Source organism: Siccirubricoccus sp. G192 (genome assembly GCF_019084075.1).
Classification (GTDB): Bacteria; Pseudomonadota; Alphaproteobacteria; order Acetobacterales; family Acetobacteraceae; genus G192.
This window is the reverse complement of record NZ_JAHREN010000001.1, coordinates 677582-788229: the sequence shown is the minus strand read 5'-3', so window position 1 is coordinate 788229 and position 110648 is coordinate 677582. Positions and strand designations below refer to the sequence as shown.

107 protein-coding genes, 1 tRNA gene and 7 pseudogenes (2 of these 115 running past the window's edge) are annotated in these 110648 nt (G+C 72.4%); 52 read left to right on the top strand and 63 right to left on the bottom strand.

Features of this window, described 5'->3' with window-relative positions:
* From ileS to KSF81_RS03665, 7 genes are all read left to right on the top strand, one after another.
* On the top strand, window positions 1-118 hold the final stretch of the coding sequence (gene ileS, locus KSF81_RS03695) for an isoleucine--tRNA ligase (protein ID WP_217377817.1). It extends 2705 nt beyond the left edge of the window; the window shows 118 of its 2823 coding nt (coding positions 2706-2823); the start codon falls outside the window, past its left edge; it ends in the stop codon at window positions 116-118.
* Window positions 115-654, top strand: a complete 540-nt coding sequence (lspA, locus tag KSF81_RS03690; RefSeq protein ID WP_217377815.1) for a signal peptidase II — start codon at window positions 115-117, stop codon at window positions 652-654. The genes ileS and lspA overlap by 4 nt, the downstream gene beginning before the upstream one ends.
* A 2-nt stretch (window positions 655-656) precedes the next feature.
* Window positions 657-1577 carry a DUF3035 domain-containing protein gene (locus KSF81_RS29005; protein WP_254453347.1) on the top strand — a complete coding sequence of 307 codons (921 nt, stop codon included), beginning with the start codon at window positions 657-659 and terminating at the stop codon, window positions 1575-1577.
* Entirely contained in the window at window positions 1565-3025 is a 1461-nt protein-coding gene (locus tag KSF81_RS03680) for a pitrilysin family protein (RefSeq protein ID WP_217377813.1), read from the top strand. The genes KSF81_RS29005 and KSF81_RS03680 overlap by 13 nt, the downstream gene beginning before the upstream one ends.
* A complete protein-coding gene (locus tag KSF81_RS03675; protein ID WP_217377811.1) occupies window positions 3022-4317 on the top strand; it encodes a pitrilysin family protein in 1296 nt (431 codons plus the stop codon). The genes KSF81_RS03680 and KSF81_RS03675 overlap by 4 nt, the downstream gene beginning before the upstream one ends.
* A 79-nt stretch (window positions 4318-4396) precedes the next feature.
* Window positions 4397-6067, top strand: coding sequence for a glucose-6-phosphate isomerase (gene pgi / locus KSF81_RS03670; protein ID WP_217377809.1), 1671 nt, complete (start codon window positions 4397-4399; stop codon window positions 6065-6067).
* 85 nt (window positions 6068-6152) lie between these two features.
* On the top strand, window positions 6153-6794 hold the full coding sequence (locus tag KSF81_RS03665; protein ID WP_217377808.1) for a glutathione S-transferase family protein: 642 nt from the start codon (window positions 6153-6155) through the stop codon (window positions 6792-6794).
* A gap of 44 nt (window positions 6795-6838) precedes the next feature.
* Here the strand turns inward: KSF81_RS03665 and KSF81_RS03660 are convergent, their stop codons facing one another.
* The gene (locus tag KSF81_RS03660; protein WP_217377807.1) at window positions 6839-7471 is read right to left on the bottom strand and encodes a flavin reductase family protein; all 633 of its coding nucleotides are present in this window, start codon (window positions 7469-7471) and stop codon (window positions 6839-6841) included.
* A gap of 108 nt (window positions 7472-7579) precedes the next feature.
* Between KSF81_RS03660 and mutL the strand changes: the two genes are divergently transcribed.
* Complete coding sequence (mutL, locus tag KSF81_RS03655; RefSeq protein ID WP_217377806.1) at window positions 7580-9370, top strand: DNA mismatch repair endonuclease MutL; 1791 nt, start codon at window positions 7580-7582, stop codon at window positions 9368-9370.
* Window positions 9371-9560: 190 nt separating this feature from the next.
* Here mutL and KSF81_RS03650 read toward each other — a convergent pair whose 3' ends face one another.
* From KSF81_RS03650 to KSF81_RS03615, 9 genes are all read right to left on the bottom strand, one after another.
* Window positions 9561-9902: a hypothetical protein gene (locus tag KSF81_RS03650; protein WP_217377804.1), complete on the bottom strand. Its 342-nt coding sequence runs from the start codon at window positions 9900-9902 to the stop codon at window positions 9561-9563.
* Between the two features lie 270 nt (window positions 9903-10172).
* Window positions 10173-12638, bottom strand: a complete 2466-nt coding sequence (locus KSF81_RS29000) for a DUF6212 domain-containing protein (protein ID WP_309139695.1) — start codon at window positions 12636-12638, stop codon at window positions 10173-10175.
* Between the two features lie 13 nt (window positions 12639-12651).
* Window positions 12652-15042: a glycosyltransferase family A protein gene (locus tag KSF81_RS31260; RefSeq protein ID WP_217377803.1), complete on the bottom strand. Its 2391-nt coding sequence runs from the start codon at window positions 15040-15042 to the stop codon at window positions 12652-12654.
* Complete coding sequence (locus tag KSF81_RS03640) at window positions 15026-15190, bottom strand: hypothetical protein (protein ID WP_217377801.1); 165 nt, start codon at window positions 15188-15190, stop codon at window positions 15026-15028. Before KSF81_RS03640 ends, KSF81_RS31260 begins: the two co-directional genes overlap by 17 nt.
* Window positions 15187-16335 carry a glycosyltransferase family 4 protein gene (locus tag KSF81_RS03635; protein ID WP_217377800.1) on the bottom strand — a complete coding sequence of 383 codons (1149 nt, stop codon included), beginning with the start codon at window positions 16333-16335 and terminating at the stop codon, window positions 15187-15189. Before KSF81_RS03635 ends, KSF81_RS03640 begins: the two co-directional genes overlap by 4 nt.
* 11 nt (window positions 16336-16346) lie before the next feature.
* Window positions 16347-16904, bottom strand: coding sequence for a 16S rRNA (guanine(966)-N(2))-methyltransferase RsmD (gene rsmD, locus KSF81_RS03630; protein ID WP_217377799.1), 558 nt, complete (start codon window positions 16902-16904; stop codon window positions 16347-16349).
* Complete coding sequence (locus KSF81_RS03625) at window positions 16901-17704, bottom strand: pseudouridine synthase (RefSeq protein ID WP_217377797.1); 804 nt, start codon at window positions 17702-17704, stop codon at window positions 16901-16903. The genes rsmD and KSF81_RS03625 overlap by 4 nt, the downstream gene beginning before the upstream one ends.
* The gene (locus KSF81_RS03620) at window positions 17701-18420 is read right to left on the bottom strand and encodes a gamma-glutamyl-gamma-aminobutyrate hydrolase family protein (protein ID WP_217377795.1); all 720 of its coding nucleotides are present in this window, start codon (window positions 18418-18420) and stop codon (window positions 17701-17703) included. Before KSF81_RS03620 ends, KSF81_RS03625 begins: the two co-directional genes overlap by 4 nt.
* A 58-nt stretch (window positions 18421-18478) precedes the next feature.
* On the bottom strand, window positions 18479-19570 hold the full coding sequence (locus KSF81_RS03615; protein WP_217377794.1) for an endonuclease/exonuclease/phosphatase family protein: 1092 nt from the start codon (window positions 19568-19570) through the stop codon (window positions 18479-18481).
* Between the two features lie 200 nt (window positions 19571-19770).
* Here KSF81_RS03615 and KSF81_RS03610 point away from each other — a divergent pair, with 200 nt between their 5' ends.
* From KSF81_RS03610 to KSF81_RS03600, 3 genes are all read left to right on the top strand, one after another.
* Window positions 19771-20235, top strand: a complete 465-nt coding sequence (locus KSF81_RS03610; RefSeq protein ID WP_217377792.1) for a nucleoside deaminase — start codon at window positions 19771-19773, stop codon at window positions 20233-20235.
* A gap of 532 nt (window positions 20236-20767) precedes the next feature.
* The gene (locus tag KSF81_RS03605) at window positions 20768-21754 is read left to right on the top strand and encodes a tripartite tricarboxylate transporter substrate binding protein (protein ID WP_217377791.1); all 987 of its coding nucleotides are present in this window, start codon (window positions 20768-20770) and stop codon (window positions 21752-21754) included.
* Between the two features lie 349 nt (window positions 21755-22103).
* Complete coding sequence (locus KSF81_RS03600; RefSeq protein ID WP_217377789.1) at window positions 22104-24230, top strand: sensor histidine kinase; 2127 nt, start codon at window positions 22104-22106, stop codon at window positions 24228-24230.
* Here the strand turns inward: KSF81_RS03600 and KSF81_RS03595 are convergent.
* Window positions 24184-24642, bottom strand: a complete 459-nt coding sequence (locus KSF81_RS03595; RefSeq protein WP_217377787.1) for a DNA polymerase III subunit chi — start codon at window positions 24640-24642, stop codon at window positions 24184-24186. The genes KSF81_RS03600 and KSF81_RS03595 overlap by 47 nt on opposite strands.
* A gap of 14 nt (window positions 24643-24656) precedes the next feature.
* A pseudogene (locus KSF81_RS03590) lies at window positions 24657-26175 on the bottom strand (leucyl aminopeptidase).
* Window positions 26176-26295: 120 nt separating this feature from the next.
* On the opposite strand from KSF81_RS03590, the pseudogene cysQ reads away from it, so the two are divergent.
* Window positions 26296-27059 (top strand): annotated as a pseudogene (gene cysQ, locus KSF81_RS03585) (3'(2'),5'-bisphosphate nucleotidase CysQ).
* Window positions 27056-28018, top strand: a complete 963-nt coding sequence (locus KSF81_RS03580; protein WP_217377785.1) for an L-threonylcarbamoyladenylate synthase — start codon at window positions 27056-27058, stop codon at window positions 28016-28018. Before cysQ ends, KSF81_RS03580 begins: the two are co-directional and overlap by 4 nt.
* Window positions 28019-28219: 201 nt before the next feature.
* Here the strand turns inward: KSF81_RS03580 and KSF81_RS03575 are convergent, their stop codons facing one another.
* Window positions 28220-28474: a tautomerase family protein gene (locus KSF81_RS03575; protein ID WP_217377784.1), complete on the bottom strand. Its 255-nt coding sequence runs from the start codon at window positions 28472-28474 to the stop codon at window positions 28220-28222.
* 170 nt (window positions 28475-28644) lie between these two features.
* Window positions 28645-30612: a winged helix-turn-helix domain-containing protein gene (locus KSF81_RS03570; protein WP_217377783.1), complete on the bottom strand. Its 1968-nt coding sequence runs from the start codon at window positions 30610-30612 to the stop codon at window positions 28645-28647.
* A gap of 371 nt (window positions 30613-30983) precedes the next feature.
* Between KSF81_RS03570 and KSF81_RS03565 the strand changes: the two genes are divergently transcribed.
* Window positions 30984-32207 carry an ABC transporter substrate-binding protein gene (locus KSF81_RS03565; RefSeq protein WP_217377781.1) on the top strand — a complete coding sequence of 408 codons (1224 nt, stop codon included), beginning with the start codon at window positions 30984-30986 and terminating at the stop codon, window positions 32205-32207.
* Window positions 32204-33115, top strand: a complete 912-nt coding sequence (locus KSF81_RS03560) for an NAD(P)-dependent oxidoreductase (RefSeq protein ID WP_217377780.1) — start codon at window positions 32204-32206, stop codon at window positions 33113-33115. The genes KSF81_RS03565 and KSF81_RS03560 overlap by 4 nt, the downstream gene beginning before the upstream one ends.
* Window positions 33116-33151: 36 nt before the next feature.
* Here KSF81_RS03560 and KSF81_RS03555 read toward each other — a convergent pair whose 3' ends face one another.
* From KSF81_RS03555 to KSF81_RS03540, 4 genes are all read right to left on the bottom strand, one after another.
* Window positions 33152-34093, bottom strand: coding sequence for a branched-chain amino acid transaminase (locus KSF81_RS03555; protein ID WP_217377779.1), 942 nt, complete (start codon window positions 34091-34093; stop codon window positions 33152-33154).
* A 79-nt stretch (window positions 34094-34172) separates the two neighbouring features.
* On the bottom strand, window positions 34173-34556 hold the full coding sequence (locus KSF81_RS03550) for a VOC family protein (RefSeq protein WP_217377777.1): 384 nt from the start codon (window positions 34554-34556) through the stop codon (window positions 34173-34175).
* Between the two features lie 146 nt (window positions 34557-34702).
* Window positions 34703-35221, bottom strand: coding sequence for a hypothetical protein (locus tag KSF81_RS03545; protein WP_217377775.1), 519 nt, complete (start codon window positions 35219-35221; stop codon window positions 34703-34705).
* A 76-nt stretch (window positions 35222-35297) separates the two neighbouring features.
* On the bottom strand, window positions 35298-35717 hold the full coding sequence (locus KSF81_RS03540; RefSeq protein WP_217377774.1) for a hypothetical protein: 420 nt from the start codon (window positions 35715-35717) through the stop codon (window positions 35298-35300).
* 361 nt (window positions 35718-36078) lie between these two features.
* On the opposite strand from KSF81_RS03540, the gene KSF81_RS03535 reads away from it, so the two are divergent.
* From KSF81_RS03535 to KSF81_RS03495, 9 genes are all read left to right on the top strand, one after another.
* Complete coding sequence (locus KSF81_RS03535; protein ID WP_217377772.1) at window positions 36079-36522, top strand: Rrf2 family transcriptional regulator; 444 nt, start codon at window positions 36079-36081, stop codon at window positions 36520-36522.
* Window positions 36523-37068: 546 nt separating this feature from the next.
* Window positions 37069-37275 (top strand): dodecin family protein, encoded by a 207-nt coding sequence (locus KSF81_RS03530; protein WP_217377771.1) that lies wholly within the window; start codon window positions 37069-37071, stop codon window positions 37273-37275.
* A 62-nt stretch (window positions 37276-37337) separates the two neighbouring features.
* Window positions 37338-37544 carry a hypothetical protein gene (locus KSF81_RS03525; protein ID WP_217377770.1) on the top strand — a complete coding sequence of 69 codons (207 nt, stop codon included), beginning with the start codon at window positions 37338-37340 and terminating at the stop codon, window positions 37542-37544.
* 492 nt (window positions 37545-38036) lie between these two features.
* A complete protein-coding gene (locus tag KSF81_RS03520) occupies window positions 38037-38777 on the top strand; it encodes a DUF2786 domain-containing protein (RefSeq protein ID WP_217377768.1) in 741 nt (246 codons plus the stop codon).
* The gene (locus KSF81_RS03515; protein WP_217377767.1) at window positions 38774-39211 is read left to right on the top strand and encodes a hypothetical protein; all 438 of its coding nucleotides are present in this window, start codon (window positions 38774-38776) and stop codon (window positions 39209-39211) included. Before KSF81_RS03520 ends, KSF81_RS03515 begins: the two co-directional genes overlap by 4 nt.
* 130 nt (window positions 39212-39341) lie before the next feature.
* On the top strand, window positions 39342-39788 hold the full coding sequence (locus KSF81_RS03510) for a lytic transglycosylase domain-containing protein (RefSeq protein ID WP_309139464.1): 447 nt from the start codon (window positions 39342-39344) through the stop codon (window positions 39786-39788).
* A 146-nt stretch (window positions 39789-39934) separates the two neighbouring features.
* Window positions 39935-40507, top strand: a complete 573-nt coding sequence (locus tag KSF81_RS03505; protein ID WP_217377765.1) for a hypothetical protein — start codon at window positions 39935-39937, stop codon at window positions 40505-40507.
* Window positions 40508-40674: 167 nt separating this feature from the next.
* Window positions 40675-41394 carry a DUF2161 family putative PD-(D/E)XK-type phosphodiesterase gene (locus tag KSF81_RS03500; RefSeq protein WP_217377764.1) on the top strand — a complete coding sequence of 240 codons (720 nt, stop codon included), beginning with the start codon at window positions 40675-40677 and terminating at the stop codon, window positions 41392-41394.
* Window positions 41395-41626: 232 nt separating this feature from the next.
* Entirely contained in the window at window positions 41627-42052 is a 426-nt protein-coding gene (locus KSF81_RS03495; RefSeq protein WP_217377762.1) for a hypothetical protein, read from the top strand.
* A 54-nt stretch (window positions 42053-42106) separates the two neighbouring features.
* On the opposite strand, the gene KSF81_RS03490 is transcribed toward KSF81_RS03495, so the two are convergent.
* From KSF81_RS03490 to mgtE, 3 genes are all read right to left on the bottom strand, one after another.
* Window positions 42107-43120: a mechanosensitive ion channel family protein gene (locus KSF81_RS03490; RefSeq protein WP_217377760.1), complete on the bottom strand. Its 1014-nt coding sequence runs from the start codon at window positions 43118-43120 to the stop codon at window positions 42107-42109.
* Between the two features lie 514 nt (window positions 43121-43634).
* Entirely contained in the window at window positions 43635-44243 is a 609-nt protein-coding gene (locus tag KSF81_RS03485) for a hypothetical protein (protein ID WP_217377759.1), read from the bottom strand.
* A 351-nt stretch (window positions 44244-44594) separates the two neighbouring features.
* On the bottom strand, window positions 44595-45947 hold the full coding sequence (gene mgtE / locus KSF81_RS03480) for a magnesium transporter (RefSeq protein WP_217377757.1): 1353 nt from the start codon (window positions 45945-45947) through the stop codon (window positions 44595-44597).
* Window positions 45948-46251: 304 nt separating this feature from the next.
* Between mgtE and KSF81_RS03475 the strand changes: the two genes are divergently transcribed.
* The 4 genes from KSF81_RS03475 (at window position 46252) to KSF81_RS03460 (ending at window position 49892) form a co-directional block, all read left to right on the top strand.
* On the top strand, window positions 46252-46728 hold the full coding sequence (locus tag KSF81_RS03475) for a GreA/GreB family elongation factor (RefSeq protein ID WP_217377755.1): 477 nt from the start codon (window positions 46252-46254) through the stop codon (window positions 46726-46728).
* A gap of 362 nt (window positions 46729-47090) precedes the next feature.
* The gene (locus KSF81_RS03470; protein ID WP_217377753.1) at window positions 47091-47720 is read left to right on the top strand and encodes a hypothetical protein; all 630 of its coding nucleotides are present in this window, start codon (window positions 47091-47093) and stop codon (window positions 47718-47720) included.
* 178 nt (window positions 47721-47898) lie between these two features.
* Window positions 47899-49293 carry a M17 family metallopeptidase gene (locus KSF81_RS03465; RefSeq protein ID WP_217377752.1) on the top strand — a complete coding sequence of 465 codons (1395 nt, stop codon included), beginning with the start codon at window positions 47899-47901 and terminating at the stop codon, window positions 49291-49293.
* Between the two features lie 188 nt (window positions 49294-49481).
* A complete protein-coding gene (locus KSF81_RS03460; protein WP_217377750.1) occupies window positions 49482-49892 on the top strand; it encodes a MarR family transcriptional regulator in 411 nt (136 codons plus the stop codon).
* A gap of 79 nt (window positions 49893-49971) precedes the next feature.
* On the opposite strand, the gene KSF81_RS03455 is transcribed toward KSF81_RS03460, so the two are convergent.
* The 7 genes from KSF81_RS03455 to KSF81_RS03425 form a co-directional block, all read right to left on the bottom strand.
* Window positions 49972-50904 carry a glyoxylate/hydroxypyruvate reductase A gene (locus KSF81_RS03455; protein ID WP_217377748.1) on the bottom strand — a complete coding sequence of 311 codons (933 nt, stop codon included), beginning with the start codon at window positions 50902-50904 and terminating at the stop codon, window positions 49972-49974.
* A gap of 90 nt (window positions 50905-50994) precedes the next feature.
* Complete coding sequence (locus KSF81_RS03450) at window positions 50995-51444, bottom strand: hypothetical protein (RefSeq protein WP_217377746.1); 450 nt, start codon at window positions 51442-51444, stop codon at window positions 50995-50997.
* Window positions 51441-53060, bottom strand: coding sequence for an ABC transporter ATP-binding protein (locus KSF81_RS03445; protein ID WP_217377744.1), 1620 nt, complete (start codon window positions 53058-53060; stop codon window positions 51441-51443). The genes KSF81_RS03450 and KSF81_RS03445 overlap by 4 nt, the downstream gene beginning before the upstream one ends.
* Window positions 53057-54091: an ABC transporter permease gene (locus KSF81_RS03440; protein WP_217377743.1), complete on the bottom strand. Its 1035-nt coding sequence runs from the start codon at window positions 54089-54091 to the stop codon at window positions 53057-53059. Before KSF81_RS03440 ends, KSF81_RS03445 begins: the two co-directional genes overlap by 4 nt.
* A gap of 6 nt (window positions 54092-54097) precedes the next feature.
* The gene (locus tag KSF81_RS03435) at window positions 54098-54541 is read right to left on the bottom strand and encodes a hypothetical protein (protein WP_217377742.1); all 444 of its coding nucleotides are present in this window, start codon (window positions 54539-54541) and stop codon (window positions 54098-54100) included.
* Window positions 54542-54640: 99 nt separating this feature from the next.
* The gene (locus KSF81_RS03430) at window positions 54641-55756 is read right to left on the bottom strand and encodes a microcin C ABC transporter permease YejB (protein ID WP_217377741.1); all 1116 of its coding nucleotides are present in this window, start codon (window positions 55754-55756) and stop codon (window positions 54641-54643) included.
* 9 nt (window positions 55757-55765) lie between these two features.
* Entirely contained in the window at window positions 55766-57616 is a 1851-nt protein-coding gene (locus tag KSF81_RS03425; protein ID WP_217377740.1) for an extracellular solute-binding protein, read from the bottom strand.
* Between the two features lie 279 nt (window positions 57617-57895).
* On the opposite strand from KSF81_RS03425, the gene KSF81_RS03420 reads away from it, so the two are divergent.
* Entirely contained in the window at window positions 57896-58393 is a 498-nt protein-coding gene (locus KSF81_RS03420; protein WP_217377739.1) for a phosphoribosylanthranilate isomerase, read from the top strand.
* Here KSF81_RS03420 and hisN read toward each other — a convergent pair.
* Together hisN and KSF81_RS28990 are read right to left on the bottom strand one after the other, a co-directional pair.
* A complete protein-coding gene (hisN, locus tag KSF81_RS03415) occupies window positions 58383-59168 on the bottom strand; it encodes a histidinol-phosphatase (RefSeq protein ID WP_217377738.1) in 786 nt (261 codons plus the stop codon). The genes KSF81_RS03420 and hisN overlap by 11 nt on opposite strands.
* Before the next feature lie 5 nt (window positions 59169-59173).
* Window positions 59174-59494 carry a cytochrome c family protein gene (locus KSF81_RS28990; RefSeq protein ID WP_309139463.1) on the bottom strand — a complete coding sequence of 107 codons (321 nt, stop codon included), beginning with the start codon at window positions 59492-59494 and terminating at the stop codon, window positions 59174-59176.
* 377 nt (window positions 59495-59871) lie between these two features.
* Here KSF81_RS28990 and KSF81_RS03405 point away from each other — a divergent pair, with 377 nt between their 5' ends.
* Together KSF81_RS03405 and KSF81_RS03400 are read left to right on the top strand one after the other, a co-directional pair.
* A complete protein-coding gene (locus tag KSF81_RS03405; protein ID WP_309139462.1) occupies window positions 59872-60615 on the top strand; it encodes a 3-deoxy-manno-octulosonate cytidylyltransferase in 744 nt (247 codons plus the stop codon).
* Window positions 60612-61463, top strand: coding sequence for a prephenate dehydratase (locus KSF81_RS03400; RefSeq protein WP_217377736.1), 852 nt, complete (start codon window positions 60612-60614; stop codon window positions 61461-61463). The genes KSF81_RS03405 and KSF81_RS03400 overlap by 4 nt, the downstream gene beginning before the upstream one ends.
* Before the next feature lie 353 nt (window positions 61464-61816).
* Here KSF81_RS03400 and KSF81_RS03395 read toward each other — a convergent pair whose 3' ends face one another.
* From KSF81_RS03395 to KSF81_RS03385, 3 genes and pseudogenes are all read right to left on the bottom strand, one after another.
* On the bottom strand, window positions 61817-62209 hold the full coding sequence (locus KSF81_RS03395; RefSeq protein ID WP_254453345.1) for a DUF2237 family protein: 393 nt from the start codon (window positions 62207-62209) through the stop codon (window positions 61817-61819).
* Window positions 62206-63802: pseudogene (locus KSF81_RS03390) on the bottom strand (phosphoenolpyruvate carboxykinase). Before KSF81_RS03390 ends, KSF81_RS03395 begins: the two are co-directional and overlap by 4 nt.
* A 97-nt stretch (window positions 63803-63899) precedes the next feature.
* Window positions 63900-64736 carry a pyridoxamine 5'-phosphate oxidase family protein gene (locus tag KSF81_RS03385; protein ID WP_254453344.1) on the bottom strand — a complete coding sequence of 279 codons (837 nt, stop codon included), beginning with the start codon at window positions 64734-64736 and terminating at the stop codon, window positions 63900-63902.
* A gap of 120 nt (window positions 64737-64856) precedes the next feature.
* Here KSF81_RS03385 and KSF81_RS03380 point away from each other — a divergent pair, with 120 nt between their 5' ends.
* From KSF81_RS03380 to KSF81_RS03335, 10 genes and pseudogenes are all read left to right on the top strand, one after another.
* A complete protein-coding gene (locus KSF81_RS03380; protein WP_217377735.1) occupies window positions 64857-65558 on the top strand; it encodes a response regulator transcription factor in 702 nt (233 codons plus the stop codon).
* A 10-nt stretch (window positions 65559-65568) separates the two neighbouring features.
* Window positions 65569-65880, top strand: coding sequence for a hypothetical protein (locus KSF81_RS03375; RefSeq protein ID WP_217381866.1), 312 nt, complete (start codon window positions 65569-65571; stop codon window positions 65878-65880).
* A gap of 196 nt (window positions 65881-66076) precedes the next feature.
* Complete coding sequence (locus KSF81_RS03370; RefSeq protein WP_217381540.1) at window positions 66077-67684, top strand: stimulus-sensing domain-containing protein; 1608 nt, start codon at window positions 66077-66079, stop codon at window positions 67682-67684.
* A 151-nt stretch (window positions 67685-67835) separates the two neighbouring features.
* Window positions 67836-68828 carry a tripartite tricarboxylate transporter substrate binding protein gene (locus KSF81_RS03365; RefSeq protein ID WP_217377734.1) on the top strand — a complete coding sequence of 331 codons (993 nt, stop codon included), beginning with the start codon at window positions 67836-67838 and terminating at the stop codon, window positions 68826-68828.
* A 29-nt stretch (window positions 68829-68857) separates the two neighbouring features.
* Window positions 68858-69789: pseudogene (locus KSF81_RS31835) on the top strand (NAD(P)-dependent oxidoreductase).
* 34 nt (window positions 69790-69823) lie between these two features.
* Window positions 69824-70828, top strand: coding sequence for an Ldh family oxidoreductase (locus KSF81_RS03355; RefSeq protein WP_217377733.1), 1005 nt, complete (start codon window positions 69824-69826; stop codon window positions 70826-70828).
* Window positions 70821-71654: an RNA methyltransferase gene (locus KSF81_RS03350; protein ID WP_309139694.1), complete on the top strand. Its 834-nt coding sequence runs from the start codon at window positions 70821-70823 to the stop codon at window positions 71652-71654. Before KSF81_RS03355 ends, KSF81_RS03350 begins: the two co-directional genes overlap by 8 nt.
* Before the next feature lie 13 nt (window positions 71655-71667).
* Complete coding sequence (locus KSF81_RS03345; protein WP_217377732.1) at window positions 71668-72783, top strand: ABC transporter permease; 1116 nt, start codon at window positions 71668-71670, stop codon at window positions 72781-72783.
* Window positions 72783-73532, top strand: coding sequence for an ABC transporter ATP-binding protein (locus KSF81_RS03340; protein WP_217377731.1), 750 nt, complete (start codon window positions 72783-72785; stop codon window positions 73530-73532). The genes KSF81_RS03345 and KSF81_RS03340 overlap by 1 nt, the downstream gene beginning before the upstream one ends.
* A 40-nt stretch (window positions 73533-73572) precedes the next feature.
* Complete coding sequence (locus KSF81_RS03335) at window positions 73573-74592, top strand: MlaD family protein (protein WP_217377730.1); 1020 nt, start codon at window positions 73573-73575, stop codon at window positions 74590-74592.
* 119 nt (window positions 74593-74711) lie between these two features.
* Here the strand turns inward: KSF81_RS03335 and KSF81_RS30850 are convergent, their stop codons facing one another.
* The gene (locus KSF81_RS30850) at window positions 74712-74840 is read right to left on the bottom strand and encodes a hypothetical protein (protein ID WP_256444237.1); all 129 of its coding nucleotides are present in this window, start codon (window positions 74838-74840) and stop codon (window positions 74712-74714) included.
* A gap of 42 nt (window positions 74841-74882) precedes the next feature.
* Here KSF81_RS30850 and KSF81_RS03330 point away from each other — a divergent pair, with 42 nt between their 5' ends.
* Entirely contained in the window at window positions 74883-75275 is a 393-nt protein-coding gene (locus KSF81_RS03330) for a hypothetical protein (protein ID WP_217377729.1), read from the top strand.
* A gap of 24 nt (window positions 75276-75299) precedes the next feature.
* Here the strand turns inward: KSF81_RS03330 and KSF81_RS03325 are convergent, their stop codons facing one another.
* The 6 genes and pseudogenes from KSF81_RS03325 to KSF81_RS03305 all read right to left on the bottom strand — a co-directional run bounded on the left by KSF81_RS03325 (window position 75300) and on the right by KSF81_RS03305 (window position 81377).
* On the bottom strand, window positions 75300-75995 hold the full coding sequence (locus KSF81_RS03325) for a hypothetical protein (protein WP_217377728.1): 696 nt from the start codon (window positions 75993-75995) through the stop codon (window positions 75300-75302).
* A gap of 547 nt (window positions 75996-76542) precedes the next feature.
* Window positions 76543-76851: a DUF3459 domain-containing protein gene (locus tag KSF81_RS28975; RefSeq protein WP_254453838.1), complete on the bottom strand. Its 309-nt coding sequence runs from the start codon at window positions 76849-76851 to the stop codon at window positions 76543-76545.
* Window positions 76852-77143: 292 nt separating this feature from the next.
* Window positions 77144-78196 (bottom strand): annotated as a pseudogene (locus KSF81_RS28970) (alpha-amylase family glycosyl hydrolase); the annotation flags it as partial.
* Between the two features lie 135 nt (window positions 78197-78331).
* Complete coding sequence (locus KSF81_RS03315) at window positions 78332-78526, bottom strand: heavy-metal-associated domain-containing protein (RefSeq protein WP_217377727.1); 195 nt, start codon at window positions 78524-78526, stop codon at window positions 78332-78334.
* Window positions 78523-78930: a Cu(I)-responsive transcriptional regulator gene (gene cueR / locus KSF81_RS03310; RefSeq protein WP_217377726.1), complete on the bottom strand. Its 408-nt coding sequence runs from the start codon at window positions 78928-78930 to the stop codon at window positions 78523-78525. Before cueR ends, KSF81_RS03315 begins: the two co-directional genes overlap by 4 nt.
* Window positions 78927-81377: a heavy metal translocating P-type ATPase gene (locus KSF81_RS03305; RefSeq protein WP_217377725.1), complete on the bottom strand. Its 2451-nt coding sequence runs from the start codon at window positions 81375-81377 to the stop codon at window positions 78927-78929. The genes cueR and KSF81_RS03305 overlap by 4 nt, the downstream gene beginning before the upstream one ends.
* A 626-nt stretch (window positions 81378-82003) precedes the next feature.
* Between KSF81_RS03305 and KSF81_RS28965 the strand changes: the two genes are divergently transcribed.
* Window positions 82004-82609 carry a serine protease gene (locus KSF81_RS28965; RefSeq protein ID WP_309139461.1) on the top strand — a complete coding sequence of 202 codons (606 nt, stop codon included), beginning with the start codon at window positions 82004-82006 and terminating at the stop codon, window positions 82607-82609.
* Between the two features lie 72 nt (window positions 82610-82681).
* Here the strand turns inward: KSF81_RS28965 and KSF81_RS03295 are convergent, their stop codons facing one another.
* On the bottom strand, window positions 82682-83911 hold the full coding sequence (locus KSF81_RS03295) for an MFS transporter (RefSeq protein ID WP_217377724.1): 1230 nt from the start codon (window positions 83909-83911) through the stop codon (window positions 82682-82684).
* 131 nt (window positions 83912-84042) lie between these two features.
* Between KSF81_RS03295 and KSF81_RS03290 the strand changes: the two genes are divergently transcribed.
* Both KSF81_RS03290 and KSF81_RS31830 read left to right on the top strand, forming a co-directional pair.
* Window positions 84043-84435: a GNAT family N-acetyltransferase gene (locus tag KSF81_RS03290; RefSeq protein WP_375293298.1), complete on the top strand. Its 393-nt coding sequence runs from the start codon at window positions 84043-84045 to the stop codon at window positions 84433-84435.
* Window positions 84326-84610, top strand: coding sequence for a GNAT family N-acetyltransferase (locus tag KSF81_RS31830; protein WP_375293297.1), 285 nt, complete (start codon window positions 84326-84328; stop codon window positions 84608-84610). Before KSF81_RS03290 ends, KSF81_RS31830 begins: the two co-directional genes overlap by 110 nt.
* A gap of 45 nt (window positions 84611-84655) precedes the next feature.
* Here KSF81_RS31830 and KSF81_RS03285 read toward each other — a convergent pair whose 3' ends face one another.
* Window positions 84656-85087: a DoxX family protein gene (locus KSF81_RS03285; RefSeq protein WP_217377723.1), complete on the bottom strand. Its 432-nt coding sequence runs from the start codon at window positions 85085-85087 to the stop codon at window positions 84656-84658.
* Between the two features lie 127 nt (window positions 85088-85214).
* Between KSF81_RS03285 and KSF81_RS03280 the strand changes: the two genes are divergently transcribed.
* Window positions 85215-86135, top strand: a complete 921-nt coding sequence (locus tag KSF81_RS03280) for a LysR family transcriptional regulator (RefSeq protein ID WP_217377722.1) — start codon at window positions 85215-85217, stop codon at window positions 86133-86135.
* A 3-nt stretch (window positions 86136-86138) separates the two neighbouring features.
* On the opposite strand, the gene KSF81_RS03275 is transcribed toward KSF81_RS03280, so the two are convergent.
* Window positions 86139-86801, bottom strand: a complete 663-nt coding sequence (locus KSF81_RS03275; RefSeq protein WP_217377721.1) for a hypothetical protein — start codon at window positions 86799-86801, stop codon at window positions 86139-86141.
* Window positions 86789-87112: an NIPSNAP family protein gene (locus KSF81_RS03270; protein ID WP_217377720.1), complete on the bottom strand. Its 324-nt coding sequence runs from the start codon at window positions 87110-87112 to the stop codon at window positions 86789-86791. Before KSF81_RS03270 ends, KSF81_RS03275 begins: the two co-directional genes overlap by 13 nt.
* Before the next feature lie 122 nt (window positions 87113-87234).
* On the opposite strand from KSF81_RS03270, the gene KSF81_RS03265 reads away from it, so the two are divergent.
* Window positions 87235-87750, top strand: coding sequence for a pyridoxamine 5'-phosphate oxidase family protein (locus KSF81_RS03265; RefSeq protein ID WP_217377719.1), 516 nt, complete (start codon window positions 87235-87237; stop codon window positions 87748-87750).
* Window positions 87751-87913: 163 nt separating this feature from the next.
* Here KSF81_RS03265 and mnhG read toward each other — a convergent pair whose 3' ends face one another.
* The 13 genes and pseudogenes from mnhG to hemC all read right to left on the bottom strand — a co-directional run bounded on the left by mnhG (window position 87914) and on the right by hemC (window position 99561).
* Complete coding sequence (mnhG, locus tag KSF81_RS03260; RefSeq protein WP_217377718.1) at window positions 87914-88291, bottom strand: monovalent cation/H(+) antiporter subunit G; 378 nt, start codon at window positions 88289-88291, stop codon at window positions 87914-87916.
* Window positions 88288-88509, bottom strand: a complete 222-nt coding sequence (locus KSF81_RS03255) for a K+/H+ antiporter subunit F (RefSeq protein ID WP_254453836.1) — start codon at window positions 88507-88509, stop codon at window positions 88288-88290. Before KSF81_RS03255 ends, mnhG begins: the two co-directional genes overlap by 4 nt.
* A gap of 56 nt (window positions 88510-88565) precedes the next feature.
* Entirely contained in the window at window positions 88566-88958 is a 393-nt protein-coding gene (locus KSF81_RS03250; protein ID WP_309139693.1) for a Na+/H+ antiporter subunit E, read from the bottom strand.
* A gap of 622 nt (window positions 88959-89580) precedes the next feature.
* Window positions 89581-90597, bottom strand: a pseudogene (locus KSF81_RS28960) (monovalent cation/H+ antiporter subunit D); the annotation flags it as partial.
* 62 nt (window positions 90598-90659) lie between these two features.
* Window positions 90660-91004 carry a Na+/H+ antiporter subunit C gene (locus KSF81_RS03240; protein WP_217377716.1) on the bottom strand — a complete coding sequence of 115 codons (345 nt, stop codon included), beginning with the start codon at window positions 91002-91004 and terminating at the stop codon, window positions 90660-90662.
* Window positions 91004-92929, bottom strand: a complete 1926-nt coding sequence (mbhE, locus tag KSF81_RS03235) for a hydrogen gas-evolving membrane-bound hydrogenase subunit E (protein WP_254453340.1) — start codon at window positions 92927-92929, stop codon at window positions 91004-91006. Before mbhE ends, KSF81_RS03240 begins: the two co-directional genes overlap by 1 nt.
* 67 nt (window positions 92930-92996) lie before the next feature.
* A pseudogene (locus KSF81_RS28955) lies at window positions 92997-93731 on the bottom strand (proton-conducting transporter membrane subunit); the annotation flags it as partial.
* A 240-nt stretch (window positions 93732-93971) separates the two neighbouring features.
* Window positions 93972-94451, bottom strand: coding sequence for a PTS sugar transporter subunit IIA (locus KSF81_RS03230; RefSeq protein WP_217377715.1), 480 nt, complete (start codon window positions 94449-94451; stop codon window positions 93972-93974).
* 464 nt (window positions 94452-94915) lie between these two features.
* Window positions 94916-94990: transfer RNA gene (locus tag KSF81_RS03225), tRNA-Thr, on the bottom strand.
* 67 nt (window positions 94991-95057) lie between these two features.
* Entirely contained in the window at window positions 95058-96341 is a 1284-nt protein-coding gene (locus KSF81_RS03220) for a heme biosynthesis HemY N-terminal domain-containing protein (protein ID WP_217377714.1), read from the bottom strand.
* Between the two features lie 4 nt (window positions 96342-96345).
* Entirely contained in the window at window positions 96346-97773 is a 1428-nt protein-coding gene (locus tag KSF81_RS03215) for a hypothetical protein (RefSeq protein WP_217377713.1), read from the bottom strand.
* Between the two features lie 8 nt (window positions 97774-97781).
* A complete protein-coding gene (locus KSF81_RS03210; RefSeq protein ID WP_217377712.1) occupies window positions 97782-98501 on the bottom strand; it encodes a uroporphyrinogen-III synthase in 720 nt (239 codons plus the stop codon).
* Between the two features lie 4 nt (window positions 98502-98505).
* The gene (gene hemC, locus KSF81_RS03205) at window positions 98506-99561 is read right to left on the bottom strand and encodes a hydroxymethylbilane synthase (RefSeq protein ID WP_217377711.1); all 1056 of its coding nucleotides are present in this window, start codon (window positions 99559-99561) and stop codon (window positions 98506-98508) included.
* A gap of 42 nt (window positions 99562-99603) precedes the next feature.
* Here hemC and tsaD point away from each other — a divergent pair, with 42 nt between their 5' ends.
* Window positions 99604-100647 (top strand): tRNA (adenosine(37)-N6)-threonylcarbamoyltransferase complex transferase subunit TsaD, encoded by a 1044-nt coding sequence (tsaD, locus tag KSF81_RS03200; protein ID WP_217377710.1) that lies wholly within the window; start codon window positions 99604-99606, stop codon window positions 100645-100647.
* A gap of 24 nt (window positions 100648-100671) precedes the next feature.
* Here tsaD and KSF81_RS03195 read toward each other — a convergent pair whose 3' ends face one another.
* From KSF81_RS03195 to KSF81_RS03180, 4 genes are all read right to left on the bottom strand, one after another.
* The gene (locus KSF81_RS03195) at window positions 100672-103263 is read right to left on the bottom strand and encodes a PAS domain-containing protein (RefSeq protein WP_217377709.1); all 2592 of its coding nucleotides are present in this window, start codon (window positions 103261-103263) and stop codon (window positions 100672-100674) included.
* A 225-nt stretch (window positions 103264-103488) separates the two neighbouring features.
* Window positions 103489-103863: a hypothetical protein gene (locus KSF81_RS03190; protein ID WP_217377708.1), complete on the bottom strand. Its 375-nt coding sequence runs from the start codon at window positions 103861-103863 to the stop codon at window positions 103489-103491.
* A gap of 54 nt (window positions 103864-103917) precedes the next feature.
* The gene (locus KSF81_RS03185; RefSeq protein WP_217377707.1) at window positions 103918-104766 is read right to left on the bottom strand and encodes an SDR family oxidoreductase; all 849 of its coding nucleotides are present in this window, start codon (window positions 104764-104766) and stop codon (window positions 103918-103920) included.
* 3 nt (window positions 104767-104769) lie between these two features.
* The gene (locus KSF81_RS03180) at window positions 104770-105840 is read right to left on the bottom strand and encodes an alpha/beta fold hydrolase (protein WP_217377706.1); all 1071 of its coding nucleotides are present in this window, start codon (window positions 105838-105840) and stop codon (window positions 104770-104772) included.
* A 127-nt stretch (window positions 105841-105967) separates the two neighbouring features.
* Here KSF81_RS03180 and KSF81_RS03175 point away from each other — a divergent pair, with 127 nt between their 5' ends.
* Entirely contained in the window at window positions 105968-107110 is a 1143-nt protein-coding gene (locus tag KSF81_RS03175; RefSeq protein ID WP_217377705.1) for a CaiB/BaiF CoA-transferase family protein, read from the top strand.
* Between the two features lie 76 nt (window positions 107111-107186).
* Here KSF81_RS03175 and KSF81_RS03170 read toward each other — a convergent pair whose 3' ends face one another.
* Complete coding sequence (locus KSF81_RS03170; protein WP_217377704.1) at window positions 107187-108146, bottom strand: tripartite tricarboxylate transporter substrate binding protein; 960 nt, start codon at window positions 108144-108146, stop codon at window positions 107187-107189.
* Between the two features lie 6 nt (window positions 108147-108152).
* Window positions 108153-108284: a hypothetical protein gene (locus KSF81_RS30845; protein WP_256444236.1), complete on the bottom strand. Its 132-nt coding sequence runs from the start codon at window positions 108282-108284 to the stop codon at window positions 108153-108155.
* A 115-nt stretch (window positions 108285-108399) separates the two neighbouring features.
* Here KSF81_RS30845 and KSF81_RS03165 point away from each other — a divergent pair, with 115 nt between their 5' ends.
* The 3 genes in view from KSF81_RS03165 to KSF81_RS03155 are tightly spaced (at most 22 nt apart) and all read left to right on the top strand, a layout consistent with a single transcriptional unit that may run on beyond the window.
* Window positions 108400-109182, top strand: a complete 783-nt coding sequence (locus tag KSF81_RS03165; RefSeq protein ID WP_217377703.1) for a class II aldolase/adducin family protein — start codon at window positions 108400-108402, stop codon at window positions 109180-109182.
* 7 nt (window positions 109183-109189) lie between these two features.
* Window positions 109190-110155, top strand: a complete 966-nt coding sequence (locus tag KSF81_RS03160; protein WP_217377702.1) for a tripartite tricarboxylate transporter substrate binding protein — start codon at window positions 109190-109192, stop codon at window positions 110153-110155.
* A gap of 22 nt (window positions 110156-110177) precedes the next feature.
* Window positions 110178-110648, top strand: the beginning of a protein-coding gene (locus KSF81_RS03155; RefSeq protein ID WP_217377701.1) for a thiamine pyrophosphate-dependent enzyme. 1209 nt of this gene lie beyond the right edge of the window; only the first 471 of its 1680 coding nucleotides appear in the window; its start codon is at window positions 110178-110180; its stop codon lies beyond the right edge, outside the window.

The following is a 110648-nucleotide window of genomic DNA, read 5'->3' as shown; positions in this document are numbered from 1 at the left end:
GGCCCCCGGCCAGAAATGCGACCGCTGCTGGCGCGTCCTGCCCGAGGTCGGCGCCAGCTCCGCCCACCCCACCCTCTGCCGCCGCTGCGAAGCCGTGGTCGAGGGCGCCGCGCCATGAGCCAGGCGGCGGCGGATGCGACGGCGCCGGCGCAGCACGGGCGGCTCCGCCTCGGCCTGCCGGCCGCGGCGCTGCTGCTGGCCGCCGACCAGGCCAGCAAGTGGTGGGTGCTGGAGGGGCTGCGGCTGCCGGAACTGCGGCAGGTGCCCTTGCTCGCCGCCGGACCCTTCGGGCTCGACCTCACCATGGTCTGGAACCGTGGCGTGACCTTCGGCCTGTTCTCGGGCGACGGGCCGCTCAACCACCTGGTCCTGGCGCTGCTGGCCGCCGCCATCGCGCTGTTCCTGCTGCGCTGGATGGCACGGGCGGAGACCCGGCTGGTGGCGGTGGCGCTCGGTGCCGTGGTGGGGGGCGCGGTCGGCAATGTCATCGACCGGCTTCGTTTCGGCGCGGTGGTGGATTTCGTCGATGCCCATGCCTGGGGCTGGCACTGGTATGTGTTCAATGTGGCGGATGCGGGGATCGTCTGCGGCGTCGGGGTCCTGCTCGCGGATGCCTTGTTCCGGCGGCCCCCGGCGGGTAAGGAGGCAGCATGAGGATGCGCCGTTCCCACCTGGCCGGGCCCGCCCTGGCCGCCAGCTTCCTGCTCGCCGGCTGCGGGGCCGATACCGCCCGCAATTTCGGCTTCACCCGCGACGCCCCGGACGAGTTCCAGGTCACGACCCGGGCGCCGCTCTCCATGCCGCCCGCGCTCGGCGAATTGCCGGTGCCGCGCCCCGGCGCCACCCGGCCCCAGGAAATGACCGTCCGGCAGCAGGCCGAGGCCACGCTGGTGCCCGGCGCGATGCTCGGCCCGGCCCCCAGCACGCCGCAGACTGCGTCGGAGAGCGCCCTCCTGTCCCAGGCCGGCCGGCCGGTCGGCGACGATATCCGCCGCCGGGTGGACCAGGAAAGCCTTCGCCTGGACCAGGCGGACCGGGACCTGACGGACCGGCTGATCTTCTGGCGCGAGCCGGAACAGCCCGGCACCCCGCTCGACGCGCGCCGGGAAAGCCAGCGGCTGCGGGAGAACTCCGCGCTCGGCCGCGACCCCACCGAGGGCGAGACCCCCCGTCATCCAGCGCAGCCGCAGCGGCAATCCCCTGACCCGCATCCTGGAAAGCATCTTCTGATCGTGCCCCCGCCCGATGACCGGAGGGCCGCAAAGCCCGAAGGTCTGAATCGGGCGGGCAATACGCATCCCGATGACCAGAGGGCCGCAGGGCCCGAAGGTCTGAATCGGGCGGGCAATACGCGCTCCGATGATCGGAGGGCCGCAGGGCCCGAAGGTCTGAATCGGGCGGGCAATACGCGCTCCGATGATCGGAGGGCCGCGGGGCCCGAAGGTCCGGATCGGGCGGGCGGCATGCATCCCGATGACCGGAGGGGCGAAGGCCGGCGGGATTCGGCGCGGGCGGGCGAGGGACCGGGTTTGCGGCCGGGCGGCGTCGCCCCACATGCTGGACCATGCCCCTCGTGACCCGCCGCACCGCCCTCTGCTCCGCCGCCGCCCTGCCGGTGGCGCTGGCCACCCCGGCCGCCACCCCCTTGGCCGCCCCCGCGGTGCAGCCCGCGCCCGAGGTGCCGGTGCTGCCGCCGGACCGGCCGCTGTTCGGCGCCGTCACCTGGACCCTGCCGAACGGGCTGCGGGTGGTGCTGGCGGAAAGCCGCCGGGTGCCGGTGGTGGCGCATTACCTCTTCTATGCCGCCGGCGGCGGCGAGGACCCCGCCGGCCGTTCCGGCACCGCGCATTTCCTTGAGCACATGATGTTCAAGGGCAGCCGCAACGTCGCCCCCGGCGCCTTCTCCCTGGCCGTGGCGCGGGAGGGCGGGCAGGACAATGCCTTCACCTCCCGCGATGTCACCGCCTATCACCAGACCGTCGAGGCCAGCCGCTTGCCGCTGGTGATGCGCCTGGAATCCGACCGTTTCGCCGCCCCCCTGCTGCCCGCCGAGACGGTGGAGCCGGAACGCGCCGTGATCCTGGAGGAACGCCGGCTGCGCACCGACAGCAACCCGCGCGGCCGCTTCTGGGAAGGTTTCGAGGCGGCGCTCTGGGGCCGGCAGCACTGGCACGGCCGGCCGATCATCGGCTGGGAGGACGAGATCCGCGCCATCACCCGCGACGACATGCTTGGGTTCTACGCGCACCGCTACGCGCCCGCGAATGCCGTGCTGGTGGTGGCTGGCGATGTCCGGGAGGCCGAGTGCCGCCGCCTGGTCGAGCAATTCTACGCCCCCGTCCCCGCCCGCCCGGCCACGCTGCGCGACCGCGCCCCGCCGCCCGCCGGCGCCGCCATGCCGCGCCTGGTGCAGCATGACCCGGCGGTGCGCGAGGCGGTGTTCATGCGCTCCGTCATCGCCCCGAGCCTCACCTGGCCCTCCCCTCCCGGCACCGGCCCGGCCCAGGCCTGGGCGCTGGAGGTGCTGGCGCATCTGCTCGGCAGCGGCCCCGGCAGCCGGCTGCACCGGTCGCTGGTGGAGACCGGCCTCGCCACCACTGCCGGCGCCTCCTATGACGGCGAGGCGGCGGGGGCGGCCAGCCTGACCCTTTCCGCCACGCTCCGCCCCGGCATCACGCCCGAGCGGCTGGAGGCGGCGGTGGATGCCACTGTCGCGGCGCTGCTGCAGGACGGCCCGACCGAGGCCGAGCGTGCCCGCTCCGTCCGCCAGATCGCCACCGGGGCGGTGCTGGCGCTGGACGGGATCGGCGCCGCGCCGCGCATGCTGGGCGGCGCGCTGGCCATCGGCCTGCCGCTCGACCTCGTGGAATTCTGGCCGCGGCATCTGCGCGAAGTGACCCTGGCGCAGGTGACGGAGGCGGCCCGCGCCGTGCTCGGCGGCGCCCCCAGCGCCACCGGCTGGCTGCTGCCCGGCCCCGCGGATAGGCCCGCCTCAGCCACGCCGGGCCGGGAGCCGCCGGCGTGACCCCCCTTGATCGCCCCGCGCAAGGGGAGGCGGGCCAGACCGCCCCCGGCTTCTCCCTGCCGATCCAGATCGTCGAGGCCGGCGGCGTCACCGCCTGGCTGGTCGAGGACCATGCGGTGCCGGTGGTGTCGCTGGCCTGGTCCTGGCGCGGCGGCGCAGCGCTCGACCCGGCGGGGCAGGAGGGGGCAGCCGCCATGGCCGCCGCCCTGCTCACCGAGGGCGCCGGGCCGCTGCCCGCCACCGAATTCGCCGATGCGCTGCGGAACGAGGCCATCAGCCTCGCCTTCTCCGCCGACCGCGACGGCTTCGACGGCGGTTTCCGGGCGCTGACCGGGGCGCTGCCGGAAGCGGTGCGCCTGGGCGGCCTCGCCATGACGGCACCGCGCCTGGATGCCGAGGCGGTGGAGCGGGTGCGCGCCCGCGCCATCGCCGCCGCCCGCCGCGTGCTGGAGACGCCCCGTGGCCAGGCCGGCCGCGCCTTCTGGGCCGCCGCCTACCCGACCCATCCGGCCGGACGGCCGAGCGGCGGCACCGCCGAAAGCCTGGCTGCGCTGCCGCCGGAGGCGATCCGCGAGGCTCTGGCGCGGCAGCTCCGGGCCGAAGGGCTGCTGGTGGCCGCGGCCGGCGCCATCACGCCGGAGGGGCTGCGCGATCTGCTGCCGCGGCTGCTGGAAGGGCTGCCGGCGGGCGCCCCGCCGCCAACGCCGCCGCTGCCGCATTTCCGCCAATTCGGCCAGCAGGTGCTGCCGGTGGCGGCGCCGCAATCCGCCGTGGTCTTCGGCCAGGAGGGCCTTGCCGCCGCCGACCCGGACTGGGAGGCGGCGCAGGTCATGCTGCGCATCCTGGCCGGCGGCGGCTTCGCCTCGCGGCTGATGCAGGCGGTGCGGGAGCGGCGGGGCCTGGCCTATGGCATCGGCGCCGGGCTGGACCTGATGTTCCGCCGGGGCGTCATCGTCGGCTCCGTTGCCACCGAGAATGCGCGGGTGGCGGAGACCCTGGCGGTGACGCGGGAGGAATGGGCACGCATGGCCGAATCCGGCCCGACCGAGACGGAACTGGCCGATGCGGTGGCCTTCCTCACCGGCTCCCTGCCGCTCGCCTTCACCGATAGCCGCCGGGTCGCCAATGCGCTGCTGACCCTCAGGCAGAACGACCGCCCGGCGGATTGGCTGGCCGGGCGCCCGGCGCGGCTGGCGGCGCTCACCCAGGCCAGGATCGCGGCGGTGGCGGCGAGGCTGCTGGCGCCGGCCGACCTCTCGGTGATGGTCGCCGGGCAGCCGGTGGGGCTGTAGCGGCGGCCGGCCCTGCCTTGATCGGCCAGGGGCGGAGGGCTTGAATCGATCCTTGGCCGGCAGCACGGGAGCGCAAGGCATGGCGGATGGTCTGGCGGCGGCGCTTACGGCGGCCTGGGCGAGGATTGCCGAATTGGCGGGGCGGCCGCGCACGGATGGCGGCGCGCCCGGCGCCATCCGGCCGCTCTTCGCCGCCGATCCCGGCCGCTTCGGCCGCTTCTCCTGCGCCGCCGAGGGGCTGCTGCTCGACCTCTCCAAGACCTCGCTGACGGAGGAGGTGCTGGCGGCGCTGCTGGACCTGGCAGGGGCCGCCGGGCTGGAGGCGCAGCGTGCCGCCATGGCCGCCGGCACGCCGGTCAACGCCACCGAACGCCGCGCCGTGCTGCACATGGCGCTGCGCGCCGGCCGCGACGCCGGCTTCCGCACGGCCGGCGAGGACGCTTCCGCCGAGGTGCAGGCGATGCTCGGCCGCATGCGCGAATTCTGCGCCGCGGTGCATCAGGGGCGGCTGTGCGGGGCAACGGGGGAAGCTTTCACCGATGTGCTGAATATCGGCATCGGCGGTTCCGATCTCGGCCCCGCCATGGCGGCGCGGGCGCTCTGGACGCCAGGGGCGCCGATGCGGGCGCATTACCTGGCGAATGTCGATGCGCATGCCTGGGAGGCGCTGCGGCCCGGCCTCGACCCGCGCCGCACCCTGGTGCTGATCGCCTCCAAGACCTTCACCACCCAGGAGACCATGACCAATGCCGCGCTGGTGCGCGGCTGGCTGGAAGCCTCGGTGGGGGAGGCGGGGGTGGCGGCGCATTTCGCCGCGCTCTCCACCAACCTGGCCGCCACCGCCGCTTTCGGCATCCCGGCCGAGCGGGTCTTTCCCTTCCGCGACTGGGTGGGCGGGCGCTTCTCCCTATGGTCGGCGATCGGCCTGTCCCTGGCGCTGGCGCTGGGCTGGGAGGCTTTCGACCGGCTGCTGGCGGGGGCGCGGGCGATGGACGCGCATTTCCTGGCGGCGCCGCTGCCACGGAACCTGCCGGTGCTGCTGGCGCTGGCCGAGATCTGGCATGTGAACGGCCTCGGCCTGCCGGCCCGCGCCGTGCTGCCCTATGACGAGCGACTCGCCCGCTTCCCCGCGCATCTCCAGCAATTGGAGATGGAGAGCCTCGGCAAGCGCGTGACCCTGGCGGGCGCCCCGGTCGGCCGCGCCACCGGCCCGGTGGTCTTCGGCGAGCCGGGGACCAATGCGCAGCACAGTTTCATGCAGTTGCTGCACCAGGGCAGCACGCCGGTCCCCGCCGATATCATCCTGATCGCCCGGCCCGACCATCCCCATGCCGATAGCCACCGCAAGCTGCTGGCCAATGGCCTTGCCCAGGCCGAGGCGCTGATGCGCGGCAAGGACGCGGCGGAGGTGCGGGCGGAGATGCAGGCCGCCGGCACCGACCCCGCCGAGATCAGCCGGCTGCTGCCGCACCGCCTCTTTCCCGGCGACCGGCCCACCGCCACCCTGCTGCTGCCGCATCTCGACGCCTTCACCCTGGGGCAGCTCGTGGCGCTCTATGAGCACAAGGTCTTCTGCCTCGGCGCGCTCTGGGGGGTGAATGCCTTCGACCAGTGGGGGGTGGAACTCGGCAAGCAATTGGCCGGCGCCATCCTGCCGGAGCTGGAGGCCGGCGTGCCGCGGCCGGGCGCGCATGACGGCTCGACCGAGGGGTTGATGCGGGAGATCGCGCGGTTGCAGGGCGGCGGGTAGCGCCCGGGCCGCCAGTCACCGCCTTGTGTGCCCCGCCCGGGGCGGCCGGGCTGGCATCCTGCGCCCAAAGCAGGAGGAAACCGCCATGCCCGTCGTGCTCCACGGCCCGGCCTACAGCACCTATGCCCGCAGCGCCCGCCTCGCGCTGGAGGAGAAGGGCGTGCCCTATGAGCTGCGCGAGGTGGATATCCTGAAGGGCGCCGGCCAGTCGCCCGAGCATCGCGCGCGGCAGCCCTGGGGCAAGGTGCCGGCCTTCGAGCATGACGGCTTCAACCTGTTCGAGACTTTCGCCATCACCCGCTACATCGACGAGGCTTTCCCCGGCCCCCGGCTGCAACCCGAGGATGCCCGGCGGCGCGCCCGCATGACGCAGATCTGCGGCGTCATCGACAGCTATGCCTATCCCAGCATGATCGGGAAGGTCTTCTGGCAGGCCGCCATCGTGCCCATGCAGGGCGGCACGCCCGACCAGGCCGTGCTGGCGGAGGGCCTGCCCCAGGCGGAACAGGCGCTGACCGTGGTGGAGGGGCTGATGGCCGAGGGCGATGCGGCGCTCTGCGGCGGGGCAGTGAGCCTGGCCGACCTGCATCTCGCGCCGGTGCTCGACTATTTCGTCATGACCGAGCCGGGCCGCGCCGCGCTGGCCCGCCGCCCGCGCCTCAGCGCCTGGTGGGGCCGGATGGGGCAGCGCCCGAGCATGGTGAAGACCCGCCCGGCGCTGGGCTGAACGGCCCGGTCAGCGGAGGGCCGCAGGATACAGGCAGCCCGGCTTCAGCCCTTCCCGCCCTCGGGCGGGAAGGCGCCGCGGTCGGTCGGCCGCAGCGCCTCGAACATCGTCGCCACCTCCGTGTAGTCGCGGTAGCCGCAGCGGGCGATGGTTCGCGCCGCCACCGTGTCGAAGCGCCCCTCGCGCAGGAAGCGCGCGTCGATATGCACGCCGACCACCTGGCCGATCACCAGGAAGCCGTCGGAGGGGCGGCCCTCGGTGTCCAGCAATTCCATCGCCTGCACCACGCGGCATTCCAGCGCCGCCGGGCTCGCCGCGACGCGCGGCGGCCGCACCAGGCGGCAGGGCGCGGCAGCCAAGCCGGCGGCCGCGAACTCGTCCACCCCCTCGGGCAGGCTGTCGGAGGTGGCGTTCATCGCCTCGAAGAGCGGCCGGGTCGCCAGGTTGAAGACGAATTCCCCCGTGGCCCGCGCATTGGCGGCGCTGTGCTTCAGCCCCTCGCTGCCGAAAGCCATCATCGGCGGGCGGTTATGGACCATGTTGAAGTAGCTGTAGGGCGCCAGGTTGGGCCGCCCCGCGGCATCGAGCGTCGAGATCCAGCCGATCGGCCGCGGCGCCACGATGGCCTTGATGGGGTCGTGCGGCAGGCCGTGGCCATGCTTGGGTTCGTAGAACATGCGGCGGAATTAGCCCGGGGCCGCGCGCCCTGGAACCCCATCGGCATCCGGCCCTTGTGGAGCAGGGGCCGCCGGCCGCATGGTCCCCCGCCGAGGCCCCCAGCAAGCATGCCGATTCGCATCCTCCCCGAGACCACCGCCAACCGCATCGCCGCCGGCGAGGTGGTGGAGCGCCCGGCCGCCGTAGTGAAGGAGCTGGTGGAGAATGCGCTGGATGCCGGCGCCACCCGCATCGCCGTGACGCTGGAGGAAGGCGGCATCGGCCGGGTGGTGGTGGAGGACAACGGCGCCGGCATGGCGCCCGACGAGTTGGAACTGGCGGTCGAACGCCACGCCACCTCCAAATTGCCGGAGGAGGCGCTGCTCTTCCGCATCGCCACGCTGGGCTTCCGCGGCGAGGCGCTGCCCTCCATCGGCGCCGTCTCCCGCCTGACCCTGACCTCGCGCCCGCCCGATGGCGATGCCCATGCCCTAAGCGTGGAGGGTGGCCGCAAGGGCGCCGTCATGCCCGCGGCCGGCGCCCCCGGCACGCGGGTGGAGATGCGGGATCTTTTCTACGCCGTCCCCGCCCGCCGCAAATTCCTCCGCTCGCCACGCGCCGAGGCCGAGCAGGCGGTCGAGGCGGTGCGCCGCCTGGCCCTGGCTTGGCCCGAGGCCGGATTCCGCGTGACCAATGACGGGCGGGAGGTGCTCTCTCTCGCCCCCGCCAGCCGCGAGACCCGCATCCACGACCTGCTCGGCCCCGATTTCGCCGCCGCCGCCCTGCCCGTCGCGGCCGAGACCGGCGACCTGGCGCTGGCCGGCCTCGCCGCCCAGCCGGCGCATACACGGGCCACCGGCACCGAGCAGCATCTGGTGGTGAACCGCCGCCCGGTGCGGGACAAGCTGCTGCGCACCGCGCTGCATGTCGCCTATCGCGACCTGATCGCCGCCGGCCGGCATCCGGTGGCGGCGCTCTTCCTGGAATTGCCGCCCGAGGCGGTGGATGTGAATGTCCACCCGATGAAGACCGAGCTGCGCTTCCGCGAGGAAGCCGCGGTGCGCGGGCTGCTGATCGCGGCGCTGCGGCGGGCGCTTTCCGCCGGGGCGGGGGTGGCGGCGCCGGCGCTCACTGCCTATGCGCCGCGCCCCGGCTGGTCCGCCTGGCGGCGCCCGGCCCCGGCGCCGCTGCCGCCCGCTTCCGCCGCCGCCGGCCTGGCCGAGATGCAGCTTGCCCTGGCGCCGCAACCCGCGCCGCCGCCTGCCGCCGCCCTGCCGCTCGGCTTCGCCCCGCCGCGTCCCGCTGCCCCGCCGGAAGCGGCGCCGGCGCCGGCCGACCATCCGCTCGGCCGCGCCCTGGCGCAATTGCTCGATACCTACATCCTGGCCGAGGCGCCGGATGGCGCGCTGGTGCTGGTGGACCAGCACGCCGCGCATGAGCGGCTGACGCATGAGGCGCTCAGGGTGCAGCTCATCGAGGGCGGCGTGCGCGCCCAGCCGCTGCTGCTGCCCGCCGTGGTGGACCTGCCGCCCGCCGATTGCGCCCGGCTGCTCGGCTTCGCCGTGGAGCTCGCCCGGCTCGGGCTGGAGATCGAGGGGTTCGGCCCCGGCGCGGTGCTGGTGCGCGCCCTGCCGGCGCTGCTCGGCGCCGCCGATCCGGCGCCGCTGCTGCGCGACCTGGCCGCGGAACTCGCCGCTTTCGATGAGGCCATGGCGCTGGAGCGGCGCCTGGATGCGGCGGTGGCGCGGCTGGCCTGCCACGGCTCGGTCCGCGCCGGGCGCCGCCTGACGCCGCCCGAGATGGACGCGCTGCTGCGCCAGATGGAGGCAACGCCGCGCGCCGCCACCTGCTCGCATGGCCGCCCCACCTTCCTCCGCCTCGGCGCCGCCGAGCTGGAGCGGATGTTCGGGCGGCGGTGAAACCCGCTAGACTTTATCTTCGCGGATAATACACTTGTCCCAATACGCCTTCATAAGAGGAAACCTGTCACTACAGAAAAATCTCCTGAAATTATCGACCCCAGCGTTGCCCGCTTCCCGCTGTAAGCTGCTAGGGCGATAAATAATTCGTGGTCGCAGATTTCCACCAATTCGGAATACTAGATACCCGTCATCGTCTATCTTCCAAGAATCGAAATGTGCAGAATTTTTCTTCATCTCGGTCTATAATGGCTGCGTGCTTCCGAACTCTGTCCACCAAAGAACAGAATTCTTTAAATCTTTTTGCATTCCAAAATAGGCTTGTCCGTTCGTTAATTGCACAATTATAATCTTCCCCGACTTGGGGGGTTATTGGATATCTTGCGCCTTCCATGATGATTTTTTTAAGAGTGTTGAAGTTTTCCTCGTCATTTGATAGGAATGAAAAGTCAATCGATTTTGCAATAGCTGCCAAGTTGTGGCCGAATTTTTTTGGCGTCATATTGAAACATTGTCTCACGGCATCCGACATACGCTTTTGCCAATCCTGCCTTGAGAAACATTTCTGAAGAGTATCCCAGCAACAACATGGAGGCTCTCGGTAACCCTAGAATCTCATGCCATTGCCGGGGCGTAGGAGTGTATTCAGCATTTGACTTTGATAAGCGTCGTTGCTTTCGTATCCAGAGGGCTCTGTTGAGTCGAGCAGATGCAAAGAGCCCTTCGCCCTCACTTATCCATTCGCTGGCGTTGAAAATGCCTTTGCTCTGGTAGGTGATTTTAGGCTCATGAGGCATAGGGTTTACCCTTCCTCCTGCGGCAGCGCGGCATGCAGGCGCCGCGCCAAGTCGAGCCAGGATTCGTAGTCCTCCGGCTCGCTGATCGCCTCTCGCGCCGCGGTGGCGACCGCGGTCGGCAGCAGCCGCAGCAGGGCGAAGACCATCCAGCGGTCGCGCTCGCTCCGCAGCCGCGCCGCGAAGCCGCCCTCCAGGTCGCGGGCGGCGAGCAGAAGATAGGGGCCGTATTCATCGGCTGCGCGGCCGGGCCAGGATTCGAACATGGCCGGCCAGTCCGGCCGGGCGCGGAATTCCAGCACCGGCTCCTCGCCATGCAGCGCCAGCTTGAAGCGCAGCCGCGGCCAGGCGAATTCGCCGGCCCGCAAGCCCTCCACCCCGATATCGAGGTGCCGGTAGCCGCGATCCGGCGTCTCGTAATGCTCCTGCAGCCGCACCGCGCCGACCTGCGGCGCCTGGCCGCGCGGCAGGCGTGGCATGGCGCGGGTGGGCTGCCGGGTGCGGACCGCCACCGGCGCCCCGGCCGGGATCGGCGCCGCCAGCCGCAGGCCGGAGAGATCGGCCCATTCCACCCGCAGCAGCTCCTCCGGCGCCGTGCCGCAATCCCGCAGCACCAGCACCACCGCAACGCTATCCGGCACCTCCGGCGGTAGCGCCAGGGGCAGGCGGAGCCCGCCCTCCGCCGGCCCGGCCCGGCGCCAGCCGGACCAGCGTGAACCCGGGGCCAGCAGGGAGAGGTCTGCCTCCGCCGCCACCGCCGCGCCGGCCGGCTGCAACCAGAGCGCCGCCTCCAGCAGGGCGGCATCGCCGAGCCGCACCGCCAGTTCCGCCTGCAACAGGTCGAGCCCCCGCACCGGCACCGCCGGCAGCAGCACCAGGCAGCGCTCGCCGCCGGAAAGCGAGGCCAGCAGCCGCGGCGCCTCCGCCCCCAGCGCCACCCGCTCGACCCGGCCGGAGGGCAGGACCGCGCTGTCCCAGAGCTGCGCCGGCAGATGCACGGGCACGCCCTCCGGCGCCAATGGCAGGTCCAGGTCTTCCCAGTTCCAATGTGCCGGCAGCAGGAAGCGGCGGCCGAAGGGCACCGTCCAGAGCCGCAGCGCCAGCGCCCGCGCACCCTCCGCCACGCCCTGCCCCGGCGGCGCCTCCGCCTCCTCCAGCGAAAGGGAAAGCCGGTCCCCCTCCGCCAATTCGGCCTGGAGGTCGAGGCAGGCCGTCTCCCGCACCGGCCCGATCGGGCGTGGCAGGTCGAAGCCGATCCAGCCCGGGGACAGGGCTTCCGCCGGCAGGGTCCAGGAGCCGAAGATGCGGCGGCTCTCCCCGGCATAGAGCCGCAGCCGCAGCCGCGCCGCGGGCGAGACGCTGGCCGCCCGCAGATGCAGGGCGAGCGAGGCCAGCCCCTCCAGCGCCACCGGCAGCACCTGGCCGAGGATCAGCCGCCCACCCTCGGCCGCGGCCGCATGCCCGGCGGAGGAGGGCTCGGTCGCCAGCGCCAGGCTGGGCGGCGGTGGCGGCAGGGCCTGGTTGGCGGACTGCGTCAGGGCGAGCATGGCGATCCGTGCCTCCTCCCCCTCCTGCCGGGCCAGGACCAGGGCCTGCTGCACCTCGCCGGCCTGGGCCTGGGCGCGGGCCAGCCCCGCCACCGCCAACCGCGCCAGCTCCGGCAGTGCGGCGGCGGCACTGGCGGCCTCGATCAGCGGCGGCGCTTCCGGCGCGATGGCGGCCCAGGCATGCAGCAGCGGCGCGGCGGCCTCGCGGCTCGGCGCCACCAGGGCCAGCACCCCGGCCGGCGGCGCCGGCAGCGGCAGCACCGCGAGCACCGGGTCGGTGCCGGGGCGATGCAGGCGCAGCCCCGCAGCATCCTCGCGCAGCAGCCAGAGCGAGAGGCCGGGCAGCGCCAGCGCCTCGGCCTCCGCCACCCTCTCCAGCGCCAGCAGCAAGGGCTGGCCGGAATGCAGATGCCGCAGCGCCGCAGGGTCGATCAGCAGGGTCATCGGGGGGGACTCGGAACAGGGTTCCAGGGGCAGCAGGCGGTCCAGATGGTCGAGGAATTCCCGCATGGTCGCGTCCCAGCCCGCCTGCCGCAGCCGGGCGGCGGCGCGGGCGCCGATCGCGGCCAATTCCTCGGGCCGGGCGGCGAGCCGCGCCAGGATCGCCACCATGGCGGCGATGATCGCGCTCTCCGGCTGGTCGTGCCGCACCAGGAAGCCGTCCACCCCGTCCTCCAGGATCTCCGCCACCGCGCCGACATCGGTGGCGATGACGGCGCAGCCCATGCGCTGCGCCTCCAGCACGGTGAGCGGCACGCCCTCGAAGCGGGAGGGCAGCAGCACGGCATCCGCCCAGGCATAGAGCGCGTCCAGCGCCGCCGGCGCCAGGGCCGGCGGCTCGATCGCCACGCCGAGATCGGGCGGTGGCGCATCCAGCACCGGGCGGCCGACCACCCGCCATTCCACCAGGCCGCGCGTGCCGGCGATGACGGCGGCCAGCCTATCCAGCCCCTTCTGCGCATCCAGCCGGCCGAGGAACAGCGCCCGCAGCGGCCCCCCCCGCGCGCGCCTGCCGCGCCGCGCCGGCGGCGGCGATGCGCCCGGGTTCGGCGGGATAGGCCGGGGCATTCCGTAACAAGTGCAGCTTGGCCGCCGGCACCCCCTGCGCGATGCACCAATGCCGCAACTGGTCGGAGATCACGGTGAAGCCGTCATAGGCATGTTCATAGGCGAGCGCACTGTGCGGCGTGCCGAGCGGATCGCCCCAGGCCCCGCGCTCCACCAGATGCAGCCCGCAGAAGGTTTGGATGCCGAGGCTGCGCAGCCGCGCCATCAGCGCATGCCCGCCCAGGCTATGGGTATTCAGCACCGCATCCATGCCGGCCAGCAGGCCGAGCGCATCGGTGGCGCCGGGCCGGCTGCCGAAGGCGGCGATCTCGGCGCCGAAATAGGGGTTGCGCCACTCGGCCTCGTTCGCCTCCAGGGCGGGCAGCAGGTTGATGCTCTCGAAAGCGGCCGGCATCCCCTCCGGCCAGGCGATGCGGCTGGCGCCGAGCACGAACAGGTGCGTCCGCCAGCCGCGCGCGCGCAGCACCAGGGCCTGGTTCAGCACCACCCGCTCCACCCCACCCAGCGCAAAGAGCGGCAGCACGAAGCCGAAGCTGCGCCGCCCCGGCTGCGGCGGGCAGGGCAGCAGGGTGCCGAGGCCGGCGAGCGCCCCGACCCGCGCCGCGGCGGTGTCGCGCCGGCCGCGGAAATCCTGGCGCCAGCCGGACGGTAGCAGCGAGCGGCGGCGGCGCGCCCGGTCCAGGCTGGCCGCCTCCAGCAGCAGGAAGCGGAGCAGCAGGCTTTCCCGGGGCGGGCCGGGTTGCGGCGCCTCGGCGGCGAGGTCTTCCGGCGCCCGGTCCCGCGGAGGCTCCAGCGGGGCGGCCTGCATCGCGCCGTCCGGCAGCGCCGGCTCCTGCCTTGCCGGATCGGGCAGCGGCAGGCCCGGCGTGCCGGGCGGCAGCGGCAGGCCGACCCGGATGCGCCGGAGACGGGGCTTCGGCCGCGGCCCGGCCAGGCTCGCCAGCCAGTCCAGCCGCCTCTCCCAGGGGCTGGCGCCGAAGAGGGCCTCCTCCTCCGCCTCCGCCTCCTCGGCATCGAGGCTCCGGGCCGCGGCATCCTCGGCCCAGCCGTCATCGGGCCAAGCCTCGCCGGGGCGTGCCCGGCCGGAGAGGGCGCTGCCGGGCCGCACCTTGCCGGCATGCAGGCTGCGGGACCGGCGCCGATCGGGCCGGGCCTTTCCGGACCGCCCCTCCTCCCGTCGCCCGTCCTCGGGCCGGTCATCCGCGGGCCGGTCATCCTCGGCCGGATCGCGCCGCGTCTCCTCGGCGGGGCCGGTCAGGCTGCCGGCCCTGGCGAAGATCGCCGCGACGCCGCCGAGCCCGCCGGCCCCGGGGCGCCCCTCCACCACCACTTCCCCGGCCTCGCACGCGACGATCTCCACCGCCACCAGGTCGCGGCCGCGCAGGGCAGTCTCCGCCAGCCAGAACAGGTTGCGGATCAGGCCATGGTCGCGGAGCAGCGCCAGCGCCTCCTCCGTGGCGAAGACCAGGATGGCGGGCCAGGCCCGCGCCGCCGGGGCGGCCTCGGCCGCCAGCAGGCGCTGCCGCGCAAGGGCGGCGGGCACTACCTCCAGCGGCGGCCCCGCCGGGTCGAGCAGCAGCCGCACCTCCGCCCGGTCCGGCGTGTGCAGCGCGAAGCGCGGCGCCTCCGCCGCCTCCAGCGCCAGCAGGCGGCCCGGCCGGAGCAGCGCCGCGTGCTTGCGGTGGAGCGCGGCCAGCAGCGCCGGGCGCTGCCGTTCCGAGGCCGCCAGCATGCTTTCCGGACGGCGGCGATAGAGGAAGCCGGAGTGCGGCAGATGCTGCCCGGCGAAGCCGGCGGCGGCGGCCTGCAACCAGAAATCCCAGTCCTCGAAGCCGCCGCGCATGGTCTCGTCGAAGCGCGGCCCAGCCTCGAAGACCTCGCGCCGGACCAGGCTGCCCGCCTCGCAGTAATTCTGCGCCAGGAGTTGCAGCAGCGACCAGTCGCCCGCCGCCGACCAGTTCCTTGTGCCGCCGAACTCGTCGAAATCCGGGTAGAGCCAGCCGATCCCGGGCGGCGCCGCCTGCATGGCCGCCCAGGCGCGTGCCAGGAAGGGCGGCAGCAGCCGGTTGTCGGCATCCAGGAAGAACAGCGCGCGGCATGAGGGGAAGGCGGCGAGGGCGAATTCCACCCCGGTATTGCGCGCCGCCGAAAGCCCGCCATTCCGCCGCCTGAGCAGGAAGACCTGGCCGGGATGCAGGGCGGCGAAGCCCTGCGCGGTTTCGGCGGTCTCCGGGAAGGGGCAGCCATCATCCACCACCACCACGGCGGTGGGCGGCGCCCCCCTGCTGGCCGAGCGCGGAGGCGATAGCCTCGGCCAGCAAGCCGGGCTGGCGCCAGGCGGGGATGATGACGGCAAGGGTGATCTCGCCCGGCCCGGCCTGGGGCGCCGGCGGCATGGGTCCGTCATTCATTCCAGGCTGGCATCCCCGGCGCGCGGCCCGGCCAGGGCGCGCAGCAGCCCGGCATAGTGCCGGAACATCGCGGCTTCGTCATGCGCGACCGCATGCTGCCAGGCCGCCGCCACCTTGCGCCAGCGCCGCGCCGGCTCGGCCAGGCTGGCCGCCACCCGCCCGGCCAGGCTGCCGGCGGTGGCCTCGCCCGCCACGGCGGCGAGGTCGAAGGCGGCATCGCCGAAGGCTTCCAGCGCCGCCTCGGTCGCCACCACCGGACAGCGCCGCGCCGCCGCTTCCAGGAAGACCAGCGGGCAGCCCTCCAGCCGCGAGGGCAGCAGCAGCGCATCGGCGGCCAGCAGCCATTCCGCCACATCCCCCATTTGGCCGAGCAGCCGGAGCGGGCCGGGCCGGGCCGCACCACCGGCCGCGGGATGCGCCGCCAGCACCGGCGCGAGCGGCCCCTCGCCGAGCGCCGCCAGCACCATGCCCGGCGGCAGCCGCTGGGCGATGCCGGGCAGCAGGTCGGCACCCTTGTTCGGCTCCAGCCGTCCGGCGAAGACCAGCAGCGGCGCCGTCCCCGGCAGGCCGAGCAGCCGCCGCTTCGCCGCCCGCGCCGCCTCGCGCTGCCCCGGCCGCTCCCGCGGGAGGGGAACGCCGTTCGTCACGGTGGTGACGGCCCCCGGTGGCAGGCCGAAACAGGTGGCGAGCCGCGCCGCCACCGGGTCCGAGACCGCCACCCAGCGAGTCGGGCCGGGCCGCAACGCCTGCGCCGCCGCAATGGTGGGCGGGTCCAGCTCGCGCGGTGCCAGATGCGCCACCGCCAGCACCGGAACCCCGGCCTCTGCCAGCGCCTGCTGGATGCCAAGCCCATGGGTCGGCCAGGGCAGCGGCAGGATGGCGGCATCCGGCCGCGCCGCCAGGATCGCCGCCATGGCCGCCGCCGCCTGGCGACGGATATTCGCCTCCGCCGCCACTTCCGGGTACCAGCCGATCGCGAGCCCCTCCAGCCCCGGCGCCAGATCGGGGCCGAGCAGGGCGGCGAAGCGTGGCCGCAGCGCCGGCTCGATCGCCAGCCGCAACGTGAGGCCGGATCGCGCCAGGGCGCGGGCGAGGGCGACACTATGCACCTCCACCCCGCCGATGCCGCCGGAGGGCAGCAGCATCAGGACCCGCCTCACGCCGCTGCGGGCCGCAGCACCAGCAGATGCGCGGCGCCATGCGCGCGTTCGGCCAGCAGGGCGAAGCCGGGCGGCGGCGTGGCACTGGTGCCGTATTCGGCGCAGATCAGGGCCCCGGGCGCGATCCAGCCGGATTTGCCGAGGGCGGCCAGCGCCGTCTCCACCAGCGCCTCGCCATAGGGCGGGTCGAGGAAGATCAGATCGCAGGGTGCCGTGGCACGTGGCGGCTGGGTGGCATCGGCGGCGAGCACGGTGGCACGCGCCTCCTCCCGGCATGAGGCGATATTGGCGCGCAGCGCGGCCAGGGCGGCACGATCGTTCTCCAGGAAGACCGCCTCCGCCGCGCCGCGCGAGAGCGCCTCCAGCCCCAGCGCGCCGGTGCCGGCGAAACCGTCCAGCACGCGGGCGCCCTCCACGCATTCGCGGCCGGCCCAGGGGGCGTGCCAGAGCATGTCGAACAGGGCCTGACGCACCCGCTCGGCGGTGGGGCGGGTGGCCTGGCCGGGCGGCGCGACCAGCCGGCGCCCGCGATGGCGGCCGGCGATGATCCTCACCCTTCGCCCTTGGGCTCGTCCGGGGGCGGCGCGCCCGCGGCCTTCCGCCCCGGCCGGGGCGGCGTGGCGAGGCCGAGCTGCTCGCGCAGCACCTTCGGGTTCACCTCCTCCACCGCGCCGCGCGGCAGGGCGCCGAGCTGGAAGGGGCCATAGGCGGTGCGGATCAGCCGGGTCACGCCGAGGCCGAGATAGTCCATCACCCGGCGGACCTCGCGGTTCTTGCCCTCATGCAACGACACGGTGAGCCAGGCATTGGCGCCCTTGCGGGAATCAAGCCCCGCCTCGATCGGCGCATAGCGCAGGCCCTCCACCGTCACGCCGCGCGCCAGCGCCTCCAGCGCCCGCTCATCCACCATGCCATGCACGCGCACCCGGTAGCGCCTGAGCCAGCCATTGGCGGGGAGTTCCAGCCGGCGGGCCAGCGCGCCGTCATTGGTCAGCAGCAGCAGCCCCTCGGAAGTGAGGTCGAGCCGGCCGATGGAGACCACGCGCGGCAGGCCGGGCGGCAGGGTCTCGAAGACCGTCGGGCGGCCCTTCTCGTCGCGATGGGTGGTCACGAGGCCGGCCGGCTTGTGGTAGCGGAACAGCCGGGTGCGCTGCGGCTCCGCGACCGGCTTGCCGCCCACCGTCACCAGGTCGCCGGGCTTGATGAAGGTGGCCGGGTTGTCCACGACCCGGTTCTCCAGCCGCACCCTGCCCTCGGCGATCAGCTTCTCCGCATCCCGCCGGCTGGCCACCCCGGCGCGGGCGAGCCATTTGGCGATCCTCTCTCCGCGTTCCGGTGCGTCCTCCGTGGTCACCGCCGGCAGGCCTGCACGAAAGCCTCGAAGATCAGCGGATCGGCCGGGTCCACCGCGTATTCCGGGTGCCACTGCACGCCGAGCGCGAAGCGGTAGCCGGGATGCTCGACCCCCTCCACCACCCCGTCCGGCGCCGTGGCATTCACCACCGCGCCCGCGCCCGGCGAGGCCACCGCCTGGTGATGCGCGCTGTTCACCGCCATGCGCTCGCGGCCGGTGATGCGCGCCAGCAGCGTGTCGGGGGCGATGGCGATGGGATGGCCGGGCTGGTCGCGCGGATTGGGCTGCTCATGCTCCAGCGCGGCCTCGATGCTGTCCGGGATGTGCTGGATCAGCGTGCCGCCCAGCGCCACGGCCAGAAGCTGCTGGCCGCCGCAGATGCCGAGCACCGGGATGTCGCGCGCCAGCGCGCCCCGTGTAACGGCCAATTCGAAATCGGTCCGCCCCTCCTTCAGGGTCACGGTCGGATGCGCCGGGCCGCCGCCATAGAGCGCGGGATCGACATCGAAGGCGCCGCCGGTCACCACCAGCCCGTCGATCTCGGCCAGATAGGCTTCCGCCAGCTCCGCCTGGTGCGGCAGCGCCACCGGCAGCCCGCCGGCCTCGGCAATGGCGGCGAAGTAGTTCTTGCGGAGCGCATACCAGGGCAGCTTGGAGTAGCCGCCCGGCTCCTCCGCATCCAGGGTGACGCCGATGACGGGGCGGGATCTGCTCATGCGCCGTTGCTAGCGCTCCATGCCATGCCGGGGCAAGCGGCGGGATGGGCCATCCTGCCTAATCCGGCGGCTTGGCTTCGCCGGTATCCTCGCGCCCGTCCAGGATCGCCTCCTGGGCGCGGCGGAAATCCGCCTCCCCTGCCTGGGGCACCCGCTCGCGCGCCGCGGCGACGGCCTCGGGCCGGTGGCACAGCCGTGCCAGCAGCGGCAGGTGGTCGGAGCCGATATCGGGCAGCCGCTCCACCGCGAGCAGCCGGAATTCCGGGGTGAAGAAGACATGGTCGATCGGGAAGCGCAGCGGCCCCGGCAGCCAGGTGGGAAAGGTGGCGAAGACGCCGCGGCCGACCCTGGGGTCCAGCATGCCGCCGACGCGCTGCAACAGCCGCGTCACCGGCGACCAGGCCACGGCGTTCAGGTCTCCGCCGATCAGGGCCGCGCCGCCGCCGCGCACCTCCTCCGCCGCCAGAAGCAGTTCCGCATCCCGCTGGCCGGTGCCCTCGCTGGGCAGGGGCGGCTTCGGGTGCAGGCCGTGGAAGGTCACCACCGCGCCGGAGCGCAGGCGGAGGCCGGTGCGGAGCGAGGGCACATAGCCGCTGACCAGATGGCGGACCTCCGGCTGCACCGTATCGAGCCGCGTATAGAGCGCGAAGCCCCAGAAATCCGCCCGCGGATGCAGGACGTGATGCGGATAGGCCGCTTCCAGCGGTTGCAGGGCGTGGACCCAGCCCGGGTCCACCTCCACGGCGAAGACCGCATCGGGGTCGGCGCGGCGCACCGCGTCGAGGAAGGGCCCGGCGCCCTGGTTGCTGACCCGCAGATTGGCGACCACCACCGAGAGGCGGTCCTCGGGCGCGCAGTCCCCGGCCGGCAGGGCCTGCACGGGATGCAGGGGGGTATAGGGCCAGAGCCAGCGGAGCTGCAGCCCGAGCGCCGCCACCAGGCCGGCGAGCAGCGCCCAGCTCGCCGCCCGCCGGTCGAGCAGGGGCCAGGCGGCCATCGCCAATACCAGCAGCAGGGCAAGGAGCGGCCGCGGGAAGTCGAGCGCGCGCACCCACCAGTCATCGGTCGGCACCAGCGGCGCCAGGGTGGCGCCGACCAGGGTGAGGCCGGCTGCCCAGACGGCGATGCGAATGCCGTCGCGCCTGGTCATGCCGCGCCATCCCGCCGCGCCTCGGGAGGGGATCGAAGGGGGGGCCGGTTCCATCATGCGCTCCGCTCCTCCTCCCCGCCGTGCCGGCCCGCTGCTTCAAGCGCCAGGGAGGCCGAAGGTTCGGAGACCGTTTCCCGCCCCGCTTCCCGGCTGTCGCAACCGGCCGGTCTCTGGTCTGATCGCAGGGCACCGCAGGGGCGATGCGGCCGGGCAAAGGAGGCAGGGTGACGCCGATCGAGATCGCGCTGGCCGAGGCCCGCGCCGCCGCCGCGCGGGGCGAGGTGCCGGTCGGCGCCGTGGTGAGCGATGCCACGGGCCGGATCCTGGCCCGCGCCGGCAACCAAGTGGAGGCGCTGCACGACCCCTCCGCCCATGCCGAGATGCTGGCGCTGCGTGCCGCCGCGGCGGCGCGGGGCGGCAAGTGGCTGGCCGATTGCACCCTCACCGTGACCCTGGAGCCCTGCCCGATGTGCGCTCAGGCCGCCGCCTTCTTCCGGGTGGGGCGGGTGGTCTTCGGTGCCTATGACCCGAAGGGCGGCGGGGTGGAGCATGGCGCCCGCATCTTCGCCGCCGCCTCCTGCCACCATCGGCCGGAGGTGGTGGGCGGCCTGCGGGAGGGTGAATGCGCGTCTCTGCTGCGGGAATTCTTCGCGGCGCGGCGATAGGACCGGCCTCGCGCCGGATAGGGCCGCCACCGGCACGCGGCCGGCGATCCCGGCGGCGGGTCAGCCCTGCGGCGAGACGGGCCGTGGTGGCAGTTCGGCAGGCGGCTCGGGCTCCGCCACTTCCTGTTGCGGGCCGGTGCTACCGGCGGTCGGCGGCAGGCCGGCCACCCCGGCGAGACTCGCCGAGAGCAGGATGCGCCGCAGGAAATCCCCCCCAGGGGTCCACGCGCTTCATCCCTGCCGGTCCCCGGGCCGGGGTGATCCGCCGCGCCGCGTCGCAAGCCTGATCTGCATCTGCCGCGTCCCATCCATCGGCGGCAGCATGGCGGGCGCATGTGGCGCGAAGACGGCGGCCATGCAACCGAATGTTTCCGAAGAGCCCATCAATGCGCGCCTTTGGATCACGACTCTGTGATGGCGCCACGCCGGCGATACGGCGGCGGAAGGACCGCCGGGCGCGGATGGGCCGGTTGACGGGGTTCGGGCCGAAGGCTTGAACCCCGGGCGGGGGCCACGAGGGAAGGGACGTCCCATGCCGACACGCCGCAAGCTGCTCGCCACGCCACTGCTCGCCACGCCGCTGCTGCTGCCCGGCGCGGCGCGTGCCCAGGAAGCACCCTGGCCGTCCCGCCCGGTGCGGATCGTCATCCCCTATCCGCCGGGCGGCAGCACGGATGTGCTCGGCCGCGCCCTGGCGGAGCGGTTGCAGGCGGCGATCCCGGGCTCGACCTTCGTGGTGGAGAACCGGCCGGGCGGCGCCGCCGTGGTCGGCACCCAGGCGGTCGCGGCGGCGGCGGCGGATGGCTATACCCTGGCGCTCGGCAACAACCAGACCCATGCGGCCAATGCCGCCATGGTGCGGGACCTGCCCTATCGCCCGATCGAGGATTTCGCCCCGATCGGCCGCTTGGCCGAAGTGCACCACGCGCTGGTGGTGCCGGCCTCCTCCCCGGCCCGCAGCCTGGCGGTACTGGCGGCGCGGGGGCGCGAGGGCGGCCGGCTCACCTATGCCTCCTCCGGCGTCGGCTCGGCCAGCCATGTCATTGCGGAGAGCTTCGTCCGGCGGGAGCGGCTGGAGGCGACGCATGTGCCCTATCGCGGCGGCGCCCAGGCCACCACCGATACCGTCGGCGGCGTGGTGGATTTCTTCGTCTCCACCTGGCCGCAGGTGGTGGCGCTGGTGAAGGACGGGCGGCTGCGCTGCCTCGGCATCGGCGCGCCCGCCCGGCTGCCGGAGCTGCCCGAGGTGCCGACCTTCGCCGAGGCCGGCGCGCCCTACATGGCGGTGGATGCCTGGTTCGGCCTGTTTGCCCCCGCCCGCACCCCCGCCCCGGTGATCGGGCGGCTTTCAGAGGCGCTGCCACGGCTGCTGGCGGAGCCGGAACTGGCGGCGCGGCTGACCGGCCTCGGCTTCCAGGCGGCACCCCTGCCGGCCGCCGCCTTCGCCGCCTTCCAGCGCAGCGAGGTGGAGCGCTGGCGCGACCTGGTGGAACTGACCGGCATCCGGCTGGAAGGCTAGAGCAAACTCCGTCCGGGTGGAATCACCCGAGCGGAGTATTTGCTCGATGAAACAAAAGGCTGGAGTGGATTCCGTGAGCCCATGCGAACGGAAGAAACTCTAGGCCGGAGCGCGGGCCGGCCTGGAGGCGCGGGTGGCCCGCCTGGCTTGGCCACCCAGGCAGAAGCTGGCCATGGCCTGGAGCGAAAGCGCCGGCCGGCGCCGCCATGCGGTTCCGTCGCTTGGTCCGGCAGTGTCACGTTCCTGCGAGATTGATATTGGATCGTTACGTGTTTCTTAATTCGCCCTAGAGTTGCGCCCTACGAGACGGGACCACTTGTTCCGCAGGGTGCAAAAAAGGCGAAACTCATTGCGCGGTGGGACCAGGACCGGCAGCATCGCTTCCCTTGGGCTGCGCAGCGGACCCTCGCTACGCGGCAGGCTTTTCGCGCTTGCCGGGCTGCTGGCCCTGGCGATGGCCGGGCTGGCCGGGATCGCGGTGCTGGAAGCCCGGGGCGCGGCGCGCGACCGCGCGGCCGGCCAGCTTCTCGGCACGACCCGCATCCTGGCCCGTGTGGTGGACCACGAATTCGGGGAGGTCGAGGCGTTGCTGCTCGGCCTCGGCACCTCGCCGGCACTCGATCCGCTGCAGCCGGCGGTCTTCCTGGCACAGGCGGAGCAGGTGCTGGACCGGCTCGGCGGCGGGCCGATCCTGCTGCTCGGCGCCGATGGACGGCTGCTGTGGAGCACGGCGGTCCCGCCGGCAGTGCCAACCGCCGGGCCACCGGGGCTGCTGGCGGCCCTCGGCACCGGCCGCTTGGCCATCAGCGATCTCCTCGCCGGCCCCGCCCCGCGGGCCGTTTCCATCGCACTTGGCGTCCCGTTGCGGCGCCCCGCCGGCGACGCGGCGGCTGGGGCGATGCCCGCGGTGCTCGGCGCCTATCTGCCGCCCACCCTGCTGGCCGAGGCGCTGGCCGGGCAGTGGTTGCCGCAGGATTGGGTGGCGGCGGTGCTGGACCGCCGGTCCGGCATCGTGGCTCGGACGATGCAAGGGGCGGAGATTCTCAGTGGCCCCGCCATGGAAGAGGTCCGGGCGGGGCTCGCCGGGGCGGCCGAGGGCATCCTTCCGCGGCTGCGGACGCAGGACGGCACCCGGCATGTGGTGGCCTTCGCCCGCGCCCCGCGCAGCGGCTACGCCGTGCTGGTGCAGGTGCCGGAGGCCGGATTCGGCGGCGCATGGCAGGCGGCGCTGCTGCGGGCCGGGATGCTGGGCCTGGTTCTGGCTCTTGCGGGATTCGCCTTGGCGGGACTGCTGGCGCAGCGCATCGCCCAGGGCTTGCGCGCGCTGGGCGAAAGGATGCCGGCGCCGCCCGGGTTTCGGGAACTGGATGAGCTGGCGGGTAGGCTGGCCGCCTCCGCGCAGCAGCGCGACGCGGCCGCGGCGGCGCTGCATGACCGCAACGAATGGCTGGAGGCGAGCCAGCGCGCAGCCCAGGTCGGCACCTGGGACTGGGATCTCGGCACCGGTGTCCAGCGCTGGTCCGACCAGCAATTCCGGCTGCATGGGCTGGAGCCGGCGGCGCCGGGCGAGGTGGGGCCGGAAACCTGGCATGCCTGCATCCACCCGGAGGATCTCGCCCAGGTGATAGTGGCGGGGCAGGAGGCGCTGCGCACCGGCAGCCTCGATACCGAGTTCCGGGTGCGGCACCCGGACGGCAGCATCCGCTGGCTGGCCAGCCGCGCCGTGCTGGAGCGCGATGCCGAGGCCAGGCCGCGCCGGCTGCTCGGCCTGGACATCGATATCACCGACTACCGCGTCCTGCAGGCCGAGCGCGAGAAGCTGCTGCGGATGAAGGACCTGGTGGTGCTGGAGATGCACCACAGGGTCAAGAACAGCCTGCAATTGCTGCATGGCATGCTGCTGATGCAGGCGCGCAGCGTGCCGCCGGACGCCGCCGCCCGGCTGCGCGAGGGCGCGGCGCGGGTGCTGATCGTGGCCGCGCTGCACCGCCGCCTCTACGAGGAAGAGGCGGAGCAGGGCACCGACCTCGCCACCTATCTCACCGGGCTGATGCAGGACCTGCGCGGCTCGCTGCTCGGCGCCACGCCGGGGCGGAGCATCGAATTGCGCATCGAGCCCGGCTTCCGCCTCGCGGTCAGCCAGCTCGCCCCCTTCGGCCTGGTGGTGGCGGAGCTGGTGACCAATGCGCTGAAATACGGCGCCGGCCCGGTGGTGGTGATCTGCCGGCATGGGCCAGAGGGCATGGAACTGGCCGTGCAGGATGACGGGCCGGGCTTCCCGGCGGAATTCGATCCGGGCCGCGCGCGCGGCCTCGGCATGCGGCTCTCGCTCGCGCTGGTGCGGCACCACCATGGGCGGCTGGAGATCGACCGGGCGGCGCCTGGCGGGCGGGTGGTGCTGACCCTGCCGGAGGCGCCGGGCAGCGGCCTCAGCTACGCCGCTCCCAGCCCCGCGGTCCCTGCTGCCAGTAGCTGAGCGTGTGGCCGGCGGCTTTGGCGGTCCTCCAGCGGGCGCGGGCGGCGGTGACGGCGGCCTCGTCATTGCCGTCAAACAGGTCCAGCACGCGGTCGAACAGGGGAAGCCGGGCGGACTCCACGCCGTCCAGCAGGAACAGGAAGCGGGCGCCATTGGGGGCGCCCGCCTCCGGCGCATCCTCGGCGGTGAGCCAGATCGGCTGGTCCGCGGCCTGGCCGGTGGCAGGGCTGCCATGCGGCAGCCAGTCCGGCTCGGCGGAGAGCCAGAGCGCCGCGTCCAGCGCCGCCACCCGCTCGGCGCTGCCGGCCAGCACCATGGCGCGGCCGCCGCCTTCCAGCACGCGGCCGAGCAGGCGCGGCAGCACCTGCTCCAGCGGGCTGCGGGTGAGGTGGTAGAAGCCGATCTCCGCCATCGCGCGGGCCGCGCTCAGCCCTCGTAATGCTCCGCCACCAACCGGTCCAGCAGCCGTACGCCGAAGCCGGTGGCGCCCTTCGGCACCGTCGGCTGGTCCTTGGTGGCCCAGGCGGTGCCGGCGATGTCGAGATGCGCCCAGGGCATCGGGCCGGACTTGGTGCTGACGAAACGCTGGATGAACTGCGCCGCGGTGACGGAGCCGCCCGGCCGGCCGCCGACATTCTTCATGTCGGCGATGTCGGACTTGATCTGCTTGTCATAGGCCTCGCCGAGCGGCATCCGCCAGCAGGGCTCGGCCACGGCCTTGCCGGCGGCCAGGATGCGCCCGGCCAGCTCGTCGTCATTGCTGAAGAGCCCGGCATGTTCATGGCCAAGGGCGATGATGATGGCGCCGGTGAGCGTCGCTAGGTCCACCATGAAGCGCGGCTCGAACCGCTCCTGGCAATAGGCGATGACATCGGCCAGCACGAGGCGGCCTTCGGCATCGGTATTGATCACCTCCACCGTCTGGCCGGAATAGGTCTTCACCACATCGCCCGGCCGCTGCGCCGTACCGGAGGGCATGTTCTCGACCAGCCCCACCAGCCCCACCGCATCCACCTTGGCGCGCCGCCCGGCGAGCGCGGCCATCAGCCCGACCACGGCGGCGCTGCCGGCCATGTCGAATTTCATGTCCTCCATGCCGGCGGCCGGCCTGATAGAGATGCCGCCGGTATCGAAGGTGACGCCCTTGCCGATGAAGGCCACCGGGTTCTGCGCCGCGCGGCCCTTGCCGTTCTTGCCGCCGGAAGCGCCGAGCCACTGCATCACCACCACCCGCGGCTCGCAGGCCGAGCCCTGTGCCACGCCGAGGAGCGCGCCGAAGCCGAGCTTCTTCATCTCCTTCGGCCCCAGGATCTCGACCTGCACGCCGAGCTTCTCCAGGCCCTGGCAGCGATCCGCCATCTCCTCCGGGTTCAGGATATTGGGCGGCTCGGAGACCAGGTCGCGGGCCAGGAAGACGCCATCCGCCGCGGCGCGGAGCGGGGACCAGGCGGTCTTGGCCTCGGCGGTGGCATCGGTGGCCACCGTCACGCGCTCCAGCTTCGGCTTCTCCTCCTCCTTCTCGGTGGTGCGGTAGCGGCTGAAGCGGTAGCTCCGCAGCAGGAGCCCCATGGCCAGGGCGGCGGCCAGCGGCGCCGGCAGCGCCTCGGCCGCGATCACCGCCTCGCGCTCGGCGGTGATGAGGGGGGAGGATGGCGCCGCCCGCGGCCTCCGCCGCCTCCGGCGTGAGCTCGGCCGATTTGCCGAGGCCGATCGCCACGATGCGGGAGGGGCCCTGGGTGCCGTTGTCGAGCGCCGGCGCCCAGATGGTGCAGCTCTGCCCCTTGCGGCCCTTGAAGCTGGCGGCGGCGAGCGCGCGTTCCACCGCGCCGCCGCTCGCGGCATCCAGCACCTGGCGCAGCCCGGCTGCGATGCTGTCTTCCGCCACCGGCAGCACCAGCGCGCCATGGCGGGGCAGGGCGGGCTTCACGAAGGCGATGTCGAGCATTCTTCCGGGACCCCAGCGCAGTGATTGGACCCGGAGGATAGCACCGCCCCGCCCGGCTGCCGCAATCGGGCCAGGCGGTGCTGCTTTGCAGGGGGGCGCAGCGCGGCTAAACCCCCGCGCATGAATGATCCGGGATTGCTGGAATTGGCCGCCGGCCTGGCCCGCCGCGCCGCGCATGCGATCCAGGCGGTGCGCCGCGCCGGCTTCGTCGTGGACCGCAAATCCGACGAGAGCCCCGTCACCGAGGCCGACCGCATCGCCGAGGCGCTGATCGTCGAGGGGCTGCGCCAGGCCGCGCCGGGCATCCCCGTGGTGGCGGAGGAGGAGGTGGAGGCCGGCATCGTCACCGCCCCCGCCGCGCGCTTCTGGCTGGTCGATCCGCTGGACGGCACCCGCGATTCGCCAGGGGCGGCGATGAATACGCGGTCTGCATCGGCCTGGTGCGGGACGGGCGGGCACATCTCGGCGCCCTCGCTTTGCCGGCGACGGGGGAGGTGTTTGCCGGCCTGGCCGGCGCCGGCGCCTGGAAGCAGCAGGAGGAGGGGCCGCGCCAGGAGATCCGGGTGCGGCCGGTGCCGGCGGCGGGGCTGACCGTGCTGGCCAGCCGGCAATATGCCGATGACCCGCGGCTTGGCCCCTATCTGGCGGGGCGGCCGGTGGCGGAGCGGCGGGGCCTGGCCTCGGCGCTGAAATTCTGCCGGGTGGCGGAGGGGGCGGCCGATCTCTACCCCCGCTTCGGCCCCACCATGGAATGGGACACCGCCGCCGGCCAGGCGCTGGTGGAGGCGGCCGGCGGCAGCGTGACCGAGGTGGAGGGCGCGCCGCTCCGCTACGGCAAGCCGGGCTGGCGCAACCCCTCCTTCGTCTGCCACGGGCGCGGATGACGGCGCTGCTGCCACCGGCCGAACTCGCCCGCGCCGCCGCCCTGCTGCGCGCCGGCGAACTCGTCGCCTTCCCGACCGAGACGGTCTATGGGCTCGGCGGCGATGCCGGGAATGGGCGGGCGGTGGCGGGGATTTTCGCCGCCAAGGGAAGGCCGCATTTCAACCCGCTGATCTGCCACTACCCGGATGCGACGGCGGCCTTCGCCGATGTGGTCGCGGATGCGCGCGCCCGGGCGCTGGCCGCCCGCTTCTGGCCGGGGCCGCTCACCCTGGTGCTGCCGCGCCGCCCGGATTGCCGGGTGGACCTGCTGACGGGGGCGGGGCTGGAGACGCTGGCGGTGCGGGTGCCGGACCATCCGCTGGCGCTGGCACTGCTGCGGCAGGCGGGCGTGCCGGTGGCGGCACCTTCCGCCAACCGCTCCGGCGGGGTGAGCCCGACCACGGCGGCGCATGTGCTGGAGGGGCTTTCCGGCCGCATCGCCGCGGTGCTGGACGGTGGCCCCTGCGGGGTCGGCGTGGAGAGCACGGTGCTGGACCTCAGCGGCGCGGCGCCGCTGCTGCTGCGGCCGGGCGGCGTGACGCTGGAGGCGATCGAGGCGGTGCTCGGACCGGTGGCGCGGGTGCTGCCGACGGCGGGCGCCACGCCCCGCTCCCCGGGGCAGTTGCTCTCGCATTACGCGCCTGCCCTGCCGGTGCGGCGGCATGCCACGGCCATGGCAGCGGATGAGGCGCTGCTGGCCTTCGGCCCGCCCTTGCCCGGCGCCGCCATCACCTGGAACCTCTCCGAGACGGGCGACCTGGCCGAGGCCGCAGCCCGCCTCTTTGCCGGGCTGCGCTGGCTGGATGCGGAGGGTGCGCGGCGAGGCTGCCGTGGCATCGCCGCCATGCCGGTGCCGGAGACGGGGCTCGGCTTGGCCATCAACGACCGGCTGGCCCGCGCGGCGGCACCGCGGCGGTAATGCCAGCGGCCCGGCTCGCTGGGCGCACCACCGCATTCTGGCGCGAGTGAGGCCCGTCAGGCGGCCTTGAAGGGGGTTTCGGACCGTCTGAACGAGACGGTCGAGATAGACGGGTCCCGGCGTGACAGAGCGGCCGGGCGAGCGCGACAGGGCGAAGCGCGAGAGCCCCGCCCCATCGGGCCATGCCCGCCGGCCCCGGCCTTAGGCGGCCGCCTTGCCGGCCGCGAGCGCCTTCACATCGGCCGTGGTCAGTGGCTGGCCGCCGATCCCCCACTCGCCGCTGCGGACCTCCTGGATCGTCACCCAGGTGACGCCACGCATCGCCTCGCCCTCGACCTCGACCATGGCGTCCGTCAGCTTCTTGATGATCTGGCGCTTCTGCTCGGGGGTGAAGACTTCCTCAATCAGGTTCACCTGGATCAGCGGCATGGTTTCCTCCTCTCGACTCTCGGTCATCGCCGGTTTCTGCCCGGGACACCCGGATGCTAGGTCCGGCCACACCCGCCTGCATGATCCCAACATGAGAAATGCATGAGAATGGCGGGAGGCCGGGACCGGCCGGCGCGGCGCAAGCGGAGACCTGTTGGCAACCCTGCCGGAGCGCGTGGCGGCATGATGCGGGTGGTTCAGGCCTCGGCGCCCGGGCGCCCATCCGCCCCTGCACGGTAGACATAGCCAAATCCGCGCACCGTCTCGATCGCGCCGGCGCGGCTGCCGAGCTTGCGCCGCAGCGAGGCCACGACGGCATCCACCACATTGCTGCCGGCATCGAAACGCAGCCCCCAGACATCATGGATCAGGCCATCGCGCGGGACCGCCTCGCCCTGGCGCCCCACCAGATAGGCCATGACGTCGAACTCGCGCCGTGTCAGCGGCACGATCTGGCCATCCACGCGCAGCGCGCGCTTTGCCCGGTCCAGGAGGTCATCCTGCATCGCGATGCCGAGTTCCCTCGCCGCCAGCCGGAACAGCCAGCCATCGACCGAGCCCGGCCCCATGTCGAGCATCGCGGCCTGCATCCGATGGTTGCCGATCGCCACCGGGTCGGGCAGGGGGACGATACCGAGCGTGCTGGCGGCCGCGGCATAGGGCCCGAGATCGGCGAGCGCCATGTAGACGCGCCGCAGTTGTGGCCGCCGTTCCATGTAATGGCGCTTGATATCGAGCCAGCACGCGGCCTGCACCGCGGAGCGGCCTTCGCCCTCCGCCCGGCCCATCCAGCGGCGGAGCAGCAGGGCGGTCTGATTGCCATCGAGCGGGCGCTCGGAGATGTCGCGCAGGAAGCGTGCCGTCACCGGGTCCGCGCGCAGCGTGCCCGCGGCGGCCTCCGCGGCATCGAGTAGGCAATAGAAGCCCTCGACCGCGCGGTCCGGCCCGCGTGCGACGAAGAAGGCATGCGGCGCGGCATCCAGCCAGGTGCCCATCAGCGCGGCGCCGGCCGTGCCATCATGCTGGCTGGCCATGGCGAGGATCGCCGGCCCGTCGCCGGGCCGCGCCGGCTCCACCGCGAAATGCGTGGCGCCCTGCGGGAAGAAGGCCTCCCGGACCACCGGGTTGCGCATCAGGTGGATCAGGTCCGCGGTGCAGCGCCAGAGCTCGGCGGCGGGCGCGGTCTGCGCCTCCCGGCTCAATTGGCGCCAGGCTTCCTGCCGGTAGCGGCGGTGCAATTCGGGATCGGCGGCATGCAACTCGGCCGCCAGCGCCTCACGCACCGCTTCGTGCATCGCGAGCCCGTCGCGCATGGCCGTGACGAAGGGCAGCGCCGCGAGACGGTCGTATAGCGCACCGGGGTCGGATTGCGGCCGCAGCGCACGCAGCAGGCCGATGCTGACGCGGCGTGCGATGGAGGCAGCCCGCAGCCCCTCGCGCGTTTCCGCATCGGTGACATCGCCGAGATAGCGTCGGGCGAGTTGGGGAATCACCACCTCCAGCGGCTGCGCGCCATCCGATGACAGGGACTGCGCCGCCCGGGCCGCGAGGGCGAGGGCGAGCGGGTGCCCCGCGGCAAAGCCGATGATTCGTGGCGCCGCGTCCTGCGGCACCTCGAGCCGCTCCAGGAGCGCGGTCGCTTCGGCGACGGAGAGCATGCCGAGGGGCATTGCGCGGAACAGGCCCTGCCACTCCGGCGCCTCCGTCCAGGCGGCGGTGGGCGGCAGGCGGCTGGCCAGCAGGACCAGCGTGCGCTCGGGCAGGGCGGGCACCAGGCGCTGGCGCACCCAGGCGTCGAGCAGGCCGAAATGCTCATAGGCATCGAAGGCCAGCAGGAGGGGGGTGGGGCCGGCCGCAAGGGCCGCCGCGACGGTATCGAGCCGCGGCGCGCAGCCCAGGGACTGGCCCAGCTCCTTCAGCACGCCGCGCTCCGTCGGTTCGATGCTGCCGCACTCCACCGCAAGCACGGCCGCACCGGCGCCGCGCGCCTCCTCTGCGAAGGCTGTCAGGACGGCCGACTTGCCGACGCCGGACAGTCCATGCAGGTGGATGACGGCAGGTGCCCCCTCCGCCAGCGCCCGCCGCAATTGACTGAGTTCCGCCTGACGCCCGACCAGGCGCTCCCTTGCATTGCGCGACAGGCGATCGCGGATTGTCGGACACATCGCCGGGATCCTCCGATCCGAGCAGAACCCAAGTGGCGCCTGATCCGTGGACACGAACACGTCATTTGCGGGGCGGCGCCCAGGCTTACGGAACGGTTCGGAGAATTGGGCAGCCGCCTGTGCCAACTCACCCGACAAGCGGCAGGCTGACGCTCCCCGGCGAAGCCGGCGGCATAAGGGCGCTGTGCCCCGCCGCGGGAGCAAGGGCGTGGTACCGCGAAGGCAGCAGCGCGGCCTGCGTGCGGGTTTGCCGGGCAGGCCGGACGCTGGACCAGGCAGGAAATACGGGGCGTTTCCAGCCGGCACGGCCTTGGACTAGGCTCCCCGCAAGGTCGGCCGCCAGGGCGGGCCAGGAACCAGGTGGGGGAAACATGCAGGCCATCCGAGGCGGGGCGCTCGCGCTCGCGCTGTTCTTCGCGGCGCCCTTGCTCACGCCGTCCGCGGCGCGGGCGCAACTCTCCGACGACGTGGTGCGCGTCGGCGTGCTCACCGACCTCAGCGGCCCCTATGCCGATTTCGCCGGCCCCGGCTCGATCGTCGCCGCGCGGCTGGCGGCGGAGGACCATGGGCCAGTGCGCGGCCGCGCGGTCGAGGTGGTGGGCGGCGACCACCAGAACAAGCCGGATGTCGGCGGCGCCCTCGCTCGCCGCTGGATCGACATCGACCGCATGGACATGATCATCGACATGCCCAATTCCGCCGTGGCGCTGGCGGTGCAGCAGATCGGGCGGGAACGCAACCGCATCATCATCAACACCTCCGCCGCCTCCACCGAGCTCACGGGGCGGCAATGCTCGCCGGTGGGCTTCCACTGGGTCTCGGACAGCTACGCGCTCTCGCATGGCACCACGCGGGCGGTGATGCAGCAGGGTGGCACGAGCTGGTACTACCTCACCGTGGACTATGAGGGCGGCTATGCGCTGGAGCGTGCCTCGGAAGCCGTGGTGAACGCGCAGGGCGGCCGCGTGCTGGGCCGCGCCCGGCACCCGCTGAACACGCCGGACTTCTCCTCCTTCCTGTTGCAGGCGCAGGCCTCGCGCGCGCAGGTGGTGGCCCTGGCCAATGCCGGGACGGATACGGTCAATGCCATCAAGCAGGCCGGCGAGTTCGGGCTGACGCGCCAGGGCCAGCGGCTGGTCGGCATGTTCGTCAACATCACCGATGTGAAGGCGCTGGGCCTGGCCGCCGCGCAGGGGGTGGTGACGACCGAGGCCTGGTACTGGGACCGCGACGACGCAAGCCGCGCCTTCGCCCGCCGCTTCGCCGAACGCCATCGCGGCGCCATGCCGACGCAATACCAGGCCGGCGTCTATTCCGCCGTGCGCCATTACCTCAAGGCCATCGAGGCCGCCGGCACGGATGAGGCCATGGCGGTGGCGGCAAAGATGCGCGAGCTGCCGGTCGAGGACATGTTCGCGCATGGTGGCCGGGTGCGGCAGGACGGGCGGCATGTGCACGACCTCTACCTCGTCGAGGTCAAGAAGCCGGAGGATTCGCACGGCCCCTGGGACCTCTACCGCATCCTCTCCACCATCCCGGCGGACCAGGGCTTCCGCCCGCTGGCCGAGGGCGGCTGCCCGCTGGTGCAGCCATGAGCGAGACACTTGGCTTCATCGGCCTCGGCGCCATGGGCGCGCCGATGGTCCGCCGCCTGCTGGAAGCCGGCCATCGGGTGCTGGCGCATGACCTGAACGCGGTGGCACTCGCCGCCGCCGTGTCGCGTGGCGCCGAGGCGCGCGGCGGCACCGCGGCGGTGGCGGCGGAGGCGGAAACCGTGCTGGTCAGCCTGCCGACGCCGGATGCGGTGCGGCAGGTGGCGCTCGGCCCCGGCGGGCTGGCGGAGGGCGGCGCGCTGCGGCTCTACGTGGACCTCTCCACCACCGGCGCGCGGGTGGCGCAGGCGGTGGCGGCGGGCCTGGCGCCGCGCGGCGTGGTGGCGCTGGATGCGCCGGTGAGCGGCGGCGTGGCGGGGGCGGAGGCCGGCACGCTCTCGGTCATGGCGGCCGGCGACCGCGCCGCCTTCGACCGCATCCGGCCGGTGCTGGAGGTGATCGGCGCCAATACGGTCTTCGTCGGCGACAAGGTGGGGCAGGGCCAGACGCTGAAGCTGGTGAACAACCTGCTCGCCGCCACAAGCTGGGCCGCCGCCTGCGAGGTGCTGGCGATGGGCGCCAAGGCCGGGCTCGACCCGGAACTGATGGTCGGCGTCATCAACAAATCCTCCGGCCGCAGCTTCGCTACCGAGCGGTTCGCCGCCGGCCCGGTGCTGAGCCGCCGCTTCGATTTCGGCTTCCGCATGGAGCTTATGGCCAAGGACATGCGCCTGGCGCTGGAGGAGGCCGAGGCGCTGGGCCTGGTGATGCCCACCTGCAGCGCGGCCAAGCTGCTCTACGGGCTGGCGATGGCGCAGGGCGCGCCGGGCGCCGACGTGACCGAGTTGATGCGGGTGACGGAGGGCTGGGCCGGGACGGAACTGGCCGCGGCGCGGCGGAACGAGGCTTGAAGCGGGTGCCGGGCCGGTCTCGGCCCGGCGCCCCTTTCAGGTATTGCCGCGATAGACCGGCGTCAGCCAGTGCCGGTATTTCTCGACGCGCCCCTCCGCCACGTCGAAATAGAGCCGCTGGATGCGCTTCGTCAGCGCGCCCACTTTGCCGTCGCCAAGGTCATAGCGGTCGAGCGAGACCATCGGCGTGACCTCCGCGCCGGAGCCGCAGAAGAAGGCTTCCTCGGCCATATAGACCTCGGTGCGGTCGATCTCGCGCTCCTGCACCTCGAGGCCGAGTTCGTCGCGGATGAGTTCGATCAGCGTCTCCCGCGTGATGCTCTCCAGGATATCGGCGGTGACGGGGGGCGTGATGACGCGGCCCTGGCGCACCATCATGAAGCAGGCGGCGGGGCCCTCGGCCACCTTGCCGGCGGCATTCAGCATCAGCGCCGCGCCATAGCCGTTGCGCCGCGCCTCGACATGCGCGAGCCGGCTGTTGTGGTAGTTGCCGGCGGCCTTGATGCGGGATGGCATGGCGATGTCGCTGTTGCGCCGCCAGGTGCTGGTGCCCGCGGCCACGCCCTCGGTCAGCGCCTTGCCGCCGGGGCGCTTCACCGCGATGACGAACATGCCGGTGCGGATCTCGTCCGGCAGGTAGGAGGCGCCGCTGTCGCCCTCGCCGAAATAGACGGTGGGGCGGAAATGCACGTCGTTTCTGAAGCCGTTGCGGCGCAGCAGCTCACGGAAGGCGGCGGTGAGGTCCTCGTCGCTATAGGGGATCTGCATGTGCAGCATCCGCGCCGACTGCCGCAGCCGGCGCAGGTGGTCGGCATTGCGGAAGATGTAGAGCTCGTCATGCTCGGCATTGCCGTAGCCGCGCACACCCTCGAAGACCGAGGCGGCGCGGATCACCGCCTCGCTCGCCACATGGATGGTGGCCTCGGCCCAGGGGACGATGCGCCCGTCGAGCCATATGAATTCCGCCTTGCCGGCCATGCGATGCATCCCTCCGCTCTGGCCGGCAGAGTTCCGGGCCGGGGCGCCGGCGTCAAGCCGCGCCCCGCCATGGGCCGGTTCAGGCCGCCGTGCGCTCCAGCAGCTCGATCGAGACGTTCTGCGGGCCGCGGATGAAGGCGATGCGCACGCCGGGCCGCGCCTGCTTCGGCTCCATGGTGAATTGCACGCCACGCGCCTTCAGCTCCGCCGCGGCGGCGTCGATCCCCTGCACGATCAGCCCGAAATGGTCGAGCCCCTGATAGGGCAGATTGGGCGGCGCGGCGACATTCGCATCCGACTGCGCGATGAAGATGCTCTGGCCGCCGAGCTTCAGGTCGATGCGCGGCTTGCCGTCCTGCGTCGTGCGCAGCACCTCCGCGCCCAGCATCTCCTCATACCAGCGGGCGGTGGCCTCGGGATCGGGGCTGCGGAGATGGATGTGGTCGAAGCCGAATTTGGGCATGGGTTCCTCCCTCTGCGTGTCGCCGGATGGGATACTGGTGGTCCGATCCTGACGCTTGGTCCCCAAGCGTCAGGATCGGACCACCAAATCAAGACTAGTGGTGCAAATCCAACGGTCCTTTCCGTTGGATTTGCACCACTAGCATGTCAGGCGTCGCGCCGGGCCTGGGCGTTGCGGACGGACTGGGATACCTGCCCGATCTCGCGCGGGTCCACCCGCACCACATCCGTGATGTTCTCCCTGGGCCGCATTCCCTCCCCTGCCGTCTGGCCGGGATCGGGGTGATGCACGGGGGCGTTCCGCCTGCGGTCCAGGACCTCGCGCAGCCGGGCGGCATTCCGGGCGCGTGCGGCCTCGGTGCGCAGCCGCTCGATCCGATTGTTCACACGCCCCAGTGCCCGTGCGAAGACCTGCTTCTTGGCCGACAGGCCCCGCTCACTGGGCGTCTCCGGCGTCGCGCCGCGCGGCTCGGCCTTGCCCCGGCGGATGCGGCGGCGCTCCCGCACGATGTCGCGCGCCCTGGCGCGCTGCGAACGCAGCCAGCCTGCGAGTTCGACCAGTTCCTCGCGCGCAAGGCCACGAAGCGCGGGATAATGGCTGTTCGCCACGGGAGCATACTCGTTCTCGGCCAGCAGGCGGCGTTCGGCCGCAATCGTGTCGCCCATTCTGCTCTCCTCTGTCCTGGGGTGGGAGGCTGATGCTAATCTGCGGCCGGAGGCATTCCCATCGGGAAGGGCCACTTCAGTCCTGCGCTTCCGGCCTGCCTGCAACCTGGCTGGCCCTGCCGTGCCGGCACAGGATCTCGGCAATGCGATCCACATCAGCCGCCGGTGCCGCGACCTCCAGGATGGCGGTGCCGTTCCTGCCGCTCCGTATCGCTGCACGGCGGCGGTCGAGCGGAACCTTTCGCACCAGGTGCTCGATCGCGAGCTTGGCGGCAGTCTGGTCGCGCAGCCGGGCAAGCACCATGGCCCCGTCATGGATTTCGGTCTGCGGTTTCATCAGGCTGGCCGGGTCCACCGCCCGGGAGCCCACCGCAGCGGTGGTCGCCACCGGATCACTGGCCGGGAAGCTGTCATGCAGAGCGGTCTTGGCGCTGCGGTCCGGCGCCGCACCCGGCGTGGCATCGTGATGTGGATATGGGTAACGGGGATTGAGCATTTTTGATGTCTCTTTTTCTCAAATATATAATAGAACTAAATATAGCTCCTTATAATTTAAATGCAAGACAATAGAATTGAAAAACACAAGCCAGGATGGATATACTTATTCACCGAGCCGGCGCCGGCAAGGATAGCTGGAATCCATCCGTGGATTGCAGAGAGGAATTGAGCACCGCCGCTACATGATTGACGGGGCTCCACTTTCAGAAGGAATTTGGCCGATGTCGACCGGACCGCAGGCCAGGGTCGATGCGGGGCCCAACCGGGCGAGGCGTGCCCGCGATGCCACTTCCGATTAATTCTACAGATTTGGTCAGCAACCGCCTTGGCCCGGCCATGATGCGGCGTTATGCGGGGCCATGCTGACACAGAAGGCGAAATACGCATTGCAGGCGCTTGCCGTGCTTGCTGCCGCTGACCGGCAGGTGCCGCTGCCGATCCACGAGATTGCGGACCGCGCCCATGCGCCGCGGAAATTCCTCGAAGCCATCCTGCTGGAGTTGCGTCGGCACGGGGTACTGGCCAGCACCCGTGGCAAGGCCGGCGGCTATGTGCTGGCGCGGCCGGCGGAGCGGATCGGCCTCGGCGATGTCATCCGCATGGTGGATGGGCCGCTGGCGCCCATCCCCTGCGCCAGCCTCACCGCCTATCGCCCCTGCGCCGATTGCGCGGATCCCGAGACCTGCACGCTTCGCCGGGTCATGCGGCGGGTGCGGGATGCCACCGCGGCGATCCTGGACGGCACCACGGTGGCCGATCTGGCGGGCCAATCCGCCGCAATGGAACTCGTCGCGGCGGGTTGACCATTTGCCGACAGCACTGCCGATCAGGGGGCAGACGCAAGCAACACGCTCTGTTCCGTCCAGAGTCCTGCCGAATGAGTACTACCCCCCGAAACTGTCTGGCTCCGGCACCTCCTTGCTGGCCCTCACGGTTCCGGCCGCATCCGCTGCCTGAACCCAGGTAGCGGTGCCGCGCTGCTCGTCCGGTGAGGCCTGGATTGGTGCATCCGACCGGTTGCAGGGCGGTTCGGCCTGCTCCGGCAGTTTTGCGCCGGCCTGTTCAGGCAGCGGTTCGGTAGGCATCGGAGCCTTTTCCATTCGCAACCTCCTCCTCAACGGCTAACGCTGGTCACCACAGGCGCCGCCCTGCTGAACGCGGTCCGCAACCGGCACGGGGCATCCGGATCGCGAGCCGCCGTCAGAAGCACGAATGACGACCGCCGCCAGGCCGATAGATGGCAGCGGGTGAGCGTAACTCATGCTGGCCTCTGCCGTTCCCGTCCAAACCAAGCCTGATAATAGCCGTTCTTTCAGGCGCTCGCACCAATGAGCACTGGGAGGTCGATCATGGCTGTCGTGAAAGTCATCGAACTGCTGGGCGAGAGCGAACAAAGCTGGGAGGACGCCACGAAACAGGTCGTCGCCGAGGCAACAAAGACCTTGCACGGCGTCACCTCCGTCTACATCAAGGAATTCCAGGCGACAGTCGAGAACGACAAGGTGAAGAACTTCCGCGTCGATGCGAAGGTTTCGTTCCTTCTTGAAAGAAAGTAGGCAGGCCTGTGCCCATATCCTGGGTCCACCAAAGAATAGAGCGAAGTCGGGAGACGATCTCGATGACTGACAAGCAGGGTTCCGGCCACCACCAGAAGAAGGGTGGCCAGCAACAGGGCCAGCAGCAGCGCGGCCAGATGTCGCATGACGACCGACGCAATGAGAGCGGGAAGACGGGCGGCGAGCCTTTGCGTCAGGACGAGCACCCGGACAGGCGCAGCCACATGGAGCGCGAGAAGGCAGAGAAAGGCCGGGGCAGTCCAGCCTGACACACACACACACACACAGAGGGAGCGGCGTGGTCTTGGCCCCGTTCGGGCGCCGGACGGCTTGCGCTGCGGCCTATGCCGGCCGTCGTGATGAGTGTCTGCATGGCCTCCCTGCGCCTCGCCAAGGGCATGGCCACCGCACTTGACCTGGGCGGCCACGAAAGGGGCCCTCCGCTCGGCGGCCCTTGGTTGGTAGTGGCCATGCGGTCGCCGGGACCTGGGGAGAACGCCTCTGCGCCCATCTGTGATCAGCATGGAAACGACCAGGACAAGGCGTTTCAAGCCAAGAAATCCGCCGGGACCATGGCCTTCGACAGATTCGAAGCGCCATTCCCACCCTCGCGTCCACCTGCCTCCGCTGCGCCGTAGGCATCCTGGGCCGCGGCCTTGAGGAGAGCGGCGATACCGGGCCCATGCCGGGCTTGACCGCGGGCGCCGCGCCGAACCAGTTTCGCGCCTTCCTATAGCCCGGGGGCGGGGCCGCCACAGCGCATGGACCAGCAGACCGAACTCGCCAAGGTGAAGGCGCGCATCCGCGCGCTCGCCGCCCGCACCACCGAACGCGGCTGTTCCGAGGCCGAGGCCATGGCCGCCGCCGCCAAGGTGGGCGAACTGCTCGACATCTACGGCCTCTCGATGTCCGAGGTGGAGCTGCGCGAGGAAGCCTGCCTGCAACGCCGCATCCCCCTCGGCGGCCCGCACCGGCTGGCGCTGCGCTGGCTCTTCCCCGCGCTGCTGCGCTTCTGCGAATGCCGCGGCTGGACCGATGGGCGGGAGGATTTCGTGCTGTTCGGCCTAGAGCCGGATGTGGAGATGGCGCACTACCTGCTGCACGTCATCGCCGGCGCCCTGGCGCATGAGGAGGTCCGCTACCGCGCCAGCCGCGACTATGCCGCCCGCCGCCACCAGGCCCAGGCGGTGCTGCGTAGCTTCCGCTACGGCTTCGCCGACCGGCTCTCGAAGCGGCTGGACGAGATGGCGGAGGCCCGCCACGCCGCCGCCGAAGCCAGGCGCCAGGCCACGGCCACCACCTCCACCGCCCTGGTCCTGGCCAAGGAGCGCAAGCTGGAGGAGGGCTTCCGCGGCCTCGGCCTCAGGCTCCGCACCGTCTATAGCGCCGCCACGGTGCGCGACCGCGGTGCCTATGGGCGGGGTGCCGAGGCCGGCGGCCGGGTCGGGCTGGAGCGGCCGCTCGGCACCGGCGCCGGGCCGGCCCGCCTGCCCCGCCGATGAGCCGGACCGACGCCGCCGCCCGCCGGCTCTATGCCTGGGAGGATGCGGAGGTGGCGCCGCGCGACCTTTCCCTGGTGCCCTTCGCGCAATTGCAGGCGTTGGTGGACCATGTCTGGGCCGCCGAGGGGCTGCGCTTCCCGCCGCGCATCCGGCCGCTGCCGCGCGGCGCGCGCGCCACCCTGGCCCGCGCCTCCCGCCTGGCGATCGAGGCGCCGGCGGAATTGCCAAGCTGGATCCTGCTGCATGAGATCGCGCATGCCATGACCAGCACGGCGGAGGGCGGGAATGCCGGCCACGGCCCGCGCTTCGTCGGTCTCTACCTGCATCTGCTGGCCCGCCACGCGCGGCTGCCGCGGGAGGCGCTGGCCGCCTCCCTCGCCGCCGCCGGCATCGCCTTCGAAGCCGGGGCGCGACCGGTGTTCCTCGATCCCTGAATCCTCCGGGCCCTTTCGCCCGACCCGGCTGTCCGATTGGACTTCGCTCCCGTCGCGCCGCTCATGGGCGGCCGGTTCTGACGCGGCCAGCCGGACCGCGGGAGGAAAGCTTGCGCCACCGTGAAAAGCGTTGGACAGCCAGGCACGGGTCATATCTTATTCGTATCGAATGGCCGTTCCGTTTCTCGCCTGCATGGCGCTTGCCGCTTCATTCTACCACCTGCCGCCGCGCGTGCTGCCCTCGATCCAGGCCGTCGAAGGCGGCCGGGTCGGTTTGGCGCGCCTGAACACGAACGGGTCGGAGGATCTGGGGGTCATGCAGATCAATACGCTCTGGGTCGCCCCGCTCGCCGGCTACACCGGATGGCCCCATGCGGTCGTGCGCGACCGCCTGCTGCATGACCCATGCTTCAATATCGCCGCCGCCGGCCTCATCCTGCGCACCTATCTGAACGAGACGCGGGGCGACCTCCTGCGCGCGGTCGGCAACTATCACTCGCATACGCCCGTCCGGAACCTGGACTATCAGGCCAAGGTGCTGAACGCGGCGCGGACGATCTTCGCGTCACGGCAGTGATCCGCCTCTCCGGCCGGAGCGGCCCGCCGGCGGGCCGGTCATTCGGGGAACCGGCGTGGTGCCGCAGCGTTGCGCCAGCGGTCCGGCGTGGCGGGCCGCGCCTCGCCGAAGGCGCCATGCGCTCCGCCGGAAACCGCGACCGGGACATGAGCAACGCGAGCCCCCCATGCGCAGACAGCCCCGCCTCACCGCAACCGCCCTCGGCGCCCTGCTGCTGCTGGCCGCTACGCCGATGGCGGGAGCACAGCAGCGCCCCTTGCAGGGGGGGCGGCAGTGCCGGCAGCGGCTATGGCTTCGACCCCTCCGCCGGCACGCCCCTGACGCCGCATGGCCAGGGCGGCGCGGGCCTGATTCCGCCGGTCGAGCGCCAATACGAGGCGGCGCGGCAGGCCGGGGAGGGCAGCTCGGTGGAGCTGCTGCGCAGCGCCGACCGCGCGCTGGAGAGCAGCAACCCGGGGCTCGCCAATGAGCAGCTCGAACGCGCCGCGACCGCCCTGCTCAACCAGCCCGGCATCGAGGCCGGGCGCGACGGCGTGCGCTCCATCGGGCCAGGCCAGGCCATCAACGAGGCGCGCGCGGCGCTTGCGCGGAACGACATCCCGGCCGCGCGGCGCAGCATCCGGGAGGCGCTTGCCGGCATCCGCCAGGCCGATGGCGTCACCGGCACCGAGGCGCGCCCGGACCCGCAGGCGCAGGGCGGCAGCGCCGGGACCCGTTGAGCGCGGCACCGGGCATCGGTGAGGGGGGCGTGCCGATGCGACGGCGCCGTCACCCTTCCGCCGCCCTCGGGGACATCCACCACCCGCTCTGCGCCACGCTCGTCACGAAGGGGCCTGTGCCCGAATCCGAGCCCTGGGATAGGCTTGGCCCGGCGGGGGGGCATGGGATGGCGAAAACCGAGAACCGACCGCGGCTGCGCGAGACCGCCCTCTACCGGACGGTCAAGCGGCATCTCGAAGCGCTGGGATACGAGGTCAAGGGCGAGATCCGCGGCTGCGACGTGGTCGGCATCGACGCGACCGGCGGCAAGCGGCCGCGGGTGGCGGTCGCGGAGCTGAAGCTGGGCTTCACGCTCGACCTGGTGCTGCAGGGCGTGGACCGCCTCGCGGCCAGCGACGAGGTCTGGCTCGCGGTGCGGGCCTCCCGGCGCGGCCGGGACCGCGACCGGCGCGTCCACAAGCTCTGCCGCCTGCTTGGCTTCGGCCTGATGGCGGTGGATACGGCGCGGCAGAGCCTGGAAATCCTGGCCGAGCCGGCGCCCTACCAGCCCCGGCGCAATCCGCGCCGGCGCGCGGCGCTGCTGGCGGAACACGCGAAGCGCCGCGGCGACCCCTCCGAGGGCGGCTCGTCGGGGCAGCCGATCATGACCGCCTATCGGCAAAGGGCCCTGGCCTGCGCGGCCGCCATGGCCGCCGCGCCCCGGCGCCCGCGCGACCTCGCGCCCTTCGCACCCGATGCCGGGCGCATCCTGCTCCGCAATGTCCATGGCTGGTTCGAACGGGTCGGCCGCGGCCTCTATCGCGTCACCCCCGAAGGGGAGGAGGCGCTGCGGCGTTGGCCGGCACCGGCCGAGGCTGGTGGGTTTGCCGGAGGCCCCGCCCGTTGAAAGGACGGGGCCATGACGAAGAGGCGCTCCGGCCAAACCGCCTCGCGGCGTTGCGGGTTCCGAAGGCATTGAACCGGTTGGGGATCGGCCTCACATGAAACCTGTCATGTGCTCGAGTGCCATCCATCGCCGACGCCTCCTGCTTCACGCGGGAAGCCTGCTCGCGGGCCTCTAGCCCCGGGCCCGACCGCGCACGCCGCCGTCCGGCCCGGGGATATTCGGCAGAGTCGAGATGCGTGCGCGGCTGCCGCCGATGCGGCGCCGCGTGCTTCACGCGGAGGATTCCCACGACATGACATCGAACCATCTGGCGGCGGACGCGCGACTGGACGCGGCACTGGCCGATACCTTCCCGGCCAGCGATCCGGTCGCGATCACGATCTGCGAACCACCGCCCCGTCCCCAGGCCGGAGGGCCGCCGCGCACCACGGGGGAACCCCCGGTGATCGGGCGGACCACGCCGGTTGCCCCGGCGGTTCGGCATGCCGGATGGTCCGGCGGGAAGGGCGGCCACCATGCCCCGGACGCCGTGCCCGCTGATGCCGGCCCGACGGCGTTCCGGATGCGCCTGCTGATCGTCGGCGTGCTGCTGCTGGCGGGCCTTGCCGCGCACGCGCTCCTGCGCTGGTGGCCCCGGCTGGAAGGGCATGCCGGATGAGCCTGCAGGGAGCGGGAGGCCCGGTGCTGACGGGCCCTGCCTCCGGCACTGCCGTCATGACGTGGGCCCCGGACCAGGCCGCAGCATCGTCAAGGCATCCTCAATGGCCGTGCCGTCGGGCTGGTCGAGGCGCATCCGGTGCCGCCGGTGCGGCGCCGGCACCGCCCGCCGCCGCAGCGCGCCATCCACCGCGGTCAGCACCGCGTCGCGGCAGTCCACCTCCTGGGCGAAGCTCGGCACCCAGTAGCGCACCACATAGACCAGGCCGTCGGGCTCGTAGGCGGCCAGGCGGGCGTCGGGCGCGGGCTGCGGCAGCACGCCCGGCGCCGTGGCCGCGGCCTCGGCTAGCAGGCGCCTGGCCTCCTCCGCCGGCAGCGCGTGGTCGAGCGTGAGGCGCACCTGCTGGCGGTAGTGCGGGCGCGGGGCGCTGTAATTGGTGACGCGCTGCTGCGCGATCCGCCCGTTCGGCACGACGACCTGAACCCGGTCGAGCGTCTCGATGCGGGTGGAGCGCCAGTTGATCTCGATCACCCGCCCGCCGAGGCCCCCCTCGATGGCGATCCAGTCGCCGATGCGATACGCCCGCTCGAGGCCGAGCGCGACGCCGGCGAAGATGTCGGCCATGACGCCGCGCAGCGAGAAGCCGAGCACGGCGACGATGACGCCCGAGGTCGCGGCCGCGCCGAGCACCGAGCCCTCGAAGACCAGGGCGATGGTCGCCAGCGCGGCGGCCCCGAAGATGACGGCGCCGAGCAGGTCCTGCAGCAGCCGCGGCGACCGCCGCCGGCCGCTGCCACCGCCCCCGGACAGGGCCAGCCCGGCGAGCCGCGTGGCCAGCCAGGCCGCGCCGAAATAGGCCGCGGCGCCGAGCAGCAGGCGGACCACCTGGAAACTGCCCGCCTCCGGCTCGGGCATGTCGAGGGCGCGCATGGCCAGGGGCTTGCCGATCAGCAGGCCCACGCTCCCCAGCGTCGCCGCCAGGGGCCAGGCGATCTGCTTCAGCGCCTGCATGGTCCTGGCACCCGCCGGCCGGGCAGCATTCCGCCCGGAGGATGTCTCGTTCCGCATGTCACCTCCCTCCGATGCGGATGCCCGCCGCGCGGACGGGCGCCCCGCCGGGCATGGCCTGCAGGACCGGACGCCGGTCGTCGAACAGGGCGGTGGTCGCCAGGCAGTCCTTCCGGAGGCGGGCATCGCCCTGCGAGGAGATTGCAAATGCCAGCACCTCCCTCCCCGAAGGCCGGGAGAAGGGCCTCCGGCTGCCGGGAAACAGCAGCATCGAACCTCCTAGAGCAGATCGCCGGAGGGCGGAGACGCCAGAAGGCGTGAATCTGCTCGAAAAACAATAGGCTACAGCGCATTGCAGTCCCAACCGGACTGCAATGCGCTGTAGCGATACCAGCAGGCGCTCCGGCGATGCCGGCCACTCCGCCACCGCAGCGCCCACCGTTGTCATACCCATGTTTGCTTTCATCCTCCGCGCGAGCATCCGCGCCTTCGTTGGAAACCTGCGCCGCGGCCCTTGCTGCGCCTGCCCGGCCGCCAGCACCTCAACCCGCGCAGGTGGCATCGAGCGACCCGGTCAGCCTGGTTCCGGGGCAGATCCATCCCTGGGCCGGCGCGGCGCCACGGGCCAGGTTCGGTGGAGGGCCGGCCACGGCGCCGGGTGCGGCAGCGCGGGGCGCCCCGGCCGATCGCCTTCGCCCCGCATCACCGCCGCGGCAGTGGCGGCGGCCGCCTCCGGCTGGTGGATGACGTCGAGGACGTGCAGGCGCTCGGTGGCGCCGTCGTGCCGGGCTGCCGAGACGACGGCGCCGGCCGCACGACCGAGCAGCGCCATGCCCCGCGGCGCCGTCACGGGCAGCGTCCAGCCTGCCGCGGCGTGCTGCGCCGGCAGGACGAGGACCCTTGCCTCCGGCCGGCCGTCGTCCACCGAGAAGACGACGCGCGAGCCGAGCGTCGCGATATCGGCGGCGATCGTCTCGACGTGCAGGATCCGGGCCTTGTCCAGCTTCTCGAGCAGGGCCTGGGCGGCCGGGTCGTCCGGCTGCAGCCGCAGTCGCGCGAACCGCTCCAGCATGGCGAAGTCACGCATCGTCAGCACGTCGGGGGCATCGGGGCCGTCGCCGGGTCGCGGCGCCGCCTTCGCAACACGGTCACCGGCGGTGTCGCAGGCGTAGCAGAGTTCCACCGGGGCGGCGATGGCACCCCCCGCAGGCGTCGCAGGTCGAAACAGTAAGGGCCACAGGCAATCTCCTCCGGGCATGGCGACACGGCCGTGCTCCGCAGGTGCGGAGACGGCGGCATGTCGTTCGGTTCAGTTCTGGAGAGAGTCCCCGGGCCGGACGGCGGCGCGCGCGATCAGGCCCGGGGCAAGAGGCCCGCGAGCAGGCTTCCCGCGTGCAGCAGGAGGCGACGACGATGGATTGCATTCGGCCACATGATGTCAGGGATATGGGGTCGTGCATCGGGCGAATCAATGTCGGGCACCGCCCGGATGGCCGCTTCGCGGGCCATGCGCCGGGGAGCCGTTCCCCGCCCGCTACGGCACCGGCAGGAGCGCATTGGCGATGCCGAGATAGATCAGCACACCGGTGACATCCGCAACCGAGGTCACGAGCGGCGCGCTGGCCGAGGCGGGATCGAGGCCGAGGCGGTCGAGCAGGAAGGGCAGCGAAAGACCCACCAGGCTGCCGACCAGCACCACCAGCACCATGGTGAGCGCGGCGACGAGCGCGACGCCCGGCCCGCCACGCAGCAGGCCCACGGCGGCGACGGCCGCGGCCATCGTCCCGCCGAGCGCGAGCGCGACGAGCGCCTCGCGCGCGAGCAGGCGCCCCCAGTCCGACATGCGGACATCCCCCGTCGCCAGTGCCCGCACGGTGAGCGTGGCAGCCTGCGCGCCGGCATTGCCGGCGCTGGCGATCAGCAGCGGCAGGAAGAACACCAGCGCCAGGTTGGCCGCGATGACGTCCTCGAAGGCCGCGATGCCGGCACCGGAGAGCAGGTTGCCGAAGACCAGGGCCACGAGCCAGCCGACGCGCCTGCGGTAGAGCAGGCCGACCCCCGCGTCGCGCAGGCCGGCGGCGAGGTTGGGGACGGCGCCGGCCTTGCGGAAGTCCTCCGTCGCCTCGGCCTCGGCAACATCCATCGCGTCGTCCTGGGTAACGATGCCGACCAGCCGGCCCTCCGCGTCGAGGACCGGCAGCGCCAGCAGGTCGTAGCGGGCGATCCGGGCCGCGACGCCGCCGCGCGGCTCGTCCACCCGCGCATATGCCGGATCGCGGCGCATCAGCGTCGCCACGCGCGTCCCCGCCGGGGCGAGCACGAGGTCGCGCAGCGAGACGGCGCCGAGCAGCCGGCGCTCCGGGTCCACCACATAGGCCACGTAGATCGTCTCGCGGTCGGGCGCCTCCCGCCGCAGCGCCTCGATCGCCTCGCGCGCCGTCAGGTCCGGGGCGAGCGTCGCGTAGTCGGAGGTCATCACCGCGCCGGCCGTTCCCTCGGGATAGGAGGCGAGCCGGCGCAGGTCCTCGCGTTCGGCCTGGGCGAGCGCCGGCAGCAGCGCCTCCCGCTCCTCCGGAGCCAGGTGCCGGAACAGGTCCGCCCGGTCGTCGTGCGACATGGCGGCCACCAGGGCGGCGAGTTCCGGCCGGGGCAGGCTGCGGGCGAGTTCCGTCTGCACCAGGTCGGGGAGATAGTCGAATACCGCCGCGCGGCGGGCGGGCCCGGGCAGCAGGCCGAGCGCGGCGCGGGCCTGGGCGAGGGGAAGCGCCGCCATCGCCGATGCGGCATCGGCCGGATGCATCGCCGCCAGCGCTGCCCGGACAGCGCCGGTATCGCCGCGGGCAAAGAGCGGCTCGAGGTCGAGGTCCGGGCCGTCCTGGTCGTGCATCGGGCCGCTCCTTGGTTCGGGGATGCCGGCGGGCTTTCGGGAAACCCCGGCGCCAGCCTTCCATGCCCGTCGCGCGGCCGCAGGCCCGTTGAAAGCGGCAGCCACAGGCCCGAGATCATGAGCATGATTCGGCCCAGCGCGACACCATGCCACCCGAGCCGGTCTCCGGGCACCCTGCTCGCAGGCCGCTAGCCCCGGGCTCGGCACCGCGCCTTCCCGAGCCCGGGGGCAATCATCGTCCGATGATCCGAGGACGTGCCCTCGCCGGAGGAGCGCGTCTCCCCGTCCCTGGATGAGAGGAGTGATGCTGGTGGTCGATGTCGTCCGCGCAGGCCGTGGCTCCGAAGCCGGCCTGCCCTTCGTCACCTCGCGCGACCTGTGGGCCCTCAGGGCAATCGCGCGGTCACGGCTGGAGGCGAGCGACCCCGTCGGTCGCGCCCTGGCCGATAAGCTGGAACGCTGCCTGGTCCTGCCCCCGGGCGCGATCGCCTCGGGCGTCGTCACGCTGGGCTCCCGCGTGGTGCTCGGCCTCGGCGGACGCCACACGCAGGAGCGCGTGCTGGTCGGCGCGGAGCAGGACCACCTGCTGCCGAGGCTGGCGCTGCCGGTGGCGACGCCGCTCGGCACCGCCGTGCTCGGGGCGGTCGCCGGCTCGTCGGTTGCCTTCCGCGGCTCCGACGGGAACGTGGAGGAGGTCCGGATCATCGAGGTCGCCGGCCAGCCGGTGGCCGCGCGCCAGGCCGCGACCACCGATGAGGAGGTCTGCCATGCGCACGCGTGAGCTGATGGCCAGGTCCGTCGCGACCCTTTCGCCCGGCACCCCGATCCGTGAGGCGGCGCGCGTCCTGGCGTGAGGAAGGTGCGGCCGGACCTGGTGCCGGCGCCGTCGCGGGCCAGGCGGTCCGGCCGTCGTGGCGTTGAAAGCGTCGCGCGCAGGCCCAAGATCATGGACATGATCTGGCCGAGCGCGATATCCCGCCGAAGCCCGCGCCGGTCGCCGGGCACCCTCCTCGCGGGCTCCTAGCCCCGGGCCTGGCCACCGGCATCCGCCGGCACCCGGCCCGGGGGCACCTTCGACAGCGGAACCGATGCACGCCACGCGCCTGCGTGCGGCGTGCCAGCCATGTCCAGGAGGGAAGACCCGTGTCGGTGATACCTATGACCTGTGCATCCTGCGGCGCCATGCTCGGCGCGGCGGGCGATGCGTGCCGGAGGTGCGGTGAGGCCGCCATCCGCGCGTCGCATCACGAACCCCGCGACGGCGAGGGCGTCGTCGTCACCGCGCGCGACTTCATGCTCCTCGATGAGCTCGCCCGGCTGCGCCTTCGCCCTGACAGCCCGGCCGCGCGCGAGCTGCTCGGGAAGCTGGAGCGGTGCCAGGTGGTGTCGCTGGACCAGGTCGAGGCCGATATCGTCACGCTCGATTCCCGCGTGGTGTTCAGCGTCGATGGCGGCGCGGAGGAGCAGCGCGTCCTCGTCCACCCGGACGGGCACACCCTCCCGGGCTGGTCGCTGCCCGTCACCACGCCGCGCGGGCTGGCCATGCTCGGCCTCCGTGCCGGCTCGACTACGATGGCCGAGCGTCACGGCGGGAGCACCGAGCGCATCGACATTCTCCTCGTGGCCTACCAGCCGGAGGAGGCGCGGCGGCGCCGGGCGGCCACCGCCGGCCGCGCTGCCCCGGCGGCACCGGCATTCCTGCGTCGGCCCACGGGCCTGGCGAATGCCGGAGAGCCGCCGCAGGACGGCGGCGATCTGCCGCCGGCCGCCTGACCTCGGCCGCGCCGGGTGGGATGCCCGCAGGGGCACCCCCCTCCGCCGCCATTCGCACCAGGGGCCTGCTGGACAAGCCCGACAGTCCGCGCGATGTGGAGCGCGGGAATGCCGCCGCGCCGGCGCGTTCCAGCCGTCTTCCACGGGCGCTCGCGCCCCGTCCCGGGACATCCTCCCCATGCTGACCTGCCTCGCAGGGCCTGACCGCGCGTCCCTTCCCCTCCATGCAGCCACCCAAGCGGGGCTGGAGGCGCTGCTGGCCCGGTTGCCGCCCGGCGCCGCCGGCTTCCTCCGCGCCTCCGGCTTCGCGGCCCGGGCGCAGGAGGTGGCGCTGCTGCCGGGCGAGGCCGGGCTGGCCGGCGCCGTGCTCGGCCTCGGCGAGGCGGTGCCGACGCCCTGGTCCTTCGGCGGCCTGCCCCATGCCCTGCCGGCCGGCAGCACCTGGCACCTGGCCGAGCCCGGCGAATGGGCCGAGCCGGCGGTGCTGGGCTGGTGCCTCGGCGCCTATCGCTACACGCGCCTCAAGCCCGCCGCGCGGGAGGCGGCGCTGCTGGTGCCGCCGCCCGGGACGGAGCGCGCGCAGCAGGCCGCGGCCGCCGCCTGGCGGGGGCGCGACCTCGTCAATACCCCGGCCAACCTGCTCGGCCCCGCCGAACTCGCCGCCGCCGTGCAGGACCTGGCCGCCGCGCAGGGCGCCACCTGCACGGTGATCGAGGGTGCGGCGCTGGCCGAGGGCTTCCCCGCCCTGGCCGCGGTGGGGCAGGCCAGCCCGCGGGCGCCACGCGTCGCCATCCTGGAATGGGATGCGCCAGGGGCGCCGCCGGATGCGCCGCTGGTGGCGCTCTGCGGCAAGGGGGTCTGCTTCGATACCGGCGGGCTGGACCTGAAGCCCTCGGCCGGCATGCTGCGCATGAAGAAGGACATGGGCGGCGCCGCGGTGGTGCTCGGCGTGGCCGAGATGGTGATGCGCGCCCGTCTGCCGGTGCGCCTGCTGGTGCTGGTCGGCGCGGTGGAGAATGCCGTCTCCGGCAACGCCTTCCGGCCGATGGACGTGCTGCGCACCCGCGCCGGCCTCACCGTGGAGGTCGGCAATACCGATGCCGAGGGGCGGCTGGTGCTGGCCGACCTGCTGGCCTTCGCGGCGGAGCGGCGGCCGGCGCTGCTGCTGGACTGCGCCACCCTGACCGGCGCCGCGCGCGTCGCGCTCGGCCCCGACCTGCCGGCGCTCTTCACCGGGGATGAGCGCCTGGCCGAGGCGCTGCTGGCGGCGGGGCGCACGGCGGAAGACCCGCTCTGGCGCCTGCCGCTGCATCGCGGCTACGATTCCTGGCTCGACAGCAACCTCGCCGACCTCAACAACGTCGGCAGCAAGCCGATGGCGGGCGCGATCATCGGCGCCTTGTTTCTTCGCCGCTTCGTGCCGGAGGGGCTGGCCTGGGCGCATCTGGACCTCTATGCCTGGAACGACGCGAATCGCCCGGGCCGCCCGGAAGGCGGGGAAGTACAGGCGATGCGGGCGATTGCCGGAGCCATTGAGGGGCTTTTCGGGGGCGCACAAAGCCCGACCCGGTAACGAAAACGAGATGGGGCGGAAACTTTTCGGGTCGCATGGCTCTCACGACTACAGACTGCGTTACCCCATCAGACGTGCCTGCCTGACCGTCTCCCCTGGGTGCCCCCTTGGGCATTCCCTTTGGGCACATGCGGCACCAGCCGTGGAGCCGGCCAGGTTCACAGCCCTGCAGGGCGAGAGGATTTGAGATGGCTGTACAAAGCAATCCCGACCAGCTGGTCGGCATCCTGCGGGACACGATCGTGGCCCTGGTGCGGCGGGACGGCCCGGACCTTTCGGCCCGGCAGCTCGGCGTATTCCTGACCGTCTACCTGACGGACGGACCGCATACGGTGCGTGGCCTGGCGGCGGAGCTGAATGTCTCCAAGCCCGCCATCACCCGCGCCCTCGACCGGCTGGGCGAATTGGACCTGGCCCGCCGCAAGGTGGACCCGATGGACCGCCGCAGCGTCATCGTCCAGCGCACGCTGAAGGGCACCGCCTTCCTGCGCGACATGCGCCAGATCATGACCGAGGCCGAGACGCATCTGCGCGACATGCCGCCCGCCACCGAGGCGGCCAATGCCGAGCCGCGGGGCGAGGGCCGCAAGGCCGGCTGACAGGTGGCTCCCACCGGGGGCTCCCGCCGCAGGGAGATGGACAGGTGGCGGCACCGCCGCCACCCGGCCGCCTTCCGGCCTAATAGCCGGCCGAGAAATCCACCAGGTTGATGAGTTCCCGCCCCTCCCGGGCGCGGCGCAGATTCTCCACAACCTGCGGCGTCGCGCTTTCCGGGATGGTGATGCTGGCCGCATGCGGCGTCAGCGCCACGGCGGGGTGGCTCCAGAAGGGGTGGTCCGGCGGCAGGGGTTCCGGCTCCACCACGTCCAGCGCAGCACCGGCGATCTGCCCGGACTCGAGCGCCGTCAGCAGGTCCGGCTGCACCACATGGCCGCCGCGCGCGCCATTCACCAGGAAGCTGCCGCGCGGCAGCAGGCCGAGCGTGCGGGCATTCACCACGCTGCGGGTATCCGGCGTCAGCGGCAGCAGGCAGACCAGGATGTCGGTGCGGCGGAGCATGGCATCCAGCCCCTCCGGCCCATGGAACCCCTCCACCCCCTCCTGCTGCTTGGGCCGGCGCGACCAGCCCATGACCGGGAAGCCGAGCGCCACCAGGTGCCGCGCCGCATCGGCGCCGAGCTCGCCCCGCCCAAGGATGCCGATGCGCCGCGCCGCCGTCTCCGGTGCCGGCAATTCATGCCAGCGCCTCGCGGCCTGGAGGGCGCGGTATTCCGGGTCCTGGCGGTGGAAGCGCAGCACGTTGAGCAGCACCCATTCGCTCATGCCCTGGGTGAGCCGCTGGTCCACCAGCCGCGCCACCGGGATGCCGGGTGGCGGCCCCGGCGGGCGCAGCAGGTGGTCCACCCCGGCGCCCATGGAGACGATGAGGCGGAGATTGGGGTAGCGCCGCAGTTCCGCCATGTCGTGCGAGGTCCAGACCACCGCGGCCTCGATCTCCGCGGGGTCCCCGGCATCGGGGAAGAGCCGGATCTCGAGCCCGGGGTCGAGGGCCAGCAGCGCGTCGCGCCAAGCCTCCATGGCGCTGGCTTTGGTGGAGAGCAGGACGGCCATGTCTTTTCCTTATCCGGTCTGACGACCCGGTTCAGCCCTCCGGCGCCTGCGCGCCTTCGGCCACCGCGTCGCTGATTTGGACGACACGGTTCAACCCTCCGGCGCTGCCGCGCCTTCGGCCACCGCGTCGTCGGGAATCCCCCGGACCCAGGCGCGCCAGTCGTCGCGGCGGGTGGCGGCGCGTTCGGTGCCGTCCGGCAGTTTGGCATAGAGGCTGAGCACGCCGCGGGACCACCAGAAATCGAAGGCTTCCTCGCTGGAGAGCACCAGCGCCGAGGTGCGGTTGAAGACATCATCCTTCACCCTGGGCTGCACCTTGGCCAACCACCACCAGCAACCCACCGCCAGGATCGCGGCGCCGAGGTAGAAATGCACCAGCGTCGTGCCGGCGAAGGAGGCGGCCAGGACCAGCCCCGCCGGCACTACGTTCTCCGCGGTGCGATAGACCGGGCTGCCCGGGCTGTTCATCTTGCGGATATGGACGCCGAGCTTCACCTGCCCCGCATCCAGCAGGTCCCGCAGCCGTTGCAGTTCCGTCACGCGCGTTCCACCCCAACCTGCTCCATGATGGGCTCGGCGCGGAGATCGAAGGCCGCGGCCATCAGGGCGCGGGTATAGGGCTGCTCGGGTGCGGCGGTAAGCCGTTCCGCCTCACCCGCTTCCACCACCCGCCCGTCCTTCAGCACGATGATGCGGTGGGCCAGCGCCCGCACCACGCGCAGGTCATGGCTGATGAAGAGATAGGCCAGGCGGTGCCGCGCCTGGAGGTCCCGCAGCAATTCCACCACCTGCGCCTGCACCGAGACATCGAGCGCGCTGGTCGGCTCGTCCAGCACCACCAGGCGCGGCTTCAGCACCAGGGCGCGGGCGATGGCGATGCGCTGGCGCTGGCCGCCGCTGAACTCATGCGGGTAGCGTTCCGCCGTGGCGGGGTCGAGCCCCACCTCCTCCAGCGCCGCCGCCACAGCCGCGGCGCGGGCGGCGCGGGAGAGGCCGGGCTCATGCACCTCCAGCCCCTCGCCCACGATCTCCCCGGCGGTCATGCGGGGCGAGAGCGAGCCATAGGGGTCCTGGAATACGATCTGCATGCGCCGGCGCAGCGGCCGCAGCGCCTTGCGCGAGAGGTCCTGGATCGGCTCGCCCTGGAAGCGGATGCCGCCCTGGCTGCCCTCCAGTCGCAGCAGGGCGAGGCCGAGCGTGGTCTTGCCGCTGCCGCTCTCGCCGACCAGCCCCACCGTCTCGGCCTCATGGATCGCCAGCGAGACGCCATCCACCGCGCGCACGAAGCCGACCGTCCGGCGCAGCAGCCCTCGGCGGATGGGGAAATGGACCTTGACCGCCTCGGCCTCCACCACCAGCGGCGCGCCCGCCGGCACCGGCGCGGGGCGGCCGCGCGGCTCGGTGGCCAGCAGCATGCGGGTATAGGGGTGGCGGGGGGCGGCGAAGATCTCGGCCACGCCGCCCTGCTCCACCGCCTCGCCGTCCTTCATCACCACCACGCGGTCGGCATGGCGGCGGACGATGGAGAGGTCGTGGGTAATCAGCAGCATCGCCATGCCGAGGCGGCGCTTGAGATCACCCAGCAATTCCAGGATCTGCGCCTGGATGGTGACGTCGAGCGCGGTGGTGGGCTCATCCGCGATCAGCAGCTTCGGGTTGTTCGCCAGGGCGGCCGCGATCATCACCCGCTGCCGCTGGCCGCCGGAGAGCTGGTGCGGATAGGCGGCGAGGCGCTCCTCGGCATTCGGGATGCCGGCCTGGTGCAGCAGGTCCAGCACCCGCGCCCGCAGCGCGGCGCCGGAGAGCGGCTGGTGCAGGGTGATCGCCTCCGCCACCTGGCGCTCGATGCTGTGCAGCGGGTTGAGGCTGGTCATGGGTTCCTGGAACACCATGCCGGCGGTACCGCCGCGCAGGCGCTGCATGGCCGCCTCATCCGCCGCCAGCACATCGGTGCCGTCCAGCGTGATGCGTCCTTCCGGGTTGCTCCCGGTGGGCGGCAGCAGCCGCAGCGCCGAGAGCGCGGTGACGGATTTGCCGCTGCCGCTTTCGCCGACCAGCGCCAGGGTCTCGCCGGGATCAAGGCTGAAGGAGACGCCTTGCACCACGCGGCGGCCGCCGAAGGCCACCGAGAGGTTCTCCACCGCAAGCAGGCTCACTTGCCCATGCCTCCTGGCAGCTTGCGCGGGTCGAAGGCATCGCGCACCGCCTCGCCCACGAAGATCAGCAGGGTCAGGACGCCGCCCAGCACGACGAAGCCGGTGAAGGCGAGCCAGGGCGCCTGGAGGTTGTTCTTGCCCTGGCTCAGCAATTCGCCGAGCGAGGGCGAGCCGGGCGGCAGGCCGAAGCCGAGGAAATCCAGCGAGGCCAGCACCGTCACGCTGCCCGAGAGGATGAAGGGCAGGAAGGTCAGCGTCGCCACCATGGCATTCGGCAGGATGTGCCGCGCCATCTGGCGGCTGTCCGAGACACCCAGCGCGCGGGCGGCGCGCACATAGTCGAGGTTGCGGCCGCGCAGGAATCCCGCCCGCACCACGCCGGTCAGCCCCATCCAGGAAAACAGCAGCAGGAAGCCGAGCAGGATCCAGAAGCTCGGCTGGATGATGCTGGCCAGGATGATGAGCAGGAAAAGCTGCGGCATCCCCGACCAGATCTCGATGAAGCGCTGGAACAGCAGGTCGGTGGTGCCGCCATAGAAACCCTGCACCGCGCCGGCGGCGACGCCGAGGATGGAGCTGACGATGGTGAGGGTGAAGCCGAAGAGCACCGAGATGCGGAAACCGTAGATCACCCGTGCCAGCACATCCCGCGCCTGGTCGTCGGTGCCGAGCAGGTTCCGCCAGGAGGGTGGTGCCGGGGCGGGGCGGCCGAGGTCGCGCACCACCGTGGCATGGGCATAGGGGATGGCCGGCCAGAGCATCCAGCCGCGCGCCTTCACCTCCTGCCGCAGCACGGGGTCGTGCCAATCGGCTTCGGTCGGCAGCCCATCGGGGATAATGTCGCTTTCGGCATAGTCCACCAGGACCGGCACGAACCAGTGCCCATCCACCTGCGCCACGAGCGGCCGGTCATTGGCGATGAATTCGGCAAAGAGCGTCACCAGGAAGAGTGCGGCGAAGATCCAGAGCGAATACCAGCCGCGCCGGTTGGCGCGGAAATTCGCCAGGCGGCGCTGGGTGAGCGGGGTCAACGGCACTTATGCCTTATCGCGGGTAGCGAGGCAGGCTTCGATGCATGAAAGTTGCCTGTCCCACCATTCACAAGCCTCTTGGAGCGCCTTGGGCGCATCCTGTCCCAGGAAGCCATCAGCTGTCATCGGAACGGAAGCCCCAGGCACAACCCACCGATCGCCAGCGTCAGTGACCCAGATATCGCCGGCATCGGTGACGAAAGGTAAGTTGATCCGCTCTCTCTCGTTTACTCCAAGTTTGTAGTGATGCAACAATTTATCCCCAACATTTTTTAGCTTTTCTTTGTAACTCCAATCTTCTGTGTTTTTAGTTTTCGCTATCCAGTCTTCTATGCATTTGATTTTATGTGGAGCGCTCTTGTCATTTTTTTCCGAAAGGATCAGAACGTCATTTACTGTTCGCAGAAGAGCGATCGAAGCTGCCCAGTAAACATACCATTCGGTGCCCATTGATTGTTGCAATTTTTGCAACCGCAAGTTTGCAATGATCCAAAGCCAATCGAGCTTTCAAGGTGCGCATTTTGGCGTCCTTGTGAGGGCTCGCGCGGTTCAACGCCGGGCCTCGAAATCGATCCGCGGATCGACCAGCGTATAGGTGAAATCGCCCACGATCTGCATCACTAGCCCGAGCAGGGTGAAGATGTAGAGCGTGCCGAACATCACGGGGTAGTCGCGCCGGATCGCCGCCTCGAAGCCCAGCAGGCCGAGCCCGTCCAGGGAGAAGATGATCTCCACCAGCAACGCCCCGGTGAAGAGAATGCCGATGAAGGCGGAAGGGAAGCCGGCGATGATCAGCAGCATGGCGTTGCGGAAGATATGGCCATAGAGCACGCGCTGCTCGCCCGCGCCCTTGGCCCGCGCCGTGACGGTGTACTGCTTGTGGATCTCATCCAGGAAGGAGTTCTTGGTCAGCATGGTCAGGCCGGCGAAGCCGCCGATCACCAGCGCCACGATCGGCAGCACCATGTGCCAGGCATAGTCCACGGCACGCGCCGCGAAGGAGGCGCCCTCCATCCCTGGCGAAAGCAGCCCGCGCAGCGGGAACAATTGCAGGAAACTGCCGCCGGCGAAGAGCACCACCAGCAGGATCGCGAAGAGGAATCCCGGAATGGCATAGCCCACCAGCACCACCGCCGAGGTCCAGATGTCGAAGCCGCTGCCGTCCCGCACCGCCTTGCGGATGCCGAGCGGGATCGAGACCAGGTAGATGATGAGCGTGGACCAGAGGCCGAGCGAAATGGAGACCGGCATCTTCTCGATGATGAGGTCCACCACCGGCCGGTCGCGGAACAGGCTGCGGCCGAGGTCGAATTGCGCATAGCCCGCCAGCATGGTGCCGAGCCGCTCGGGCCAGGGCTTGTCGAAGCCGAAAGCCTTCTCAATCTCGGCGACGATGGCGGGGTCGAGCCCCTGCGCGCCGCGGTAGCGGCTGGCCTCGCCGCCGGTGCTGGTGCCACTGTCGCTGCGCTGCTGCGGCGCCCGCATCTCGCCCTGGGATTCGCCGGAGAGGCGGCCGAGCGTGCTGCCGGCCTCACCCTTCAACTCGGCCAGCATCTGCTCCACCGGGCCGCCGGGGGCGAATTGCACCACGGCGAAATTGATCAGGATGATGCCGAGCAGGGTCGGCACCACCAGCAGCAGGCGGCGGAAGAGATAGGCCCCCATGGCGCCGCGCTACTGCGCCGGCCGGGCGCCGCGCTTGCCTTCCTCCACCACCCCCTCCCGCGCCCGCTCCACCCACCAGGAATCGAGCGCCAGGGCATAGCGCGGATTGCGCGGCGGACGGCCGAACTTGTCCCACCAGGCGATGCGGAAGGTGCGGCTGTGCCAGTGCGGCACCATGTAATTGTGCCAGAGCAGCACGCGGTCGAGCGCGCGGGTGCGGGCCACCAGCTCCTCGCGGTCCGGCGCATTGACGATCAGCTCCACCAGTTCCTCCACCACCGGGTCGCAGATGCCGGCGATGTTCTGGCTGCCATTCTCCTGCGCCTTGGCGCAGGTCCAGTAGTCGCGCTGCTCATTGCCGGGGGAGAGGCTCTGGCCGATCACATCCACCGTCATGTCGTAGTCGAAGGCATCGGTGCGCACCTGGTATTGCGCCGGGTCCACGGTGCGCACCCGGACCTCCATGCCGAGGCGCTGCAGGTTCTGCACATAGGGCAGCGCCACCCGCTCGAAGCTCGGGCCATTCAGCAGGATCTCGAAGCTGAAATTCTCGCCGCGCGGGTTCACCAGCTTGCGGTCGCGCACGCTCCAGCCGGCCTGGCGCAGCAGGTCGAGCCCGCGGCGCAATCCCTCGCGGTTGTTGCCGGAGCCGTCGGTGACGGGGAGCTTGTAGGGTTCGGTAAACAGCGGCTCCGGCACGCGGCCGCGATAGCCCTCCAGGATTTCCCGCTCGCGGCCCTGCGGCAGGCCGGAGGAGGCGAGTTCGGGATTGGAGAAATAGGACTGCGTGCGCGTGTAGCTGCCATAGAAGAGGTTGGCGTTCATCCATTCGAAGTCGAAGACCTCGATCAGCGCGCGGCGCACCCGCGCGTCCTGGAACAGCGGCCGGCGCAGGTTCACGATGAAGGCCTGCATGCCGGTGGGCAATTCGTGGCGGATCTCGTCGCGCTTCACCAGGCCGCGGCGGAGCGCCGGGAAGTCATAGGCGGTGGCCCATTCCTTGGCGATGTTCTCGGTGCGGAACTCGATCTGCCCGGCCTTGAAGGCTTCCAGCGCCACGGTGGCATCTCGGAAATACTCGTAGCGCATGGTGTCGAAGTTGTTGGTGCCCTTCATCGTCGGCAGGTCGCGCGCCCAATATTCCTCGACCCGGCGATAGACGATGCTCCGCCCCGGCTCGAAGCGCTCGATCCGATAGGGGCCGGAGCCGAGCGGGATATCCAGCATCGGCCGGGCGAAGTCGCGCCCCTCCCAGAAATGCTTCGGCAGCACCGGCATCTGGCCGAGGATCAGCGCCAATTCGCGGTTCTCGTTGGTGCGGAAGCGGAACACCACGCGGCGCGGGCCTTCCGCCACCACCTCCGAGACATCCGCCCAATAGGCGCGGTAGAAGGGGCGGCCGTGCTGGCGCAGCGCACCGAAGGTCCAGACCACATCCTCGGCGGTGACCGGCTTGCCGTCATGCCAGCGCGCCTGCGGATGCAGTTCGAAGGCCACCCACATGCGGTCCTGCGGCATCTCGATGGCGGCGGCCAGGTGGCAGTATTCGGTGCTGGCCTCGTCCGAACTCTGCTTCAGCAGGGTGTCGTAGAGGTTGGCCACCCCCACCGCAGCGGTGCCGCGCAGCACATAGGGGTTGAAGCTGTCGAAACTGCCGAGCGCGGTCAGCACGATCTCGCCGCCCTTCGGCGCATCCGGGTTCACCCAGGGCCAATGCGGGAAATCCGCCGGCAGGGCGGGCGCACCCAGCAGCGAGAGCGCATGGCTGCGGGTGGCGCCACCCTGCGCGGCGGCGGGGGCAGGCAAGGGGGCGGTGGCGGCAAGGGCGAGGCCCGAGGCCAGCAGGTCGCGGCGAAGCATCTCCGGAGGATGGGGGTTCGGACCCGCTTGGGCAACCGCGCCGGAAGCCTGCACCTGCTATAGGTTTGCCGTGGAGCGGACCGCAGCGACCGGAGCCTGCCGCCATGTTCCTGAAGATCTGCGGCATCCGGAACGAGGCGGAAGCCGAAGCCGCGTTCGCCTGCGGCGCGACGGCGCTCGGCTTCCTGGTCGGCCTCACCCACCGGGCCGAGGATGGGGTGGACGAGCACAGGGCCAGGGCCATCGTCCAGGGCCTGCCGGGGGGGAATCGAGAGCGTCATGGTCACGCATCTGCTCGATGCCGGCGCCATCGCGGGGCTCGCCGATGCTATCGGCGTCAGGGCGGTTCAGGTGCAGGACGACCTGCCGGTGGACCAGATGCGGCAACTCGCCCGGCTGCTGCCGGGGCGCCGGCTCATCAAGGCGATCCATGTCACGGGCCCCGAGGCCATGCGCCATGCCCGGGCCTACCAGGGCGTGGCGCAGGCGCTCCTGCTGGATTCCAGGACCCCGGAGCGGCTCGGCGGCACCGGCAGGACCCATGACTGGTCGATCAGCCGGGCCATCGCGCAATCCGTCGCGCCGCTGCCGCTCTACCTCGCCGGCGGGCTCCGGCCGGGGAATGTCGAGGCGGCGATCCGGGCCGTGCGGCCTTCTGGCGTGGATGTCAATTCGGGGGTGGAAACCGCCGATGGCGCGAAGGACCCCTCGGCCATGCGGGCCTTCCTCGGCAAGGCCAGGGCAGCGCTTTCGGCGCTGCCGCCCGTCACCCCATGAGGAGTGCGGTCGCCTCCGGCAGCAGTGCCGGGTCGCCCAGCGCCAGCACGCGCCCATCGCTCTCCAGCGTGAGCGGCCTGCCGTCCCAGCCGGTCACGCAGCCCCCGGCTCCCTCCACCACCGGGACCAGCGCCGCCCAGTCCCAGGGCTTCATGGTGCTCTCCGCCACCACATCCACCAGGCCCAGCGCCAGCAGCCCATAGGCATAGCAGTCGCCACCCCAGGTGACGCGCCGGGCGGCGCCCCGCAGCCGCTCGAAGCCCGGCCGGTCCGCCGGGGTGAACATGTCGGGGCTGGTGCAGGAGAGTTCGGCCTCGGCCAGGCGGGGGCAGGGCCGGCAACGCGGGGTGCCGCCGAGCGGCGAGCGGAAGCGCGTCGCCTCGCCCGCCAGGCCGATCCAGCGCTCGCCCGTCACCGGCTGGTCGATCAGGCCGAGCACCGGGCGGCCGCGATGCAGCAGGCCGATCAGCGTGCCGAACAGCGGCCTGCCGGTGACGAAGGCGCGGGTGCCGTCGATCGGGTCCAGCACCCAGAGGAATTCCGCATCGGCGCGGTCGGCGCCGAATTCCTCGCCCCAGAGGCCATGGTCCGGGAAGCGTTGCCGCAGCAGGGCCCGCATCGCGCATTCAGCCTGCCGGTCGGCTTCCGTCACCGGGCTGGCATCGCCCTTGGCCTCGACCAGCAGGGCCGAGCGGAACAGCGGCCGGATCACCGCCCCGGCGGCATCCGCCGCCGCTTCCGCCGCAGCCAGCAGTTCCGGCCCGGCCACCGCCATGCCCGTCAGGGCGCCGGCGCGTTCGGGGAGATGCTCTTCAGATAGGCGATCACATCCGCCCGCTGCTGCGTGTTGCTGATGCCGGCGAAGGCCATCCGGGTGCCGGGCGCGTAGGTGCTGGGCTTATGCAGCCACTCGTTCAGCTCCTCGTAGTTCCAGGGGCCCTGCTTGCCCTTGATCGCCGCGGAGTAATTGAAGCCCTCCACATGGCCATGCGGCGCGCCGACGATGCCGTAGAGATTCGGCCCCACGCCGGTCCGCCCGCCCTGGTTGAAGCTGTGGCAGGAGGCGCAGAGCCGCTTCGCCAGCGCCTCGCCATTCGCCACATTGGCGCTGGCCAGCAGCGGCGTGATCGGCTCCAGCGGCGCGGGGGCGGCCGGGGCCTGGGTGGCCTGGGTCGCGGCGACCTCGCCGATCTGGATGGCGCTTTCATGCGGCCTGTCGGGATGGACCAGGAGGCCCCCCGATCAGCCCCGTCACCATGAAGGCGATGCCGGCCGTGAGAACGGCGGCGGACGCCTTGTTGACCTCCATGCTGGCCATGCCGGACGCAATCTCCAATCAGGGATCGGGCGGCCGCCGGCCCGCGCCCAGGTTCGCAACCCGTTTGCGCGGTGGGACCGCCTCGACTAGAAGCGCGCGGACCATAGTGCCCGCCCCGCGATCCATCAACCGCCCTTCCCGCATGGATACCTTGGCCGCCGTGAACCCCATCATCCTCATCCCCGCCCGCATGGCGAGCACCCGCCTGCCCGGCAAGCCGCTGGCCGGGATCGGCGGCAGGCCGATGATCCTGCATGTGCTCGACCGCGCGCGGGAGGCCGGCATCGGCCCCGTCGCGGTGGCCGCCGCGGAGCCTGAAATCATGGCGGCGGTGCAGGCCGCCGGCGGCACCGCGGTCCTGGTGGAGGCCGATCTGCCGAGCGGCACGGACCGGGTGAAGCTGGCGCTCGATGCGCTGGACCCGGCCGGGCGGCATGACGTGGTAGTGAACCTGCAGGGCGACCTGCCGACCCTGCCTCCGGATTTTCTCCGCGCCGTGCTGGCGCCGCTGGCCGACCCCGGGGTGGACATCGCCAGCCTGGTCGCGCCGATCGAATCCGCCGAGGAGGCCGGGGCGCCCTCCGTGGTGAAATGCGCCTGCGCCTTCCCCGAAGGGGCCGAGGTGGCGCCGGCGCTCTATTTCTCGCGCGTCGCGGTGCCTTCGGGCGAGGGGCCGCTCTGGCACCATATCGGCCTCTATGCCTTCCGTCGCGCCGCGCTGGAGCGTTTCGTAGCGCTCCCCGCCAGCCCGCTGGAGACCCGCGAGCGGCTGGAGCAATTGCGGGCGCTGGAAGCCGGCATGCGAATCGCCGTGGCGCGGGTGGCGCATGCCCCCTTCGGCGTGGATACGCCGGCCGATCTGGAGCGGGCCCGCGCCGCGCTGGCCAGGGGGAGCCGGGCATGACCGATACCATCGCCTTCCAGGGCCTCTCCGGCGCCTATTCCGACCTGGCCTGCCGCGACGCCTATCCCGGCTGGACCACCCTGCCCTGCCCGAGCTTCGAGGCGGCGATGGATGCGGTACGCGCCGGCCAGGCGCGGCTGGCCATGCTGCCCTGCGAAAACTCGCTCGCCGGCCGGGTGCCGGATATCCACCGCCTGCTGCCCGACAGCGGCCTCTCGGTGGTGGGCGAGCATTTCGAGCGGGTGGAGCATTGCCTGCTGGCGCCGCGCGGCGCCAGCCTGGCGACGCTGCGGCGCGCCCATAGCCATCCGGTGGCGCTCGGCCAGGTGCGGAACATCCTGCGGGAGCTGCATCTGGAGCCGGTGATCGAGGCCGATACCGCGGGTGCCGCGCATCTCATCGCCGAACGCGGCGGGGTGGAGGATGCGGCGATCGCCTCGGCCCTGGCCGCCGAGATCTACGGGCTGGAGATCCTGCGGCGCAATGTGGAGGACGCGGCGCACAACACCACGCGCTTCTATGTCTGCGCCCTGGAATCGCGCCTGCCGCCGGCGGATGCGCCGGATTGCGTGACCACCTTCGTCTTCCGCGTGCGCAACATCCCGGCCGCGCTCTACAAGGCGCTGGGCGGCTTCGCCACCAATGGCGTGAACATGACCAAGCTCGAAAGCTACATGCTGGACGGCGAGTTCACCGCCACGCAATTCCTGGCCGATGTGGATGGCCACCCGGAGCAGCCCGCGGTGCGGCGGGCGCTGGAGGAGCTGGAATTCTTCTCCCGCGAGATGCGCGTGCTCGGCACCTATCCGGCGCATCGCTACCGGCTGGAGCATCAGGGGCGGGCGTAGCCGGAGCCGCTGGCCACCGGCCTTCCGCCCTGTGCATCGCCGGCCGCGCCCTACGCACGCGACGCGGCCGACGAATACCCAGGCCGGTTGCCAGCCTTCTCCGTACCACCGGCGGCGGATCGCTCGCTCCGGTTGATCCACCGCCGCCTGACCGGACTTGCCCACCCTCGCGGCGATGATGAGCACCCGGGGGGGCACCGCGAGATAGGGAGGCTGGCGCAGTGAGGCCCTGCACCGACAAGCAGGGCCTGGAGTGGTCAGGCCCCCCGCATGCCGCTACGGTATCAGCCTTCCGGCGCCGTTCGCCTCACGAATCGGTTTGCACGCGCAGCCGTGTGCCGGGGGCGCCCGCCCTATTGCAGATCGAGCGCGTGGGCCTTCAGATTCTCCAGGCTGACCACCTGCAACGCCGCCAGATGCGTCGCCTCCAGCAGCACATGCGGCGCCATGCCGGCGCGGCGCGCCTCCTCCCAGCGCGCGGCGCAGAGGCACCAGCGGTCGCCGGGGGTGAGGCCGGGGAAGCCGTATTCCGGGATCGGCGTCATCAGGTCATTGCCGCGGGACTGGCTGAAGGCCAGGAAATCCGCCGTCACCTCGACGCAGACCACATGCAGCCCGTGATCCTCCGGCCCGGTATTGCAGCAGCCGTCGCGGAAGAAGCCGGTCAGTGGCGCCACCGAGCAGGGCAGCAGCGGCCCGCCCAGCACATTCGTGCCGGCGATCCGCTGCTGGCCGCCCGGCATCATGCGGCGGTCCGGATGGCGACGGCCTTCACATCCTCGCCCACCGTGCCCGCGAAGCTTTCGAAATTCTTCTCGAAGCGGCCAACCAGTTCCTTCGCCGTGCGGTCATAGGCGGCCTTGTCCGCCCAGGTCTCGCGCGGGTTCAGCACCTCGGCCGGCACGCCGGGCAGGGATTTCGGGATCATCAGGCCGAAATAGGGGTCCTTCACGAATTCCGCCCTGGCGAGCGATCCATCCAGCGCCGCCCGCAGCAGGGCGCGGGTATGCGCGATGCTCATGCGCTTGCCCGTGCCATAGGCGCCGCCGGTCCAGCCGGTATTCACCAGCCAGCAATCGGCGCCGTGCTTCGAGATCAGGTCGGACAGCATCTGCCCGTAGACCTCGGGGTGGCGCGGCAGGAAGGGGGGCGCCGAAACAGGTGGAGAAGGTGGCCTGCGGCTCCTTGCCCAATCCCTTCTCGGTGCCGGCGACGCGCGCCGTATAGCCCGACAGGAAGTGGTACATGGCCTGCGCCGGGGACAGCCTGGCGATGGGCGGCAGCACGCCGAAGGCATCCGCCGTCAGCATCACCACGTTCTTCGGCACCGGGCCGCGGCCGCTCCGGACGGCATTCGGGATGAAATCCAGCGGGTAGCAGGACCGGGTATTCTCGGTCAGCGAATTGTCGTCGAGGTCGAGGTCGCCGAAATCGTCGCCCACCACATTCTCCAGCACCACGCCGAAGCGGTGGGAGGCGTCCCAGATCTGCGGCTCGGCCTCGCGCGAGAGCTTGATGACCTTGGCGTAGCAGCCACCCTCGAAATTGAAGACGCCGGTATCGGACCAGCCATGCTCGTCATCGCCGATCAGGCTGCGCTCGGGGTCGCTGCTGAGGGTGGTCTTGCCGGTACCGGAGAGGCCGAAGAACAGCGCGGTGTCGCCGCCCTTCCCCAGATTGGCGCTGCAATGCATCGGCAGCACGCCGTGCTCCGGCAGCAGCCAGTTCATCACCGTGAAGATCGATTTCTTGATCTCCCCGGCATAGGAGGTGCCGGCGATCAGGACGGTTCTCGCGGCGAAGGACAGCGCGATGCAGGTGCCGCTGCGGCAGCCGTCCCGCGCCGGGTCGGTCTCGAATTCCGGGGCGTGCAGGATCGTGTAGTCGGGGGTGAAGCCGTCGAGCTCCTCCCGCGGCGGGCGGATGAACATGTTGCGGGCGAACAGCGCGTGCCAGGCATTGGTGGTGACCAGCCGCACCCGGATGCGATGCGCCGGGTCGGCACCCGCATAGAGGTCCTGGGTGAAGAGCACCGGCCGCTCGCCCAGCCAGGCGCGGACCCGGGCGGCAAGGCCCTGGAACCGCTCCACCGGCATGGGCTGGTTGACCTTGCCCCACCAGATCCTGTCATGCACCTCCGGGTCGTCGACCACGAACTTGTCCAGGACGGAGCGGCCGGTATGCACGCCCGTCACCGCCATAAAGGCGCCATCGGCGGAAAGCCGGCCTTCCTTCCGGCACAGCGCATGCTCGACCAGGCCCGGGGCCGTCAGATTGGCATGGACGGTGCGTGCGGTTGGCACACCGGTGCCGGCAAGGGCGGTCTCGGACGCGGACATGAATTTCCTCCAGACGACAGGCGGTATCGGCACCCGCTCTCGGGCAGGGTGCGGCACCAACGCGGCAACTCGCAATTCGATGGGCTTGGCGGCTAAATTAGGGCGCCGGGGCACGGGCCGTCAACGAAACCATGATGCCCGCGATACAACCCTTGGTGGAGCGCCAGCGGCGACCCCCGCTCAAGGCGCGGCAGCGCTCCCGGCCCTGCCTGGGTGGGAGGGTTGGGCGGCGCGGACCAGTTCCGCCCGGACCCCTTCCGGCCCTGCCACCGGCGCGGTGAAGGCCAGGCGGCAGACCGTCTCGCCGGAAGCGAGGTCGGCGCCGTCCACATCCACCGCCACCAGTTGCCATTCCCCCCGGCTTCTGGCCAAGCAACCCCATGGCGATCGCCGCCAGGGCCTCCCGATGGTCCGTATTCACATGTGCGATGATCCCGGCCTCCGCCGCCGCGATGGCCGCCATTGCCGCCGGGTCCGGCAGCAGGTCCGCCAGCCGCAGCCGGGTTGCCCGGGCGAAGCCGCCGACCAGCAGGGCGCCGCCCAATTGCACGCGCCAAAGGGCGAAATCGGCGAAATCGGCATAGAGCGCGGCATAGGGATGGCGGGCCAGCCAGCGGGCCTTCAGCGCCGCCACCTCGGCCTCCGCCACCGGGGCGGCCTGGCCGGTCAGGGTCACGCGCGGGGCGGTCTGCGGGTTGCTGCCCTCCGCCGCGCCGGCGAAGAGCAGGGCGCAGCGCGGCTCCGCCCGGAGATGTCGGGTATGTTCCGAGAGCGAGGACAGGAACAGCAGAGGCGAGAGATCCGGCGCGCTGGCCGGCGTCACCAGGCTGGCGAAGGGCTGGCCCGCCGCCTGGGTGGCCAGGGTCGCGGCCGCCGCCGCCCGCACCAGGCGCCGCGCCTCGAAGCCGCCCTGGTGAAAATGCGGGGTATCCATGCCCATATCGTTCCCGTCCGGCTTGCGCCACAATTCCCCGCCATTGTCCCGCCAGGGGGTTCCTGCGCAGCCGGGGACCCGACAGATGCCGGACCTGACAGATACGGCGGAGACGCGACGATGCCAGCTACGATCGCCCTGGTGGATGATGATCGCAACATCCTGACCTCCGTCACCATGACCCTGGAGCAGGAGGGCTTCACCGTCCGCACCTATACAGATGGCGAGAGCGCCCTGCAGGGCCTGCTGGCCCGGCCGGCGGACCTCGCGGTGCTCGACATCAAGATGCCCCGTATGGACGGGATGGAGTTGTTGCAGCGGCTGCGCCAGCGCTCCGCCATGCCGGTGGTGTTCCTGACCTCCAAGGACGAGGAGGTGGACGAGCTGATGGGGCTCAGGCTCGGGGCCGACGACTACATCACCAAGCCCTTCAGCCAGCGCCTGCTGCTGGAGCGCATCCGCACCCTGCTGCGGCGGAACGAGGTGTCCCGCGCCGAGGGCAGCGGCACCCCGGCCGGCGGCGTTATCGTCCGCGGCGACCTGGTGCTGGACGAAACCAAGCATACCTGCGTCTGGAAGGGCCACGACATCCAGCTCACCGTCACCGAATTCCTGCTGGTGAAGGCGCTGGCGCTGCGGCCGGGCATGGTCAAGAACCGCGACCAGCTGATCGATGCCGCCTATGGCGAGAACATCTATGTGGATGACCGCACCATCGACAGCCATGTGAAGCGCGTCCGCCGCAAATTCCGCCAGGCGGACGAGGAATTCGCGCAGATCGAGACGCTCTACGGCATCGGCTACCGCTACAAGGAGAATTAGGAGGTTCCGCATGCAAGGACAGCCGGCATCGGCAGCCGATCTTCTCATGGCGCAGTTCCTCGCCTGGGTGGCGGGCGGCACCCATGACTATGCGGAGGCCATGGAGGCCTGGCGGAGCAGTTGCCCCCGCCTGTCGATCTGGGAGGATGCCATCGGCGACGGGCTCATCCGCATCGACGGCAGCGGCGCCCGCAGGATGGCCGAGGCCCGGGTGGTGCTGACGCCGCAGGGCCGGGCGCGGCTTGGCGGGGTGGGCGGCCCGGGCGATCACGCCCCTTCCGCGCCGCAGCCTGCGGGTGCGGCCCTGGCATCCTGCCCCTGAACTTCGCCGACGGGCTTCGGGATCGGCGAATCGGCGGCCGGGCTGCCCTGGCCCAGGCTTCATTGCCGGGCGCCCGGAACAGGCGGCAGCGGGGTGCCGGCCAGACCATAAGGAACACCGATGCCGGAGGCCCCCCTCCCGACGACCATGGCCGAACAAGGCGCCACCGCCGCCCCGCCGGCGTTGGGTCTCGCCGCTGCTGCGCCGCATCCTGCTGCTGAATGCCCTGCCGCCGGCGCTGCTGGCCGCCGCCATGCTCTACCTCGACCAGTACCAGAACGGGCTGCTGGCGGCCGAGGTGGAGGCGATGCGCACTCAGGCCCGCATCTATGCCGGCGCCATCGCCGAGGCCGCGACGCGGGTGCAGGACGACCGCGCCACCCTGGTGCCGGAAGCCGCCCGGCCGCTGCTGCGGCGCCTGGTCGATCCCTCGCCCAATACCCAGGCCAGGCTCTTCGACAATACCGGCCTGGTGGTGGCCGATAGCCGGGTGCGGGAGGGGTCCGGCGGCGCCGTGGTGACCGAGCCGCTGCCGCCGCCGGAGCCGCGCGGCGCCTTCTCCACCGGCATCGCGGGCCTCTACGACCGTCTCGTCGGCCTGGTCCCGCGCGATGGGCGGGACGATCTGGTGGTGGATGTCAATCCCAACGCCCCCTCCTTCGACTGGCAGCCCAATCTCGGCCCGGACCGGCGGGAGGAATTGCGGCTGGCGCTGGAGGGCGGCGTCACGCCCTATATCCGCCGCACCGCGGATGGCCGGCTGCTGGTCTCGGTGGCGGAGCCGGCGCGGCGCGGCAACCAGTCCGTCGGCATCGTGCTGCTGACCCGCGAGGCGCGGGAGGTGGACCAGCGCCTGTTCGAGATCCGCGCCAGCGTGCTCGGCATCTTCGCGCTGGCCCTGCTGCTGACCGTGCTGCTCTCGCTCTACCTGGCGCAGACCCTGGCCAGCCCGATCATGCAATTGGCCGGCGCCGCCGCGGCGATGCGCCAGGGCGAGGGGCGCGCCGGCAGCGTGCCGCCTGCCCTGCTGGCGCGGCGGGACGAGATCGGCATCCTGGCGCGCGACCTGCAATCGGCGGCCCGCGACCTCTGGGCGCGGATCGACACCAATGAGCGCTTCGCCGCGGATGTGGCGCATGAGCTCCGCAACCCGCTGACCAGCGTGCGCAGCGCGATCGAGACGCTGCGCCGCATCGAGAACCCGGAGCAGCAGCGCCGCCTGCTGGCGATCATCGCCGATGACGCGGTGCGGATGGACCGGCTGATCGCCGATATCAGCGACTCCTCGCGCGTCGATGCCGAACTCTCGCGCACCGTCGCGGTGCCGGTGGATGTGGCGCCGATCCTTTCCACCCTGGTCGAGCTGCACCAGGCGACGCGGGCCGAGGGCGACCCGGTGGTGGAGCTGGAGGCGCCGCCGGGCCGGCTGGTGGTGCGTGGCGTCGAGGGCCGGCTGGTGCAGGTCTTCCGCAACCTGCTGGGCAATGCGCTCTCCTTCAGCCCCAGGGGAGGCGCGCAGGAAAGCCGGGTCCGGGTCCGCGCCCGCCCGACCGGCACCTGGGTGGAGGTGGTGGTGGAGGATGAGGGGCCGGGCATCCCCGAGGCGAAGCTGGAGGGGATCTTCGAACGCTTTTATTCCGAACGCCCGCATGGCGAGCAATTCGGCAAGCATTCCGGCCTCGGCCTTTCCATCAGCCGGCAGATCGTGGAGGGGCTGCGCGGCCGCATCGCCGCCGAGAACCGCCGCGATGCGGAGGGGAAGGTGACGGGGGCGAGGTTCATCGTGCGGCTGCCGGTGGCGTAGCCATCGGCTGCGCCGCGCGTGGGCAAGGATTGCGGCTGCCGGTGGCGTAGCCGGCGGCTGCGGCGCGTCTCCACCGTTTCCTCCACGCCCAGTTCCGCTTTAGGCTTCGCGGCATAGCCGGACCAACCGGTGCCATGTCAGGAGAAACGCCGTGACCACTGCCACCCGCCGGGCCATGCTGGGCCTGGCCGCCGGGCTGCTGCCCTTCACCCGCGCCGGCGCCCAGGGCGGCCCGCAGGCGCCGAACACCTTCCCCGACCGCGGGCTGCGCTACATCGTGCCCTTCACCCCGGCCGGCCTCACCGACATCATGGCCCGGCTGGTCGCGCAGAAGCTGACGCAGACCTGGTCGCAGCCCGTGGTGGTGGACAACCGCCCCGGCGGCAACGGCCTGATCGGCGCCGATGCCGCGGCCAAGGCGCCGGCCGATGGCCATACGCTGCTCGCCATCACCCTGACCCATGCGGTGAATGTCAGCCTTTTCCCCAATGCCCCCTACAACCTGCGGCGGGATTTCGCGCCGGTCTCGGTGCTGGGCTCGCTGCCGCTGGTGGTCTGCGTCAATCCCTCCAACCCGGCACGGAGCCTGGGGGATCTGCTGGAGCAGGCGAAGACGCGGCAGATGAATGGCGGGTCATCGGGCAATGGCTCGCCACCGCATCTGGCGCTGGAATTGTTCCGGCGGGTGGCCGGGGCCGGGCCGAACCTGGTGCATGTGCCCTATCGCGGCGGCGCCCCGGGCGTGACGGACCTGGTGGCCGGCAATCTCGATGTCCTCATCTCCAACCTGCCCGAATGCATCGGCCAGTTGAAGAGCGGCCGGCTGCGCGGCCTCGCCATCACCGATACCCGCCGGCACAAGCTGGTACCCGAGATCCCGACGGTGCATGAGGCCGGCGCGCCCGGGCTTGAGATCACCAACTGGACCGCCATCTTGACCAATGCCGCCGTGCCGCGCCCGGTCTTCCAGAAGATCGAGCGCGATACCCTGGCCGCCATCCGCGACCCGGAGGTGGTGCGCCGCGCGGAGGAGGGTGGCTTCGACGTCCTCGGCTGGGACGCCGCCCGCTCGCGGGAGTATATCGACGGCCAGGTGGAGCGCTGGTCGCGGCTGGTGGCCGAGGCCGGCATCAAGGTGGATTAGGCCCGCCCCCGGGGAAAGCATTGCTGCGCATGAGCCACATCGTCATCGCCGAATTCATGGAAGCCGCAGCGGTCGCCTCGCTCGACGCCGCCCATCCCACGCTCTACGACCCCGCCCTGGTGGATGCGCCGGACCGGCTGGCAGCCTCGCTCGGCCAGGCGCGGGCGCTGATCGTGCGCAACCGCACCCTGGTGGATGCGGCGCTGCTGCGGCATGGGCCGGGGCTGAAGGTGGTGGGGCGGCTCGGCGTCGGGCTCGACAATATCGACCTGCCGGCCTGCCGCGCCCGCGCGGTGGAGGTGATCCCGGCCACCGGCGCCAATGCTGATTCGGTGGCCGAATACGTGATCCTGGCGGTGGGGGCGCTGCTGCGCGGTGCCTATTTCGCCACGCCCGAGGTCGCCGGCGGCCAATGGCCGCGCGCCCGGCTCTCGGCGGGGCGGGAGATGGCGGGCAAGACGCTGGGCGTCGTCGGCTTCGGCGATATCGGACGGCGGGTCGCGAATTGGCGCGGGCCTTCGGCATGGTGGTGATCGGCCATGACCCGGTGCTGCCCACCGACCATTCCGGCTGGTCCGAGACGGCGACCGAGCGGGTGGCGCTGGAGGCGCTTTTCGCCAAGGCCGATGCCGTGACCCTGCATGTGCCGCTCACCGAGGCGACCCGCGGCTTGGTCGATGCCGCCTGCCTTGCCGGCATGAAGCCCGGCGCGGTGCTGGTGAACACCTCGCGCGGCGGCGTGGTGGAGGAAGCGGCACTGGCGGCCGCGCTCCGGGCCGGCCGGCTCGGCGGCGCCGCGCTCGATGTCTTCGAGACCGAGCCCCTGCCGGCGGGATCGCCGCTCGCCGGCTGCCCGAACCTGCTGCTGACCCCGCATATCGCGGGGGTGACGGCCGAGAGCAATATCCGGGTCTCCTCGCTGATCGCTGAACGGGTGCTGGTCGCGCTGGCCATGGCGTGACATTTCCCTGTCCCGGAAGATCAAGGAGCAGGCGATGCCCAGACTGAGCATGGCGGCGGCCGAGGACCTCGTCCGCGCCGCCCTCGCGGCGGCCGGCGCGGCGCCCACCATGGCGGCGGCGACCGCCCGCACCCTGGTGGCCGCCGAGGCGCAGGGCCAGGCCGGCCACGGCCTCTCCCGCGTGCCGCAATACGCCGCCTTCCTCCGCAACGGCCGCGCCGATGGCGGGGCGGTGCCGGCGGTGGTGGCGGAGCGCGGCGGCGCGGCGCTGGTGGATGCGCGGCACGGCCTGGCCTATCCGGCGCTCGACCTCGCGGTGGCGGAGGCGGCGCGGCGGGCGCGGGCGCATGGCGTCGCCTTCCTCGGCATCACCAACAGCCACCATTCCGGCGCCATGGGCCTGCCGGTGGCGGCGCTGGCACGGCAGGGCCTGGTGGCGTTGGCCTTCACGAACTCCCCCGCCGCCATGCCGGTGCCCGGCGGCCGGCGACCGCTGCTCGGCACCAACCCGGTCGCCGCCGCCTTTCCGCGGCGGGGGGCGGAGCCCCTGGTGATCGACCTCGCCCTGTCGCAGGTGGCGCGGGGCCGGATCATGGTGGCGGCGAAGGAGGGCCGGCGGATTCCCGAGGGCTGGGCGATCGACGCCGAAGGCAACCCCACCACGGACCCGGATGCGGCGCTCGGGGGCGCCATGCTGGCGGCCGGCGGCACCAAGGGGGCGCTGCTGGCGCTGGTGGTGGAACTGCTGTGCTGCGCCCTCACCGGCGCCGCCTTCGGCTTCGAGGCCGACAGCTTCTTCGTGGATGAGGGCAACCGGCCGCGGCTCGGCCAGGCAATCCTGGCGATCGACCCCGGTGCAATGGCCGGGCAGGAGGGCTTCCTCGACCGGGTGGAGGTGCTGGTCGGCGCCATGCTGGGCGATACGGGTGTCCGCCTGCCCGGCAGCCGGCGCGCGGCGCTGGCGGAAAAGGCCGGGGCCGAGGGGCTGGAGGTGCCGGCGGCGCTGCACGACAGGCTGCAGGCCCTTGCCGGTGGCTGAAGGGCCGCGCTTCCGCGAGCGGCGCGGCGGCAGCGTGGCGGGCGAGCCAGCGCCGCCTCTGCCGCGCCCGCCGGAGCCGAACCGCATCTGCGGCGCCGCCCCGGTGCGTGCCCTGTTCCTGCGGCGGCCGGAGGCGGTGCTGCGGCTCTTCTATACCGAGGACCGTCGCCGCCTGGCCGGGCCGCTCTGCGCGCATCTCGCCCGCACCCGGCGGCCCTACCGGGAGGTGCCGCCGGAGGAACTCGCCCGCATCGCCGGCACGCAGCACCATGGCGGCATCGTCGCCGTCGCCCAGACGCGCTTCGCCACGCCGCTCCCCGGCGCCGCGCTGCCGGCCGATATGCCGGAAGCCCCGCTGCTGCCGGTGCTGGACGGGATCGGCAATCCGCACAATCTCGGCGCCATCGCCCGCTCCGCCGCCTTCTTCGGCTGCCGCGCCCTGGTCCTGTCCGGCGATGCCCGCCAGGCGGACCTCTCCGACGCCGCCTTCCGCACCGCCGAGGGTGGGCTGGAGCATCTGGAGGTGTTCCGCGCGCGCGACCTGCCGGCGCTGCTGCGGGGGATGCGCGGGCGCTTCCTGACCCTGGCGGCGGTCGCGGCCGGCGGGGCAGCCCCCCGGACGGTCCCACGCGACCGGCCGGTCGCGCTGGTGCTCGGCAATGAGGAACAGGGCCTGCCGATGCCGACGCTGGAAGCCTGCGAGGCCCGCGTCACCCTGGCCGGTGCCGCCCTGGGCGGCAGCGGCGCGCAGGGGCCGGTGGTGGAGAGCCTGAATGTCGCCGCCGCCGCCGCGGTGCTGATCCATGCGCTGGGAGGCCCTGCGTGAGGCCGGTCCGGGCATGAGCATGGCCGGCCAGGACGCCAGGCTCGAAGCCCGGCCGGAGGGGGAGGGGCTTCGCCTCGTCTTCCATGGCCGGCTGGAGGCCGGGGCCGCCGCCCGCCTCTGGCCGGAGGCGACGCGCCGCGCCGCCCGCGCCAGGCCGCTGATCCTCGACCTCGCCGGCCTCACCGCGCTGGATACCGCGGGCGCCGTGCTGCTGCTGCACCTGGAGCACCTGGCCGGGGAGGCGCGCTGGGCGGGAATGCCGCCCGGCCCGCTCCAGGCGGTGCTGGACCGCACCCGCCAGGCATTGGCCGCGCCACCGCCGGAGCCGCCGCTCCCGCTGCCCTGGCTCGGGCTGATCGGCCAGGCCACCATCGAGCGCGGCCAGGGCATGCTGGCGCAGGTGGCCTTCCTGGGCGAGGCGCTGGTGGCCGGGCTCGGCACCATCCGACGCCCCTGGCGGCTGCGTCTGTCCGAGATGCTGCGGCACCTGGACGAGGCCGGACTGCGCGCCTTCGGCCTGACCCTGCTGCTTGGCTTCCTGATCGGCCTGATCCTGGCCTTCCAGTCCTCCATCCCGATGCGCCAGTTCGGGGCCGAGGTCTACATCCCGAACCTGGTCGGCATTTCCCTGCTGCGGGAACTCGGGCCGCTGATGGCGGCGGTGGTGCTGGCCGGCCGCACCGGCTCCGCCTATGCCGCCGAACTCGGCACCATGGTGGTGAACGAGGAGGTGGATGCGCTGCGCATCATGGGCATCGACCCGGTGGCCTGGCTGGTGCTGCCGCGGCTGCTGGCGGCCATGCTGGTGATGCCGGTGCTGGCCCTGCTGATGGACCTCGCGGGCCTGCTCGGCATGGCGGCGGTGATGGCGACGCTGGGCTTCCCGCCGGCCGGGGTGATCGCGCAATTGCAGAGCTGGGTCCAGTTGAAGGATTTGCTGGGCGGGCTGTTCAAGGCAGCGGTCTTCGGCCTGGCGATCGGGCTGGTCGGCTGCCGGGCCGGGCTCGGCGCCGGACGCGGCCCGCGCGCGGTGGGCGATGCGGCGACGGCGGCGGTGGTGGGCGGCATCGTCTCCATCGTGCTGCTGGACGGCATCTTCGCCGTGCTGTTCTTCCGGCTCGGCCTCTGATGGAGCCCGTCGTCAGGGTGGAGAACCTGGCCGCCCGCTTCGGTGGCCGGACCATCTTCGAGCATGTCTCCTTCGAGGTGCGGCCAGGCGAGGTCTTCATCATCCTCGGCGGCTCCGGCTCCGGCAAGTCGACGCTGCTGAAGCACGTGATCGGCCTCTACGAGCCGGCCGAGGGCCGCATCGAGGTGCTCGGCGAGGACATCGACACGCTGCGCGGCGAGGCGCGGCAGGCGCTGCTGCGCCGGATCGGCGTGATGTGGCAGTCTGGCGCGCTGTTCGGCTCGCTTACCCTGGCCGAGAATATCGAGGTGCCACTGGAGCAGCATACCGCCCTGCCGGCCGAGGCGCGGGCGCTGGTGGCGCAGGCCAAGCTCGGCCTGGTCGGGCTGGCGGATGCGGCGCTGCGCCTGCCGGCGGAGATCTCGGGCGGCATGGCCAAGCGCGCCGGCATCGCCCGCGCCATGGCGCTCGACCCGCCGATCCTGTTCCTGGACGAGCCCTCGGCCGGGCTCGACCCCATCACCTCGGCCGGGCTGGATGCGCTGATCCGGCAACTCGCGCGGGAACTCGGCACCACCTTCGTTGTAGTCACACACGAATTGCAGTCCATCCTGGCGATCGGCGACCGTTGCATCATGCTGGACAAGGATGCCAAAGGCATGATCGCGGAAGGCGACCCGCGGCGGCTGCGCGAGGAAAGCGAGAATCCCGTGGTGCGCGCCTTCTTCCGGCGAGAGGTATTGGCATGAGCATCCGACCCACGCGCCGCGCCGCGGCCGGACCCTAGCGATGCCCCAGGCGCGAGGCCTCTATCTGCGCGTCGGCGCGTTGGTCCTGATCGGCCTGGCGCTGGCGGTGGGGTTCATCCTGTTCTTCACCGCCAACCGTTTCGGCGGCGCCGGCAGCGTGATGTTCGAGACCTATATCCGGGAATCCGTGCAGGGGCTGGATAACGGCTCGCCGGTGCGCTACCGCGGTGTCGCGATCGGCCGGGTGACGGAAATCGGGCTGGTCAATGCCGAATATCCCCGGCCGGAGGGGAATACCCTCGCCACCGCCTTCCAGTTGGTCTTCGTGCGCTTCTCGGTGGACACGGCGAAGGTCGGGGGCGGACCCTCGGTAGCGGATGCCATCCGCCTCGGCCTGCGGGTCCGGATCGCGGCGCAGGGCATCACCGGCGTGAATTACCTGGAGCTCGATTTCGTCGATCCGGAGCGTTACCCGCCGGTGCGCGTCCCCTGGGAGCCGCGCTACACCTATATCCCGGCCATCCCCTCCACCGTCGCGCAGGTGCAGAACGCGGCCGAGACGCTGCTGAAGCGGCTGGAGGGCGTGGATCTCGAGTCGCTGATCGGCAATGTGGTCGGCCTCGTCGCCGATCTCCGCAGCCAGGTGCATGACGGCGACTTCGCCCAGACCCTGCAGGAGGCGGCGACACTGCTCCGCAGCCTGCGCGGCACGACCGAGGCGGCCGACCTGCCCGGGACGATGGCGGAATTCCGCGGCACCGCGGCCGAGGCGCGCGAACTGCTCGCCAGCCGCGAGCTGCGCCAGACGCTGGCCAATCTGGCCGGGGCCTCGGCCGAGCTGCGCAGCGTGGTGGGCCGCCTGCCGGCCAGCCTCAACACGCTCGATGCCGGGCTGCGGACGGCGCGCAGCGCCACCACCGACATCCAGGCGGAACTCGGGCCGATCCTGCGCGATCTGCGGGCCGCCGTCGCCAATCTGCGCGACACGACCGAGGCGCTGCGTCGCAACCCCTCCCAGGCCCTGTTCGGCGCGCCGCCGCCGCCGCCGCCAAGGCGTTAGCCGGGAATGCCCATGTCCATGCCCAAGGCCCCTCCCGCGTCACCTTCCCTGGCTCGCCGCGGCCTGCTCCTGCTCCTGCCCGCGCTGGCCGGCTGCAGCGTGCTGCCCAGCCGCCCCTATCAGGAGGTGCAGCGCTTCTCCCTGGCGCCGGAGCGGTCGCAGGCCAGCCCGCCGCCGGCCCGCGGCCCGGTGCTGCTGCTGCGCTCGCTGCGCGCGGCGCCGGGGATGGAGGCGCGGGGGCTCCGCATGCTGGGGCCCGGGGAGCAGGTCACCACGACCTATTGGCAGGAATGGACCGCCCCCCGGTCGAATTGGTGGAGGAGGCGCTGCGGCGCTGGCTCACCGCCAGCGGCCTCTTCTCCGCCGTCACCGCCCCCGGCTCCCGCCTGCCGCCCGACCTGGTGCTGGAGGGGGAGCTGGTGCGGCTGCAGGCGGAGTCCGAGGCGGCGGTGGCGCGGGCCGCGCTCTCCGTGCTGCTGCTGTCCCAGACCCCTGGCCGCGGCGGCCAGCCGCGCGTCCTCGGCCAGTTCATGCCGGAAGGCACCGCACCCCTGGCCGGCGGGCCCTGGCGCGACGGCGAGGTGCCGGGCCCGACGGCGGCGGCGGGCATGAGCGCGGCCCTGGCCGCGGCGCTCACGGCGCTGGAGCGGGACCTGCGGGCGGCGGTGCGGGCGCGGCGCTGATGGGCGGGGCGGGGGCCCCGTGGATCACGAGGAGCTCCGCGCCGGCGGCGGCCATTTCAGCAACTCCTCCAGCAGCACCCCGAGGTCCCGGCTCATCAGCGCGATGCTGGCCTCCAGGAGGTCCAGCATGGCGTCCCTGACCTCCAGATCCTCGACCGTATAGACGCCGCCGGCGCCGAACAGCAGCGCGGCCCGGTCGCGCGCCGCCTCGGAGCTCGGCTCGCCGAGCAATTCGTTGCGGCGCCACTCGGCGGCCACGAGTTCGGCGACCTCCGGCCGGTTCGCGTCGCCGCCCGGATGCCGGGTCAGGTAGCGCCAGACCGAGGGCGGGAACAGGCCGGACCGGGCCGGCCGCTCCCGCACCTCGCGCAGGAGGTTGCGCTCGGTGCGCAGTTCGCCGGAGGCCGAGCCGAAGAGCAGGGATGTCGCCACCGAGGCCTCGGCCACGCCACCGACTATCCCGACGACATCGCCGCCCCCGGCGCCCGCGACCGACAGCCCGCCCGACAGGGCCGCCGTCAGCGCGCCGATCATGATGCTGGTGAGGCCCAGCCGGCGCGCCCGCCGGTTTTCGATGCCCTGGAGCCGGGCCCGCAACTGGTCGCCGCGCTCCCCTTCGCAATCGATCGCGGCCAGGGTGCCCGCGACATCCAGCATCGCCAGCAGGATCCGGTCCGTGATGGCCTGGCGGAGGCGAAGCTGCCGCAGCTCGGTGGCCACGGTGCGGGGGGGCTTCCACCGTCAGCAGCGCCAATTGCCGCAGCGGGGCGAAGGCGCCGATGACCTCGGCGATCTCGATGGCGGTGGAGGAGAATCCCTGCGCGGCGAGGCTCCCGGAGGCCGAGCGGTAGGCTTCGGGCGAGAGCGGCGCCTCGGCCGGCATGGCCTGCCGCACCCCCAGGCGCGGCGCGCAGAGGCGATCGGTGTCGCCCTGCGACGACGAGGAAGGGCCATCCGCCCGGCCGGCGGGTGCCGCGCATCCACCAAGCAGCGCCACCGCGAGCATGGCGCCGCCAAGCCAGGGAGCCGCCCGGATGCCCGATGCCGTCATGGGCCGTGCGAAATCCATCCTAATGGATCACGCCGGCAAGCTCCCGGGGGCCGTCCATGACTGCTCCCGACCTGGGGCGCCGCGGTCTTGCGGGCCGCGAGGGCCAGCAGGAACAACAGCGGCAGCGGACGGGGCATCGGCGATTCTCCTGCGGCAGCCAGGATTCGGCTGCCGCAAGGATGCCCGGGATCACGGCCCGGCGACACCCGGTCCCGGTCAGGCCAGCGCCGGCTCGGGCTCCGGCACCCGCACTGTGACCGGGGCGAGCAGGGCGAAGCCCCAGGGCGCCAGGACGCGGGGCGGCAGCTTGGTGTCGCTGCCCAGCGGCGCCAGCCCGGCGGTGAGCGCCGCCGGCAGCGGCACCGGCTCGGCCGAGAGGTTGAACAGCAGCGTCACCACGCGGCCCCCGGCCTGGCGGGTGAAGCCGAAGAGCGGCGCGGCCAGTGCAAGCGGCACGGCCTCGCCATGGCGCAGCGCCGGCTCCGCCCGGCGCAGCCGCAGCAGGGTGCGGGTGAAGCGCAGCATGCTGTCGGGCGCCGCCTCCTGCGCATCCACCGCCAGGGCGCGGTGCGGCTCCGGAACCGGCAGCCAGGGGGTTGCGCCGGCGGCGGTGAAGCCGGCATGCGGCAGGGCGCGCTGCCAGGGCATCGGCGTGCGGCTGCCGTCGCGGCCCTTGAATTCCGGCCAATAGGCGATACCGAAGGGGTCGCGGATCTCGCTCTCGCGCAGTACCGCCTCGGGCAGGCCAAGCTCCTCCCCCCTGGTAGAGGCAGGCGCTGCCCGGCAGCGACAGCAGCAGCGCCAGCAGCAGCCGGGTGAAGCGGGGGTCCGGCACGCCGCCCGGCGCCCAGCGGCTGGCGGCGCGCTCCACGTCATGGTTGGAGAAGGAGAAGCAGGGCCAGCCCCGGGCGCAGGTGGCGGTGGCGTCGGCCAGCAGCTCGGTAAGCGTGGGGTGGTCGAAGCCGTGCCGCAGCGGCCGCAGCGTATAGGCCATGTGCAGCAGGTCCTCCCCGGCCGTATAGCCGGCGATGCGCTCGAAGGCGCCATCCTGGGAGGAGACCTCGCCCAGCAGCACGGCGCCGGGATAGCGCTCCGTCAGGGCGCGCAGCCGCCGCAGCATGGGCAGCGTCCCCGGCTGGATCATGTCGTGGTCGTGCTGCTGCAGGGCGAAGAGCTTGGCCGGGATCACCCCGCCATAGGGCCGCTGCGCCGGGTTGCTGCGGAGCGCCGGGTCATGCGTCAGGAAATCCACCGCATCCAGGCGGAAGCCGTCCACGCCGCGCGCCAGCCAGAATTCGGCGATGCCGAGCAGCGCCTGCTGCACTGCGGGTTCGTGCAGGTTGAGGGTCGGCTGGGTGGAGAGGAAATGGTGCAGGTAGTATTGCCGCCGCCGCGGCTCCCAGGTCCAGGCGGCGCCGCCGAAGACGCTGAGCCAATTGTTGGGCGGCGTGCCGTCCGGTGCGGGATCGGCCCAGACATACCAGTCCGCCCTGTCGCCTTCGCGCGCGCGGCGGCTGGACTGGAACCAGGGGTGGCGGTCCGAGGTATGGCCACCGACCAGGTCCAGCAGCACCCGCAGGCCCCGGGCATGCGCCGCGGCGATCAGCCGGTCCACATCCTCCAGCACGCCGAAGACGGGATCGACGGCACAGTGGTCGGCCACGTCATAGCCGAAATCCCGCTGCGGCGAGGGGTAGAAGGGGCAGACCCAGATCGCGTCCACCCCGAGCCCGGCAATATGATCGAGCCTGTCGAGCAGGCCGGGCAGGTCGCCGATGCCGTCGCCGTCGCTGTCCTGGAAGCTGCGGGGATAGATCTGGTACAGGACCGCCCCGCGCCACCATTCCCCGTGGCTTTTCCCCTGGATCATGCCGACTTCACCCCTGGGTTGAATGCCACACGCCGTATACTCGCAATATTCGCGGCTTCGCGAGGCGGTGCAACGGCAAAATCGGGGCGAAGATGCGGCAGGTGCGGGGTGTGGCCTGCCGGTCGCGGAGGGGGGTCAGCCCGAGACGGTATAGCCCTCGGCCGTCACCGCCGCCGCCACCGCCTCGCGCGGCAAGCTGGTTTCGGCGCGCAGCGTGCCGGTGGCGAGGTCCACCTGCACCCTGGCCTGCGGGTCGCGCGCCTGGATGGCGCGGGTCACCGCCTGCACGCAATGGTCGCAGGTCATGCCCTGGACCTTGAGGTCGATCATCTCTGGGTTCCTTCCGGTTCGGGATTGGCAAGCTCGTCGATGATGGGGCAGTCGGGCCGCGCATCGCCCTGGCAATGCGCGGCCAGGTGGCGAAGGCTGGCGGCCATGGCCTGCAAGCTGCGGGCCTTCTCCTCAAGCGCTGCCACATGGTCGAGGGCGATGCGCCGCACATCGGCGCTGGCCCGCGAGTGGTCCCGCCAGAGCGCCAGCAGCCGCCGCACATCCTCCAGCGGGAAGCCGAGGTCGCGGGCATGGCGGATGAAGCGCAGCACGGCGACATCGGCGTCCCCATAGCTGCGGTAGCCATTCTCCCGCCGCGCCGGATGCAGCAGGCCAATCGATTCATAGTGCCGGATCATCTTCTGCGAGATGCCGGAGGCGGCGGCGGCCTCGCCGATAATCATGGCCTGCCTCCGCCCTGATCCACGCTCCGGGCGATGGGCCGCCACCTCGCCAGCAGCAGCGCATTGGCCAGCACCGAGACGGAGGACAGCGCCATCGCCGCCCCCGCCAGCAGCGGCGAGAGATAGCCCAGCGCCGCCAGCGGCAGGCCGAGCAGGTTGTAGCCGAAGGCCCAGCCCAGGTTCTGCCGGATCTTGCCATAGGTGCGGCGCGCCACCTCGATGGCGGCCGGCACCAGCGCCGGGTCGCCACGCAGCAGGGTGATGCCCGCCGCCTCGATCGCCACATCGGTGCCGGTGCCCATGGCGATGCCGAGATCGGCGCCGGCCAGGGCGGGCGCGTCGTTCACCCCGTCGCCCACCATCGCCACCCGCTCGCCCGCCGCGCGCCAGGCGGCGATGCGGGCCGCCTTGTCGGCCGGCAGCACCTCCGCCTCCACCTGGTCGAGGCCGAGCCGTGCCGCCACCGCCCCGGCCGCGGCACGGCTATCGCCGCTGATCATCGCCGCCTTGATGCCGAGGTGCCGCAGCCCGGCGATGGCGGCCGGGGCACCCGGCTTCTCCGTATCCTCGAAACCCAGCAGGGCGAGGGCCCGAGGGAGGGCACGGGGCGGTTCCGCGGTTTCGATCAGCCAGGCGGGGGTGCGGCCCTGCGCGGCCTCCCGCTCCGCCAGCGCCGCCAGCCCGCCGGGATCGGCGCCGCTTTCGGCCAGGGCCCGCGGGCTGCCGAGCAGCAGACGCCGCCCCGCCACCCAGCCCTCGACGCCGCGGCCGGGCAGGGCGCGGAAATCGGCCAGGGGCGGCACGGCGGCCTCCGCTTCGGCGGCGGCCTCCAGCACCGCGCGGGCCAGCGGATGCTCGCTGCCGGATTGCAGGGCGGCGGCGAGGCCCAGGACCTCGGTGGCCGCCACGCCCGGCGCCGGATGCAGCGCGGCCAGGCGCGGCCTGCCTTCGGTGAGCGTCCCGGTCTTGTCGAAAGCCACCAGGGTCACGTCATGCGCGCGCTCGATCGCCTCGGCGTCGCGGATCAGGATGCCGGCCCGCGCCGCCGCCCCGGTGCCGGCCATGATGGCGGCCGGCGTCGCCAGGCCGAGCGCGCAGGGGCAGGCGATGACCAGCACTGCCACCGCCCGCAGCACCGCCGCCTCCACCCCCACGCCCGCCAGCAGCCAACCGAACAGCGTCAGCGCGGCGATCGCCACCACCACGGGCACGAAGACGGCGCTGACCCGGTCCACCAGCTTCTGCACCGGCGCGCGGCTGGCCTGCGCGGCCGAGACCAGCGCGGCGACGCGGGCCAGCACCGTCTCGGCGCCGATCGCGGTCGCCTCGATCACCAGCCGGCCATCCAGGGCGATGCTGCCGGTGGTCACGGGACTGCCGGGTTCCTTCTCCACCGCCCGGCTCTCGCCGGTGAGCGCGCTTTCATCCACCCCGGCGCGACCTTCCAGCACGCGTCCATCGGCCGGGATGCGCTCGCCGGGGCGGACCACCAGGCGGTCGCCCAATGCCAGGGCGGCGGCCGGCACCTCCTCCTCGGTGCCATCGGCGCGCAGCCGGTGGGCGCTGCGGGGGCGGAGTTCCAGCAGGGCGCGGATCGCCGCGCCGGTGGCCCGCCGGGCCCGCGCCTCCAGGTATTTGCCGAGCAGGATGAACAGGATGACGACCGCGCTGGCTTCGAAATACAGGTGATGCGCGGCGTCCGGCCCGGCGGTCAGCAGCATCCAGACCGAGAGCCCCCAGGCAGCCGTGGTGCCGAGCGCCACCAGCAGGTCCATATTGCCGGTGCGGGCGCGCAGCGCCGCCCATCCGGCCCGGTAGAAGCGCGCGCCGAGCCAGAACTGCACCGGCGTGGCCAGGGCGAATTGCACCCAACCCCCCGGCATCCAGTCCTGGCCGAAGGGCATCCCCAGCATGCCGATCAGGAAGGGCGCGGTGAGCAGCGCCGCCAGCAGCAGGTCGCGCCGCTGGCGCGCGCCCCGGGCGGCCTCCGCCTCCTGGCCCTGTTCGGTGGCCTCCACCACCCCATAGCCGGCAGCCTGGACGGCGGCAACCAGGGCCGCTTCCTCCACCCCCGCCACGGTGCGGACCTCCGCATGTTCGGAGGCCAGGTTCACGCTGGCGGAGAGCACGCCGGGCACCGCCAGCAAGGCGCGCTCCACCCGCCCGGCGCAGGAGGCGCAGGTCATGCCGGAGATGCCGAGGTCGAAGCGCGCCTCCGGCACCGCATAGCCGGCCCGGCGCACCGCCTCGGCCAAAGTCGCCACCGGCACGCTGCCGTGCAGTTCCGCCCGTTCCGAGGCCAAGTTCACCGTCGCGGCGGTGATCCCCGGCACGGCCAGCAGGGCGCGCTCCACCCTTCCGGCACAGGAGGCGCAGGTCATGCCCTCGATGGGCAGGGCCAGGGGAATGGGCAGGGGCGGGCTGGGCGGCAGCGGGGCTTCAGGCATGGTTCGGTACCTCTCGGCCCGGATGTGGGGTCTCCCATCATGGGAAGGTCAAGCCCCACCGTCCTTGCGCCTGGTCAATCCGGCACGGCCGATACCGTGTTCACCAATTGACGCCGGTGGCGCGGGCAGCCGAAATGCCGGGAACCATGCTCACCCCCCCTCCCTTGCGCCCCTGCTGCTTGCCGGCGCGCTGCTTGCGGCCCCGCCTCCGGCCCGGGCCGAAACCCAGCCCTTCCGCGTGCTCAACCGCACGGGGCAGCAGGCCACCGAGATGAATGCCGTGCGGAACCCGCGCGGTGCCGCCAATGACTGGGGCCGCAACCTGCTTACCCGGCCGCTGGCGCCGGAGGCGGGTTTCTCGCTCCGCCCTTCCGAGAGCGCCGGCTGCCGCTTCGATATCCGCCTGCTACTGGCCGATGGCCGGGTGGCGCGGGCCGAGGGCCGGGACATCTGCGTCAACCCAGTGGTGGTGCTGGAGCCCGGCAACGTAACGGCGGCCGGCGGCATGGGGAAACCCGCGGCACCGGCCACCGCCGCCGTGCCGCCCCCCCGCAGGCCTCTCCCCGGGCGGCCCCTCGGCGCAATTCAACCCGCAGGCGCGCGTCGCTTCCGGCACCGGTTTCGTCGTGGCGCGGGACCGGGTGCTGACCAACCGGCATGTCATCGATGGCTGCAACCGCGTGCTGGTCCGCACCGCCGATGGCCGCACCCTGGCGGCGACCCCGCCGGCCCGGGTGGATGCCGGGCGCGACCTGGCCCTGCTGGCGGTGCCGGGCGATCCCGGCCCGGTGCTGACCTTCCGCCGCGATCCCGCGGTGCGGCGCGGCGAGGCGGTGGTGACCTATGGCTTCCCGCTGGCCGGGCTGCTCTCCTCCGGCCCGACCCTGACCACGGGGGAGGTGAGCGCGCTGGCCGGGCTGGCGGACAACCAGGTGCAATTCCAGATCAGCGCGCCGGTGCAGCCGGGCAATTCCGGCGGGCCGCTGTTTGACCGGCAGGGGCATCTGGTCGGCGTCATCGTCTCCAAGCTGAACGCGGCGCGGGTGGCGCAGCGCACCGGAGACATCCCGCAGAACGTGAATTTCGCGGTGAAGGGCACCGAGGCGGCCGAGTTCCTCCGCCGCGCCGGCGTCACCCCGCAGATGGCCGATAGCCGCGGCCCCGACCGCAGTGCCGCCGAGGTGGGGGAGCTGGCGCATCGCAGCACGCTGTTCGTGCGCTGCGAGCGGTAGGGCAGGCCGAGGCGCTCGTCTCCTGCGGACCGGTTCACGTCCTCCGGCTTCACCTCCGGACGACCGGGCCACTCAGCCGGCGCCGGCCTCGCCCAGCCTGGCCTCGCCCCGTCGGATCAGCGGAATGAGCACCAGCGCCGCCAGCGCCACCCCGGCCCAGAGCCCGGCCAGCGCCGACCCGGCGCCGAAGGCATCCACCGCCAGCCCCACCGCGAGAGGCACGGCGCTGAAGCCGAGATGTGCCACCACGAAATACCCGGCCACGGCGCGGGCGCGCTCCGCTGCCGTGGCCTCCGCCACCGCCGCCAGGCCGCCGAGATAGATGAAGCCATAGGTGGCACTGCCAGTGATGGCGCCGCCTACCAGCAGGGACCAGAGCCCACCCGTGGCGGCGCCGAAGAGCGTCAGCCCCGATCCCGCGCAGAGCACCACCAGGCCGAGCTTTACGGAACGGCCGGGCGCCACCCGGCGCAGCCCCTGCTGCACCAGCACCCCCACCAGGATCATGAGGCAGACCGCCGCCGGCCCGGCCAGCGGCATCCCCCGCGCCGCTAGCGCCGTGGGCACGCTGGTCAGCACCGTGCCGGTGGTGCCCCAGGCCGGCAGGATGGCGAAGGTGGTGGCGAGCGTCCCGCGCGGGAAGGCCGGGCGACAGAGCCAGGCGCCGGCGGGTTCCGCAAGCGTCTCCGGCAGCCGGGCGATGGCCGGCAGCAGCAGCAGGGTGAAGAGCAGATGCGCCGCGAAGGTCGGCGGCGGCGCCAGCCCCGGCCAGGCCACCACCGCGCCCAGGGTCAGCAGCCCGCCCGCGCCGAAACTGCCCACCGTGGCGGCGGCAACGATGGCGGCGGCCCGGCGCCCGGCCTGCTTCTCTCCCCCCGGCCTGGCGGAGGCGAGTTCCGCCGCCCAGGCCGCCGCGGCCCCGGCGACGCAGCCCATGCCGAGCCCCTGCGCCATCCGCGCCAGCGCCAGCGCCGGAAGGCCCGGCGCCAGCATCAGCGCCAGGGTGGAGAGCATCGCCAGCGCCATGCCGAGCAGCACGCAGGGCTTGCGTCCGATCCGGTCCGGCAGCGGCCCGAGCAGCGGCGCGGTGACGATCAGCGTCACCGCATAGCAGGCGAAGGCCAGGGCCAGCGCCCCGGCGCCATGCCCGCCGGCCCGCGCATAATCGACATAGAGCGGCAGCGGCAGGGTGGTGGAGAGGCCGACGGCGCAGACTCCAAGCCCGACCAATGCCTCGGGCGAGCGGAACCTGGCCAGGCGCGGCGCCGGTGCCGCCTGCGGGACGACAAGCTGATCGGGCAAGCGGCGAGGGACTCCGGCGGACGGCCCGCAGCCTGCGGCCGGATGGCGATGCGGTCCAGTCCCCGCGCTTCGGCCGGAGCCAGGCGACCATTGCCCGGGTCATCCGATTGCCGCGCCGCCGCGACCGCCGCATGCCCGATACCCAGACCGGCCTGATCCTCCGCGACAGCCGCGCCGAGGACATCCCCGCCCTCACCCGCATCTACGCCCATTGGGTCCGCCACGGTCTGGCGAGCTTCGAGCTGGAACCACCCGATGCGGCCGAGATGGCGCGGCGGCGGGAGGCGGTGCTGGCCGGCGGCTACCCGCATCTGGTGGCCACGGATACGGCCGGCGAGGTACTCGGCTATGCCTATGCCAGCGCCTATCGCAGCCGCCCGGCCTATCGCTTCGCGGTGGAGAATTCCCGTCTATGTGGCGCCGGAGGCGGGGCGCCGGGGCATCGGCCGGGCACTGCTGCCGGCGCTGGTCGCGCGCTGCACCGCGGCGGGGTTCCGGCTGATGGTGGCGGTGATCGGCGATAGCGGCAATGCGGGTTCGATCAGCCTGCATGCAGGCTGCGGCTTTCGCCATGCCGGGCTGCTGCCGGCGGTGGGCTGGAAGCATGGCCGCTGGGTGGACAGCGTGCTGATGACCCTGCCCCTGGGCGAGGGCGCCGCAACCCCGCCGCGCGGCGAAGCCGCGAACGCCCCAGGCTGAAACAGCCTGGGGCGTGAATCGCCTGTGCTGCGAAGCGCGGCGGCCTCAGGCGGCCACCGCCCGCCTCTGGCCGGACAGCCGCCCGGCGCCCAGTGCATAGGCGCCCGCGCCGAGCCCCGCCTGGACCAGCAGCGCCACCGTCCAGAAGGCCGGGAATTCCCAGCCGCCGCCCGTGCCGCTGAAGACCCAGCCATTGCCGGTATGCTGCGCCAGCGCCCCCAGCATCAGCGGCACGAAGGCCAGGCTCACCACCCGCACCCCGATGCCGGCGATCAGCGCCAGCCCGCCCAGGATCTCGGCCGCGATCACCACCACGCCGAGCGCCGGCGGAAAGCCGAGGCTGCCGAAATAGCCCATCGTCCCCGCCAGGCCGAAGGTGCCGAGCTTCAGCACCGCGCCATGCGCCAGGAACATCAGGCCAAGCGAAACCCGCAGCAGCGCCGCGGCATGGGGGGTGGTGGCTTTTTCGTCGAACATCGTCCTGCTCCTCGGTTGTCTCGCGGCCCTGCCGCCTTGGGGTGAATCTGCACCCCCGGCGGAGCCACTTCCAACGCGGCTTCGGAACCTTCATCATCAGCCTCCTGAATGATGGTGGCGCCCAGGCATGGCCGATCTCGGCACGCTCGACCTCAACCTGCTGCGGGTCTTCGATGCGGTGGCGCGGGAGCGGCACGTGACCCGCGCAGCGGCGCGGCTGAACCTGTCGCAGCCCGCCGTCTCCAATGCCCTGGCCCGGCTCCGCCAGGCACTGGGCGACGAGTTGTTCCTCCGCCGCCCCGGCGGGGTGGAACCCACCGCCCTGGCCCTGACCCTGGCGCAGCCGGTGGCCGAGGCGCTGGACCGCATCGCCGAGACGCTGGCGGTGCAGGCGCCCTTCGACCCCGCCACCACCACCCGCGTCTTCACCCCGGCCTTCAGCGAATATGCCGAGGCCGTGCTGGCGCCGCCGCTGCTGGCGCATATGGCGCAGGCGGCGCCGGGGGCGCTGCTGGCGATCCGCCACGCCGACCGGACGGATTGGGAAGCGCTGCTGGAAACCGGCCAGGCGACGCTCGCGGTCGCGGTGCTGCCGGAGCCGCCAGCGATCTACACGCGGCTGCGGCTGCTGCCGGAAGCCTTCTGCACCCTGATGCGCCCCGGGCATCCGCTGGCCTCAGGCGAATTCACGCTGGAGGGCTTCGCCGGCGTGCCGCATCTGCTGCATTCGCCGAACGGCTCGCGCGACGGCGCGCTGGATGGGGTGATGGCGGAGGCCGGGCATCCGCGCCGGCTCGGTGCGGTGGTGGCGCATCTGGCCGCGGTGCCGGAGATCCTGCATCGCACGGATATGGTCATCAACCTCTCGGCACGGCTGGCCGCGCAGATGGCACGGGCGCATGGGCTGGTCTGCCGCGACCCGCCGGTGGTGGTGCGGCATACGCGGCTCTCGCTGGTCTTCCACCGCCGCTTCGAGGCCGATCCCGGCCATGCCTGGCTGCGCCGCCTGGTGCTGGCGGTGGCGCGGGAGGTGGCGCCGGCGGGGTGAGCACTACAGCGCGATCACCGCGTCCACATACCCCTTGTAGCGCTGGCTTTTCGGCCGTGCCCGATCCTCCTCCCGCAGATACGCGATGCTGCTCTGGCCGAGCAGCCGCGCCGGCAGCAGCATCACGCGGATGAAGCGGCTCGGGCGGTCCGTGGCGGCCTGGGCAAACACCGGTTCCGGCCCCGCCTCGAACCAGGCGCCGCCGGGCGGATAGGCGGTGGAATGCCCCGCGGTGTCGATGCGGATGCCGCCCTCGATCAGGCAGCGGATGCCCGGGCCCTGATGCGTATGCAGGAAGGCACAGCCGCCGGGCGGGAAGGCCACGCTGTCGCAGCGCAGCAGCAGCGCCGCATCGGGCAGCGCGGGCAGGACCACGCAAAGCTTCTCCAGCGTGCGGCCGCCGGTGGCCGCGACGAGTGGCGCCCCCTCCGGCACCAGTTCGAAGCGCCAGAGCGCCGCGCCCTCGGGTCCGGCCCGCAATGTCGCGGCGCCCCGCCCGTGCCAGGCGGTGTCGTCGGTGAAATCGGCACGGCCCGCCTCGATGCCGCCATGCACGACATAGGCGATACGGTTCACGCCGTCCGCCGGCAGCACCACGGCGCCGCCGCCGGCCAATTGATCCTCGACCAGCCGCAACGCCCAGCGCATCGGGATCAGTCCTGCCACTTCACCTTGAGGAAGGGCGCGGGCAGCAGCAGCTTGCTCTCCTGCTTCACGATCATCGGCCGCACCTTGGCGACATAGGCGAGCCAGCCGGGATCGGCAAACAGCCTGGCGCGGCGCTCGGTGCGCTCCGCCAGATCCTCGTAGGCCCAGAGGTGGATGACCTGGTTGAGCGGGCCGAATTCGGTCTGGTAGTAGCCCACCATGCGACCGAGGATGCGCTTCTGGATCGGCATCCCCTCGGCCTCATAGGCCTTGATATAGACCGGCGCCTGCGCGGGCTGCATCGTGTAGATCCGTTCCTCGACGATCATGGCCCTGGGCTCCGTTCTGCGTTGGACGTTCCGGGAAAGGCTAGCCGCGGCGCCACGCCGCTGCAACCGGCCCCCCGGCGGGCCGTTCTGGGAGCCAGCAGGACAGCAAGGAAACGCAACCGATGGCCGAAACCCGCACGGATGCCGAGGCCCAGCAGAAGGTCTGGGAGATGATCCGCGATGTCGAGGTGGCGATGATGGTCACCATGGACGCGGAAGGCCGCTTCCGCGGACGTCCCATGCGCGCGGCGAAGCAGGAACCGGGTGACGTGCTGTGGTTCTTCACCGAAGCGCAGAGCCCCAAGGCCGGCGAGGTCAAGGGCGATGAGCGCGTGCTGCTCGCCTATTCGGACCCGCGCAAGCAGAACTACGTCTCGGTCAGCGGCACCGCCCAGGTGGTGCGGGACGCCGCGAAGCAGAAGGCCCTGTGGAGCGAGCCGATGCGCGTCTGGTTTCCTGGCGGCGCCGAGGACCCGAAGATCGCGCTGCTGAAGGTGACGGTGGATGGCGCCGAATACTGGGACAGCCCATCCTCCACCCTGGTGCATGCCTTCGGCTACCTGAAGGCGGTCACGACGGGACAGCCACCGAAGCCGGGCGACAACGACAAGGTGGATTTCACGAAGCGCGCCGGCTAGAGCGTGATCGCTTGAGGTGCTCGCACCGAAAAGCGTGAATCACGCGATCACACAAAGGTCTGGAGCATGATGCGTGAACGAAGGTGAAAGCATCATGCTCCAGGGCCCGTTGCGGGCCGGGTCGAAGCGGCGGCGGCGTGCAGCGGGATGGAGCCGCCGCGGGTCAGCCCTCCGCCCGCTCCGCAGGCGACTTGGCGGCCGGCACGGGCGGCACCTCCGCGCTGCCCTCGCGCCGGTCGCGGTAGAGCGCGGCGCGCACCAGTAGCATCAGCGTCACCGGCGTTGTGATCACCATGAAGGCCGCGATCAGGATCTCGTGCAGCACGAAGCGGGTCTGCGACACGGAGAAGAACAGCATCGAGGCCAGCAGGACGCAGCCGATACCGAGTGTGGTGCCGAGAGTCGGGGCGTGGACGCGCTGATAGAAGCTGCGAAGCCGCAGGAGCCCGATCGAGCCGGTCAGTGCGAGGCCCGCGCCGAGCACCAGCAGCAGCGCGACCGGCAGCGCCGCCCAGAGCGGCAGGTCGCCGGCATCAGTCATTCGATCACCTCCCCGCGCATCAGGAACTTCGACAGGGCGGTCGTCGCGACGAAGCCGAGCAGCGTGATGAGGAGGGCCGCCCCGAAGTAGTGCGTGCTGCCTGTCCGGATGCCGAAGACCAGCAGCAGGATCGCAGCGTTCACGTAGAGCGAGTCCAGCGCGAGGACACGATCCTGGGCCCGCGGCCCGCGCAGCATCCGGTAGGCCCCGCAACCCATCGCCGCCACCAGCAGGAGTTGCGCGACCAGGGCCGACCATGCGAGCAGCGGCGCGCTCATTCGAATATCTCCATCAGCCGGCGCTCCCACTTGTCCTTGACGATGCGGACCCATGTCTCCTCGTCGATCAGGTCCAGCACGTGCAGCAGCATGGTGCCCTCCGCGGAGTCGTAATCGACGCATACCGTGCCGGGCGTGGCGGTGAGGATGCAGGTAAGCGCGGCCAGGCCATAGGGGCTGCGCATGTCGAGCGGGATGACGACGAAGCCGGAGCGGCGGGCCCGCGACTCGCCCGGCCCCAGGACGATCCGGGCGACCGCGTTGTTCGACCGCACGATCTCCACCAGCACGTCGCGCAGGAGGCCGGGCACGGCGGAAAGGCGGCGCAGGCGCACCGGCGGAGGCGCCAGGGCCGCCAGCGCGCCGGCGCCCGCGATGGCAAGGATCACGCCAAGCAGGAGCGTGCCGGGGGGAGACGCTCCCCACCAGGAGCAGCCACAGCGCGAGAAAGGCAAGGATCAGCAGCGCGTAGGGAAGCCGGCGCGTCACTGTCCGTCCCCCGGCATGGCGGCCGGCGCCTCCATCACGCCGCGCAGGTAGTCCCGCGGCGCGTGCAGCGCCTCGGCCGTCGCCTGCATGTACTCCATGGCCGGCCCCGCCGCGACCGTCAGTGCGCCGCACAGGACAAGCAGAAGCCCGACCGGCGCGATCTCGACCAGGCCGACGCGTGGCGTCCGGCCCGCGGGAGCCGCCCAGAAGACGTTGATGCCTGCGCGCACCATGGCGATGACCGTGGCGAGCCCGGAGAGGATCAGCGCCGCCATCAGCAGCCAGGCCGTGGTGGGCACCCTGGCCTCGCCGGGACCGAACAGCGGCGCCAGGATGGCGAATTGGCCAGGAATCCGGACAGCGGCGGCAGGCCGGCCAGCAGCACCGCGCAGGCGATGAAGCCGAGTCCGAGGATCGCCACGGTCCCCGGGATGGCCACGCCGACGGCGTCCTGGTCCTGCAATCGTCCTCCTCCTCGCCCGTGCCGAAGGCCTCGCGCGTCACCGCCAGCACGTCGGCGCCCACCTCGCGCCCACGCTCGACGAGTTCGATCAGCAGGAAGAAGGCCCCGATCCCGAGGACGGAGCTGGCCAGGTAGAACAGCGCGCCGCCGGTCACCGCCGCCTGCCCGGCGCCGATCGCGGCCAGCAGCGTGCCGGAGGAGACCAGCACGCTGGCCCCCGCAAGGCGCGGCAGGTTCTGCGTGGCAAGCACGACGGTCGAGCCGAAGGCGATGGTGAGGAGTCCCCCGGCCAGCAGCCAGGCACCGCCGAAGCCCGCGGAGGCGCCGGCCTCGGCGCCGAACAGCAGCAGCCAGACGCGCAGCACGGCATAGACGCCGACCTTGCTGAGGATCGACAGGATCGCGGCCGCGGGCGCGGTCGCTGCGGCATAGGTCCCCGGCAGCCAGAAGCCGAGCGGCCACATCGCCGCCTTGACCAGGAAGGCAATGCCCATCACGCCGAGGCCGGCTTCCAGCACCGCCCGGTCTCCGGCCGCCACGTCGCGCATGCGCGCAGCGAGGCCTGCCATGTTGAGCGTGCCCGAGATGCCGTAGACGGCGCTGACCCCGATCAGGAACAGCAGCGAGGCCACCAGGTTGATGACGATGTAGTGCAGCCCCGCCCGGACGCGCGCAGTGCCCGAGCCGTGCAGCGCCATGCCGTAGGAGGCGGCGAGCATCACCTCGAAGAAGACGAACAGGTTGAACAGGTCGCCGGTCAGGAAGGCGCCGTTCAGGCCCATGAGCTGGAACTGGAACAGCGGGTGGAAATGGGTTCCCGCGCGGTGCCACCGGGCGAGCGAGAAGACGAAGGCGGCAAGCCCGAGCACGCCGGTCAGCACCAGCATCAAGGCCGAGAGCCGGTCCAGCACCAGCACGATGCCGAACTGCGCGGGCCAGTCGCCCAGCCGGTAGATGCGCACTTCCGGCGCGCCCGCGACGAGCAGCAGCATGACGGACAGCGCAACCAGCAGGAGCGTCGAGGCCAGGCCGAGCGCCACCGTCGCGCCACGCCAGCGATCGCCGGCGAGGATCATCGCCGCGCCGGCCAGCATCGGCACGACGATCGGCGCGATCACCATGTGGTCCATCCAGCCGGTCACCGGTCGCGCTCCCGGCCGTCCACGTGGTCCGTCCCGGTCAGGCCGCGCGCGGCCAGCAGCACCACCAGCAGCAGCGCGGTGGTGGCGAAGCCGATGACGATGGCGGTCAGCACCAGCGCCTGCGGCAGCGGGTCCGTGTAATTGGCGAGGGTGCCGGCCTCGCCGGGCTCCAGGATCGCGGCGGCGCCCGTGCGCAGCCCGCCGGTCGAGAAAATGAACAGGTTCACGGCATAGGACAGCAGCGAGAGGCCGATGATCACCTGGAAGGTGCGCGGCCGCAGCAGCAGCCAGACGCCGGAGCCGGCCAGCACGCCGATGCCGACCGAGACGATGAACTCCATCAGTCGTCTCCCGCCATCGCAACGGGCGCCCGCTCGCGTATCGCCGGGGCGGCCGGGCGGCGCGGCGTCGCCCGGTGGCCGCGGACGGACTGGTGCGCCAGCGCGACCAGCATCAGCAGCGTGGCGCCGACCACGAGCGCGAAGACGCCGATGTCGAAGACCAGCGCGCTGGCGGTCGGCACCTTGCCGATCAAGGGCAGCTCCGCATAGGCGAAGTAGGAGGTCATGAAAGGCCGGCCGAACAGCCAGGCGGCCAGCCCCGTGCCGGTCGCGACCAGCAACCCGGTGCCGACCCAGATCTGCGGGCGCAGGCGCAGCCGGTCCTCGGCCCAATCCGTGCCGCCGATCATGTATTGCAGGATGATGGCGATGGCGACGACCATGCCGGCCGAGAAGCCACCACCAGGCCGGTCGTGGCCGCGCAGCAGCAGGAACACCGCCACGATCAGCATCACCGGGAAGAGCAGCCGGGCCAGGGTGAACGGCAGCAGCAGCCAATCCGTGCCCCGGCGGCCGTCGCCATGCACGGGCACCGCGGTATCCGCGTCGCCCGCGGCGCTCTGGTCGCGCTGCTGCTCGGGCACCTCCACGCTGTCGGGCGCGGGGCGGAAGCGGCGCAGCAGCGCGTAGGTGGTCAGCGCCACGGCGGCGACGACGAAGATCTCGCCCAGCGTGTCGAAGCCCCGGAAGTCCACCAGGATCACATTGACCACATTGGTGCCGCCGCCCTCCGAATAGGCGCGGGCGAGGAAGTCGCGTGCGAGCAGGTCAGGAGGCGTGCGCATCATCACAGCGTAGGACAGCGCCGCCAGCCCGCCGCCGGCGGCGACGGCGATGGCGAGATCGCGGATCCGTCGCGTGCGCGTCAGCACCTCCGGTCCGCGTTCCCCAGGGGTCCGGAAGCGCTGCGGCAACCAGCGCAGGCCGAGCAGCAGCAGGACGGTCGTGACGACCTCGACCGTCAACTGCGTCAGGGCGAGGTCGGGCGCGGAGAACCAGACGAAGGTGATGCAGACCACCAGACCCACGCCGCCGACCAGGATCAGCGCGGCCAGCCGGTGGAACTTGGCCTGCCAGGCCGCGCCGATCGCGCAGGCGGCGCCCACCGCCCAGATCAGCGCCAGCACGGGATCCACCGGCGAGGGCGGCAGGTTGCCCGGCCCGAAGCCGCGCAGCCAGACCGCGGCGCCGCCGGCCAGGAAGGCGATGGCGACGATCAGGCGGAGCTGCGGCTGCAGGCGGCGTGTGCCGGCAAGCCCCTCCAGCCGCCGCGCGAGCCGCCAGGATAGGAAGACCATCGTGCGCTCGAAGATGCGCCGCCCCTCCAGCCGCCGGATCAGCGGCGGGCCCTCCACCTCGCTACGCAGCCGCCGTTGCAGCAGCACGTAAAGCGCCACGCCGCCCGCCAGCGCGACCACGCTCATCAGGAGCGGCAGGTTGAAGCCGTGCCACACCGTCAGGCTGTAATAGGGCACGTCATCGCCCAGCACGGAGCGGATGGCGATGGCGAGGAAGGGCCCCACCGTCGCGGCCGGCAGCACGCCGACCATGATGCAGAGCAGCACCAGGATCTCGACCGGGAGGCGCATCCAGGCAACGGGCTCGTGCGGCTGGCGCGGCAGGTCCACCGGATCCGGGCCGGCGAAGGCGCCGTGGATGAAGCGCAATGCATAGGTGACGCTGAAGGCGCTGCCCAGCAGTGCGGCGAAGGGCAGCAGGTTCAGCAGCCCCAGAGGCGCCTCGGCCGACAAGGCCTCGGCGAAGAACATCTCCTTCGAGAGGAAGCCGTTCAGCAGCGGGACGCCCGCCATGGCCGCGGCGGCCACCAGCGCCAAGCGCGCCGTGAAGGGCATGGAGCGATTGAGGCCCGACAGGCGCCGGATGTCGCGCGTGCCGGTCTCGTGGTCGATGATGCCGGCCGCCATGAACAAGGGACGCCTTGAAGGCGGCGTGGTTCAGGATGTGGAACACCGCCGCGACCAGGGCGAGTTCGCTGTTCAGCCCGAGCAGCAGCGTGATCAGCCCGAGATGGCTGATGGTGGAATAGGCCAGCAGGCCCTTCAGGTCGTTCTGGAAGATGGCGACATAGGCCCCGACCAGGAACGTGACCATCCCCGCCCCCCCGACGATCAGGAACCAGGCATCGGTGCCCGCCATCACCGGCCACAGCCGCGCCATCAGGAAGACGCCCGCCTTCACCAGCGTCGCCGAGTGGAGGTAGGCCGAGACCGGCGTCGGCGCCGCCATGGCATGCGGCAGCCAGAAGTGGAAAGGGAACTGCGCGCTCTTGGTCAGCGTGCCGAGCAGGATCAGGATCAGCGTCGGGAGGTAAAGGGGATGCTCCCGGATGCGGTCGCCCGCGGCGAGCACCGCGTCGAGGTCGTAGCTGCCGACGATGTGCCCGAGCAGCAGCACGCCCGCGAAGAGCGCGAGCCCGCCCGTGGCGGTGATGGTGAACGCCATGCGTGCGCCGTCGCGCGCCGCTGCCATGTGGTGCCAGTAGCCGATCAGCAGGAATGAGAAGAGGCTCGTCAGCTCCCAGAAGAAGGCGATCTGCACCAGGTTGCCCGAGATCACCAGCCCCGTCATCGCCCCCATGAAGGCGAGCAGGAAGGCGAAGAAGCGCGGCACCGGATCGTCGGAGGACATGTAGTAGCGCGCATAGAGCACCACGAGCGCGCCGATCCCCGTCACCAGCCCGGCGAAGAGCCAGGCGAAGCCATCCATCCGCAACACGAAGTTCAACCCGAGCGTCGGCATCCAGGCGAATTCGGCCCGCAGCACGCCGCCGTCCGACACCGTCGGGTAGGCTACCCAGACCAGGCCGAGGCAGGCGAGCGCGACCGCGCCGGCCAGGCCCGCGGCCGTGTTGCGTGCGGCGGTCGGCAGCAGGCCAGTCACAATGGCGCCCCCGAAGGGCAGGCCGATCAGGGCGAGGAGGAGCAGGGCGTCAGGCATGGGGCTGCATCACTCGCCCTCCGGTGGGTCGCCGTCCACTTGGCCGTAGCGCTCCAGGAGCGCGACGACCTCCTCCGCCGATGTCGCCGCCCGCAGGCGGCGCAGCGCCTGGGGCGACCGCAGCGCCCGGCAGGTCTCCGACAGGGCAGGCAGGAAGCCCTCCGGCGAGGCTTCGGGCCAGAGCACGAGAATGACGAGGTCCACCGGCTCCTCATCCCGCGCCTCGTAGTCGATCGGACGACGGAGCCGCGCGAAGATCATCACGGGCAGGTCGTTCCCGGCCAGCCGGGCATGGGGCAGCGCCACACCCCGGCCGAGGGCCGTGGAGCCCAGCGCCTCGCGGCCCTGCAGGGCACCGAGGATCTCCGCCTGCGGACGCCCGAGGCGTCGCGATGCTTCCGTCGCGAGCGTCTCAAGCAGGTTGCGCTTGTTGCTCGCACTCAGATCGAGAACAACATCAGTGGCAGAGATGCGATCCGTGATCCCCATCTGTCCTCCAACTGGGCAAGCGAGCGAGCTGTCCTGCGGACACGGCAGCCCCGGATTCTGGTTCCCGCCTTGACTTCCCGCCTTGACGGGGGACGATAAGGCTTGCCCCCTTCCCAACGCAGGAAGCGGCCACTCGCCTCGCACTCAGGAGCCTCTACGGCCTACCGGAAGGAGTACCGGACGGCAATCTGCCGGGCGCCGGCGCGGAGGGTTGCGGCAGGCCCAGCAATCGATTTGGCATCCTGCCCGTCGTCACCCCACGGCCTTGTGAGCACGGTTTGGGTGCGGCTTGCGGGCTGTGCTCCAGAGACTTTCGTTCGACGGTTGCCGGGTAGTTTCCGCGGAGGTGGTGGAGATCCCGGCTGCGGCCTGGGTGCAGGTCCGAGGCTGCCATCGGCCCGGGTGGCCGGCAGCAGATTCCCGCTCCGGGAGGTTCACCTCCGTCGGCGATCTGCTGAAAAGCTTGGTGCCGACACCCAGGATTGAACTGGGGACCTACTGATTACGAATCAGTTGCTCTACCGCTGAGCTATGTCGGCAGCCAAGGCCGGCTAGATACAAGCAGCACCGGCCGAGGGCAACGGTGGATTCCGTCCGTCGCCCCCGTCAGGCCACATCCACCGCCGGCACCGCCGCGGCCCTTGAGGAGGCGGTCCAGGCGATCTGTCCCACCGTGTCGCAGGCGCGGCAAACCGGCGCCCAGGCGGCGTGGTCGGTGCCGCAATGGCCGCAGCGCCAGCGCGGCTCGGGCCGGGCGGTGGCCGCCTCGCGCAGCCAGCGGGACTGGGCGGCGCGGGTATCGGGCGTCTCGCCGTGCTCCGCCTCCTCCAATTCCGACAACAGGAGATAGGCGCGGCGGTCGGCTTCGCCCGATTGCACCAGGGCCTCCAGCGCGCCGCGCGCCCGGCCGGTGAGCCCCGCCGCCAGCGCGGTCCGGGCCAGCAGCAGGCGGCTTTCGGGATGGTCCGGGTTGCGGCGGATGAGTTGTTCCACCGCCTTCACGCGCATCAGCGCATCCGGCTCCTCGGCCCGATAGGGCTCAGCGAGGTCGGGGTGCGGCGCCGCCGCCCAGGCTTCCTCCAGCACGCTGCGGGCACGCCGCGGGCTGCCGCCATCCCGCAGCCGCCGCGCATAGGCCAGCGCGGCCGGGGCGAAGGCGGGGTCGGCCTGGAAGGCTTGGCGCTCCAACTCGGTGGCGCGGTCGGCATCGGGTTCCTGCTCGGCCGCGGCCAGGGCTAGAGCAGCGCGCGGCGTCTCGGGCGGGGCGAGGGCCAGCGCCTCCCGCCAGTCGCGGGTGCGGAGCGCGAGTTGCGCGCGTTCCTCGCGCAGCCAGGCGGCGCCGGGCTGCGCCGCCTCCGCCTCGCGCGCCAGGGCCAGGGCGGCATCCCAATCGCCGCGGGCCATCGCCTGGCGCAGCAGCCCGCGCAGGCCAAGGAAGCGCGCATCCTCGCGGCCGGCCAGGGCCCGGAAGGCTTCCTCCGCCGCCGCCTCGCGGCCGGAAAGGCGTTCGGCCTCCGCCGTCAGCAGCAGGGTCTGCGGCGTGTCGCCGAGCAGGCTGCGCGCCTTGCGCACCTCCAGCCGCGCCGCGTCGCCGGTGCCGGCGGCCAGCGCCACCATGGCGCGCGTCACCGCCGCATCGCCCTCGCTGCGGTGGCGCGCGGCGCGGCGGGCGCGGATGCGCCCGGGCCAGCGACGCAGCGCGCTGATCAACGACAGGATGCCGTGCAGCAGCAGGAAGGCCAGGAACAGGATCAGCAGCGCGATCGGGAAGCTCAGGCCGATCCAGGCATCGCCGACCTTGATCTCCACCGTGCCGCCGACCTCGGCCAGCCAGAGCGCTGCCGCGACGCCGAGGCCGAGCAGCAGCAGAACCGTGATGGCACGCCGCATCGCCCTAGCCCGCCGCCAACTGGCGCAGCGCGGCCCGTGCCGCCTGCAAGGCCTGCGCCTGGTCGGTCCAGCCCTGCATCGCGGCCCGGGCGGGCGGCGGCAGCTTCTCGATATGCGCCAGCGTCGCCTCCAGGTCGCCGGCCTCCAATGCGCGGCGGGCGCGTTCGATCTCCGCCTCCGCCGCATCGCCCCAGACCACCTGGTCGCCGCGCCGGATCGTCACCAGCCCGCCGAGCCGGGCCAGCGCGCTGTCCATCACGCCCTGCCGGCTTCCATCAGGCTGCATGGCGGCATCGGAGGCTGCGCGGGCCGCCTGCGCCGCCGCCTCGAAGGAGAGGCGGAGCGAGGCTTCGGTCGGCGGCGCCGTATTGCCGAAGCGGGCCAGCGCCGCCGGCGGCTGCTCGATCCGCGCCAGCGCCTGGCCGAGCGGCTGCCCCGCCGTCAGCGCCGCCTGCAAGCCATCGAGCGCCGCCAGCCGGGCGGTGCGGCCCTCCAGCGCGGCCATTTTCTGCTGCGCCTGCTCCACCGCCGCCAACCGTTGGCCGAGGGCGGTGTCCAGCGCGGCAATGCGCTCGCGCAGCGTGCCCTCCAGTGCCTGGAGGCGCTGGGTCGCTGCCCCTTCCGCGGTGGCGCGGCGCTCATCCTGGGTGCGCGCCAGTTCCTGCAGCCGGCGCGTCTGTTCGGCATCCATCGCCTGGTCGCGCGCGGCCTGGGCCTCGATCCGCTCGGAAAGCCGCTCGGCCCGGGCGGAGAGCGCATCCACCGCCTCGCGCGGGGCGACCGTGGCGGGGTCGAAGGCCGGGCGGCCCTCCAGCGCGGCCAGGCGGCGTTCATTGGCAGCGGCACGGTCGGCGGCCTGGGCGGCGCCGCGCTCGGCGGCGGCGGCGCGTTCGGCCAGGGCGGTGACCTGCGCCTCCAGCGGGCGGATATCGGGCGGCGCCGGCCGCTCCTCCAACGCGTGGACCCGGCCCTCGATGCCCGCCAATTGCTGCACGCGGCCATCGAGCGTGGCGAGTTGCTGCACCCTCCCCTCCAGCCCGGCCAGTTGCTGCACGCGGGCATCCAGCGCAGCCAGTTGCGGCATCCGGGCGCCGAGCGCCGCGGTCTGCTCGCGCAGCGTGTCCAGCCCGCCGAGCCGCTGCTCGATCTGCGCCAGCCGCGCCGCGTCGCTCTCGGCGATGCGGTCGGCGCGCGGCGTCGCCCAGAGCCACCACAGCGCCAGCAGCAGCACCACGCCCCCAAGGCCGATCATCAGCGCCGCCGGGTCGAGCCGCCGGGCGGGCGCAACTGGCGCGGAACGCACCGGTGGCGGCGCGGTCGCGGCCGCTCCGGCCGTGTTCATGCCTGCGCCGGGCGCATGCGCGGCTGCGCCGGACGCATTCGCGGCTGCGCCGGGCTGGGGGGTGGCCGGGGTCTCGGGGGCGTCGCTCATGATGTTGCTTACCTGGGGCCGAGCAGTTCCAACAACGAGTCCTGTTCGGGCCGCTGCGCGACGCGCACCGCCCGCCAGGCCAGCGGCGCGGGCATCTCCCGCAGGGTCTCGGCAACCCTGGGGCTGATGGCCAACGCCTGCATCTGCGCGGCGGTTGCGGCGAGGCCGGCGGCCCGGACCAGGGAGATCGCACACCTCGCGGAACGGGGCGAGAAGAACAGCGCGGCAACCACCTCTCCCGCCGACAAGGCCGCGTGTGCGGCAGGCGGCAGGGCGGTCGCCGGCCGCGCCGCATAGGCCAGGCGCCGCAGCACGCGGAAGCCCCGCGCCCGCAGCGCCACCGCCAGCGCCTGCCCATAGCCCTCGCCCACCGCCAGCAGCAAGGGCCCCGCGGCGGGGTCGAGCCGGGAGGCGGCGAGGTCGGCCAGCGCCGCCGCATCGCCACTCCCGGCGGCAACATTCACGAAGCCGTGTGCGCGTGCCTCGGCCGCCGTCGCCTCCCCTACTGCCAGGACCGGAAGCCCCGTGGCGGGCACCGCACGGGCGGCGGCGCGGCTGGTCAGCAGCAGCGCCTGCGCCGGGGGGGCCGCGAACGGCCGCGGCGCCAGCACCAGGGCCGGCGCCAGCACCGGCCGCCAGCCGAGCGCCGCCACCCGGCTCGCCGTCTCCGCCGCCCCCGGTTCGGGGCGGGTGACGAGGATGCCCGGCCCAGGGATCAGACCAGGCAAAGGCTCAGACAAAGATATCGGTCGGGCTATCGGCCCTGAGGCTCCGGCCCAGCTCGGCCCCGAGCCGCGCCGCCTCCTTCGCCGGGCCAACCGCCGAGCGTTTCAGCAGGAAGGACCCGTCCGGCCGCGCCACCAGCCCGGTGAGATGCAGCTCGCCGCCCGGCAGCAGCCTGGCATGGCCGCCGATCGGGGTGCGGCAGGACCCGTCCAGCGCGCCGAGCAATGCCCGTTCCGCGGTGCTGACCGCCGCCGCCTCGCGGTCCTCGATGGCGGCGAGCAGCTCGCGCAGCTCGATGTCATCGGCCCGGACGGTGATGCCGACGATGCCCTGGCCGGCGGCCGGCACCATCGCTTCCGGGTCCAGCACCACCGCCGCCGCCGCTTCCAGCCCGAGCCGGCGCAGCCCGGCCAGCGCCAGCATGCTGGCCGCGAATTCGCCCTGCCGCACGCGGTCTAGGCGGGTCTGGACATTGCCCCGGATCATCGCGACCGAGAGATCCGGCCGCGCCGCCAGCAATTGCGCCTGGCGCCGGACCGAGGCGGTGCCGACCACCGCGCCGGCCGGCAGGCAGCCCCAGGGCTCGGCCGGGTCCACCGCCGCCGCGCCGGGCGGCAGGATCAGCGCGTCCCGCGCATCCTCCCGCTTCAGGGTGCAGGCGAGGACGATGCCGGCCGGCAATTCGGTTTCCAGATCCTTCAGGCTATGGACCGCGAAATCCACCCGGCCATCCAGCAGCGCCTCATGGATCTCCTTGGCGAAGAGCCCCTTGCCGCCGATATCCGCCAGCCGCTGATTCTGGATCCGGTCGCCGGTGGTGCGGATGGCGTGTTCCTCGAAGGCCTTCGCCTCGCGCATCACCGGGCAGAATCCGGTGATGATCGACAGGAAGTGCCGGGTCTGCCACAGCGCCAGGGGCGAGCCGCGGGTGCCCACCCGCAGCGGCAGCGCCCGGCCATGCCGGGGCACCGGGGCCGGGCTCTCTCCGGGCGGTCGCGTGGGGGCGGAAGCTGCGGCAGCGCCGCCGGGCTGCCCCGCAGGATGTTGATGGCCAGTCGACATGGCGGCGTCATAGAACCGGAGAGCCGGTTAAGGAAGGCATGCATGGATGCGGCGGGCGCGGTTCTGGGCCTCGAATCAAGCTGCGATGAAACCGCGGCCGCGGTTCTGCGCGCCGATGGCACCATCCTGGCCGAGGCGGTGCTGAGCCAGGAGCAGGAACACTCCCCCTTCGGCGGCGTGGTGCCGGAGATCGCCGCCCGCGCCCATCTGGAGCACCTGCCCCGCCTGGCCGGCCAGGTGATGCGGCAGGCGGGGCTGGAATTCGCCGCCCTGGCCGGGATCGCCGCCACCTCCGGCCCCGGGCTGATCGGCGGGCTGATCGTCGGCGCCTCCTTCGGCAAGGGCCTCGCACTGGCGCGGAACCTGCCCTTCGTCGCGGTCAACCACCTGGAGGCGCATGCCCTGACCGCCACCCTGCCGGGGCTGGTCGAGGGCGGCGTGCGCTTTCCCTACCTGCTGCTGCTGGTCTCCGGCGGGCATTGCCAATGCGTGGCGGTGGAGGGGGTGGGGCGCTACCGGCGGCTCGGCACCACGCTGGATGATGCGGTGGGCGAGGCTTTCGACAAATCCGCCAAGCTGCTCGGCCTGCCCTGGCCGGGCGGGCCGGCGCTGGAGCAATTGGCGCTGCGGGGCGACCCCGCCCGCTATCCGCTGCCCCGGCCCATGCTGGGCCGGCCGGGCTGCGACTTCTCCTTCTCCGGGCTCAAGACCGCGGTGGCGCATGCGGTGGCGCGCTTCCCGGCGGGCGGCCTGCCGGACCAGGCCCGGGCCGACCTCGCCGCCGGCTTCCAGGCCGCGGCCGCCGCGGTGCTGGCCGACCGCGCGGGCAATGCGCTGCGGATGCTGCCCGGCGCGACGGCGCTGGTGGTGGCGGGCGGGGTCGCGGCCAATGCCGCGGTGCGCGGCGCGCTGGCGGCGGTGGCGGCCCGCCGGGCGATTCCCCTGGTGGCGCCGCCGGTGCGGCTCTGCACCGACAACGCCGTCATGGTGGCCTGGACCGGGATCGAGCGGCTGCGCCTAGGCCTTACCGACCCGCTGGACCATGCGCCCCGGCCGCGCTGGCCCCTGGCCGAGATGGCGGCCTGAAACCTTCCGCCGCCGGCCCGCCCGCTACGACCTGGCCACTTCCACGGAAAGGCCGGCGCCCCGTGCGGCGGCCTCCTCCGCCACCCTGGTCCTGCATGCCAGGACCCTGGCGGCCGGAATCGCGATGTGGAGTCGCAGCCCCGTCGCCTCCCAGCGGAAGGTCAGGCTGCCACCCAATTGAACGCGCACCGTCGCCTCGATGACGCGGGAGCCGAAGCCGCGCCGGCCCGGCGTTCCGGCCAGCGGCGGTCCGCCGGTCTCGGTCCAGTCCAGCCACAGGACCATGCCGTCCTGGCCGGCATCGCCACCGGGGCCCTGGCCAGCGGGAGAGGGCCGGGTGCCGGGCACGGCCCGCGCCGCCGCCAGCCCCCAGCGCAGCGTCACCTGCCCTTCCGGCCGCGCCAGGGCGCCATGTTTCACGGCATTGGTGGCCAGTTCATGCAGGACCATCGCAAGGGGCTGCACGGCGGCGGAGCCGATGGCCACCGCCACCCCCTCCAGCCGGATCGCACCGGAGGGGAAGCCGGCCAGTTCCCGTTCCGCGATGGTGCGGAATTCGGCCCCGGCCCATCCCTCCTCGGCCAGCAGAGTATGCACCCGGGCCAGCGCCGCCACCCGGCGCTCCACCGCGGCGGCGAATTCCGCCGGCTGGTCGCGCGGCGCCAGGCGCAGCACGGATTGCACCACGGCCAGGACGTTCTTCGCCCGATGGTCCACCTCCCGCGCCAGCAGGATGCGCCGGGCCTCGGCCTCCCGCCGTGCGGTGATGTCCTGCGCCACGCCGCCGATGCGCCGCGCCGCGCCGGTCACCGGGTCGCGCTCCGTCACCGCGCCATAGGAGGCGATCCAGGCCCAGCCCTCCGTCGGCGGACGGCGGCGCACCCGGAATTCGGCGGCAAAGTGCGGCGCATCGCCAGCGATGGCGGCCTGCAATGCGCCGAGGACCGCCGCGCGATCCTCCGGGTGCATCGGGTCCGACCAGGCCTCCAGGCCGAAGCCGCCGGCGGGTGGGGTCACGAAATCCTCTCTCGGCCGGCCGATGCGGGAGCCCAGCCCCCGCTCGATGTCGTAGTCCCAGGTGGTGAAGCGGGCGGCTTCCACCGCCAGGCGGAGCCGTGCCTCCCGCTCCGCCAGGGCGCGTTCGGCCAGGCGGCGGTGCTCGACATCCTCGACCACGCCGACCCATTCGGCGGGGGCGCCGCCCACCTGGCACGACACCGGCACGCCGCGCGACCGCACCCAGCGCCATTCGCCGGAGACGGTGCGGATGCGGTATTCCACATCGACCGGCGCCCCGGCGGCGCGCGATGCGGCCTGGGCCGCCAGGGCGCCGGCCCGGTCATCCGGGTGCAGCTTCTCCAGCCAGCCGTTGCCCCGCAACGCGGCAGCCGGCTGGCCCGTCAGCTCCGTCCAGCCTTCGCCCTCCAGGACCGCGCCCGAGGCGTCGCTGCGCCAGACCACCAGCGCACCGGCCGCGGCCAGGGCGCGGAAGCGGCGTTCGCTGGCCGCGAGCCCGGCCATGGCAAGGTCGCGCTCGGCCGCTGCGGCGGCCAGGGCCTGGCCCAGATCGTCCACCTCCCGCAGCCCGGAGCCGGCGGGGGTGCCGCCGGGGCTGAGGCGCCGGATCTCCCGGCCGATGCGGCGGGCCAGCAGCGCCGCCAGCCCGGCGCCGGCCAGCAGCAGCACGGCGGCGACCGCGGCGACCCGTCCGAGCGCGGCCCGGAGCGGCGCCCGGAAGGCCGCCTCGGGCATGCTCAGGACCACGGCGTAGCCGCTGCCGGGCGCCCGGGCGAAGGCGAAACTCGCCGGAACCCCCTCATAGGTTACGGAATTGTGCAGCACCCCCTCGCCCTCCCGCGCCACCCGGGCGGCGAAGGCGGGATTGACCGGGCGGCCGATGAAGACCTCCGGCCGCATGGTGCGGGCGACGATGCGCCCGCCCCGGTCCAGCACCACGGCCACCGTGCCCGGCCGCGGGCTGGCGCCGCCCTCGACCAGGCTGGCCGCCAGTAATTCCGGCCGCAGGGCGGCGGCGAAGACATGGGGCGGCGGGGCGGCAGGTTCCGCCACGGTGGCCGGCGCCGTGGCGGGCGGGAAGACCGGCACGGTGATGGCGCTGACCAGGTGGCCGGTGTTCTGGCTCCGCAGGAGGTCGCTGATCTCGATCCGGCCGGTGGCGAAGCTGTGGCGGGTGGCCGGCGGCGCGGGGGCCTCCGCGCGGCGTTCCCCGGGCGCCCAGGTGGTGCTCAGAAGCTGCCGTCCCTCCGAGGCGGAAAGACCGATGCCGATGCCGCCGAGCTGGGCCGAGAGGGCGCGCATCTCCGCATCGACCGCGTCCAGATCGCCACGGACCATGGCGGCCGAGGCGGCCAGCGCGCGCAGCCCGGTCTCCACACGGCTGAATTCGCTGTCCACCACCTGTGCCAGGGCCCGGGTGCGGTTCAGCAACTGGTCCTCGGCCCGCGCCCGGCCGGCCTCGTGCGCATGCCAGACCGCGACCCCGGCCAGCGCCGAAAGCGGCAGGGCAACCGCGGCGACCAGCAGGATGAGCCAGCCGCGCAGGCTCAAGGGCTGCCGCACCTTGCCGGAATGCCGCGCCGACGGGCCGGATGCCATGACATCAACCATCATCCCTTCGGGGCACCGCATCCTGCGCGCAAAAATGCTGCGCTGCACCACCTATTGGGAATGGTGGCTGAGGATTGGAGGTAGCGCAGGGCGGCAGGCCGGGCAACCGCCCGATGCCCCGGCACCCTCCTGACCCATGATGGGGCTTTCGGCTTTCACCCGGCGGAGGAGTCGCTCGGCAAGGGCTACGGCTGAGGCGCGCGGCCGCGGAGGTTACACACCGGCGCGGGATTCCGCGCGGCGCAGCACCGCGCAGAGCCGCGAGAAGCCGAGCCAGAATCCGCCATGGCCCGGCGCATCCTCCGGGCTGGGGCCGTGCCGCGGTTCGCCGCGCCGCAGCAGGGCGAGCCGCGCCTCGAACCGGCCACGCATGTTCTCCAGGAAGGCATTGCTGCTGCCGAGATACTGTTCGAGCATCTCGGCCGCGACCTCGATCTCGACCTCGGCGCGGCCCTCGGTGGTGAAGCGTTTCAGCGCCCGGCTTTCCGCCGCGAGGCCGAGATGCAGCCGGTGCAATTCCGCCAGGTGGCGGGCGATGCGCAGCCGCGCCTCCCGCGCCTCGGCCGCCATGTGGTCGCTTTCCGGCATTGCCGCCTGCCTTCTCCAGCAGGCGCAGCATGCCGGCGAAAGGTGAAGCCCCGGCTAACGGGGCTGCCGCGCCCGCAGCGCCGCCCAGTCGGCATCGGTCCAGTCCAGCATCTCCTCGCCGCCGGACCGCGCGCCGCCAAGCCAGCGCTTGCCGCCATCGATCACCACCGCCTCGCCGGTGATATAGGCCGCCATGTCGGAGACCAGGAAGGCGGCGAGATCGGCGATCTCCCGATGCTCGCCGACACGGCGCAGCGGAATGCCGCGTTCCGCCGGCGCCCGCACATGCCCCGCCGGCTGCAGCCGCGCGGTGGCATCGGGGGTCGGGAAATTGCCGGGGGCGATGGCATTGAGGCGGATGCCGCGCGGCCCCCATTCCACCGCCAGCGACCGCGTCATCGCCAGCACGCCGGCCTTGGCCATGGCGGAAGGCACTGTGAAGGGCGCGCCATGCAGCGCCGAGAGCGTCAGGATCGACAGCACCGTGCCTGGCCGCCCGGAATCTATCCAGCGGCGGCCGCAGCCGATGGTGCAATAGGCGCTGCCATGCAGCACGATATCCAGCACCGCATCCACCGCGCGGGCGGAAAGCCGGTGGGTCTGCGCCAGGAAATTGCCCGCGGCATTGTTCACCAGCACATCCAGCGGGCCGCGCTGCCAGATGCGGTCCAGCATCGCCTCCACTGCGGCGGCGTCGCGCACATCGCAGGGCTCGGTGGCGACCTCGGCGCCGAGCTCGGCCTGTAAGTCGCGCGCCGCTGCTTCCAGCACATCGGCGCGGCGGCCGCAGATCGTCACCACGGCGCCGAGCTCGATGAAGCGCCGCGCCATGCTGCGGCCGAGGCCGGTGCCGCCGCCGGTCACGAGGATGCGGCGGTCGGCGAGCGTGTCCGGGGCAAGCATGCGTCAGCCCTTCCGGAGCACGCGGCTGCGCAGCGGCTCGCCGCTGAAACTCGCGGCGATGTCGTCGCGCACCTCTGGAATGCGGCGGTAGTATTGGTGCGTGAAGTCGATCTCCTTCTCGCCCACCCTGTCCTGCACGCGGGCGCAATCGACGAAGCAGAAGCGGTCCTGCGGGAAGGCGGCCGCGTCGTCGCGGTCCGGCGGCCCGGTCTCGCCCAGCCGCCGCTTGCCGTTCACCGCCTCGCTCACCATCAGGATCTGGTCGGCATTGCTGTGATAGAGGCTGGTGCGGCGCGCGAGTATCGGCATGGCCGCGAGCCAGGGCGGCGCCCGGTTGGCGAAGGCGTCGTCGGCATCGGCCGCCGCCAGCACCGCCTCGTCGAAGCGGATTCCGGGGCTCTGGCCGCTGGTGCTCCAGGCGGCGAAGGCACCCTGGAGTGCGATGTGCCCCATGCTATGCGCCAGCAGGAAGACCTTCCGGCCCTGCGCCCGGGCCGCATCGGCCAGCGGCGCGAGCCGGTCGAAGGTCCGCGCCAGGTCGCGGCCGGAGCTGCGGGCATTGCTCTGGTCGTCGAGGTAGCGGTTGGCGAAGGGGCTGTGCAGTTCGTGATGGATGGCGAAGCCGAGCAGGGTCAGCAGCACCGAGGCTGCGCCCGGGATGACGTCGTTCTCGTCTAGGACGCGGCCGGGCGAGGGCCAGGTGAAGGCGATGATGGTGCAATCCGCCGCCGCGACGCCCGAGGCGGCGAACCATTCGCGGTTGAAGGCGGCGCGGCAGATCGCATCGGAGAAGCTGTTGGCGAAGCCATGCACGAAGAACAGCAGGTTCTTGCCGCTGCCGAGGATATCCGCCTGCATCTCCGCGCTGAAGATGTCCGGCTCCACGCCCACGATCTCGTCCACCCGCCGCTGCTCGAGCGTTGCCGGGTCCGGCGAGGTATTGGTGACGAAGGCGGCCCCGCAGGAGAGGGCCCTGGCCTCGAGCTCGACCATCTTCGGGCCGAAGGCTTCGCCCGGATCGGCGCCCGCCGGTCCCGCGGCGCGGTTGGTGACGAAATAGACGGTGGTGCGCATGCGAACGGCCCCCCCGGTTGCCACGCCCGAGCATAACCCGGCCGGATCCGCGGCGCGACCCCGCGGCTTGACCGCCCCGGCAGCCGGCGCGACCTTGCCGCGGAACCTCCCGGAAGGAATGCCCCGTATGCTGCCGCTGCAAGGCGTGAAGGTCGTCGAGATCGGACAGAACCTCGCCGGCCCCTTCGCGGCCGAGATCCTGGCCATGCTGGGCGCCGAGGTGGTGAAGATCGAACGCCCCGAGGGCGACGATGCGCGCGGCTGGGGCCCGCCCTTCCATGCCGGCATCGCCTGCACCTTCCACACCATGAACCGCAACAAGCGCAGCGTCGTGCTGGACCTGAAGGACGCGGAGGCCATCGCCTGGCTGCACGGCTTCATCGGCGACCGCGACATCCTGGTGCACAACATGCGGCCGGGCGCGATGGAGAGCCTCGGCCTCGATGCGGCAAGCCTCGGCGCCATCAATCCGCGGCTGATCTACTGCTCATTGCATGCCTTCGGCGCCAGGGGGCCGATGCGGATGCAGCCGGGCTATGAGCCGATCCTGCAGGCCTTCTCCGGCATGTTCAGCGTGAACGGCACCGCCGATGGGCCACCGGCGCGGGTCGGTCCGCAGGTGCTCGATCTCGGCACCGGCCTCTGGGCGGCGCTGGGCTGCCTGGCCGCCCTGCAGCAGCGGCACCTGACCGGGCAGGGCTGCGTGGTGGATACCTCGCTCCTCGAGACGGCACTGGGCTGGCTGACGGTGGTCTTCGCCGGCTTCAACGAGACGGGGCAGCAGCCGCCGCGGCACCGCACCGGCAACCCCAAGCTGATCGTCTTCCAGGCCTTCGACACGGCGGATGGGGAGGTCGTGGTGGCGGCGGCGAATGACCGGCTCTTCGCCAAGCTCACTGCCGTGCTCGGCCACCCGGAATGGGGCGCCGATCCGCGCTTCCGCACCAATGCCGACCGCATCGCGCATCGCGACATCCTGCTGCCGATGCTGGAGGAGGTGATGCGCAGCCGTGGCAGCGAGGAATGGAGCGAAATGCTGGAGGCCGCGGGCATCCCCTGCTCGCCGATCCATGACCTGGCGGCGGTGGCGGCGCATCCGCAGACCCGGGCGCTCGGCATCATGCAGCCGATGCCGGGCTATGCGCTGGAGGGGGTCGGGCTGCCGGTGAGCTTCGACGGCACCCGCCCGCCGGTGACCAGCGGCGCGCCGGCACTCGGCGAAGCCAATGCCGCGCTGGGCGCGCCGGCGCCGCGCAAGCCGGTGGGATAGCCCGCGATCGCCCTGGGTGGAAACACCCAGGGCGTGAATCGCCGGCTCAACAAAAGCCAAGCCCACTTGGGCCTGGCTATTCCGGCTCGATCCCCGCCATGCGGACGAAGCGGGACCATTTCTCGCGTTCCAGCCGCATCAACTCCGCCACGCGCTCCAGGCCGATCGCCTCCGGCACGAAGCCGAATTCCACCATGCGGGAGCGCGCCGGTTCGGCCAGGATCGCCTCGTTGATGAGCGTGTTCAGGCGCTGCGCGGCCTCCGGCGGCGTGCCGGTGGGCACCGCCAAGCCGAGGAAGCCGGTGAGCACGAAATCCGGATAGGTCTCGCTGATGGCGGGCAGGTCCGGGTGGCGGCTCCAGCGGCCCTGCCGGGTGATGGCGAGCGCGCGCACCTGGTTGTTCCGTAGATAGGCGTCGCCCGCGGTGGTATCGACGAAGATCACCTGCAACCGCCCCGCCAGCAGGTCCGAGAAGGCGGTGCCGATGGCGCGGTAGGGCACGCCCTGCATGCGGATATCCGCCATGGCGTTCAGCAGCTCCCCCGGCACGCGGGAGGAGGCGTTGAAATGGCCGAAGAAGACCTTGCCCGGCCTCTCCCGCGCCTCCGCCACCAGTTCCCCGAGGCTGCGCCAGGGCGCATCCGGCCGTACCAGCAGATAGGCGCCGTTGGAGCCGAAGAAGCCGACCCCCGTGAAGTCGCGCTCCGGGTCGTAGGGCAGCTCGCGCATCATGGAGGGATTGGCGGAATGCGTGCTGGTGGTGGCCAGCAGCACCGTGTAGCCATCCGGCGCCGCGGTCTTCACCGCCATGGTGCCGATCACCCCATTGGCGCCCGGGCGGTTGTCCACCACCACCGCCTGGCCGGTCTTCTCCTCGATGTATCTGCCGACCAGCCGGGCGGTGATGTCGCCCGATCCGCCGGGGGCGAAGGGCACGATGATGCGGACCGGCCGCGCCGGCCAGGATTGCGCGGCAGCCGGCAGGGCGGCAAGCGCGGGGAGGCTGGCGAGAAGCGCGCGGCGCGGCAGGCGCATGGCGGCTCAGCCCGGCGGCAGCGGCGCGGCCGCGACGGGCAGGCGCTCGGGGATGCCGTCATGCTCGCCGGCGAGGCCGGCGTCGCGCCAGGCGCAGGCATCGGTCACGGGGGCGAAGCCGCTGATGGTGGCGCTCATGCTGTTCGTTCCGGGCAGGATTGGCGCGGGGGTCCGATCGGTCCGCAAGCTTCCCCGCATTCCCCTCGGCGCACAACTCCCCTTAAATGGGGCCTGGGTTTGGGAGGATCGGGCCATGGCCAGGGAAGGCGCCTTGCGGATCGAGCCGATCCGCGGGTCGGTCAGCGATGCGGAGTGGCAGGCGAGGGTCGATCTCGCCGCCTGCTACCGGCTCTGCGACGGCTACGGCATGTCGGACATGATCTATACTCATATCTCCGCCCGGGTGCCGGATAGTCCGGGGCATTTCCTGCTGAACCCGAACGGCATGCTGTTCAGCGAGATCACCGCCTCCTCCCTGCTGAAGGTGGGGCTGGAGGGCGAGATCCTCTACAAGCCGGACCTGCCCTATGGGCTGCACCCCGCCGGTTTCACCATCCACAGCGCACTGTATCGGGCGCGGCCGGACGTGATGGCGGCGATGCATACCCATACCATCGCCGGCATGGCGGTCTCGGCCCTGAAATGCGGGCTGCTGCCGCTGACCCAAACGGCGACGCGCTTCTACGGCCGCACCGCCTATCATGACTTCCGCGGGCCGGAGCGCGACCCTTCGGAACGCGACGCGCTGGCGCAATCCCTCGGTCCGCTCAACTACTGCATCCTGCGGAACCACGGGCTGCTGACGGTGGGGGAGAGCATGGCGGAAGCCTTCATCGCGATGTGGGGGCTGGAGCGCGCCTGCCAGGCGCAGCTTGCCGCCATGGCCTGCAACACCGAACTCAACATGCCGCCGCCGGAGGTGGTGGAGCGGTCCACCGGCATGTATGCGCCGGGCGCCTCCCGCCGCTACGGCCCGCTGGAATGGCCGGGGCTGCTGCGCAAGCTGGATGCCACCGACCCCTCCTACCGGGATTGAGGCGGGCATGGTCCCCCGACGCTGCCTGCTGGCCTTGCCCGCCCTGCTGCCGGCCTTGCGCGCCCGGGCGCAGGAGGAGGTCTGGCCGGCGCGGCCGGTGCGCATCGTCATCCCCTTCGGCGCCGGCGGGCCGATCGACACCATCGGCCGCATGCTCGCGGAGCAATTGCGCGAAAGGCTCGGCCAACCCTTCATCATCGACAACCGGCCGGGCGCCGGGGGCAGCATCGGCATCCGCACGGTGGTGCAGGCGCCGCCGGATGGCGCGACCTTCCTGCTGACCAGTTCCTCGCTCGCCAGCGTGCCGGCGCTCTATCCCAGCCAGGGGCTGGACCCGCGCCAGGTGGTCACGCCGATCAGCCTGGTGGCGGATGTGCCGACCGCCATGGTGGTGCGGGCCGAGGGCCCGTTCCGCAGCGTGCAGGATGTGATCGCGGCGGCGCGGGCGCGGCCGGGGGTGCTGACCTATGGTAGCGGCGGCGTGGGTTCCTCCAACCACCTCTCGGGCGCGTTGTTTGCCTCGGCGGCGGGGGTGGAGCTTTCGCATGTCTCCTATCGCGGCGCGGCGCCGGCCATGACGGCGCTGTATGCGGGCGAAATCGATATGGTCTTCGCCAGCACGGTGGAGACCCTGCCGCATGTGAATGCCGGCCGCGTGCGGCTGCTCGGCGTGGCGACGGAACGCCGCGTGGCCTCGCTGCCGGAGACGCCGGCGATCAACGAGATCGTGCCGGGCTATGTGGCGCTGAACTGGTATGCCATCGCCGCGCCGCGCGGCCTGCCGCAGGCGATCGTCGCGCGCATGGCGGAGACGCTGGGGGGCCTGCGCGATCTGCCGGAGATCCGCACCCGCTTCGCCGCCGCCGGCACGGTGCCGCTGCTGACGGGGCCGCGCGAGCTGGAGGCGCTGCTGGACCAGGATGTGCCGAAATGGCAGCGCGTGGTGGCCGAAGCCGGCATCCGCGTCGAATGACACCGAAGGGGAGAGAAACGCGATGAGCCGCACCGTAGGCCGCCTGCTGGCGGAAAGCCTGGTTGCCCATGACACCGACATCATCTGGATGGTGCCGGGGGAGAGTTTCCTCGGCCTCACCGATGCGCTGACCGAGGTGCCGCAGGTGAAGCTGGTGGTCTGCCGGCATGAGGGTGGCGCCGGCTTCATGGCGGTGGCGGATGGCCGCATGCGCGGCGGCCGCGCCGGCGTGCTGCTGGTCTCGCGCGGCCCTGGCCTGTCGAACGCCATGGTGGCGCTGCACACCGCCTTCCACGACGCGACGCCACTGGTGGTCCTGGTGGGCCAGGTGGAGCGCAAGGATTTCGGGCGGCTGGCCTTGCAGGAGCAGAATTACTCGAAGTTCCTGTCCGACGTGACCAAGGACGTGATCGAGGTGAATGAGGTGGTGCAGGCGAGCGAAGCCATCGCCCGCGCCTTCCACCTGGCCGAAAGCGGCACGCCGGGGCCGGTC

Excerpts from the sequence above, each read along its gene's own strand:
- KSF81_RS03375 (WP_217381866.1), top strand. The coding sequence starts at position 65,569 with ATGCAAGGACAGCCGGCATCGGCAGCCGATCTTCTCATGGCGCAGTTC.
- KSF81_RS03620 (WP_217377795.1), bottom strand. The coding sequence starts at position 18,420 with ATGAGCAGATCCCGCCCCGTCATCGGCGTCACCCTGGATGCGGAGGAG.
- KSF81_RS03215 (WP_217377713.1), bottom strand. The coding sequence starts at position 97,773 with ATGAGCGACGCCCCCGAGACCCCGGCCACCCCCCAGCCCGGCGCAGCC.
- mutL (WP_217377806.1), top strand. The coding sequence starts at position 7,580 with ATGCCGATTCGCATCCTCCCCGAGACCACCGCCAACCGCATCGCCGCC.
- KSF81_RS03615 (WP_217377794.1), bottom strand. The coding sequence starts at position 19,570 with ATGACCAGGCGCGACGGCATTCGCATCGCCGTCTGGGCAGCCGGCCTC.
- pgi (WP_217377809.1), top strand. The coding sequence starts at position 4,397 with ATGGCGGATGGTCTGGCGGCGGCGCTTACGGCGGCCTGGGCGAGGATT.
- KSF81_RS03665 (WP_217377808.1), top strand. The coding sequence starts at position 6,153 with ATGCCCGTCGTGCTCCACGGCCCGGCCTACAGCACCTATGCCCGCAGC.
- KSF81_RS03170 (WP_217377704.1), bottom strand. The coding sequence starts at position 108,146 with ATGCGCCTGCCGCGCCGCGCGCTTCTCGCCAGCCTCCCCGCGCTTGCC.
- KSF81_RS03555 (WP_217377779.1), bottom strand. The coding sequence starts at position 34,093 with ATGGCCGGCAAGGCGGAATTCATATGGCTCGACGGGCGCATCGTCCCC.
- KSF81_RS03160 (WP_217377702.1), top strand. The coding sequence starts at position 109,190 with ATGGTCCCCCGACGCTGCCTGCTGGCCTTGCCCGCCCTGCTGCCGGCC.
- KSF81_RS03550 (WP_217377777.1), bottom strand. The coding sequence starts at position 34,556 with ATGCCCAAATTCGGCTTCGACCACATCCATCTCCGCAGCCCCGATCCC.
- KSF81_RS03335 (WP_217377730.1), top strand. The coding sequence starts at position 73,573 with ATGCCCCAGGCGCGAGGCCTCTATCTGCGCGTCGGCGCGTTGGTCCTG.
- KSF81_RS03425 (WP_217377740.1), bottom strand. The coding sequence starts at position 57,616 with ATGCTTCGCCGCGACCTGCTGGCCTCGGGCCTCGCCCTTGCCGCCACC.
- KSF81_RS03460 (WP_217377750.1), top strand. The coding sequence starts at position 49,482 with ATGGCTGTACAAAGCAATCCCGACCAGCTGGTCGGCATCCTGCGGGAC.
- KSF81_RS03580 (WP_217377785.1), top strand. The coding sequence starts at position 27,056 with ATGACGGCGCTGCTGCCACCGGCCGAACTCGCCCGCGCCGCCGCCCTG.
- KSF81_RS03240 (WP_217377716.1), bottom strand. The coding sequence starts at position 91,004 with ATGGAGTTCATCGTCTCGGTCGGCATCGGCGTGCTGGCCGGCTCCGGC.
- KSF81_RS03515 (WP_217377767.1), top strand. The coding sequence starts at position 38,774 with ATGAGCCGGACCGACGCCGCCGCCCGCCGGCTCTATGCCTGGGAGGAT.
- KSF81_RS03255 (WP_254453836.1), bottom strand. The coding sequence starts at position 88,509 with ATGGGTTGCGGGGCCTACCGGATGCTGCGCGGGCCGCGGGCCCAGGAT.
- KSF81_RS03355 (WP_217377733.1), top strand. The coding sequence starts at position 69,824 with ATGCCCAGACTGAGCATGGCGGCGGCCGAGGACCTCGTCCGCGCCGCC.
- KSF81_RS03545 (WP_217377775.1), bottom strand. The coding sequence starts at position 35,221 with ATGGGCGACACGATTGCGGCCGAACGCCGCCTGCTGGCCGAGAACGAG.
- KSF81_RS03640 (WP_217377801.1), bottom strand. The coding sequence starts at position 15,190 with ATGAATGACGGACCCATGCCGCCGGCGCCCCAGGCCGGGCCGGGCGAG.
- KSF81_RS03330 (WP_217377729.1), top strand. The coding sequence starts at position 74,883 with ATGGACCGCCCCCCGGTCGAATTGGTGGAGGAGGCGCTGCGGCGCTGG.
- KSF81_RS29005 (WP_254453347.1), top strand. The coding sequence starts at position 657 with ATGCGCCGTTCCCACCTGGCCGGGCCCGCCCTGGCCGCCAGCTTCCTG.
- KSF81_RS03465 (WP_217377752.1), top strand. The coding sequence starts at position 47,899 with ATGCTGACCTGCCTCGCAGGGCCTGACCGCGCGTCCCTTCCCCTCCAT.
- KSF81_RS28975 (WP_254453838.1), bottom strand. The coding sequence starts at position 76,851 with ATGCTGCGCTTCACCCGCACCCTGCTGCGGCTGCGCCGGGCGGAGCCG.
- KSF81_RS03565 (WP_217377781.1), top strand. The coding sequence starts at position 30,984 with ATGCAGGCCATCCGAGGCGGGGCGCTCGCGCTCGCGCTGTTCTTCGCG.
- KSF81_RS03560 (WP_217377780.1), top strand. The coding sequence starts at position 32,204 with ATGAGCGAGACACTTGGCTTCATCGGCCTCGGCGCCATGGGCGCGCCG.
- KSF81_RS03185 (WP_217377707.1), bottom strand. The coding sequence starts at position 104,766 with ATGCTTGCCCCGGACACGCTCGCCGACCGCCGCATCCTCGTGACCGGC.
- KSF81_RS03180 (WP_217377706.1), bottom strand. The coding sequence starts at position 105,840 with ATGCGCACCACCGTCTATTTCGTCACCAACCGCGCCGCGGGACCGGCG.
- KSF81_RS03455 (WP_217377748.1), bottom strand. The coding sequence starts at position 50,904 with ATGGCCGTCCTGCTCTCCACCAAAGCCAGCGCCATGGAGGCTTGGCGC.
- KSF81_RS03345 (WP_217377732.1), top strand. The coding sequence starts at position 71,668 with ATGAGCATGGCCGGCCAGGACGCCAGGCTCGAAGCCCGGCCGGAGGGG.
- KSF81_RS03505 (WP_217377765.1), top strand. The coding sequence starts at position 39,935 with ATGAGCAACGCGAGCCCCCCATGCGCAGACAGCCCCGCCTCACCGCAA.
- KSF81_RS03605 (WP_217377791.1), top strand. The coding sequence starts at position 20,768 with ATGCCGACACGCCGCAAGCTGCTCGCCACGCCACTGCTCGCCACGCCG.
- KSF81_RS03575 (WP_217377784.1), bottom strand. The coding sequence starts at position 28,474 with ATGACCGAGAGTCGAGAGGAGGAAACCATGCCGCTGATCCAGGTGAAC.
- cueR (WP_217377726.1), bottom strand. The coding sequence starts at position 78,930 with ATGATTATCGGCGAGGCCGCCGCCGCCTCCGGCATCTCGCAGAAGATG.
- KSF81_RS03430 (WP_217377741.1), bottom strand. The coding sequence starts at position 55,756 with ATGGGGGCCTATCTCTTCCGCCGCCTGCTGCTGGTGGTGCCGACCCTG.
- lspA (WP_217377815.1), top strand. The coding sequence starts at position 115 with ATGAGCCAGGCGGCGGCGGATGCGACGGCGCCGGCGCAGCACGGGCGG.
- mgtE (WP_217377757.1), bottom strand. The coding sequence starts at position 45,947 with ATGCACGACCAGGACGGCCCGGACCTCGACCTCGAGCCGCTCTTTGCC.
- KSF81_RS03270 (WP_217377720.1), bottom strand. The coding sequence starts at position 87,112 with ATGATCGTCGAGGAACGGATCTACACGATGCAGCCCGCGCAGGCGCCG.
- KSF81_RS03280 (WP_217377722.1), top strand. The coding sequence starts at position 85,215 with ATGGCCGATCTCGGCACGCTCGACCTCAACCTGCTGCGGGTCTTCGAT.
- KSF81_RS03500 (WP_217377764.1), top strand. The coding sequence starts at position 40,675 with ATGGCGAAAACCGAGAACCGACCGCGGCTGCGCGAGACCGCCCTCTAC.
- KSF81_RS30845 (WP_256444236.1), bottom strand. The coding sequence starts at position 108,284 with ATGAGCGCCACCATCAGCGGCTTCGCCCCCGTGACCGATGCCTGCGCC.
- KSF81_RS03395 (WP_254453345.1), bottom strand. The coding sequence starts at position 62,209 with ATGATGCCGGGCGGCCAGCAGCGGATCGCCGGCACGAATGTGCTGGGC.
- KSF81_RS03315 (WP_217377727.1), bottom strand. The coding sequence starts at position 78,526 with ATGATCGACCTCAAGGTCCAGGGCATGACCTGCGACCATTGCGTGCAG.
- KSF81_RS03265 (WP_217377719.1), top strand. The coding sequence starts at position 87,235 with ATGGCCGAAACCCGCACGGATGCCGAGGCCCAGCAGAAGGTCTGGGAG.
- KSF81_RS03540 (WP_217377774.1), bottom strand. The coding sequence starts at position 35,717 with ATGCTCAATCCCCGTTACCCATATCCACATCACGATGCCACGCCGGGT.
- KSF81_RS03380 (WP_217377735.1), top strand. The coding sequence starts at position 64,857 with ATGCCAGCTACGATCGCCCTGGTGGATGATGATCGCAACATCCTGACC.
- KSF81_RS03495 (WP_217377762.1), top strand. The coding sequence starts at position 41,627 with ATGCGTGCGCGGCTGCCGCCGATGCGGCGCCGCGTGCTTCACGCGGAG.
- tsaD (WP_217377710.1), top strand. The coding sequence starts at position 99,604 with ATGGATGCGGCGGGCGCGGTTCTGGGCCTCGAATCAAGCTGCGATGAA.
- KSF81_RS03680 (WP_217377813.1), top strand. The coding sequence starts at position 1,565 with ATGCCCCTCGTGACCCGCCGCACCGCCCTCTGCTCCGCCGCCGCCCTG.
- KSF81_RS03570 (WP_217377783.1), bottom strand. The coding sequence starts at position 30,612 with ATGTGTCCGACAATCCGCGATCGCCTGTCGCGCAATGCAAGGGAGCGC.
- KSF81_RS03165 (WP_217377703.1), top strand. The coding sequence starts at position 108,400 with ATGGCCAGGGAAGGCGCCTTGCGGATCGAGCCGATCCGCGGGTCGGTC.
- KSF81_RS03400 (WP_217377736.1), top strand. The coding sequence starts at position 60,612 with ATGACCGATACCATCGCCTTCCAGGGCCTCTCCGGCGCCTATTCCGAC.
- KSF81_RS03520 (WP_217377768.1), top strand. The coding sequence starts at position 38,037 with ATGGACCAGCAGACCGAACTCGCCAAGGTGAAGGCGCGCATCCGCGCG.
- KSF81_RS03650 (WP_217377804.1), bottom strand. The coding sequence starts at position 9,902 with ATGTCGGATGCCGTGAGACAATGTTTCAATATGACGCCAAAAAAATTC.
- KSF81_RS03660 (WP_217377807.1), bottom strand. The coding sequence starts at position 7,471 with ATGTTCTACGAACCCAAGCATGGCCACGGCCTGCCGCACGACCCCATC.
- KSF81_RS03220 (WP_217377714.1), bottom strand. The coding sequence starts at position 96,341 with ATGCGGCGTGCCATCACGGTTCTGCTGCTGCTCGGCCTCGGCGTCGCG.
- KSF81_RS03230 (WP_217377715.1), bottom strand. The coding sequence starts at position 94,451 with ATGGGGATCACGGATCGCATCTCTGCCACTGATGTTGTTCTCGATCTG.
- KSF81_RS03535 (WP_217377772.1), top strand. The coding sequence starts at position 36,079 with ATGCTGACACAGAAGGCGAAATACGCATTGCAGGCGCTTGCCGTGCTT.
- KSF81_RS03530 (WP_217377771.1), top strand. The coding sequence starts at position 37,069 with ATGGCTGTCGTGAAAGTCATCGAACTGCTGGGCGAGAGCGAACAAAGC.
- KSF81_RS03610 (WP_217377792.1), top strand. The coding sequence starts at position 19,771 with ATGCGGCCGGGCAAAGGAGGCAGGGTGACGCCGATCGAGATCGCGCTG.
- KSF81_RS30850 (WP_256444237.1), bottom strand. The coding sequence starts at position 74,840 with ATGCGGAGCCCCCGCGCCTCCATCCCCGGCGCCGCGCGCAGCGAGCGC.
- KSF81_RS03475 (WP_217377755.1), top strand. The coding sequence starts at position 46,252 with ATGCTGGTGGTCGATGTCGTCCGCGCAGGCCGTGGCTCCGAAGCCGGC.
- KSF81_RS03340 (WP_217377731.1), top strand. The coding sequence starts at position 72,783 with ATGGAGCCCGTCGTCAGGGTGGAGAACCTGGCCGCCCGCTTCGGTGGC.
- KSF81_RS03305 (WP_217377725.1), bottom strand. The coding sequence starts at position 81,377 with ATGCCTGAAGCCCCGCTGCCGCCCAGCCCGCCCCTGCCCATTCCCCTG.
- KSF81_RS03525 (WP_217377770.1), top strand. The coding sequence starts at position 37,338 with ATGACTGACAAGCAGGGTTCCGGCCACCACCAGAAGAAGGGTGGCCAG.
- KSF81_RS03285 (WP_217377723.1), bottom strand. The coding sequence starts at position 85,087 with ATGTTCGACGAAAAAGCCACCACCCCCCATGCCGCGGCGCTGCTGCGG.
- hisN (WP_217377738.1), bottom strand. The coding sequence starts at position 59,168 with ATGGCGGTGGCCGGGCCGGAACTGCTGGCTGCGGCGGAAGCGGCGGCG.
- KSF81_RS03190 (WP_217377708.1), bottom strand. The coding sequence starts at position 103,863 with ATGCCGGAAAGCGACCACATGGCGGCCGAGGCGCGGGAGGCGCGGCTG.
- mbhE (WP_254453340.1), bottom strand. The coding sequence starts at position 92,929 with ATGGCGGCCGGCATCATCGACCACGAGACCGGCACGCGCGACATCCGG.
- KSF81_RS03435 (WP_217377742.1), bottom strand. The coding sequence starts at position 54,541 with ATGGGCACCGAATGGTATGTTTACTGGGCAGCTTCGATCGCTCTTCTG.
- KSF81_RS03490 (WP_217377760.1), bottom strand. The coding sequence starts at position 43,120 with ATGCGGAACGAGACATCCTCCGGGCGGAATGCTGCCCGGCCGGCGGGT.
- KSF81_RS03595 (WP_217377787.1), bottom strand. The coding sequence starts at position 24,642 with ATGGCGGAGATCGGCTTCTACCACCTCACCCGCAGCCCGCTGGAGCAG.
- KSF81_RS03290 (WP_375293298.1), top strand. The coding sequence starts at position 84,043 with ATGCCCGATACCCAGACCGGCCTGATCCTCCGCGACAGCCGCGCCGAG.
- mnhG (WP_217377718.1), bottom strand. The coding sequence starts at position 88,291 with ATGACTGATGCCGGCGACCTGCCGCTCTGGGCGGCGCTGCCGGTCGCG.
- KSF81_RS03420 (WP_217377739.1), top strand. The coding sequence starts at position 57,896 with ATGGTCACGCATCTGCTCGATGCCGGCGCCATCGCGGGGCTCGCCGAT.
- KSF81_RS03635 (WP_217377800.1), bottom strand. The coding sequence starts at position 16,335 with ATGCTGCTGCCCTCCGGCGGCATCGGCGGGGTGGAGGTGCATAGTGTC.
- KSF81_RS03195 (WP_217377709.1), bottom strand. The coding sequence starts at position 103,263 with ATGGCATCCGGCCCGTCGGCGCGGCATTCCGGCAAGGTGCGGCAGCCC.
- KSF81_RS03385 (WP_254453344.1), bottom strand. The coding sequence starts at position 64,736 with ATGGATACCCCGCATTTTCACCAGGGCGGCTTCGAGGCGCGGCGCCTG.
- hemC (WP_217377711.1), bottom strand. The coding sequence starts at position 99,561 with ATGTCGACTGGCCATCAACATCCTGCGGGGCAGCCCGGCGGCGCTGCC.
- KSF81_RS03175 (WP_217377705.1), top strand. The coding sequence starts at position 105,968 with ATGCTGCCGCTGCAAGGCGTGAAGGTCGTCGAGATCGGACAGAACCTC.